Here is a 113,198-nt window from a genome sequence, read left to right on the forward strand (position 1 = left end):
CCAGCAAAAAACAGATTTTGTGGGACGACGGCGAGCGGGTACTTTCCCGTGAGCGCGGGTCGGGAGAGGGCAGCGTATTGGCGATGCGTCCGGCGCTGGGTCAGCCATTACCGGCGACCCTCGACCGACTGGCGCACGAATACAGCCTCAAGGAAGACCTCGATCCTGCCTGGGCTTTGCAGCCGAAAGCTTTCGAGCGCGCGGGCACGCGGGTCCGTCTGCTGTTCGACGATCCGGGCGGCGAGCCGATGTCGCGATTGCTGGTGGCACCGCTGGATATCGAAACCTGCCTGGTGATGGGCGCGAATATCGCCAAGGCGCTGGGCCACATGCACCAGCGCGGTCTGGTGCACAAGGACGTCAAACCGCAGCACATTTTCGTTCATTGCCAGGATGGGCTGGCGCGGTTAACGGGCTTCGGCCTGGCTTCTCGCTTGCCACGCGAACGGCAAGCGCCCACGCCGCCGGAGACCATCGCCGGCAGCCTGGCCTACATGGCCCCGGAACAAACCGGGCGGATGAATCGCTCGATCGATTCGCGTAGCGATCTGTATGCCTTTGGCGTCACGCTTTACCAGATGCTCACCGGCTCGTTGCCGTTCAGCGCCAATGACCCGATGGAGTGGGTGCATTGCCACATCGCGCGGCTGCCGATGCCAGCGTGTGAAAGAGTGGCAACGGTGCCGACGATGCTTTCGCGGGTGGTCATGAAGCTGCTGGCCAAGACCGCCGAGGAACGCTATCAGACCGCAGCCGGCGTCGAGCATGACTTGCGTCGCTGCCTCGACGACTGGCGCCGGGGTCGGCACATCGAGGCGTTTACGCTGAACCAGCAGGGCGCGTTGGAACGCTTGCTGATTCCAGAGAAACTCTACGGCCGCGAACAGGAGGTACAAACGCTGATCAATGCGTTCGCCAGCGTGGTGCAAACCGGCGCTCCGGCGTTGGTGCTGGTTTCGGGTTATTCAGGCATTGGCAAGTCGTCGGTGGTCAGTGAATTGCACAAAGTGTTGGTGCCGACCCGTGGCTTGTTCGCCGCCGGCAAGTTCGACCAGTATCAGCGCGACGTACCGTATTCGACACTGGTCCAGGCCTTTCAGGGCCTGGTGCGCACCCTTTTGGGCAAGCGCAGCGAAGTGCTTGCTGGCTGGCGTGAGGCGTTGTTGCAGGCGCTTGAACCCAATGCGCGGTTGATCACTGATCTGATCCCCGAGCTCAAGCTGATTATCGGAGAGCCCGCGCCGGTACCAGAGCTGGAACCGCAACAGGCGCAGCAGCGGTTTTTACAGGTTTTGCAGCGCTTTATTGGCGTGTTCGCCCAGGCCGAGCACCCGCTGGCACTATTCCTTGACGACCTGCAGTGGCTCGACGCGGCGACCCTCGATCTGCTCGAAGACTGTCTGACCCGTGCCGAGATTCCTCATCTGCTGCTGGTCGGCGCCTATCGCGACAACGAGGTGGATCGCGATCACCCACTCAGCCGCACCCTCAACACCTTGCGCCATGCCGGCGTGCAGATTGCCGAAATTCGTCTGGCGCCGCTGGCTGGCGCGCACATCGAACAACTGATCAGCGAGTCGCTGCGCTGCCCGCCGGCGAGCATCGTCGCGTTGGCGCGGCTGGTGCTGGACAAGACCGCCGGCAATCCGTTCTTCGTCATTCAGTTTCTGCATGCCCTGGCCGAGGAAAAGCTGTTGACCTACGAGCCTGCGCGTAATCGCTGGCGCTGGGATGTGCATTTGATCAATGCCAAAGGCTACACCGACAACGTTGTCGAACTGATGGTCGGCAAGCTGGCGCGGCTACCGCTGGAAACCCGCCAGGCCCTGCAACAACTGGCCTGCCTGGGTAATGTCGCGCGAGTCGACACACTGGCCACCGTTCTGGATTTACCGGTGCCTCGCGTTCACGCGGCGTTGTGGCCGGCCGTGCGTCTGGAGCTGGTCGAGCGTCAGGACGGCGCCTGCGCGTTTGTGCATGACCGCATCCATGAAGCGGCGTATTCGCTGATCGCTGAGACCGAACGGGCGCAAATGCACCTGCGCATCGGTCGGCTGTTGGCGCTGCAGACCCAGGGTGAGCGGCGCGAAGAGGCCATTTTCGAAATCGTCGGCCAGCTCAATCGTGGTGCGCATTTGATCAGCCTGCGCGCCGAACGTGAGCAACTCGCCGAATTCAACCTGCTCGCTGGTCAGCGCGCCAAGGCCTCGACCGCCTACACCTCGGCGCTGACCTACCTGGGCGCCGGGGCGGAGTTGTTGGGGGAGCAGGGCTACGACAGTCGGCATGAACTGGGTTTCGCCCTGGAACTGAACCGCGCCGAATGCGAATTCCTCACCGGCCAACTGGCGCTCGCCGACACGCGCCTGGCGGCATTGGCCGACCGCGCCGTGACCACCGTCGAGCGCGCGGCGGTGGCGTGCCTGCAAATGGATGTCTATCTGCTGCTCGATCGCAGTGACCGTGCGGTGGCGGTGTGTCTGGCCTATCTGCGCCAGGTCGGCATCGATTGGTCGGCGCATCCGGACGATGCCCAGGTGCGCGACGAATATGAGCACGTGTGGACGAACCTGCGCGGGCGCACTATCGAGCAGATGATCGACTTGCCGCTGATGGAGGATCCCGCCGCGCGGGTGACCCTTGACGTCCTCGGAAAACTCTTCGCACCGGCCGTGCAATCGGACTTGAACCTCGCCAGCCTGACCATCTGCAAGGCAGTCAGCCTCAGCCTGCTGTATGGCAACTGCGATGCCTCCTGTTTGCTTTACGCCAACTTCGGAAGAGTGGCCGGCCCGCGGTTTGGCGATTATGCCGCCGGCTACCGGTTTGGCCGCTTGGGCTGCGATTTGGTCGATCGACGTGGCCTGACGCGTTATGAGGCGAGCACCTACCTGTGCTTTTCGATTTTCGTGGTGCGCTGGATGCGGCCAGTGCGCGAGTGCCGTGAGCTGTTGCACCGTGCACTCAACGCGGCCCATCGCAGCGGAGATCTGCCATATGCAGCGTTTGCCGGAAACAGCCTGATTTCCGATCTGCTGTATATCGGCGAGCCGCTGCCCGAGGTGCAGGCTCAGGCTGAAGCAGGGCTGGCCTATGCACAGAAGGTCGGTTTCGGGCTGGTGGCGGATTTCATGCGCTGCCAGTTGGCGCTGATCCGCATGCTGCGCGGACAGACGCCGCAGTTTGGCTGTTTCAACGATGAAGGATTCGACGAAACAGCTGTCGAGATGCATCTGGCCAGCTCGGCGGATCTGGCGCTGGCGCGCGGCAAGTACTGGGTGCGCAAGTTGCAGGCGCGCTACCTGGCGGGGGATTACGCGGCGGCCGCTGAGTGCGCGGCACAGGCGCAGGGACTGTTGTGGGCGATTTCGGCGTTTTTCGAGGAGGCCGAATACCATTTTTATGCGGCGCTGACCTTGACGGCGCACGACGATACCCATGCCGATGCGTTGCAGCGCCTGGGCCAGCACCATGCGCAATTGCAGACTTGGGCGCGCTTGTGTGCGGAAACCTTCGCCAGTCAGGTGGCCCTGGTCGGCGCGGAAATGGCACGCGTCACCGGGCAGTTGCTCGAGGCCGAGTTGCAGTACGAGCAGGCCATTCAGTTGGCCCAAGACAATGGTTTGCTCCATATCGAAGCCCTGGCCAACGAACTCGCCGCGCGGTTCTACAGTGCTCGCGGTCTGGCCAAGATAGCCCGTGTCTACCTGCGCGATGCGCGCTACGCCTATCTTCGTTGGGGCGCCGATGGCAAGGTGCGGGAGCTGGATCGCAAACATCGTTTTCTGCGCTCCGAAGTCACCCAGCCCGAGCCGACCACCACCCTCTTCACGGCGGTTGAACACCTGGATCTGGCGACGGTGCTCAAGGTCTCGCAAGCCGTCTCCGGCGAAATCGTCCTCGACCGTTTGATCGAGACGGTGATGCGCATCGCGATCGAGCAGGCAGGCGCTGAACATGGCTTGCTGGTCCTGCTCGATGCCGACACACCGTATATCGCCGCGCAAACCCGGATCGGCGACGGAGCCACGCAGCTGTGCAACGAGCCGCTGCACGCAGTGGCGCTGGCCGAATCGGTGCTCTACCAGACGCTGCGCACCGGCGCCAACCTGTGCCTGGACAACGCTGTCGCCGACCCGGTGTTCGCCGCCGATCCATACATACATCAGCGTGGCGCGCGCTCGATTCTGTGCCTGCCATTGATGAATCAGGCGCGGGTGGCCGGGGCGTTGTATCTGGAAAACAACCTGTCTGCCGGGGTATTCAGCCCGGCGCGCCTCGCCGTACTTCGGTTGGTGGCGTCGCAGGCAGCGATCTCGCTGGACAACGCGCGCCTGTATCGCGACGTCGCCGAGCGCGAAGCGAAGATCCGTCGGCTGGTCGATGCCAACATCATTGGCATCATCGTGTGGAGCGTGGAGGGGAAGATCATCGAGGCCAACGACGCGTTCCTGCGCATGGTCGGTTACGCCCGGGATGAGCTGCTATCGGGTCTCGTTCATTGGCGCGACATGACCCCGCCGTCGATGCGCGCCAACAGCGACGCCGCACTCGCAACCGCCATCCGCACCGGTCGCGCCCAGCCATTCGAAAAGGAATACATCCGCAAGGACGGCAGTCGGCTGCCGGTGATTGTCGGTCTGGCTGCGTTCGAAGCGAGTCAGCAGCAGGGCCTGGCCTTCGTGCTGGACATCAGCGAGCGCAAGCAGGCAGAAGAACAGGTGCGCGAAGCCGAGCGCCGTTATCGCCAGGTGCAAACGGAACTGGCCCATGCCAATCGCGTGTCAACCATGGGCCAGTTGGCCGCGTCGATCGCTCACGAAGTCAACCAGCCGATTGCCGCCACGGTAACCAATGCCAATGCTGCGCTACGCTGGCTCAGTGCGTCTCCCCCGAATATCGACGAGGTCGAGCAGGGCCTGCGGCACATCATTCTCGACGGCAACCGCGCAGCCGATGTGCTCGGACGCATCCGCGCGCTGATCCACAAAGCCCCACCGCAGCGCCTGCCCGTCAGCCTCAATGTGCTGATTGAAGATATGGTTGGTTTCAGCCGTGGTGAAGCGGCCAGACACGGCGCCGAGGTAAGCATTCAGCTGGCAGCAGAGTTGCCTCTCGTGTTGGCCGACCGCGTCGAGCTGCAACAGGTGTTGCTTAACCTGATCATCAACAGCCTCGAAGCCATGGCGAACATGGAAGAAGGGCAGCGGCGCCTGCTGATTCGCAGTGAAGCGTTAGGCGACAACGTGCAAATCAGCGTGAGCGATTCAGGTCCGGGCTTCGCCTGCGAACAGGCAGAGCAGGTGTTCACGGCGTTCTACACCACCAAATCCACCGGGCTGGGCATGGGCCTGTCGATCTGCCGCACGATCATTGAAAGTCACGGCGGACGGTTGTGGGCCGAGCGCAATGAGCCGAGCGGGGCCCGGGTGGTGTTTGGGTTGCGGTGTTTTGTATCTGCGTGATCAACAACGAAGCTACCCGAGTATCGAACCGGGCTTTTTTGTCAGTGAGTCCAAGCAACGCACGCGCCGACGAGCTCTGATCCGAGACCTCTGATAGGCTCTCGCAACCTAAAGCAATGGATTGAACAAATTGAATCTGGAAGCGCAACTGCGGGATCTGATCACCCGGGATCCCGTCCGGATGCACATCCTGCGCACAGTCAGTGATCTGGACTTGCCGGACAGCTGGGTTGCCGCCGGGTTTGTGCGCAGTCTGGTTTGGGATCATTTGCATCAACGCGATCCCTCGCCATTGCCCGATGACGTTGATGTCATCTGGTTCGACGAAACCCGTTCCAAGGCGCAAACGGACTCAGCCTTGGAAGCCGAGCTTGCGACGCTGTGTAGCGGCGTGAACTGGTCGGTAAAGAACCAGGCACGCATGCACCAGCGCAACGCCGATGCGCCTTATGGGGCAGCTGCCGATGCAATGACGTTTTGGCCTGAAACTGCGACGGCAGTCGGGGTCAGGCTTGGCCAGAATGACGAAATAGAGGTTTTGGCACCGTTGGGGCTTGAGGATCTGTTCGCGCTGAAAGTGCGGCCAACCGCCCGATTTGAAAATGATAAATACGCGATGTTTGTGGAGCGCGTGCAGTCCAAGAGATGGCTCGAGATCTGGCCGAAGTTGACGCGGGGTTGATGCCGCATTTCGCGGTTGATCGTTTTACTACCGATAAGGAAATCGCTATGCATCCCGATAAGGCCTGTTCAGTCGTACTTTGTTTAGCGCAGCGTCCCAGGATTCTTTTGTTCCGTCATCCGCAGGCTGGGGTGCAACTGGTGAAAGGATCCATCGAGCGCGGAGAAACACTCGCTCAGGCCGCCTTGCGAGAGCTGGCGGAAGAGTCCGGCATAGACGACGCGACAATCGCGCAGGATTTGGGATGCTGGGAGTCTGGCCACCAAGGACAGGTCTGGTCGTTCCAACTTTGCGCGGTGCTTGAGCCACTGCCCGAACGATGGTCTCACCAGACACTGGATGATGATGGGCATGTTTTCGATTTTTTCTGGGCCCCGCTCGATGACTTGCCGTATGACGATTGCCACCCTGTGTTTCATCGAGCACTTGGGTTTTTGAGTGAGGTTTTGAAGGCCCAAGGGTGACTAGCGGCAGAGGACTTCAGTTGCCCAAACACCAATGATGTTGGACTAGCCCCAATCCCTTGTAGGAGTGAGCCTGCTCGCGATGACGCCAGCCCATTCACCGCCACATAAACAGAAAACCCACAGCCCGTTTAAACAGTAACTCCAGCCTTAAGCAAATGGCTACAACGCCTTGCGCCATTCCCTACGACTACGCCAGAATCCGCCGGCTTGTGCGTCTGCCGTTCCCTCCGTAACTTGATTCCTGTCACTGCTCATCAGTGATCGGGTCTGCAAGCCCGTCGGAAATCAGTCGCATAGCCCTGCCAAAGGACACCCGTTCGTGTGCTCAATGGCGGCTTTGTGCGGGAGACCTTCGGGTCTGCCGGGTTCCTGATTTCCCGGTCTTGCAGACCCGCACACAGCTGCCACCCATCATCTGCAAGTGATGTTGGCAGCGCCAGACGAATAATCAGGAGTTTCACCATGTTCAAAGTCACACCCAATCCGCCAACCACCGACCCCGCATCCCCCTACGAATCCAGCGCCTCGAAAAAACTCCACGAAGCCGCCGAGCGCGCCCTCGATCACTACCTCGGCCCGGCGGACATACTGGCCAGCACCAACACTCCGGAACAGATGTTCCTCGCCAACCCGAAATACGACACCGAATCCCTGCTCGCCAACGCCAGCGAATCCCTGGGCTCGGCCACCACCATGCTCTACGACTTCGCCGCGCTGCTCGACAACCCGCGCCGCAAAACCCTGCTGGGCATCGCCCAGGTCGTCATGCTCGGCGAAATCGCCGTGAACCAGGCTTTGGATAAAGTCGAAATAGCCAAATAACCCGCAACGCGACGAGTGCAAAGCCTCGTCGCTACCCATAGCCGCGCCATGGCTGGCACACCGCCACGGCTTGCACCACCCGGCCTCGACTGTCACCCTTCGGGCCGTTCTTCAAGGATCAGAACAAGGAATCAAGGATTGAGTGGCTACGTTCCAAACCCGCCGAAAAACTACCGCTACGAACAAGCCAAACCCGTCGACATACACGCCCAGCGCTGGGCCGAGTATGAGAAGCATGGGAAAGAACCTGCGCGTGAGCCCGAGAAGATTGGCATCGCGTTGAGGATTGGGGTGTTCTTTGATGGCACGGGCAACAATGCGAACAACTCTGCTGCGGGGTTGTTGTGTGGTGCTCAGCATCCGATTGCGCCGGAGGATATTCCAGCTAGCTGTATGCCTTACATGAGTGATCCGGACAGTAGTTATGGTAACGATGTAAGCAATGTAAAAAAGCTGAGCGACCTGTACGACGCCATGCCTGAGGCAATAGGAGAGGGCACTCAGAAGACCACTTCTCGCGTTGTTTATGTCGAGGGTATCGGAACGCGGTCAGGCGAAGAAGACAGCAAGTTCGGTGCAGGCACTGGTCGGGGAGAAACCGGTGTAGCCAACAGAGTCGAATCCTCATTCCCGAGCATTCAACAAGCGATCAGCCGAGCTCTGATCGATAATCCAGGCAGTGAAATCACATCTTTGAAATTTGATGTGTTTGGCTTCAGTCGTGGCGCGGCTGCTGCGCGCCATTTTGCCAATGAGGTCGTCCGCACTAGCCGCGGCCCACTTGGCACTATTCTAAGAAACCTTCCACGGGCTTTCAGTCCAAAATTCAACGACCAATACCAAGGCGACATCGACATAGGCTTCATTGGCTTGTTCGACACAGTCCCATCGATAGCTGGTTGGTCCAATCTCGGAAACATCAATAGCCCAATCGCGACCGGCATAAAACTCTATCTCGACCGTCGTTTCTTTACCGATGTCGTCCAACTATCAGCGCGCGATGAATGCAGGGCTAACTTCGCGCTGAGTCGTGTCAAAGCTGATCATTTGGAAATTACGCTACCCGGGGTACATTCGGATATCGGCGGAGGCTATCTCGAGAGCGCCCAAGAGTGTGTACTGGTAAGCCCCATGCAAACGCTCGTTGTGTCCTTAAAAACCGACGTCAAAGCGACGTCAATCTATCGCGATGCACTTGATGCACAAAGCCGATGGGTGGCCAAAGGTTGGCCTAAAGATATGCTGGAAATAGTAACGCCTGAAGCCTCATTCATCCCTGATGAACCACAAGATCGGCTCAGTCGTAATCAAAAGCGCGTTTACGCTGCTCTTCAGCTCAAGCGCCCGGTGAGCGGCATGCTGTCCAGGGTTTATCTGCGGCTGATGCATCGCTTGGCTAAAGAAAAGGGTGCTCGCTTCAACGACATTCCAGATACTCCTGATTTAACGATTCCGGCAGAGCTACAAGCCATGTGCGATAGATTTCTGGCTGGAAACTACAGCGTCACGCCGCAGGAGAACGAGTTGCTGAAATTGAAATACATTCACACATCCGCCAACTGGAACCATCCATTAGGACGAGCAGACGGAAGCGGAATAAAAGCTGTGTATATCAACGCACCAACTCAAGACTCCATCCGAGTGCAACATCCACACGTACCTGACTGGACGCTTTGGTAATGAAGATTTTCGTGACCATCTTGCTTGCACTGTTTATGTCAGGCTGCCAATCCGCTGCTCCGCTGTCCGCCGGTTCCGACCCCAAATCGGGTTCATGGGAGCTCGCATTCACCGAACCCTACTACATGAAGGTATGGGTAGAAGACAGCGCCGTTGAAGACATCAACGGCAAGCTATTCAGGCGCACCGGATCAGGAACAGCAGCGGGCGGTGAGCCGGAAACCGGTGAAGAGTCTGCGCGAGGCTGGCATGCGGTTGGCGCTGCTGCAAAACCGGTGATTGGTGCCGACTTGCCCAAGCGCATTTATGTGCGCTGGCAATCTATCGCTGAATCACAGACATATCGGGTCTGGATAGACGTACCGGAAGAAGCCAGACAGCTGATGTGGGCATCGGTGAATCAAAGATGTCCCGAAACTCCGGATGAACAAGCCAGCTATAGCGCCTCCATTTATCTGGGACTGGCTCCCGGAGGCGTGGTGCAGGTGTTTGTGCGCGATTCCTGCCACCGTCCCGTCAAAGTAGCCAGAGCCAAGGCTGAGATTGAGCCGTTGGGGCCTGGCCAAGGGAAGAACCAAGGACGCTATGCCTATCCGGTAAGTGAAAAGGCCAAGCGGTATATCGACAAGTTCGGCATCCCGTACGGTAGTTGGTAAGTGGCGTGCCTTGTGATGCAACCACCCTGATTGGAGCGAGTCTCCTGATCCGGTATCGAGCTGGCGGCGATAAGCAGGACTCACCAACCAAGAGTCCAGCCACCACAACCCCTCAAACCTCAGCTTTCGCCTCAACCTTCACCGCCGACTTCCGATACGTCAGCAAAACAATCCCGCTCACCACAATCACGCCACCTACGATCTGCCCCCTGCTGAGCATCTGATCCAGCACAATCCAGCCCATCAACAATGTCGCCAGTGGCTCGATATTCATCACCGGTGCGTTGCGCGGCATGTCCAGTCGCGGTACGGAGATAAACAGCACGATGAAACCGGTGCCATAAAGCACGACTAGCGTGGCGAGGGCCAGCCAGCCGGTTGAGGTGGCGGGGAGGTTGAGTCCGCCGGGGAGGGCGCCGGTCAGTCCGGCCAGGTTGACGCTGCTGAAGACGATGAAGATGGTCAGCAGGCTGCGCACCGAGCCGCGCACTTGCGACAGCTTGTGATCGGTGATCCACAGCGCGCAGGCGAATACGCTGGCGGCGCAGAACGCGAGTGCGACGCCCAGCAGCCATTCCGGGCCGACGCTGGCGCTGTCTGATAGACGTCCGGGAACGTCCAGTACGAACACCAGCCCAACAAGGATCAAGCCCATCAACATGGCGGTGCGCGCGCTTGGTCGCGGGCCGCCCAGCGCCCAGGTCAGCAAGGCGAGCAGGATCGGAAATACGTTGGCTACCAGCAGCGCCAAAGCGACCGGGACCCGTGCGACAGCGGAGTACAGACACAGGCTCTGCGCGGTAATCAGCAGGCCCAACGACAATTGCCAGCGCCAGGCGCCCGCTGGCAGGCGCAGACTTTGCCGTTGCCACAGTACGAGAATGGCGAGCACCAGCAGGGTCCCGCCGGAACGCATCAGGATCGCCAGCAACACCCCAGCGCCATCATCAAAAGCCACCCGTGCTGCCACATGGTTGCCGGCGAACGCACAACCCATACACAACAGAATGATCACGGCGAGATAGCGGGGGAAGGGCGGCGGTACGGTTGGCGCAAATTCAGGGCGGGACATGGCAGATCTCAAAAGTGATAGCCACACTCGGGGTGGCTCAGGTTTTTATTATGTTGTCGTACAACTGCCCGATTTGTACCGTAATCGAGCAGGGGCGGCAAGCTTGAAAGGCTTGGTAAAGCGCTCGGTTGCGGTGCTGCGTTGGTTTTAGAGGTCGTATAACTTCCCCCCTAAGCCCGAGCATCGAGCCGAGTCATCCACCCATTCTCTCGAGCCTCAGCGACCAGGAAATCCACAAATGCCCGGGTTTTCGCCGGCAGCAGTTTCTGGCTGGGGAAGTACAAATGGATCTGCCCCGCGTCGACATGCCACCCCGGCAATACCCTTTCCAGCGTACCGTCCTGCAGAAAAGCCAGCACGTCCGGAACCGCCAACAGCGCAACGCCCAATCCCAGCCGCGAGCACTGACACAGCGCTTGCGGATCGTTGACCAACAGGCGCGGCGTCAACTCCAATGGCGCTCGTTGCCCCTCGGGCCCTTGCAGCATCCAGTTGCGCACCTTGCCGGTCTGTACCGAGCGCATGGCCAGGTGATCCAGCGTCGACAACTCTTCAATGCGCCGGATGCGCTTGTGTCCCGAGAGATATTCCTTCGAAGCCACCAGAATCAGATGCGCCGGAGCGATGGCTCTGGCAACTACGCCCTGAGCCAACTCGATGCCGCCGCCGATGGCCGCATCAAATCCATCCGCGATGAGATCGACCTGACGATTGTCGAGGTGCCACTCAGGAGTTACCGAAGGGTATCGCTTGAGAAATTCGGGCATCAGCGGCAGTAGAAAATCCCGGGCGAAACCCGGTGACGCATTCAGACGCAGGATGCCGGAAGGCTCTCCCGCGTTGCCTGCCACGTCGGCGATCGCCGCTTGAACACTTTCCAGTCCCGATCCGACGTTAGCCAGAAAGCGCTCTCCTGCCTCGGTCAGCGTGAGTTTTCGCGTACTGCGCTGAAACAGGCGTACGCCGAGGTTGGCCTCCAGTTGCGCGACGTTGCGACTGACCGCCGCGGGCGTCAAGCCCAGGCGCCGCGCGGCTGCAGAGAAACTTCCCGCCTCGGCGCTGCGCACGAATGAGAGCAAATTGCCTAAGGTTTCCATCTGCGCACCTTCAATGAATGATTGAAAGTGATTCTAGGCGGCTTCCACTACTGGTAGAAGATCAAAAAGCGTCTCATGGCCTCACCAACTACTTGAGGAAAGAGACATGAACATCAGCATCATTGGTACTGGCTCGATCGGCACCGCTATCGCTCGCTTGCTCGTCAACGCCGGCCTGCCGGTCAGCCTGGCCAACAGCCGCGGACCGCAGAGCCTTGCCGATCTGGTCGGTGAATTGGGCCCACTCGCGCAAGCCGTAACTGCTCAGCAGGCGAGTCAGGCGGACATCGTCTTTCTGGCGGTGAACTGGTCGAAAATCCCGGATGCCGTGCGCGATCTCGGGCCTTGGGACGGGCGCATCGTGATCGACGCCAATAACCCGATCGAGGCGCCATTGTTCAAACCGTTCGATCTGGGGGGCCAGCCGTCTTCGCAAGTGGTGGCGCAGATGCTGCCCGGCGCGCACGTGGTCAAGGCCTTCAACCATTTGCTCGCGGCTCTGCTGACCGATCCCACCACCGAGGGGGGCAAGCGTGTGCTGTTTTATTCCGGTGAGGAAGCGGCCAGCAAAGCCAGGGTTGCAGAGCTCATAGACCGATTGGGTTTTTACGGCATCGATCTGGGCGGTGTGCAGCAGGGCGTGCTTGCGCAATTCCCGGGCGGACCGTTGCCAGCATTGAATCTCGTGAAACATGGCTAACGAATGAGTCCGGGAAGCACATGGTGAGTAGGGCGGACGGGTCGCAGATCCTGATGTCCTGCCGCCCGTCGCCGACTGCGAATGGCCTCAATACCCCGCATTGACATATCTAAGAATCTCGATATCCTCGGCGCATGGAACTGATCGAAATCTTCAAAGCCCTCTCGAACCCGACGCGCCTCAAGATCCTTGAAGGCCTGAAGGATCCCGTCAAGAACTTCCCCCCGCAGGATGAGGGTGACGTGCTTGTTGAGGGCGTCTGCGTCAGCAGCATCCAGGAAGGCATCGGCCTGTCGCAGTCGACGGTGTCGAGTTATCTGGCCACGTTGCAGCGAGTGGGGCTGGTTGAAGTGCGGCGCATCGGTCAATGGACCTACTACAAACGCAATGAGGCAGCTATCAGCGCGCTTGCAGAGATCATAGGGAAAGAGCTGTAAATTTTTTTACCGCAGGATATCGAGAATTCTCGATATCCCTCTTTATCGATACGAGGTTTTGCCATGAAAGCGATGATTCTGAAATCCTTCGGCGGTCCTGATTCGTTCGAACTCAGCGACGTTGCCAAACCGGGTCCGCAAGCGGGCCATGTGCTGGTCCGAGTGCACGCCACTTCCATCAATCCGCTGGATTACCAGGTGCGGCGCGGTGACTATCCCGATCTGGTACCCCTGCCGGCCATCACCGGGCACGATGTATCGGGCGTGGTTGAAGCTGTCGGGCCCGGCGTCAGCGCCTTCGCGCCGGGCGACGAAGTCTGGTACACCCCGCAGATATTCGACGGGCAGGGCAGTTATGCCGAGTACCACGTGGCGGCCGAGAGCATCATCGCCAGGAAGCCTCCCTCGCTGAGCCACCTCGAGGCGGCCAGTCTGAGCCTGGTCGGCGGTACGGTGTGGGAAGCGCTGACCGTGCGCGCCGTGCTTCGCGTCGGCGAAAGCATTCTGATCCACGGCGGCGCCGGCGGTGTCGGCCATGTGGCGATTCAGGTGGCGAAAGCCATGGGCGCCAGAGTCTTTACGACCGTGCGTGAGGCCAACGCCGAGTTCGTCCGCAGCCTTGGCGCCGATGTGGTCATCGATTACACCCAAGAGGATTACGTCGAAGCGATCATGCGCGAAACCGCTGGCCACGGCGTCGATGTGGTGTTCGACACCATCGGCGGCGATACCCTGGCCCGCAGCGCCGACGTGCTCGCCCAGCTTGGCCGCGTCGTCTCGATCGTCGACATCGCGCAGCCACAAAACCTCGTCCAGGCCTGGGGCAAGAACGCCAGCTATCACTTCGTTTTTACCCGGCAGAACCGTGGCAAGCTCGATGAGTTGAGTGCACTGGTCGAACGCGGTCAGCTGCGGCCCCATGTTGGCGCCGTCTACTCATTAGCGGACATCCCACTTGCCCACGCTCGGCTGGAGAGCGCCAACAACGGACTCATAGGAAAAATCGCCATCGCCGTCGAGCCTTCGCTCATCGTCTAACCCCGTTCATTTTGGAGAACCATCATGGTTTACGAGATCGCTGTGCTGCCCGTCCACCCGCAACAGACTGAAGCCTTCCGACGCGCATTTGCCGAAGTAGAACCGTTGCTCACGCGCGCCAAGGGATACGGCGGCCACTTGCTGGCGCAGGGTATCGAAACGCCCGAGCAATTCAATTTGATCGTGCGCTGGCGGTCGCTTGAGGATCACTCTCCGGGGTTTGAGGAGAGTGAAGACCACCAGCGGTTCATGCTGGGGCTGGAGGATTATTTTTCCGCAGAACCGAAGGTCTACCACATTGAGGGTGGTGCTTTTCCGGGTGGCGACTTTGGCGTTCCGGACAGCAGCTCAAGTACAGGTAGCTAAGTGCCCTGGTGGCTTTCGTCACAAGCGGCTGTTGCTGATTGAGCTTCGCTTGTGACGAATGTCCGCTTTCAATCCGTGCGGATCGCCGGAAAACACGCCGGCCGAGCCTCCCCGACGAGCTGCGTTAGCCCAGCGCTTTGGTGGTAGTCTGCATAACGTCAGCCGTACGTTCTGTACTCCTGAATTGCCCTTTCCGATATCTGCGCCGGCTGACTCGCTGGCGCCGATGGATTCCCTTTGCGGATTACAGCCATGCGCCTGCCAGATTTCATTCTCGAAAACCTAGAGCCGATCCTGCAGGCCTGGGAAGATTTCGCCCGCACCATCGAGACACCTGGCGCGGAACTCGATAACGCCGCGCTGCGCGATCACGCCGAGCAGATGTTGCGCGCCATCGTCATCGATCTGCGCACCCGGCAGACGGTCAGCGAGCAACTGGCCAAGGCTCATGGCCAGGCGCCGCGCGACGATGAGGAAACGGCTGCGGAAACCCATGCCGTGACGCGATTGATGGCCGGTTTCACCATTGACCAGATGGTTTCCGAATACCGCGCGCTGCGTACCAGTGTGCTGAGCCAATGGCTGCGTCAGGTCAAGGATGGCAAATCGGTGAATGTCGACGACATGACGCGTTTCCACGAAGCGATCGATCAGGCACTGGCTGAGTCGATTGCCAGCTATTCACGCGCCGTCGAGGCTTCGCGCAACGTGTTTCTGGGGATTCTCGGCCATGACTTGCGCACGCCGTTGGGGGCGATTCTGCTCGGCGCGGATATGTTGCGGCGTACCAAAAACGTCGACCCCCGTACCGGCAAAGTGGCCAGGCAGATTTATGCCAGCGTGCAGCGGGCCACTCAGATCGTTGGCGACCTGCTGGATCTGACGCGCTGCCAGATGGGACCGGGGATTCCGGTGAAAAAAGTCCAGATCGATCTCAATCCGTTGTGCGAGCGGGTTGTCGAGGAAATCCGCGCCTTTCATCCGCAGGCCAACGTTCTGTTCGATGCGAAGGAACCGGTGATGGGAGCGTTCGATGGCGCCAGGATGGAGCAGGTCTTTTCCAACATCATCAGCAATGCGGTGACCCACGGCGACAATCAGTTTCCGGTCACGGTCGAGTTGCAGGCGTTGGAGGAGGGTGCGGTCTTTACGGTGCACAACGGCGGTGAGCCGATCCCGGAGGATGTACTGCCGTTCATTTTCAACCCGATGGGGCGTTTCTCTCAGCGCTCCGTGGTGGATCACGGGCCCGTCGCTGGACTTGGGCTTGGCCTGTTTATCGCCTCGGAAATCGTCGCCTCACATGCGGGCTCGATTGAGGTGAGTTCTGATGGGTCAAGCGGAACCGTGTTTCGTGTCAAGCTTCCGGTGGATGCTGGCGGCCCTTTCGGCGTGTAGCCGATTTCATAAAGGGTCGAAGCGAACGCTTCGACCCTTCATCCACTTATTCCTCCATCACCTCAACCAAACCGCGATCCTCACCGAGGAACCCGCCACTCTGGTGCTGCCACAACCGCGCATAGGTGCCGTTCTTCTCGAGCAATTGCGCGTGGGTGCCTTGTTCGATGATGCGGCCTTCGTCCATGACGATCAGCCGGTCCATTGCTGCAATGGTCGACAAGCGGTGGGCGATGGCGATGACGGTTTTGCCCTGCATCATTTCATCGAGGCTTTCCTGGATCGCCACTTCGACTTCGGAGTCCAGCGCGCTGGTGGCTTCGTCGAGCAGCAGGATCGGCGCGTTCTTCAGCATCACCCGGGCGATGGCGATGCGTTGGCGCTGGCCGCCGGAGAGCTTGATGCCGCGCTCACCGACCAGCGTGTCGTAGCCGCTGTGGCCCTGCTTGTCGCTCAACTGGCTGATGAACCCATCGGCCTGGGCGTTTACCGCGGCGCGGTGAATGTCCTCGTCGGTGGCGTCCGGGCGACCGTAAGCGATGTTGTCGCGGATCGAACGGTGCAGCAGCGACGTGTCCTGAGTGACCATGCCGATCACACTGCGCAGGCTGTCCTGCGTCACCTTGGCGATGTTCTGGCCATCGATGCGAATCTCGCCGCGATCGACGTCATAGAAACGCAGCAGCAGGTTGATCAGCGTCGATTTGCCCGCACCGGAGCGGCCAACCAGACCGATTTTTTCGCCGGGGCGAATGTGCAGCGTCAGGCCGTCGAGCACCTGGCGCTCGCCGTTGTAATTGAAGCTGACATTGTCGAAAACCACTTCGCCGCCGGCAGGCTCCAGCACCTTGGCGTCCGGCGCGTCCTGGACTTTCGGGCCGCTGGTCAGGGTGGCCATGCCGTCCTGCACGGTGCCGATGTTTTCGAACAGCGAGGTCATCTGCCACATGATCCAGTGCGACATGCCATTGATGCGCAACGCCATCGCAGTGATCGCCGCGACGGCGCCGGTGCCGACTTCGCCCTGGTGCCACAACCACAACGCATAACCGCCAGCGCCGAGAATCAACGCGACTACCAGCGCCTGATTGACGATCTCGAACTGGCTGACCAGACGCATCTGGCGGAACCCGGTGAGTTTGAAATCTTCCATCGCCGCACGGGCAAAGTGCGCTTCACGCTTGGAGTGCGAGAACAGTTTGACCGTGGTGATGTTGGTGTAGGCGTCGGCGATCCGCCCGGTCATCGACGAGCGTGCATCGGCCTGTTCCTGGCCGACCTTGCCCAGACGCGGCACGAAATACACCATCGCCAGCCCGAACAGAACGATCCACGCCAGAAACGGCAGCATCAGCTTCAGCGCAAAGCCACCGGCCAGCGCGATGATCGCGATGAAGTACACGCCGATGCCGGGAAGGATTTCGATCAGGGTGAACAACACCTCGCGCACCGACAACGCGGTTTGCATGACTTTGGTGGTGACCCGGCCGGAGAATTCATCGGAGAAGAACGACAGGCTCTGCCGCAGCATCAACCGGTGGAAGTCCCAGCGCAGGCGCAACGGCAAGTTGATCGCGAGGATCTGGTGCTGGACCATCGTGCGCAGCGCCACCAGCCCAATGCTGACCACCAGCACAATGCCGATGCCCCACAGCACGCGGCTTTCTTCGCTGCTCGCGGCACCGCCGGCTTTCCAGGTCGAGAGCAGATCCAGCACTTGCCCGAGGAAGGAAAACAGCCATGCCTCGTAGATCGACACGCTGGCGCTGAGCAGGGCAAAGGCGAGAATGTAGCCGCGCGCGCCCCGGGTGCAGGCCCACAGAAAACGCATCAGGCCGACTGGCGGTGGCGGCGCCTCATCGGGTGGGAAGGGGTCGAGCCTTTGTTCGAACAGGCGAAGCATTGCGGTCTCCGAAGTGATCAGGGTGTGGGGATTCTGCCATCTATCGGCGGCGTTGCGGGTTTCACTGCCATCATCAGGACTAACCCTTGTGCCTTGTCTTGACCGCAGACGGGCGCAGAAGCTCAACCCAATCCTGCCAGGCGCAACCTTTCGTCGGTCATTCAAGCCTGACGCTGCACGCTCATCAACCTCTTTGAACTCTCGCGCCAGCTGCTCCGTCCTCTTCTATGTGGGGGCTCGAGGCATTCTTGCCGTGTAGTCCCGTTTTTCCGTTTTCAGTGAGAAGGCGAGGGGCGACATGAATACTTCAGACAGCAGGGCAGGGTTTGAGTCAGGCGATCCAAACGGCAAGCCTGAGCAGGGTTTTGACCATTTGAAAGACAACGTCAGCGAAGCACTTGGCGGCGCGCGGCAACAGGCCGATGCGCAATTCGGTCAGTATCGCGACACAGCGGCCGAGCAGATCGAAGCCTTGGCGCAAGGTGCGAAAAGCTTCGTCTCGGAACTGCAGGACAAGGACACCCTGGGCATGTCCGACTACCTGACCGACATGGCCGATTCCATGACCGGCCTGGCGGGCAATCTGCGCGGCAAGAGTGCCGAGCAGTTATTGCACGATGCGGCGGATCTGGCGCGCAACAATCCGGGCTTGTTCATTGCTGGCAGCATTGCCATCGGTTTCGGCCTGTCGCGGTTTCTCAAGGCGGGAACGGCTGCGGCGGCAACGGTCAGCGCCGAACATGATCCGGCAGCAGGCTCGACATCGACGCCACCGCCAGCCGATTACGGCGCTCAGCGACCTTATGAATCGTCAATGCCATCATCAACACAGCCTAATCCGGGACTTGCCACAGGCATCACCCCGACGTCACCCAGTGAGCATGATCACCCCTCTGATTTCGCGGCGGCTTCCGTACCGCATGCACCCGACGCCAAAGGAGAACTGTGATGAACAGAGATGAATCTGATCTGAGCGGGGCAAGACCCCTCGGCCAAACGGATGACGCTTCGGTGGTCGGTTTGTTGCGGCAACTGTCGCGCGAAGTGCCGGCGCTGTTCACCAAGGAACTGGCTCTGGCCAAAGCCGAACTGCAGAACAGTCTCACGACGTTGAAAGCCGGAATCGCTGCCGTTGCCGGCGGTGCGATCGTATTCCTCGCGGGCTTCATCATTCTGCTGATGTCGGCGGTCTATGGCCTGAGCATGTTCATGGCGCCATGGCTGGCCGCGCTGATCGTCGGCGTGGTGGTGATGATCATCGGCTTCGCCATGCTGCAATCCGGGAAAAAGCAATTCGAGCCATCTCACTTCAAACCTGATCGCACCCTCGACGCCTTGAACAAGGATCAGGAAGCGCTGCGGAGGAAAGTCTCATGAAAAGCGAACTGGATATCGAAGCCGAAAAAAGCCCGGAGCAGATCGAGCGTGAGATCGATGCGCAACGCGCGAGCATTGGCAACATCGTTGATCAACTGGAAAGCAAGTTCACTCCCGGGCAGATGATCGATCAGGCCTGGGGCATGATGCAGAGCAACGGCTCGACGTTCTTCACCAACCTCGGCACCAGCGTGCGCAACAACCCGGTGCCGGCAGTGCTGACATCGGTGGGCCTGCTCTGGCTGATGATCAGCCAGAATCGCCCGCCGGTGCCGCAACCGACCTATCGCAGTGGGCCGGATCAGGACAAGGCCGGCGCTTGGGCCGATGGTTTGACGGACGGCATCGACAGTGCGCGCGAGCACCTGCACTCGACCACCGACTCTCTGAAGGGGGGCTACCAGTCGCTGAAAGGTAAGGCCAGCCACCTCGGTGAAAACGTCGGTGCGGCGAAGGAAAACCTCAGCCATGCGATGCATGACGCCGGTGACCGCTTGTCGCGCAATTCGCAAGTCCTCGGCCAGCAGTTCAGTCACCTGCTTAAAGAGCAACCGCTGATGGTGGCTGCCGCTGGAGTTGCGCTCGGTGCGTTGCTCGGCGCGGCGTTGCCGACCACTTCTACCGAGCAGCGCTACATGGGCCGGACCAGTGCTGGCATGGTCGACAAAGCCAAGCAAAAAGCTCAGGAAGGGTACGAAGCCGTGCGCGACACGGTGACCCGGACCACTGAGCAGACCGAGGGTGAGACCAGACCGGATCCGGCGCGGCCGTCTTCTTCGGATCTGTCGCAGGGGCTGGGTACGTCTTGACGCTGAGAGATAAGGGAGGCCTGTAATGGGCCTCTCTTTTTTTGCGCTCGAATCAAGTCGATACCTCGTTCTGCACACCCTGCAGATATTCCACCAACGTCTGCGCGCACGCTTCGATCGCGCCGTCGACCACTAGTTCGAACCCATGGGTGTTCTCGGTCGGGATTGCGATGCATCCGGCCTGGGCGCTGATTCCCGAGCTCATAACCGCGCTGGCATCCGAGGCGAAATCCACCAGCAGGGCGAACTGCGGGTTGAAACCGCAACGCTTGGCCGCATCGGCCAAAGCCATGACCACGCCGCGCGAGTAATAGCCTTTCTGGTCGCCGGTATCGATGATCGGGTCGACGCTCAATCGCGTTGCGTACTCGCTCATCACCGGGCCTACTTCCACGGCAATTGTGGTATCACCGGGCAGGTGCGCGGCCGCGTACATCGCGCCTGCGTTGCTTTCTTCTTCGAGGGTGGTGAAGACGAAATAGGTGTCATGCCGCAATTCGGTGGTGCTGTGCTTCAGTTGCTCAGCGGCCAAGAGCATGGCGACGACAGGCGCGCGGTCATCGAGAAAATGCGCAGCGGTGGCATCGCCCACCCGGAACGGCGTGCGCCAATGCTGGCTGAGCACAACCCGAGTGCCGGGGCGCACGCCCATGTCTTGCAGAGCTTGCGGATCATGACGGGTGATGATATGCACGTCCTTCCATTCCACCGCGCCACTCATTACATCCTGGCCCTGCGGCGAGCCTGCCGTAGCGTGCATCGAACCGAACGACAGCACGCCCGGCAAAGTTTGCGCATCGCCGAGAATATCCACCGGGCACACACCGAAATTCACCGGGTTCGCCCCACCCAACGCCACCACCCGCAAGGTGCCGTCCGGCTCGACGCGTTTGACCACCATGGCGATCTCATCCATGTGGCCCATGATGCGCACGGCGTGCTGGCCATCGGGATCGGGTTCGCCGCCCCTGAGCAGGCCGATGACATTGCCGGCCCGGTCGGTCCGGACCTCATCGCAATGGCGCTGCAGTTCTTCCAGGCAGATCGCCCGGACTTCGTCCTCCTGACCACCGGGCCCGCGCGCCATGAGCAAGCGGCTCAATAGCGCTTGGGTTGATTCGTGGGAGTTGCGCGGCGATGGCGCCTGATTTTCCGACATGCGTACTGACCCTCCTTGCATCGGCGGACGTGTATCGACCGCTCAGGGTTTTAGGGGGCAGATTGGCGGAAAAATTCAGATCGCGTGGTGCCAGGGTATCGCGATGCCGCTGGACCTGTGGGAGCGAGCTTGCTCGCGAAAGCGGTGTGTCATTCAACGCGGATGTATCTGATCTGGCGCCTTCGCGAGCAGGCTCGCTCCCACAGATGTTTTGTTTGGGATGGAGATCGTGGGTTTGCCCCGAACCACCGTGGGAGCGAGCTTGCTCGCGAAAGCGGTGTGTCATTCAACGCGGATGTAACTGATCTGGCGCCTTCGCGAGCAGGCTCGCTCCCACAGGGAATCGGTGTTTGGCTTAGGTGATTTGTTATGTCAGTGATTGTATTTCAACGCTTCGACAAACGCCGCGAACGCTGCCGATCCCTGGCGTCGGTTGGGGTAATACAGGTGATACCCCTGAAACGCCGGGCACCAGTCGCTCAACACTTCCACCAGTCGTCCATTCGCTAGATACGGCGCGACCAACTGCTCGGGCACGTACGCTACGCCGATACCATCCACGGCGGCATTGAGCACATGCATGATGCTGTTGAACACCAGTTGCCCGTCGACCTTCACGCTGAAGTCCTGACCCTGATGCGCAAACTCCCAGGCGTAAATCGCGCCAGCCGGTTGATGGCGGATATTGATGCAGGTGTGCTCCATCAACTGATGAGGCGTGGCGGGGGGCGGGTGGCGGGCGAAGTAATCGGGCGAGGCGACCACGGCCAGGCGCCAGTCCGGGCCGATACGCACGGCGATCATGTCTTTGCTGATCGACTCGCCCAGACGAATGCCGGCGTCGAAGCGCTCCTTGACCACATTGGTGAAGCCATAATCGACGTAGAACTCCAACGTGATGTCCGGGTAGTCCTTCAGAAATCCGGCAAGCATCGGCCGGATGCACAACTCGATCTGATCGTCCGTGCAGGAAATCCGGATAGTACCGCTGGGCTTGTCGCGCAGTTCACCTAGGGCTTCGAGTTCGGCGCTGATCTGCTCGAACAGTGGCGCAATCGAACGCATCAGGCGCTCGCCGGCCTCGGTCGGTGAGACGTTGCGCGTAGTGCGGGCGAGCAAGCGAATGCCCAGGCGCTGCTCCAGCGCGCGAACTGTGTGGCTCAGCGCTGACGGCGTAACGCCGAAGCGCGCGGCGGCTTTGGTGAAACTCTGCTCTTGCGCCACCGCCAGAAAGGCCTGGAGGTCGTTGACTTTGGCGTTGCTCATTGCTGAATTTTTCTCAAAAGCACATGAAGATTACGGTTACTAATCAAGTTAAGCCCAATCCGTCAAGCTTTGCAGCCTGAGTAGCGCGGCAGACATGCCGCGCCCGATTCTCCTCCAAAGCAGGTTCTTCATGACGGCCCAAGTAATTGATAACCCGACAGCCCAGTCCATGGGCACGTCCACGGCTGGCGAGCAACCGGCGTACTGGAGCGGCGTGTTCGCGATGACCTTATGTGTCTTCGCGCTGATCGCTTCCGAATTCATGCCGGTCAGTCTGCTCACGCCGATGGCAACGGATTTGCACATCAGCGAAGGCCTGGCCGGCTACGGCATCGCCATTTCCGGCGCCTTCGCAGTGCTGACCAGTCTGACGATCACCAGGCTCGCCGGCTCCATGGATCGCAAGAGCCTATTGTTGCTGTTGACGGCGCTGATGTGCGCCTCGGGGCTGGTGGTCGCTCTGGCGCCCAACTACACGGTGTACATGATCGGCCGCGCACTGATCGGCGTGGTGATCGGCGGCTTCTGGTCGATGTCGGCGGCGCTGGCCATGCGTCTGGTGCCGTCCGCCAGCGTGCCCAAGGCTCTGGCGATTTTTAACGGCGGTAATGCTTTGGCCACGGTGGTGGCGGCGCCGTTGGGCAGTTATCTCGGCAGTGTGATTGGCTGGCGCGGGGCGTTTTTCTGCCTGATACCGGTGGCGCTGATTGCGCTGCTCTGGCAGTGGATCAGCCTGCCCGCGCTCCCCGCTGCGCCGCGCAAGGCGGATACTGGCAATGTTTTCGCCTTGTTCAAAAGTCGCCGGGTGGCGTTGGGCATGTTCGGCGCCGGGCTGTTCTTCATGGGCCAGTTCGTGCTGTTCACCTATCTGCGACCGTTTCTCGAAACTGTTACCCGGGTCGACGTTTCGGTGCTGTCGATGATTCTGCTGGTCATTGGTGTGGCCGGGTTCATCGGCACCGTGGTCATCGGGTCGGTGCTCAAGCAAGGCCTGTATCGCGTGCTGATCGTCATCCCGCTGTTGATGGCGATGGTTGCCGTGGCGCTGATCGGGCTGGGCAGCTCGGTGATCGCAGCGTTCGTGTTGCTGGGCTTGTGGGGATTGATCGCGACCGCCGCGCCGGTCGGCTGGTGGTCGTGGCTGGCGCGCACGCTGCCCGACGATGCCGAAGCGGGCGGTGGGTTGATGGTGGCGGTGGTGCAGTTGTCGATCGCTTCGGGGTCTACCGTCGGCGGTCTGCTGTTCGACGGCAGCGGTTATCGGCTGACCTTTTTCGCCAGCGCGGCATTGTTGGTGCTGGCGGCGCTGATGACCTGGCTGACGTCCCGGCAGACAGCCTGACTCAGCTTTCGATGTTCTCGACCGGCGCCTGCGCAGCTTCGGCTTCCAGCTTCAGGCGATCGGCCTTGCAGATGTATTTGGGCTTTTTCGGCGCCAGTTTGGCGTTGGCCTTTTTGGCCTTTTCCTTGAACAACTGCTGCAGCTTCTTTTGACGATTCATGATTTTTCGATCGCGGGTGGAGAGGGTGGGAATCCTGACGCAAGGCCGAGTGGTCAGCAAGGAGAAATCCACTAAGCTGAGCACAATGCTTCAGAACCAGAAGCACCGCGAACCGAAGGAACCGTCATGAGAAAAGCTCGCAGATTGATTGCCGCGTTATCCTGCCTCGCGCTGATAGTGGGCAGCACGACGGCGCTGGCCGACCCCGGCAATGGCAAGGGCCAAGGCGGCCAAGGCAACGGCAAAGGTAAACCGCAGAACGTGCAGGATCACGGCAAACAGGGCGGGGGCGGCCAAGGCAATGGCAACAAGGGCCAGCAATCCTCGGGCAATCGCGGCGGCGATCCGAGCGTTGACCGGGGCAACATTCTCGGCATCATCGGCGGCTATCGCGGCGAATACTGGAATCCGGGGCCGCCGCTGCCGCCGGGCATTCAAAAAAATCTGGCGCGGGGCAAGCCGCTGCCACCGGGCATCGCCAAAAAGCTGGACGGGCGGCTGCTCGGCCATTTGCCTCACTATGACGGCTACGAATGGCAGCAGGTGGGCACCGACCTGATTCTCGTTGCGCTGGCCACCGGGCTGATCTATGAGGTGCTCAACGGCGCGTTCGATTAGCGTTTCATTGGGGAGTGGCTTTAGCGCCGCTCCTCTTTTTGCTCGGATAGCTGCATCAGGTGCAGCAATGAACTGCATTCAATCCGGCTTGTTCGTCGAAACCTGCGCTTTCACACTGAGTTCAATGGTTAACGACTGAACGGAGATTTACATGGTCAACGCAATTCGCTTCACCGAAACGGGCGCTCCGGATGTGTTGCAACTGCAAACGGTCAGCGAGCAAGCCCCCGGACCCGGCGAAGTCTGGCTGGAGCAAGAGGCGGTGGGCGTCAATTACCTCGACGTCAGCCAACGCAAAGGGGCGGTGCAGGTGGCGTTGCCGTCGGGGCTGGGTCTGGAGGGCGCGGGCCGGGTCGCGGTTGTCGGTGCAGGTGTGGGCAATGTCCGCGTGGGGGATCGGGTCGCTTACGCTACCGGTCCTTTGGGCGGTTACGCCTCGGCGCGGCTGTTTCCGGCAGAGCGTCTGGTGAAAATCCCCGATGAGCTATCGTTCGAAGACGCGGCGGCGGTGCTGTTCAAAGGCATCACCGCGCAGTACCTGCTGAAAGCGACTTACCCGGTCAGGCCGGGCACGACGATGCTGCTATATGGCGTCGCGGGAGGGCTGGGGGAAATCATGGTGCCGTGGGCCAAGCACCTTGGCGCAACGGTGATCGGCGTGGTGTCGAAGCCGGCCAGTGTCGACAACGCTCGCGCGTCGGGCTGTGACGAAGTGCTGGTGTTCAATGCCGAGACCCTCGCCGCCGATGTGTTGCGTATCACCGAGGGGCGCAAGGTCGACGTGGTGTATGACCCGATTGGCCGGGTGTCTTTTCAGGCGTCGCTGGACAGCTTGCGTCCACGTGGGCTGATGGTCTCGTTCGGCGCACAGACCGGCGCGCCGGCAGCGGTGGAGATGGCCACGCTCAACGCCAAGGGCTCGCTGTTCCTGACCCGTCCATCGCTGGCCGCACACACAGCCACAACTGCGGAATATCAGGAACGTGCGCAAGATGTGTTGGCCGCTGTTGCCGCCAGTATCATCACGCCGCAGATCCGTGCGCGTTATCCATCGGCCGATGCGGCGCGAGCGCACGCCGATTTCGAGTCGGGGCGATCATCAGGGGCGATCATTCTAAAACCATGAATCTGGATGTTCTGAGCAATCCGCATAGCGATGAGATTGCTGCTTTTCTGGCCGTCGCCGGGCAAGGCTCGTTTGTCGCGGCGGGCCGTTTGTTGCAACGCCATCCGACCATCGTGTCCAAGCGACTTGCCGCGATGGAAAAGCGTTTGGGCGTGCGGCTGGTCGAGCGCTCGACCCGACATGTGCGCATCACCGAGGCCGGCCTGCAACTCGAACAGCGCCTGCGCGCAGCCGTCGAGCTGATGAACGAGGCGCAGCAACAAGCGGTGCAGGGCGCCAGCGAAGTGCGCGGCACGTTGCGCCTGGCCTTGCCGGCGGCGATGGGGCGCTTGTGGCTGGGGCCGCTGCTGCCGGAATTTCTCAAGGCCCATCCGCACGTTTCGGTAATCGCCGATTACAGCGAAGGCCTCGTCGACATCATCGAGCAGAGCTTTGATGCGGCCATCCGCATCGGCGAACTGGACGACAATCGGCTGATCGCGAAAAAGCTCAGCGACCATCGGCGGATTCTTTGCGCATCGCCGGCCTACATCGACGCGCACGGCATGCCGCAAACCCCGCAGGATCTGCTGCAGCATAACTGCCTGCGCTTCAGCGGGCTGGCGTCGTTCCCGTTGTGGCGCCTGCATCGCGGCAATGAACTGCAGACCATCACACCTCGCGGCAATCTGACCGCCAGCGACAGCGAATCCCTGCTCGCCGCCGCCCGCGCCGACGCCGGCATACTCGGCGCTGGCGACTGGCTGATGAGCCGCGACCTGGCGGCTGGGCGGTTGATCCAGGTGCTGCCCGACTGGCAGCTGGATGCGGCGGGCGGCGTTTATCTGGTCAGACCGTCATCACGGTTTCCGGCGGCGGCGGTGGTGGCGTTCAAGGAATGGATCGAAGCGAAATTCGATCCGGCGCCACCTTGGGCCGTTTGAACACCACAACTCTCAGTGCCACCACCGCCCCTGTAGGAGTGAGCCTGCTCGCGAAAGCGGAGTTTCAGTCACCGCTTGGTTGCCTGACCTGACGCCTTCGTGAGCAAGCTCACTCCCACAGGGTTCATGGTTTGCTCAGAAAATCCTGAACACCGTAACTCCAATGTGGGAGCGAGCTTGCTCGCGAAAGCAGAGTGTCAGTCATAGATGCTCTGGCTGACCTGACGCGATCGCGAGCAAGCTCACTCCTACAGGGTTTGTGTTTTGCTCAGAAAATTCCGAGCACCACAAATCCAATTGTGGGAGCGAGCTTGCTCGCGAAAGCAGAGTGTCAGTCGTATATGCTCTGGTTGACCTGACGCTATCGCGAGCAGGCTCACTCCTACAGGGTTTGTGGTTTGCTCGGGATTGCGCCCACACAGGAAATCCAGTGTCGGCGGCACAAAAAAAGCCCGGCATCGATGCCGGGCTTCGGTGTCTTCCGCGCTTTAAGCGGCGATGTTATTGGCTGCCATTTCCTTTTTGTGGCTTGCCTTCAAGGCTTCCATTTGCGCGCCCAGTTCCTCGAGCTTGGCTTTGCCCAGCAGCTTTTGCGCTTTCGGGAACATTTCCTCTTCTTCCTCTTCGATGTGGTGTTCCAGCAGCTCCTTGACCACTTTGACCCGGCCGGCAAATTCCGGGGTGCCTGGATCGGTTTCTTTCAGATCAGGCAGTACCAGCGAATCCACGGTGCGGTGCTCTTCCTTGGCTTCGTAGTACATGATGTCTTCTTCCTTGCTGCCGGCTTCCTTGAACGCGGGATACAGGATCTCTTCTTCCAGGCGGGTATGGATGGTGATTTCCATTTCCAGTTTGCCCAGCAACTCGACGCGTTTTTTCAGCGCGCGGTCGGTGGATTCACTCAGTTGGCTGAGGATGGCTTTTACTTTTTCATGGTCGGCTTTGAGAAGGTCGATGGCATTCATTTTTTGTCGCCTCTGCTTTTCACGGATTGAACACAGCGTTCTTTTTTTCGCGCTGCTGTGTATTCAGGGAGAGGCTATCGCATGACTCATGCCAACTCGCCGATTGAGCGCAACCCGCATAAACAAAGGGCTGGCTTAAAAGAAGGCACAACGCCTTCGTGCAACCTGCAAGAAAACTTCCCGGCGGACATTGCATATAACAAGCCCAGCAAATGCCGGGCTCTGGACGATGCTTGCGACAGGCCTGCGCGGGTGCTTCAGCGGTTGGCCTGTGAAGGCGAAATCCGCCCGACATGCTTGGGTCCCGCCAGTGCCCAGGCGATCAGGCCGAACAGCGGCACGAACACGATCAGCACGATCCACACGCCTTTGCTGCTGGATTTCCCCTGGCTTTTGCGCACCCGGTTGATGGCCCAAAGCTCGATCAGCACGAGAATGATCGCTAATACGATCCACACGGTTTCGATTTGCATAGGCTTAACTCCTGATGGTCTGTGCGTTAGGCGACGAGAGGGGCGTTGGGTTCATTCTTTTTGCCCGGAGGCGCTCACTTGAAAATACCGACTAGAGTTGTTAGCGCAGACAGCGCACGTTCCTGTGGGAGCGAGCCTGCTCGCGAAAACGCAGTGTCAGGCACCATCATTTGAAACTGACACCCCGCTTTCGCGAGCAGGCTCGCTCCTACAGTTTGCGCAGGCATTCAGCGTGAGACAGGGAGGTTTTCAATGGACGGTTTTCATGGGCATGGCGCCCCGCACTTCATGCGCAGCGCCTTGCTGGTCGCCATGACCAATGCCCTGCTGTTGAGTGACGCACAGGCCGCTTGCGGGCCGCTGGCGGCCGGGGCTTATAGCGTTTCGCAAACCTGCCTTCCCGCTGCCGGCGTCGACGCGTCCATCGCCACCCAACCCGGCACGACCATAACTACGACCGCTGGTTCTTCGCTGTTGAGCAGAGGCAACAACGCCAACTCGACGCTGAGCCTCAGCGGTACCACGATCAACAGCACACCGCCGACGGCGGCGAATGCCGTGTTCGCCAACGTGATCGGCAGCAGCGGCAATGCCAGCCTGACGCTCGATGGCGGCAGCAACACGGTCAACGTCGGTGGCAACGGGCTGGACGCTTTGGCTATCACCAACGCCGGCACAGGTTCGTCGACGTTCTCGGTCACCCCCGGCACCACGCTGAATATCCTCAACACCGTGGTCGGCAACGAGCACGACGGCATCGACATCAATGGCAGCGGCGGCGGGGCGATCAACGTTAACCATCAGGGCAGCGGTCAGATCACCTTGCTCGGTGGCAACGGCATCTGGACCAAGGCCACTGGCACTGGCGAGACCAACGTCAATGTCGGCGCCGGGGTGAGCATTCTGGTCAACAACGACGATGCGCTATCCGCTGGCCCGCCGATCGGTGATGAAACCTTGCCGACCGCTGGCATCGGCAACCACGCCGGCGTGCACACCCGCGCGGTCAGTGGCAACACTACCGTGGTCAGCGCCGCCAATGTGCAGAGTGTCGGCATGAACGCTTTCGGGATCTTCACCGAGGGCGGCAGCGGCAACACCAGCCTGACGAATAACGGGACGATCAGCACCAATGGCTTGAACGGATTCGGCATTCGTTCGTTCTCGACGGTGGGCAGCATCGCCATCGTCAATAACGGCGCGATCACCACCACTGGCGGCGCTGCTCACGGCATCTATGCCAATGACAACGTCGGCGCGACCGGTTCGATCAGTGTCGAAAACAACGCCGAACTCAACGTTGGCAGCACGACCAATACTGCCGGCTCGCGGGCGATCTACATCATCAAGCGTGGGACAGGCGATGCCAGCGTCACCGGTAGCGGCAATATCAACGTTTTCGGCAGCCCCAACACCACCCGCGCCTACGCCATCATCGTCAGCGCCGAGCGCAATAACGTTCTGATCGACTATTCCGGCGATCTGTTCGCCAGCGGCTTCGGCGCAGGCGGCATCCGTGTGGACTCGACCGGCGGCAACGTGCAGGTCAACTATCGCGGCGATCGCATCGAAACCTTGCACAGCAATGGCAACGGCATCTACGCCTCGACGCAGTCGCCCACCGGCACAGTGAATGTCGACGCTGGCGGCACGATCATCACCCATTCGGACGCTGGAACGGGCGATGGTAGTGGCATCGGCGCCTTCGGAATCCAGGCGCTGACCCTCGGTGGCGATGTCGGCATCCGCTTCACCGGCCCGCTGATCGACGTCAACGGCGCGGGCGCGGCGCTGCTCGCCGGTAACGCCTTCAACGGCGGCAGCGGCCTCGGCACGATCAATCTCCGCAACAGCGGTGAACTGGTCGCGCGTGGCGATCAGCAGCGTGGCATTCGCACGCTGTCGGTCAGTGGCGCACAGAACATCGTCAACACCGGGACGATCCAGACGCTCGGGGCTAGCAACAGTCAGGGCATTGTCGCCCAGGCCAGCGGCGCGGCGGATGTGACGGTGAGCAACAGCGGCGCGATCAGCGCACGCGGGACCGGCTCCTCGGCCATTGATGCGCTGACCGAGGGCGGCAACGTCAGCGTCAGCAACAGTGCGAGCCTGCAAGGTGGCTGGGCCGACAGTAGCGGGGTCGCCCTGGGCGGCGCCACGCAAACCCTGAACAACGCCGGAGCCATCGGCGCACTCAGCGATTCGGCGGTGCGCGCCGATGCGACCACGCCTGGCAGCACCTTCGCGCTGAACAACACGGGTCAGATCACCGGCTCGGTGAGTGCCGTCAGCGCCAGCAGCACCATCACCAACAGCGGCACGTGGATTCTGCGCGACTTCTTCGACAGCACCGGCAGTGGCACTCGCGACAGCTGGAACGTCGCCGTGAGCAACCTCGGCACGGCCGGCTCCAGCAGCATCGACAACAGCGGCCTGATTCAACTGGCGGCGCAACCGGCGAGCGGCATCGTCAACTTCAGCAGCAGCGGGGCTTATCTGCCGTTGGGGCAAACCGCCAACACGCCGACACCGGGCGGCGCGGTGCAGGGACAGATACTCGGCGTCAGTCGTTTCAGCAACAGCGGCACGCTGGATCTGGCGGCGGGCGGCAACACGGTTGGCAATGTCTTGCTGATCAGCGGCGCCGACAGCGCTGGCACCGATGGCGGCGGGGTATTTGTCTCGAACGGCGGGCGCGTGCTGCTCAACACCACGCTCAATGGCGGCGGGACCAATAGCCTGTCCGACATGCTGGTGGTGGACTCGACGGCAACCGCCAGCGGCGGCGGCACCGGTGTCGTCGTGCGCAATGTCGGCGGGCAGGGCGATCTGACTCAGGGCAATGGCATTGCCGTGGTCGAGTTGCTGAATAAAACCGCAGCCGCGAGCGACGCCAACGCCTTCCGCCTCGCCCGGCGCGTGGTCGCCGGACCCTATGAATATCGCCTGCAACAAGGCGCCGAGGATGGTAGCGCCCGCGACACCTGGTTCTTGCGATCGGATGCGCTGACGCCGCCGAGCCCACCGGTTCCGCCTGGTCCACCCGGTCCGGGCCCTGATCCAGCGCCCGATCCTGGCCCGGCGCCGGTGCCCAACTACCGTCCCGAAGTCTCGCTCTACGGCGCCGTGCCCGCGCTGGCGCTGGTTTACGGCCGGACCATGGTCGACACACTTCACGAACGGGTTGGCGAAGAACGCCTGAACCGTGGCGAGCCGTTGCCCAAACAAGATGAGTCGACACTGGCGCCATCGATGGGCTGGGGCCGGGTGATCTATCGCAGCGGCAAACAGGACGGCGATCGCAAAAATGCCTTGGGCAACACCCCGGAGTACAACTACGACCTGACCGCGTTTCAGATCGGCACCGACCTCTATCGCAAAGTCCGCCCTGACGGCAGTCACGAACAGGCGGGCCTGTCGCTGTCGGCGGGCACCATCAATGCCGGCGTCAGCCATTACACACGCCGCGCCGCCGGCGAAGACACACTGCGCGCGTATGGTGTCGGCGCCTACTGGACGCACTTCGGCCCGTCCGGCTGGTATCTGGACGGCGTGGTGCAGGTCAACCGCTTCGACATTGAAGCCAAACCCAACGACCTGGCGAAACTGAAAACCCGTGGCTGGGGCTATACCGCCTCGCTGGAAAACGGCTATCCCTATGAGTTCGACAAAGACTGGTACGTCGAGCCGCAATTGCAGGCGATCTACAGCTACGTCGATCTGGACAGCAGCGACGACGCCGGCGCCAAGGTGCGTTTCAAGGACGTCGATTCGCTGGTCGGCCGCGCCGGCGTGCGCATTGCCAGGGATTGGGAAACCGAGGGCGTCGACAAGAGCGCGCGGCGTACCAACGCGTGGATTCGGCCCAGCGTCTGGCATGAATTCAAGGGCCAGCCAAAGACCGAGTTTTCCTCCGAATCAGGTTACATCCCGTTCGAGTCGGACATTCAGGGCACGTGGGGCGAGGTCAATGTCGGGGTCGATTATCAGGCCAACCAACGCACGACATTTACCGCGTCGGCCGGTTATCGGCAGGGCTTTGATGGCGACAGCCATGGTTATGACGCAATGCTGGGTTTCAAAATAAATTTCTGAGTGCCGCTGCGGCCTATATCCTCTGCGCCACATGTTTAGGCTGGAACAGGGACAGGGCAATGGCATTCAGGGTGATGGTCGTCGGTGGTTACGGCAATTTTGGCAGCATCGTTTGTCGGCATCTGGCGCAGATGCCAGAGATTGAGTTGGTGTTGTCCGGCCGCGATGCGCGCAAGTTGCAGCGCAAGGTCGCTGAGCTGCAGGCGCAATCGGGCCGTCCGTGCCAAGGCTGGTGCGGCGATGCGCTGGGCGCGGAGTTTCAAGCGGCGTTACGCGAGCTGAATATTCAGTTGGTGGTGCACACCGGTGGACCGTTTCAGGGGCAGTCCTACGCCGTTGCTGAAAGCTGCATCGACGCCGGGGTCAATTACTGTGATCTGGCTGACTGCCGCACCTTCGTCAACGGCATTGATGTACTCGACGCCCGCGCCAAGGAGGCTGGTGTGGCGCTGCTCAGCGGTTGCAGTTCGGTGCCGACCCTGTCTTCGGCAATCATCGATCAGCAACGTCAGCGCTTTGCCCGAATCGATTCGATCGAGCACGGCATTTCTTCCTCGGCGAAGATGCCGGGGCTGTCCACGGTCGAGGGCGTGCTCGCCTACGCTGGCAAACCGATCAGGCAATTGAAGAATGGCCAGGTTCACGAAGTATTGGGCTGGCTCGATCTGACCTTGCGCACGATGCCGCAACTGGGCACGCGGGTGCTGGCCAACGTCGATGTGCCGGACATGGATATTTTCGCCCGCCGCTATGGAGCGCAGACGCTGCGCTTCAAGGCCGGCGCCGGCCTGAAACTCGGCGGCGTTGCCAACGCCTTGCTGGCGCAGGCTTTGCGCTTCGGTGTGGTGCGCGATCATCAGCGCTGGGCGGCGCGCCTGCATCGATTGGGCACGTGGTTTGAACGCTTCGGCGATGGCAAGAGCGCGATGTACATCGATGTCCGCGGCATCGCTGTCGATGGCCAGCCGCTGAGCATGACCGCGCAACTCACCGCGTTGAATGACAAAGGCCCGGAAATCCCCAGCTGCGCCGCCGTCGCCCTCGCGAGCAAAATGGCCCGGGGTTACGTGCCGCAATCTGGCGCACGACCCTGTGTTGGCGAGATCAGCGTCGAGGAATATCTGGCGGCGATCAACGATCCGGCCAATCTGAGCCTGTCGGTGCAGTTCGCCGAAGGGCAGCGTTGAGATGCTCTATCTCTGCCTGAAGTACCTGCATGTAATCGCGGCGATTTTCCTCTTTGGTTTCGGCATGGGCTCCTACCTCTACCTGATCGCCGCCAGCCGCACCGGCAACCCGCAAGTGATCGCCCATGTCGCACGGATGGTGGTGCGCTTTGACACGTGGATCACCACGCCTGCCGGGTTTGTCCAGGTCATCACCGGCTATCTGCTGATGCGGCTTTCCGGGCTGTCGATGAGCATGGAGTGGCTGCTGACTTCGCTGATCATTTTCTTCTGTGTGGGCGCGTTGTGGCTGCCGGTGCTGGTGTTGCAAAAGCGTTTGCAGAGTATGGCAATGAGCGCGGGCGAGGGTGGCCTGGCTCTGGATGATCGCTACGCGAGCACGTACCGCTGGTGGTTCTGGATGGGCATTGCCGGGTTCGCCGGGATGTTTGTCATCGTGCTGATGATGGTGACGAAGATGACCCCGCTGCAACTGATCGGATCAGCCGTGGGCCTTTAGAAAACGACTTTCGTGATCCGCTGTTGGTAGCAGGCAAGTGTCGTATTTACCGAACAGCCGATAGCGATTCAGGGCAATGCGATCATAAGCCCAGTCGCGCAGCCGGCCCGGGAATATCCGCAGCAGTTTCAGCGGCTGCCAGCGCCCTGGCAATTGCCCGACCACTTCCAGAAACGCATCGGAACGCTCCCAGTAATGCCGGTCGCGAATCACCGCCATGGTGTCGAACTCATCCAGCGGCAAACCGGCCCACGCCAGCAACGCTTGGCCCTCGGGCGATTGCACCGCCGCCAGCCGTACACGTCGCTGGCGATCATGGCGTATCAGAAAGCGCGCCCAGCCGTTGCAGAGCTTGCACACACCGTCGAACAGCACCACGGTTTCGCCGGGCTTGAGCAATGGCGCGGGGGAAGGGCGGGTCTTCATGGCAGGCATATCCTTGGCGGCGGTTGTCGCGATCATAACCTCGATCAACCGGCGCTTGTTCTATAGCGACGGATCGCGGCGGTATTGCCCCGGCGATCTTCCATGAACGCGGCGAAAGGCAGCGCCAAAAGCCGCGTCGGACAGATAGCCCAGCGAAGCGGCGACCGTCGCCACATTGTCCCGACCATTGCGCAAGCGAAACGCGGCCACGCGCATCCGCCAGCGTGTGGCGTATTCGACCGGTGCCAGGCCCATGCGTGTCTTGAACAGCGCAGCGAAACCCGATCGCGACATGCAGGCCATCTCGGCCATTTGCGTCAGGCGCCAGAGTTGTTCCGGAGCAGCGTGAATGGCGCGCAATACGCCGGCAATCGCCGGCTCTCGCATTCCACCGAGCCAGGCCAGTTGTTCGGCATCGGCGCTGTTGATGTGATGGCGCAGCGCATGGATAAAGATCAGCCGCAGCAGGTCGTTGCACATTGCCTGCGAGCCGGCCTGCTGCGAAGGCCATTCGCGGCCCAGTTCATCGAGCAGCCAGCCGAACGACGAAGCACCTGCGGTCTCGGCGCGAATGATCAGCGAGGTTGGCAGCACATCGAGCAGCTCGGTTGCGCCGGGCCCCGATAGCGACACGCTACCGCCCAGCAGCTCGACGTCGTCGCCGACGCCAAATGTCGCCGAGGCACCGTCATGGGCGAAAACCTCCGCTGCATTCACCGCTTCGACATCGACGCCGCTGGCGAGAATGAACGGCGCGCGCGATACCACAAAACAGTCGCCGGCCTGCAGCAACTGCGCCGGCATGCCCTGCATGCGCAGCCAGCATTCGCCTCGTCGCACGACGTTGAATTTCAGTTCGATGGGTTGGAAACGCAGCGCCCAGATGCCACCCGCCTGCAAACGAACCGAACAGGCTGCGCGCAGTTCAGAGAGCGCCAATACAGCAGAGAGTGGATCGCCAGCAGGATTTTGGATGATCACGACAGAAACCTGGATTTATCAGACTGGTTCGTCCGCAGAGCTTAGCCAAGAATGAAGGCCTTCGATAGCTCACTCAGGATTACGCCCCATGGCCACCCTTCAACTACCTGTGCAATCACCGTTCAACGCCGCCAGCACAGCGGCCGAAGTCATGGCCGGCATCGACCTGCGCGGGCAACTCGTCGTGGTCACGGGCGGTTATTCCGGCTTGGGTCTGCTGACGGTGAAAAGCCTCGCTGCGGCCGGGGCGCAGGTCATTGTGCCGGCCAGAGATACCGCGCGGGCCGAGGCGGCGTTGACCGGGATTGACGGCGTCAGGGTAATGCCCATGGATCTGATGCAGGCCGAGTCGGTGGCGAGGTTCAGCCGAAGTCTGGTCAGCGCGGGCCAGCCAGTGTCGTTGCTGATCAACTGCGCCGGGGTCATGGCCGCACCGTTGCTGCGCGATGCCAATGGCCACGAGAGCCAGTTTGCGACCAATCATTTGGGCCACTATCGCCTGACCTGCGGCCTCTGGCCGGTGCTGGTCAAGGCTGGGCAGGCGCGGGTGCTGTCGGTGTCTTCACGCGGGCATCAGATTGCCGGGGTGGAGTTTGACGACATCGATTTCTTGCAGCGCCCGTATGACAAATGGCTCGCTTATGGCCAGTCGAAAACCGCCAATGCCTTGTTTGCCATCGCACTCGATCAGCGTGGACGTAGCGATGGCGTTCGCGCGTTCTCATTGCATCCGGGGCAGATTCTGACGGATCTGGCACGGCACTTGAGCACGGCTGAACTCGCCGCATTCGATGCGCTGGATGAACAGGGTCGGCCACGGCTGGATGCGCACAACGGTTTGAAAACTGTCGAGCAGGGCGCCGCTACCGGGTTGTGGTGTGCGACCAGTGCAGTGCTTGCGGATTTGGGTGGTGTGTATTGCGAAGACTGCAATGTTGCGCCGATCAATGACCCTGAAACAGGCCGCAAGGGTGTGGCGCAATGGGCGGCCGACGCCGAGTCGGCAGAGCGACTTTGGGTGGTTTCGGAGCAATCGACTGGGCTCACGGTGGCATGAATCGAGTCAAAGGCCAAAAGCCCCTCACCCTAACCCTCTCCCGGAGGGAGAGGGGACTGACCGAGGTGTTAGTAAAGATACGCGAACCTGAAATACCGAGCCGAACTCAGGTTTTGAACAGCACCCAAATCGGCTCCCTCTCCCTCGGGAGAGGGCTGGGGTGAGGGGCTGCCGCGCCGCCGTAACCCAGTCGTACCCAGACACAACATTTCGCCTGCGCACCGCCATCGCGCTTCAGCCCGGTCAGATCACTCCCCCAGCTTCGCCCAGAATTCCTCCGCCGAATGACTGATCGGAGCCGTCGGGCGAGTCAGATGAATTTCCAATGGAATATCCCAGCTTTCATCCAGTGCCCTGACCAGACGCCCATCGGCCATTTCCTGTTCGGTCAGACTTTTCGGCAGCCAGGCGACGCCTTTGCTTTCCAGCGCCATCGACATCAGTACTGCGGCCAGATGGCTGCTGAACAGCGGTTTCAAGTGCAGATAATCGGCCTTGCCGTGCAGCCTGTGGGCGACGATTCGACCCAGACCGGATTCGTGGGTGTAGGCCAGATAGGGCAGGGTTTCGGGCGAAGTGCCAAATTGCGCCGAAGCGCTCGCCAGCGGCATGAGTACATCCTCGCCGACCTTCTTGCCAATGAATTGATCAGGCGCCAGCAACGGCGGTACGTCGGGGTGGCGATGGCACAGCAGGAACTGCACCTGGCCATGGATCAGCATCTGTTCGCACACGGCCATGCTGTCGGAATGCAGGCGAACCGCATCGATCGGCGCACCCCTTTCGGCACTGCGCAACCAGCGCGGGAAGAAGGTGAATGACAGCGAATGAGTGGCCGCAAACTGCAAGGTTTTCGCGGCCATGCCCGCCACTTCCTGTGCTTCGGAACGCATGCGGTACAGACGCCTGGCCGCTTCCTGGGCACTGGGCAAAATCTGCCTGCCCGCTTCGGTCAATGTCGCGCCTTGCGGGGTGCGCACGAACAATTCCACGCCCATCCAGTTCTCCAGCGAACGTACTCGGCGACTGAACGCCGGCTGCGTCACGTGGCGCGCTTCAGCGGCCCGGACAAAGCTGCCGTACTCGGCCAGCGCGGAAAAATCCTCAAGCCAAACCAGTTCCAAGGGCAATGCCTCCTGTGCATAGGGCGCGGCATTAATAGCATTGGGCGGGTGTCGTCGCAAAGCATAACGTTGGGCCACCACAACAAGAGGAACCCGTCATGCGTATCGTCGATATCCGTGAAAAAACCGTCTCCATCGCTTCCCCGATCGCCAATGCCTACATCGACTTTTCGAAGATGACCTGCTCGGTCGTCGCGGTCGTTACGGACGTGATTCGCGACGGCAAACCGGTCATCGGTTACGGCTTTAACTCCAACGGTCGCTACGGTCAGGGCGCGTTGATGCGCGATCGCTTTCTGGCGCGGATCACCGAAGCCGACCCGGAAACCCTGATCGATCATGAGAACAATAACCTCGATCCGTTCGCCATCTGGAAAACCCTGATGACCAACGAAAAACCCGGCGGGCATGGCGAGCGTTCGGTAGCGGTCGGCACCATCGACATGGCGGTGTGGGACGCGGTGGCGAAGATCGAAGGCAAACCGCTGTATCGCCTGCTTGCCGATCGTTATCGCGATGGCGTGGCCGATGACAAGGTCTGGGTGTATGCGGCGGGTGGCTATTACTACCCGGGCAAGGACCAGAGCAAACTCAAGGCCGAAATGCAGGGCTATCTGGATCGTGGCTACGACGTGGTCAAGATGAAGATCGGCGCAGTGCCGCTGGACGAAGATATTCGCCGCATCGAAGCGGTGCTGGAGGTGGTGGGCGACGGCCAGCGTCTGGCGGTCGACGCCAACGGCCGCTTCGATCTGCAGACCGGTATCGCGTATGCCGAAGCGATCAAGAAGTACAACCTGTTCTGGTACGAAGAGGTCGGCGACCCGCTGGATTACGCGCTTCAGGCCGAGCTGGCCAATCACTACGAACTGCCGATGGCCACCGGCGAAAACCTGTTCTCTCACCAGGATGCCCGCAACCTGTTGCGCCACGGCGGCATGCGCCCTGACCGCGACTACCTGCAATTCGACTGCGCGCTGTCCTACGGGCTCGTCGAGTACATGCGCACCCTGAAAGTGATGGAAGAGCTGGGTTGGTCTTCGCGTCGCGTCGTGCCGCATGGCGGTCACCAGATGTCGCTGAACATCGCTGCCGGCCTGCACCTGGGCGGCAACGAATCGTACCCGGACGTGTTCCAGCCATTCGGCGGGTTTGCCGACGGTATCCGCGTGGAGAACGGCTACGTCGGTCTGCCGGATATCCCGGGTGTCGGCTTCGAAGCCAAGTCTGCGCTGTATGCCGTCATGCGTGAATTGGGCGAGGGCTGATTCAGTTTCATCTGCGGCCTCGTTTGCCGAGGCCGCACTTTCAGGCGTCATCCTCGACGCCAAAGCCACATGCCCACCACAACAATAAAATGAGGTGCTTCCGTGGAAACTTCAAAATCGCGCTGGTACAGCCAGCTCTATGTGCAAGTGCTGATCGGCATCGTCATCGGCGCTGCCATCGGATACTTTGTGCCGGACATCGGCGCCAAGCTGCAGCCGTTTGCCGACGGTTTCATCAAGCTGATCAAGATGCTCCTGGCGCCGATCATTTTCGGCACGGTGGTGGTCGGTATCGCCAAGATGGGCAGCATCAAGGAGGTCGGGCGCATCGGTGTGAAAGCGCTGCTCTACTTCGAAATCCTCTCGACCATTGCCCTGGTGGTCGGCCTGATCGTAGTCAACGTGGTCAAGCCCGGCGCCGGCATGAACATCAACGCCGGCACCCTCGATGGCAGTGCTGTCAACAAATACAGCCAGGCGGCGAGCGAGCAGGGCGGTCTCGTCGAATTTTTCCTCAATATCATTCCGCATACCTTCCTCGGCGCCTTCTCCAACGGCGTCATGCTGCAGGTGATTCTGTTGTCGGTGCTAATGGGCGTCGCCTTGGTGCAAATGGGCGAAACCAGCAAGCCGCTGATCAACACCATCGATCTGTTCCTGCAAGGCCTGTTCAAGATCGTGGCGATGGTCATGCGCCTGGCGCCGCTCGGTGCCGGTGCCGGCATGGCGTTCACCATCGGCAAATATGGGATCGGCACTTTGCTGTCGCTGGGGCAGTTGCTGGTCGCGCTGTACATCACCACGTTGATTTTCATTGTTGTGGTGCTGGGTGCGGTGGCGCGATGGTCGGGCATGCCGCTGATGCAGTTTCTGCGCTACTTCAAGGATGAAATCCTGATCACCCTGGGCACCTGCTCGACCGAAGCGGTGCTGCCGCGAATGATGGTCAAACTGGAAAAGCTCGGCTGCAAGAAATCCGTGGTCGGCATGGTCCTGCCGACGGGCTACACCTTCAACGCAGACGGCACCTGCATCTACCTGACCATGGCGGCGATTTTCATTGCCCAGGCGACCAACACGCCGCTGACCTTCATGGATCAGATGATTCTGCTCGGCGTATTTCTACTCACGTCCAAGGGCTCGGCCGGTGTGGCGGGCGCAGGGTTTGTAACGCTGGCGGCCACACTCACCACCATTCACTCGATTCCTCTGGTTGGCCTGGTGTTGCTGTTGGGCATCGATCGCTTCCTCAACGAGGCGCGAGCCGTGACCAACCTGATCGGTAACGGCATCGGCACCATCGCCATCGCCAAATGGGACAAGTCGTTCGACGTCGAAGCGTGCGAGCGGGAAATCGCCGCCATGAAGCAGGACAAGGCAGCGCGCAAGTCGCTGCTGGTGCATAAGTGATTCGGGCAACGTGAGCGCTTGATAGGCCTGCCTACGCGTACAGGTTTAAAGTCAGTTCAAAGGTTATGGACTGGGGGCGGGACGATGAGAATTGGCGAACTGGCGAAAACCAGCGGGTGCTGGCACGCCACCAATCCCCAGCCATGCCGAAAACCCTGTGGGAGCGAGCTTGCTCGCGAAGGGGCCAGAACAGCCAACATGGATGGCGACTGGCAGGACGCTTTCGCGAGCAAGCCCGCTCCGACAGTAGGTTACGAGCACTGCTCACAACAGTTGGCGATGTTCTTTCGCACCCGACAGTACAAGCAGTGGATTGCAAAACGTTCGCTATGAGCCGTCAGGCCGGACCAAAACCCTCTACGTACTTCTGGATGACCTCATCCCAGGGCGGCGTTGCGGGGAACAACTCAAGTAGAAATGCCGTGAACGCTTTGACATTCGGGCTACCGCGACGGCTCTCCGGCCACAACGCGGTGATGGCGAAGCGTTCCATGGTGAACTGCGGGAGGATGGGGACCAGTTCGCCCCGACGAACATACGCCGCCGCTACGTAATGCGGCGAAATACCGATGCCGCCGCCGGCAGCCAGCACCGCCGCGACCGCATCGCTGGCATCAACGGTGAGGGCCGCGTCGGGTGCCAGTTCCAACTGTCTGTCACCGGCCAGATACGGCCAGCGCAAACTCTGCCCGGTGCTTTGATAGCGGAAATTCACGCACTCGTGCTCGGCGAGATCCTCGGCCGTAAGCGGAGTACCCTTGCGCTGCAAATAGTCCGGCGAGGCAAACGCACCGATTCGATGTGGCCCAAGCGGCCGAGAGATGAGACGCGAGTCGGCAAGATTGCCAACCCGAACCGCGACGTCGATGCCTTGTTCGATGAGGTCGGCATACTGATCGCCGAGCCGCAGATCGATCGTCACATTTGGATATTGCTGGCGAAACCTCGGCAGTGCTGGCGCGAGGATATTCAATCCGATGGGCAACGGCGCGGTGACTTTCAGCACCCCCGAAGGCTCGGCGCGGGAAGCGACGGCAGCCTGATCGATGTCTTCGACTTCGCGCAGAATCCGCAGCGCCCGTTCATAGAGATCACGGCCCTCCGGGGTAAGCACCAGCGAGCGCGTGGTGCGGGTAAACAGCATCAAGCCGAAATGTTCTTCGAGTCGTTGCACGCTTTTGCTGATGGCCGACGGCGACACCGACAATGCCCGAGCGGCAGCCGTGTAGCTCCCCAGCGAAGCCGCTCGTGCAAAGGCGATAAGCCCGGTTAAACGATCCAATCCAATTTGTGCCTTCATGGCACTAGTAAAGCGAATTCTGCCCCAATTATCAATGTGGCCTCCAAACCGTAGTCTTTGTCCATCGAACGCCACTCAGGTGTTCCAGACGGAGACTCAGCATGAACATCAGCCAAAACCTGCCATCCACCCTCAACGACAAAACCGTGGTCATTTTCGGCGGCACTTCCGGCATTGGCCTTGCCGCCGCGGTGCAAGCGAAAGCCGTCGGCGCCAAGGTCATCGTCATCGGTTCGAACGCCGCACGTGCCGAGCAAGCCGCCAGCGAGCATGGGCTTGATGGCTGGCGCGCGGCCGACGTGACCGATAGCCGGGCTCTCGAAACTGCGCTGGCCGATATCCCTCAGGTCGATCACCTCGTTCTGCTCGCCGGCACTTTTGTGGCTGGCACCGTGCGTGCGGCAGATCTCGCTTACCTGCATCGCGCGTTCGATGAACGCATCTGGGCTTCGATCAATGCGATTAGGATTCTCGGCGACAGGCTGGCAAAAGACGGCTCGATCACTTTCATCTCCGGCTCTCTGGCTGATCGCCCGAATGCCTACGGCACCGCCGTGCTCGCAGCCGCCTCGGCGGCGATGGAAGCACTGGCTCGCGGCCTGGCTCTGGAGCTGGCACCGGTGCGGGTCAATACGCTGTCGCCCGGCCCGATCAACACCCCGATTCTGGGCAAGGCACTGGGCGAGGGGCGGGATGCATTCGTCGCTTCTCTTGAGCAGGTTCTGCCCCTGCATCGCCTCGGCACAGCAGCAGAAGCGGGCGCGGCAGCAGTGTTCCTGATGAGCAACACCTTCATGAACGGCGCCGTGCTCAACATCGACGGCGGCGCACGCCTGGTTTGATCCTGCCCACCTTTTTGGAAACCTGAACATGACCTCGCTATTCGATTCCCTGCGCCTCGGCGCGCTCGATCTGCCCAACCGTATCCTGATGGCGCCGATGACCCGGGCGCGCGGCACCCGTGAGCACGTCCCGACCGAGATGATGGTCGAGTATTACCGCCAGCGCGCCAGTGCCGGCCTGATCATTTCCGAAGCGATCGGCATCAGCCAGCAAGGTCTTGGCTGGCCGTACGCGACGGGCATCTGGTCGGCCGAGCAGGTCGCCGGCTGGCGCAGGGTCACCGATGCCGTGCATGCCGCTGGTGGCCGGATTATCGCGCAGCTGTGGCACATGGGCCGGGTCGTGCACCCGAGTTTTCTCGGCGGCGGCCAGCCGGTTTCCGCATCGGTCACCACCGCGCCCGGGCTGGCGCACACCTATGCCGGCAAGCAGCCGTATACCCCGGCGCGCGCGTTGCCGCTGGAAGAAATTCCTGCCTTGCTGGAAGACTTCCGTCAAGCCACTCGCAATGCAATCGAGGCGGGTTTTGACGGTGTACAAATCCACGCCGCCAACGGCTATCTGCTCGACCAGTTCCTGCGTGACAGCGACAACTTCCGTACCGATGCGTATGGCGGTTCGATCGACAACCGCATCCGCCTGCTCAAGGAAGTGACGGAGGCGGTGGCCGAAGTCATCGGCGCCGGCCGCACTGGCGTGCGCTTGACTCCAAGCAGCTACGAGCAGGGCATCCGCGACAGTGATCCCGAAGCGCTGTTCATTCGCGCCGCCGAAGTGCTGTCATCGATCGGCATTGCTCATCTGGAAGTCCGCGAACCGCCGCTCGACGGCACCTTCGGCAAGTCCGAACGCCCGCCACTGGCCGGGATCATTCGCGAAGTGTTCAAAGGCGTGCTGATCCTCAATTCGGACTACGGTTACGCCAGGGCGCAAGCGCAATTGGACGCAGGGGTTGCCGATGCGATTGCATTTGGACGGCCGTTTATAGCCAATCCGGATCTGCCGCTGCGATTCGCTCGACAGTTGCCATTGGTGGAAAGCGAAATGAGTACGTGGTTTAGCCAGGGCAGGGAGGGCTATGTGGATTATCCAGCGGTGGATGACATTTGAATGTAGCGTCGGTGCCAGTCGCCAAGGCAGTACATGCCTTGAAGGGCTGGCCAGAACCCGGAAAAGCGCGCCTAAGCCAGTCGCAAGCGACGGTTTTTTGTGGTTGCTGTGAAAAAGTGAGGCCTGTGATCAGGCCTCATTTGCGTTTTACGAACTCACCTGCAACGTTTCAACGCCGCGCCGTGCGCGTACTCACATCCACCCAGACCGCCAGCACCAGAATGCTGCCCTTGACGATCATCTGCCAGTAACTGTCGACGTCGAGCATCGACATGCCATTATCCAGGCTGGTGATCACCAGCGCGCCGAGGAGGGCGCCGTAGACGGTGCCGGAGCCGCCGCGCATGGAGGTGCCGCCGATGAAGCAGGCAGCGATGGCGTCGAGTTCGCCCATGCTCCCGGCCGACGGTGAGCCGGCGGCGAGGCGTGCGGTGTTGACCACGCCGGCGAGGGCGCACATTACGCCCATGATGCCGAAGATCCACAACTTGACCGCCTGCACATTGATCCCCGACAGGCGCGTTGCTTCCATGTTGCTGCCCACCGAATAAACGCGGCGACCGAACACGGTCTGGCTGGTGACATAGCTGAACACGCCGAGCAGAATCAGCAACAGCAGGACTGGCACAGGAATGCCGTCATAGCTGTTGAGGGTCTGGACGAAACCGGCCAGCACCGCGCCGATCACCAGCACGCGCACAACATCACGCACCAGTGAATGCGCCGCCAGGCCATGCAGGGCGCGATTGCGTCGTTGTTTCCAGGTCAGAAAAATCGTCAGCACGAACAGTAGAATGCCCAGGCCGGTGCCGATCGCGTGGGGCAGATAACCCTGGCCAACGTAGACCAGCTCCGGCGATACCGGGGCGATGGTAGTGCCGCCGGTGATCCCCAGCAGAATGCCGCGAAACGCCAACATGCCACCGAGGCCGACGATAAATGACGGTATGCGCAGATACGCAGCCATGTAGCCGTTGGCGAGGCCGATGATCAAACCGCACAGGGCAACCAGACTCAGATTCGCCAGCAGCGGAATGTGATAAACCACGTCGAGAATCGCCGCGAGGCCACCGAGCAGGCCGAGCAATGAGCCCACCGACAAATCGATCTCGCCGCTGATGATAACCAGCACCATGCCGCAGGCGAGAATCCCGGTAATCGACATCTGCCGCAGCAGGTTGGAGAGGTTGCGCGGGGTGAGGAAACCGCCTTCGGTCTGCCAGCTGAAGAACAGCCAGATCAGCACCACGGCAAATACCAGCGCGAGCATTTTGTAGCGAGTGAACAGTTGTTTGACCTGATTCATTTACGCGGTTTTCCAATCATTATTGTTATGGCTGCCCGGCTGACTGAGGGCGGCGGCGAGTACCTGTTCCTGGGTCAGCTCATGGTTGACGAAGTCGCCGCGCAACTGGCCTTCGCCGATCACCAGCACGCGGTCGGACACGCCGAGCACTTCGGCCAGTTCCGACGAAACCATGATGATCGACACTCCCTCGGCGGCGAGCGCGCCCATCAGCTTGTAGATCTCGTACTTGGCGCCGACATCCACGCCTCGGGTCGGCTCGTCGAGAATCAGTACACGCGGTTTGGCCAGGAGCATCTTCGCCAGCACGGCTTTCTGCTGGTTACCGCCCGACAAACTGGTGATCGGCAGGGACGGACTTGCGGTCTTCAGATGCAGACGGGAGATTTCCCGGTCGATGCAGCCCAGTTCGGCTTCGGCATCGATGCGGGTCATTTTCGAATAGCTTTCGAGCACGGCGAGGGTGATGTTCTGGCCGACACCGAGGTCGGGAATGATGCCTTGACGCTTGCGGTCTTCGGGCACCAGGCACAGGCCGGCGCGGATCGCTTTCAGTGGCGTGCGTGTGTCGATCGGTTGGCCGTCGAGCCAGACTTCGCCTTCGTGGCGGCCGGGGTAGGCGCCGAACAGCGCGGTGACCAGTTCGGTCCGGCCGGCGCCGACCAGTCCGGCGATGCCGAGAATCTCGCCGCGTTTGAGGCTGAAGGAAATGTCGTCGACCCGTTTGCGCTTGGGGTTGTCGACGTCGTAGCAGGTGATGTGGCGCGCCTCGAAAATCACCTCGCCGATCTCGTGCGGCTCGCTGGGGTAGAGGTTGCTCATTTCGCGGCCGACCATCTGCGTGATGATCTGTGGAATGTCCATGTCGGCCATGGCGGTGGTGGCGATGTGTTTGCCGTCGCGGATCACCGAAATGGTGTCGCACACGGCGGCGACTTCATCGAGCTTATGCGAGATGTAGACGCAGGCGACGCCCTTGGCCTTGAGGTCGCGGATGATGTCCAGCAGCACCTCGATTTCCGAGCGGCTCAGGGCGGAGGAGGGCTCATCGAGGATCAGCAGACGCGCCTGTTTGTTCAGGGCCTTGGCGATTTCCACCAGTTGCTGATAACCGCCGCCGTATTGCGAAACCGGTAGCGAGACGTTCATGTCCGGCACTTTCAGCTCACGCATCAAGGCTTCGGCACGGTGGATCATCGCCGGGTAGTTCATGCGCCCGCCGGGCAGCGTCAGCTCATGGCCCATGAAGATGTTCTCGGCCACCGACAGGTCCGGAACCAGGGTCAGTTCCTGATGAATGATGACGATGCCGGCGGCTTCGGTTTCGCTGATCGATTGCGCCCTGAGCGGTTGCCCGTCCCAGAGGATTTCACCGTCCCAGGTGCCATGGGGATAGACCGCCGAGAGGATCTTCATCAGCGTCGACTTGCCGGCGCCATTCTCGCCACACAGGCCCACGCATTCACCGGGCCTGACCTTGATGTCGATGCCGTTGAGCGCTTTGACACCGCCGAAGGTTTTGACGATGCCGTTCATTTGCAGCAGATAGTCGGACATAACGAGGGCTCGAATTCCAAAGGCTCAGACACTTGACCGGTGGGAGCGAGCCTGCTCGCGAAGAGGCCTTTTCAGACAGAGCTTTACTGACTGACACTCCGCATTCGCGAGCAGGCTCGCTCCCACAGGTCTGATCAAGATTTACGACCGGATCACTGCCCGGCAATCTGCGCCTTGGTGTAGAAGCCGTCCTGTTCGAGCAAGTCGATGTTGTCCTTGGTCAACGGCGTTGGCGTGAGCAGGATGGTGTCGACTTTTTTGCTGCCGTTGTCGTACTGCGAGGTGTAGGCCGGTTTCTCGTTGCGCGCCAGTTGCACGGAGAGCTTGGCCGCCTCGGAGGCGATGAGTTTCAGTGGCTTGTACACGGTCATGGTTTGCGTGCCGGCGATCACCCGTTTGACGGCTGCGAGGTCGGCGTCCTGACCGGAAATCGGCACTTTGCCGGCCAGTTGCTGCGCGGCCAGTGCCTGAATCGCGCCGCCGGCGGTGGCGTCGTTGGAGGCGACGATGCCGTCGATTTTGTTGTTGTTCCGGGTCAGGGCGTTTTCAACGATGCTCAGCGCTTCGGTCGGGTTCCATTCCTTGACCCACTGCTGGCCGACGATCTTGATATCGCCCTTGTCGATGGCCGGTTGCAGCACTTTCATCTGGCCTTCGCGGAGGATCTTCGCGTTGTTGTCGGTGGGCGCACCACCTAGCAGAAAGAAGTTGCCCTTGGGCGCCGCTTTCAATACGCCGCTGGCCTGCATTTCGCCGACCTTTTCGTTATCGAAGGAAATGTAGGCGTCGACATCGGCGTTGAGGATCAGCCGGTCATAGGACACGACTTTGATTCCGGCCTTCTTCGCCTCGGCCACGGCGTTGGTCAACACGGTGGCGTTGAACGGCACGATGACGATCACGTCGACGCCGCGAGAGATAAGGTTTTCGATCTGCGAAATCTGCTTCTGCTCGTTGGCATCGGCTGATTGCACAAAGACTTTGGCGTCCATTTTTTCCGCCGCCGCGACGAAGTAATCGCGGTCGCGCGACCAGCGCTCCAAACGCAGGTCATCAATGGAGAAACCGATTTTCGGATGGGTAGCGTCAGCCATTACCGGCAGGGCCAACAACGCCAGGGCACTGGCCAACAGCGTACGTTTCAAGTTCTTCATGGTGGTGCGTCCTTTTATTTTTGTTGGAAAGACACGGCCTGACGATGAATCGGGCTGGTAGAACTGTAGAGAATCTGCCGACGCAACAGGCACAGAATTGTCGTGCAATTGTCACAGCGTCGTTGCGTCGGCGGCCTCCCTTGGCGATCAGCGATAGAGGTAGCGATTGACGATGTTTTCCAGCATTTCCTGACGACCACTGACGGCTTGCGGGTTCAGTTCGTTGGTGAACGCGTGCTCGGCCAGCGACTCAAGATTGAAGTCGCCCGCCATTACCGCTTGCCCGAACGGCTGACGCCATCCGGCGTAGCGTTGGTCCTTGAGCACTTGCAACTGGTCGTTCTCAACCATTGCGGCGGCGCGTTCCAGCGACAGGGCAAGAACGTCCATGGCGCCAACGTGGCCGTGGAACAGGTCGATCTCGTCGAGGCTCTGACGGCGCACCTTGGAGTCGAAATTGAAGCCGCCATTCTTGAAGCCACCGGCCTTGAGGATTTCATAGGTGGCGAGGGTCATTTCCTCGACGCTGTTGGGGAACTGGTCGGTGTCCCAGCCATTCTGCGGATCGCCCCGGTTGGCATCGATGCTGCCGAAAATCCCCAGCGAGGCGGCGGTGGCAATTTCGTGATGGAAGCTGTGACCGGCAAGGGTCGCGTGGTTGGCCTCGATGTTGACCTTGATTTCCTTTTCCAGACCGTACTGCTGGAGAAAACCGAACACCGTGGCGCTGTCGTAATCGTACTGGTGCTTGGTCGGCTCCTGCGGTTTGGGCTCGATCAGCAGATCGCCAGTGAAACCGATCTTGTGCTTGTGCTCGACGACCATGCGCATGAAGCGCCCGAGTTGTTCGCGCTCGCGTTTCAGGTCGGTGTTGAGCAGGGTTTCGTAGCCTTCGCGGCCGCCCCATAGCACGTAGTTGGAACCCTTGAGGCGATGGGTTGCGTTCATCGCGCTGAACACTTGCGCCGCAGCGCAGGCGAACACTTCCGGATCGGGATTGCTCGCGGCACCGGCGGCGAAACGTGGATTGCTGAAGCAGTTGGCGGTGCCCCAGAGCAGCTTGATGCCGCTCTGTTCCTGATGTTGCTCAAGGCGATCGACCATTTGCGCGAAGTGTTCGCGGTACTCCTTCAGCGAGTTGCCCTCGGGGGCGACGTCCGTGTCATGAAAGCAGTAGTAATCGATGCCCAGTTTGCTGAAGAACTCGAACGCGGCTTCAGCCTTGCCGATGGCCAGTTGCATCGGCTCGCCGCTGCGTTGCCACGGGCGTTTGAAGGTGCCGGCACCGAACACATCGGAGCCCGGCCAGACGAAGGTGTGCCAGTAGCACGCGGCCATGCGCAGGTGGTCGCGCATGGGTTTGCCGAGGATCAGTTTGTCGGCGTCGTAGTGGCGGAAAGCGAGGGGCGAATCACTGTTCGGGCCTTCGTAGCGAACCGGCTCGATATTGGGGAAATACTGCATGGACCTTGTCCTTGTTGTTCTTGGCGGTGTCTCGATACTAGCAACGGCCCCGTGCCTGCTGATTATGAAAAGCCTCAACAGCGAGTGCGATTTTGCGTATTGAGCTTCGGCGGCTTCGCGCCTAGTCTGTGTCCATCGTCGCCGGGTCAAGGCGGCCCGGAACAGTACAAAAAAATTTGAGACCGCTTTCGCGAGCAGGCTCGCTCCCACACTGAATTGTGTCGTTCATAAAACCGTGGGAGCGAGCCTGCTCGCGAATGGCCTGACGCAAACTCCGGAACCTGAATGAAAAGCCTACCGCCCGTGCACCGCATCGCCCTGTTGTTCAACGGCAGCAAGATCTATGACCGTGGGATCATCAGCGGCATTGGCAACTACCTGAGCAGCACCCGTGCTTCCTGGGACTTGTTTCTGGAAGAGGATTTTCTCTGTCGCTTGAAAGGCATCGAGCGCTGGCAGGGTGACGGCATCATTGCCGACTTCGACGATCCACTGATCGGCGAGGCACTGGCCGACATTCATTTGCCGGTGGTGGCGGTGGGCGGCTCCTACGAGGATGCCCGCGCTTATCCGAAAGCGATTCCCTATGTCGCCACCGATAACAACGCATTGATCACTCTGGCTTATTCGCATCTGGTCGAGGCGGGGCTGCAGCGCTTTGCCTGTTTCAGTCTGCCGGAGGCGCAGGCCAATCGCTGGGCGCAGGAGCGGGAAAAAGCCTTTCGCAAACTGATGCAGCGCGACGGCCTGCACGCCGAGATCTATCGCGGCATGGGCACCAGCGCGCCGCTGTGGGACAGCGCCGTTGAACAACTGATCGCCTGGCTGCACAGCCTGCCCAAACCGATCGGCATCATCGCCGTCAGCGACGCCCGCGCCCGGCAGTTGCTGCAAGCCTGCCTGACCGCGGGCATCGCCGTGCCAGAGCAGGTCGCGCTGATCGGCATCGACAACGACCCGCTGACTCGCAGCCTGACTCGCGTGCCGCTGAGTTCAGTGATTCAGGGCACCGAAACCATGGGCCGCACCGCCGCGCAGTTGCTGCACCAGATGCTCCACGGCATGCCGTCCACCGGCACGCAAATCCTGATTCCGCCGGACGCGGTCAATGTTCAGGTGTCCAGCCTGCATCAACCGCTGGGCAATCCCTACGTCATGCAAGCGCTGCTCTTCATCCGCCAATATGCCTGTCAGGGCATCAAGACCGCGCAAGTGGCGGCGTATGTCGGCGTGTCGCGCTCATCGCTGGAAGCGCATTTTCGTGCCGAGCGTGGTTGCAGCGTGCATGACGAGATACTGCGTTTCAAACTGGCGGCGGCTACCAGCAGTTTGAAGAACACCGATGCGGCGATTGCCGACATTGCTCAGGCATGCGGCTTCAAATCGGCGCAATATCTGCACACGGTGTTCCGTCGCGAGTTCGGCTGTACGCCCCGCGAGTATCAGCAGGGCGGGGCATAGCGCTGCGAATGGCTCACGCCAGCGCAGCGGCACTGGCTCGGGAACGCCAGGCAAACCCCAGCACCATCAGCAATCCCAGTGCCGCCATCGCCGCGCCGGCCAGAGAAATTGCCGGATAGCCCAACCCGGCGTTGATCACCGCGCCACCCACTGCTGCGCCGATCGCGTTGCCGAAGTTGAACGCACCGATGTTCACCGCCGAAGCCAGATTGGGCGCATCCTTGGCCGCTTCCATCACGCGCATTTGCAGCGGTGGCACCAGGGCGAAACTGGCGATACCCCAGATCAGAATGGCCACAGCGGCCGGCAGTGGCCAGCGCATCAGGACGGTGAACGCCAGCAAAACCACGATCAATGCGCTCAGCGACACAATCAGGGTGCGATCGATCGAACGGTCGGCAGCCTTGCCACCCCACATGTTGCCCAGTGTCAAACCGACGCCGAACAGCACCAGCATGGCGGTGATGAACGCGGCGGAGGCATGGGTCTCGCTGCTGAGGATCGGTGCGATGTAGGTGAACACGGTGAACATCGCACTTGAGCCGACCACGGTCAGGGCCAGTGCGGCGAGCACCGGACCTCGGCCCAGTACACGAATTTCCGCCAGTGCACCTGCGCCTTGCGGTGCTTTCAGGTTGGGCAGGGCGAGCCACAAGGCGATCATGGTCAGCACGCCGAGGCCGGTAATGCCCCAGAACGCCGTGCGCCAGCCGAACAATTCGCCAAACCAGGCCGCCAGCGGCACACCGCCAATGGTCGCCAGGGTCAGCCCCATGAACATCGCCGCGACCGCACCGGCGCGTTTTTCCGGCGCGACCACGCTGGCTGCGACCACCGAGCCCACCCCGAAAAATGCACCGTGATTGAGCGAGGTGATCACGCGGGCGACCATCAGGCTGTAGTAATCGGTGGCCAGCGCCGACATCAGATTACCCAGGGTGAAAATCGCCATCAGGCCGATCAGCAGATAGCGCCGGGGAATTTTGCCGGTGGTCAGGGTCATCAGCGGCGCGCCAAGCAGTACGCCCAACGCGTAGGCACTGACCAACAACCCTGCAGCAGGAATGGAAACGCCTAGATCGGCAGCGATACCGGGCAACATGCCCATCGGCGCGAACTCGGTGACGCCGATGCCAAAGGCGCCGACGGCGAGTGCAACAAGGGGTGGATTGATACGCATGGAAAGTCTCCTCATCTATGCCGCCAATGCTACGATCCATCGTTTTCAGGCGGTAGATGGCGATTTTGGCAATCACCTTTGCGTAAGAGGCACGAATGGACTTCAACGGCAGGTCAGGGGAAATGAGCGTGTTCGTCACCGTGGCGCAGGAGGGCAGCCTCTCAGCGGCCGCGCGTGCGTTGGGGCTGACGCCTTCGGCGGTCAGTCGGATCATCGCCCGCGCCGAACAGCGACTCGGCACTCGTCTGTTGCTGCGCACCACCCGCGCGCTCACTTTTACCGCCGAGGGCGAAGCGTTCCTGCGCGGTGCCCGACGGATTCTGGCCGACATGGACGAGGTCGAGGAAGCCATTGCCGACCAAGGCGTGCCGAAGGGCCGATTGCGCGTCAGCGCCGCCCTTGGCCATGGACGGATGACCATTGTCCCGTTGGTTACAGCCTTCAGTGCCCGTTACCCGAACATCGTCGTCGACCTCAGCCTCGGCGACGAGGTGGTCGACATCCTCGCCGGCCAGGCGGACGTCGCCATACGCTTTGGCCATCTGCCCGACAGCCCACTCACCGCCCGCCGGCTCGGCCACACCGGGCAAGTCGTGGTGGCATCGCCCGACTATCTGCGACGCCACGGAATGCCTCTGGAACCGGAAGACCTGCTCAAGCACAACTGCCTGCGCTTCAACTTCCGCCGCGCCGAAGCCAACTGGCCGTTTATCCGCGATGGCAAGGAGTTTTCCCTGAAGGTCAGCGGCAACATCGAATGCAGCAGCGGTGAAGCACTGGCCCAATTCGCCAGACTCGGCGCCGGCATCGCGCGCATTGGCGAGTTCACCGTCAGGGAAGACTTGCAGCGCGGCGACCTTATCCCGCTGCTGCAAGCCTGGAACCCCGGCGATGAGGAACCGATTCATGCGGTGTTCGTCGGTGGCGCGGCCATGCCGGCGCGGGTGCGGTTGTTTGTGGATTTCTTGTTGGAGCAGCATCGGATGTAGGCGGCGTCTGCGGTCGTTGTCGTGCTGACCAAGGTTTGAGTCGACTGTGCTATCAATAGGTTTCGAGTCGATGAGGAGAAGCTGATGATGAGCAACTGCCGAACCGCACTGATAACAGGTGCAACCAAAGGCATTGGTTTCGCGCTCAGTGCCCAGTTGCACCAAGCGGGGTGGAACGTGGTCGGTATTGCCCGACATCCGATTGATGATTTTCCCGGGAAGCTGTTGCTCGCGGATTTAAGCGACGTCCAACAGACAGGCGAGATGCTCGGGACTCTGCTGGAGCAGGCACCGATTGATGCCGTGGTCAATAACGCAGGCGTTGCGACTGCGCAAAGCCTCGAAACGCTCGATCTGGAAACGCTGCAAAAAGTCTTTGATTTGAATGTCAGAGCCTCCGTGCAAGTTACCCAGGCTTGCTTGCCGTCGCTCAAACGGTCTGCTGCTGGACGCATCGTCAATGTGTGCAGCCGTGCCATTTATGGCGCCCGCGACAGAACGGCTTACGCTGCTGCAAAAAGCGCTTTGGTCGGTATCACTCGTACATGGGCGCTTGAATTGGCGCCGACGGGCATCACCGTCAATGCCGTCGCGCCAGGCCCTATCGACACCGAGCTTTTTCGCAAAACGCGCCCGGTGGGAAGTGCCGGCGAGCGGCAAATAATCTCTACCATTCCGATGCAAAGATTGGGAACGCCCGCCGAAGTTGCCTCGCTCATTACTTTCCTGCTGAGTGCACAAGCTTCGTTCGTGACTGGGCAGGTGATCAGTGTCGATGGTGGAGGAAGCCTCGGAGGTAAATAGCGGACAGGCATATTTTGCGAATTTGCTGCGATAAGTGCGCGGTACATGGAACTGACAAGCAAGGAGCCTTTTGATGAGTATTCAAATACAAATCGCAAAAGATGCGGATGCGCCGGCTATCAGTGAAACGATCATCAAGACGCTCCGTGAGAGCAATGCCCGCGACTATCCACCCGATATCATTGATCGAGTGATTGACAGTTTTTCGCCCTCGAAGATCCTTCGCTTGTTGGCTGAGCGTCAGGTGCTGGTCGCTGCGCTCGACAATCAAATCGTCGCAACGGCAAGTCTCGATCGAGACGTTGTTCGAAGCGTATTTGTCGACCCGGACTTTCAAGGAATGGGTGTCGGAAGACAGCTGATGAAGAGCATTCAATCACTCGCCATGGACGCAGGTTTCCATCTGCTGCGCGTTCCTTCCTCAGTCACCGCAGAAGGCTTCTATGCTTCGCTCGGCTTCAAGAAAGTCAGAGATGAATTTCATCAGGAGGAGCGCACGATCATCATGGCGAAGACGCTGGCACGTTAAAAGATCAATGCGACGACACAAACGGCGAAGCAGTCGTCGGTGCCGGCAGCGCATAGGCCTGTTTCATCCACGCCACTTCCGCTAGCGGTGTGCGGCCGAAGAGGCGTTTGAAGTCGCGGCTGAACTGCGAGGCGCTTTCGTAACCGACCAGAAATGCAGTTTTCGCCGCAGTCAGGTCGTTGCGCAGCATCAGCAATCGGGCCTGGTGTAATCGCGTCGACTTCAGGTACTGCATCGGCGAGGAATCGGTGACCTTGCGAAAGTGCAGATGAAAATTCGGCACGCTCATCTGCGCCTCTTCGGCCAGGGTCTCTACGTCGAGGTGCTGGTGATAGCAACTGTGGATCTTGTGGATGGCGCGGGTCACTTTGCCGAACTGGCCTTGCTGGGCGATGGCGGCGCGCAGGGTGCCGCCCTGTTCGCCGGTGAGGATGCGGTAGTAGAGCTCACGCAGCATCGCCGGGCCGAGGATTCGCGCGTCGGCATCGTTGCTCATCACTTGAAGAAAGCGCAGGGTCGATTGGCGTAGCGGTTCGTCGAGCGGCGAGGCGTACATGCCCATCGGCTGGGACGTGGGGAAATCCCACCGCTCATCCACTTGCTGAATCAGCTCGCCAGCCAGGGCGAAATCCAGACGCACGTACACCGCGAGCATCGGCTCCGTTTCGCTGGCGTCGGTTTCCATGGTGAAGGGTACCGGGACCGACACCACCAGATAGTGCTGCGCGTCGTAGACGTAGATTTCGTCGCCGAGATAGCCGCGTTTGCGCCCCTGACAGAGGATGACGATGCCCGGCTCGTACAGCACCGGCGTGCGTGTCAGCGGTCGGTTGGAGCGCAGGAAACGCACATCATCCAGCGGGGTGAGGTTGTAGCCTTCCAGCGGGGCGAGCTGGCTCATCAGCTGGACCATGCGTGTTGTGAGCGGGTCTTTCGGTTTCGGCATGGACTTGTGGGTTCTCCCTGTGATTGGCGCGTTTGAACGTGTCTGGCTGATTGGAGGGGTGTCAGACAGAGCCCTCACCCTGGCCCTCTCCCAGAGGGAGAGGGGACTGACCGTGGTGTTTGGTCGGGATCTGCCGACCTGAAATATCGCGCCGAATGCTCACCGCGCTGTTCTGGCGTAATAAGCCTTGCGGAAATCTTCGAGGCAGGCTCAGGAGTTGAATCCACCCGGATCGGCTCCCTCTCCCTCCGGGAGAGGGCTGGGGTGAGGGTGCTTTTGACTTTCAACCATCCGTCGAACGACTGAGCGCTTGCCATTGCTCAATACTCTCCGCCGTCTGCTGCAACTTGTCACGCACCAGCGCCAGTGCATCACTGCCCAATAGCAGGTGAGCCGGCGGGTTTGGACTGTCGATGATTGTCAGCATCGCGCGTGCAGCTTTCTGCGGATCGCCCAGTTGGCGGCCGTTTTTCTCCTCCCGGGCCTTGCGCACCGGATCGAAGCTTGCGTCGTAATCACTGATACTGCGCGGCGTGCGCTGCATCGAGCGGCCTGCCCAGTCGGTGCGAAAGGATCCCGGTGCAACGGCGGTGACAAAAATGTTGAAGGGCGCAAGCTCCTTGCTCAAGGTGTCGGAGATCCCCTCAAGCGCAAACTTGCTGCCGCAGTACCAGGCGATCCCCGGCATGGTGATATGGCCGCCCATGGAGGTGATATTGAGGATGCGCCCCGCGCGGCGCTGGCGAAAATACGGGACGAACGCCTTGGTCACCGCCACGGCGCCAAACACGTTGACGTCGAACTGCCGGCGCATTTCCTCCAGTGAGGACTCTTCGAAAATCCCCTCATGGCCGTAACCTGCGTTGTTGACCAGCACGTCCACCGGGCCGTGACGATCCTCCACCGCAGCAACTACCGCATCGATCAGATCAAAATCGGTGACGTCCAGCAGCACGCCATGAGCGCGCTCGGGTGACAGTGCCTCGAAGGCTGCCAGCGCGGATTCACTGCGTACTGTGCCGATCACGCGATGGCCTTGGGCGAGTGCTTCCGCGGCCAGCGCCTGGCCGAAGCCGCTGCTGACACCGGTGATGAAAAGGGTCTTCATGGATAAGTACTCCTGCAGGCAATTGGAGAGGCCATGTTAGGACGGAAAACGCTGGCGGACGATGCCGAATCGGATTCGAGTATTGCCTGTTCCTATCAGTTAGATTCTGGATCAAGTCGTTCAGCGCTGGTCCCCAAAAAGCGGAAAAGTCCAGCAGGTTTTAAACCCGCAGGACTTTTCTGGTCTCAGCATGACGCGCTTATGCTGCGCGACGACCCGGGGTGCGGTCAGATCCGTCAGCGGCGAGGGCCTCACCCAGTGGGGTCCGGTCTGAACCGTCGGCGGCAAGGGTCTGCTGTGGCTCGCTGACCTGGGTGAAGAAACGATCTTCCTGATTGCTCGGTAGGGCGAATGCGTTGGCGCTCAGAGCGAAAGTGGCGACGGCGAGCAGTTGGCTTACAGTTTTCATGGCGGTGACTCCGGTCAAATTGGGATTGAGGTCCGGGTCGTTCAGATCAGCATCTGGTTAACCCGTTGCAGGGGTGTGTTCTGCATGGGTTCAGATTAGGGGGCAGGGTGGTGTTGGCGTTAGGCAGATCCTGTTGGTGATTTGCCTGATTCTGTTGCGCTGAAGTGGGGCTCGTCAGCGTTCACTGAACGAGCCCGTCGCGCTTTCTATCGACGCAACAAATCATCGACCGCCCGTAGCGCCAGCGCATAACCGTCGGCGCCCATGCCGCAGATCACGGCATTGACCACCCCGGACATGATCGAGTGGCGATGCAATTCATCCCGCGCGTGGATGTTCGACAGATGCAGTTCGATCAGCGGTGTGCTGAGTAACTTCAGCGCATCGAGCACCGGGATGGAATGAAACGACAGACCGGCCGGGTTTATGATCACGGCTGCGCCTTGTTCGAAGGCTTCCTGAATCCAGTCGACCATCACGCCTTCATGGTTGGTCTGGCGAAACACGCAGAGCAGATCGAGCTCCTCGGCCAGTCGCTCACTGCTCAGGCGTATCTGCTCGAGGGTGGTGTGCCCGTAAATGTGTGGCTCACGGCGGCCCAGCAGATTCAGGTTCGGGCCGTTGAGAATAAAGACAGTGCGGTTCATGGTCGTCCTGCAGCGTTATTTGGAGAGAGGGCGGGTGTGGCCTTCGTGTCGGCGTTGTCTGGCGTCACGGCGTTCAGGTCGATGCCGCGGGTTTCCGGGCCGATCAGGATCATCGCCAGCGAAATCAGATTGATCACCGCGCACAGCGTCACCAAGGGCCATGGCGAATTGCCGGACTGGCTCATCAGCCACACGGCAATCATCGGCATCGGGCCGCCGATCACCAGGTTGGCGCCGGTATAGGCGAGGGCCGAGCCTGAATAGCGCACCTGGGTGGGAAAGGCTTCGGCAAACGCCACTGGCTGGATGCCGCTTTGAAACTGGGTGAAACCGAGGAACAGACCCATGATTGCCATGATGGCGGCCACGTTCAGCGTGTTAAGAATCGGGAAGTAGATGAACAGGATCAGCAGGGTCATGCACGAGCCAAACGCCAGCGCTTTCTTGCGCCCCCAGCGATCAGACAGATAGCCGCCGGCCAACGCCCCGACAATCGCGAACAGGTTGGCGACCATCAGCGACATGAAGCCTGTCGACTGGCTGAAGCCCAGATGCTTGGTCAGGTAGCTGAGGGAAAAGATCACGATCAGGTAGAACAGCGCCGCGGGCGAGCAGAAAAACAGCATCAGACGCAGGATGGTCTTGTAGTGGCTGCCCATGGCCGATTTCAGCGGGCTTTTTTCCTGCTTGACCGGGTTCTTCTGCAAAGCGACGAAAGCGGGGGTTTCATCGACCTTCAGGCGGATATAGATCGCGACGATCACCAGCACGAAGCTGAGCAGGAAGGGAATCCGCCAGCCGAAACTTTCAAACTGTTCGCTGGAGAGGGTGGCAGCCAGGCCCATCAAAACGCCGTTGGCCAATATCTGACTCAGCGGTGAACACACACCGAGCAGCCCGGAATAGCGCCCGCGACGATCGGGCGTGGCATGTTCCAGCGCCATCAGTTGCGCCCCGGTGGATTCACCGCCGAGCGCGAAGCCCTGGATGATGCGCAGCAGCACCAACAGAATCGGCGCGAGAATCCCCACTTGCGCATAGGTAGGCAACAAGCCGATCAACACCGATGCCAGGCCCATCAGGGTGACGGTGGCGAGCATCAGGTTGCGCCGGCCGAGTTTGTCGCCGAGGTAGCCACAGGTAATCGCGCCCAGCGGTCGGGCGGCGAGTCCGACGCCGAACGTGGCCAACGACGCCAGCAGCCCGGCGGTCGGCTCCATGGCCGGGAAAAACAGCTTGGGCAGGATGGTTGCCGACACCGCGCCGTACAGGGTGAAGTCAAACCATTCCAGCGCAGTGCCGATGGTCGCAGCGGTCACCGCTTTGCGAGGCATGCGCAAATCATGAGTCTCGTGACTGGTTGTGCTCATTGTGGGGCTCGTCATTATTTTTATGGTTACGGGGTCCCCGTACGATTTCGCTCAGCGCTGGCCTGGGCAGATCGTCGAAGTCAGTAGACAGTAGCCCATCCGCTCTAGAGAATAATTATCGAAATCCCGATAAATAGATAAGCCAGCCTTATGGATCATTGAAATGGAATTGCGTCATCTCAAGGCCTTCGTGGTCGCCGCCGAGCTTCAGCATTTCAGCCGGGCAGCCGAACAGCTGGACATCGCGCAACCGGCGCTGAGCCAATTGATGCGTACGCTGGAGTCCGAGCTGGGGTTGGCATTGTTCCGCCGGGAAAACCGTAGCGTGGTGTTGACGGCCGCTGGCGAGGCATTCCTGCCACACGCGCGGCAGTCCATAGAGGCCAGTGAGCGGGCGACGGCGGCCGCGCGACGTGCACGGCGCGGTGAAGTCGGCGAAATCAACATCGGTTATCACTCGGCGTTGTTCGAAGCCAACCTGCCGCAATTGCTGCGGCATTACTTCAGCACATTCCCTGAAGTCAAAGTGTCGCTGGTGGATGCCGGGATCCGCGCGCAGTTCGACATGTTGCTCGATCACAAGCTCGATCTGGCCTTTGCCCGCGTGTTCAAGGATCACTTGCCGGATCGTCTGCGTACCCATCATTTCAGCCAGTCACGCCTGGTCTTGCTGATTCCCGACAACCATGAACTGGCGGACAGCTTCAGCGGTGAGCTGGCGACACTGCGCCACGAGAAATTCGTGCTGTTGCAGGACAGCGCCGGCATCGGCCTGACCTCACATACGCTGCAGGCATGCCGGCAGAACCAGCTGCATCCCGAGAACATCATGTATGTGCCGTCACTGATGAGCATCCCGGGCCTGGTGGCGGCGGGCATCGGTTTGAGTATCGTGCCTGAGGCAGTCACTCGTTTGAGCATGCCGGGCATTCGGATCATCCCGCTGACTCAGGCGGAAATGGTCAGTGAGCTGTCGCTGATTTCGCGCATCGACGAGCGCTCCAGTGCAGTGCTGCACTTTATCGAAGAGGCGCATGGCTGGGAGTGAGGAGGCCCGTACTCACTCCTGCACCCACGCCCCGTGCAACTGCACAAATCGCACCTGCAACCATTCGATGAACACCTGCACCTGCGCCGGCAGATGCGTCCGGCTCGGGTACAGCAGCGACACCGGCCTAGGCGTCGGGCGCAGCGGTTGCAGAATTTCCACCAGAGCACCACTGGCCAAATGCTCGGCCACCGCGATGCCCGGCGCCTGGATAATCCCGAAGCCTGACACGCCACACTGCACGTAAGCGTTCGATTCAGTCACGGTAATGCCTTTGCAGCTGACGTAGGTTTTCTGCTTGCCCTCAACTGAAAATTGCCAAGGCAAGGTGCGTTTGTTCTGGCCCGACAAAAAATTCACGCCTTGATGGTTCGCCAGGTCTGCAAGCGTCTGCGGTGTACCGTGCTCGCGCAAATACTCAGGCGCGGCGCAGGTGACCATGGTTGCCAGGGCGATGGGGCGGGCGATCAGGGTTGAGTCGGGCAGCTCGCCGATGCGCAGCGCGCAGTCGATGCCTTCGCCGACCAGATCAACCGCACGATCGGTGACGCCCAGCACCATATCGATGCCGGGGTAGGTGTCGGTGAATTCGCGCAGGCTTTTGATGAATTCCAGCTGCGCGAACGCCGTGGGAATGTCGATGCGCAGGCGGCCGGACAGCGTGGCTCCAGTGCGATCGAACATCGTGGTTGCGGCGGTGATCTCGGCCAGGATTTCCTGCACCCGCTGATAGAAAAGCTCACCCTCGGCGGTGAGTGCCACTTTCCTCGTAGTGCGCTGGAACAGACGCACGCCCAGCGATGTTTCCAGCTCCTGAATATAGCGAGTGACCTGCGGCCGGCCGATGTCCAGCGACTCGGCGGCTTTGGTGAAACTGCCCAGCTCCGCGAGTCGGGCGAACAGGCGCATCGATTGCAGTAATTCCATGACTTTCCCGGTGAGCTTCAGTGTCTGGCTTTGTTGTCTGAGAATAGAACAATCATGTCTGTTTCCAAGCATTTATTGCGCTGCTGTGAAAGCCAATCATAAGCCCAAGGCAAACCTGCTGAGGGTTTGCAGCCAATAACGTGTATTTGGAGACTCACCATGAAAGCGTGGTTACTGAAAGATTTCGGGCTCGACAATCTGCAACTGGGCGAGATTGAAACTCCGCAGCCCAAGGCTGGCGAGCTGCTGGTCAAGGTCGGCGCGGTGTCGCTGAATTTCCGCGACAAGGCCATCGTTGACGGTATCTACGAGCCGCACATGGTGCCGAAACCGCTGATCCCGGTCAGCGATGCCGCCGGTACCGTGGTCGCCATCGGTGACGGTGTTACTCGTTTCAAGGTCGGCGACCGGGTTAATTCGCATCTGTACTCGCGCTGGCTCGACGGCGAGCCGGGGCCGAACGAACCGGATTATTGCTTCGGTTCGCCGTTGCCGGGCGGTTTGGCCGAGTACATGATCATCCACGAGGACAGTGCCGTCGGCGCGCCGGCCAACATGAGCGATGAAGAGGCGGCGACCCTGCCAATCGCCGCGCTCACCGCGTGGTACTCGCTGGTGGACTTCGGCGCGATTCAACCGGGCCAGACCGTGTTGGTGCAGGGCACCGGCGGCGTGTCGATCTTCGCCGTGCAGATCGCCACCGCGCTGGGCGCCAAAGTCATCGCAACCTCAAGCAGCGATGACAATCTGCACGCGGTAAAACGGCTGGGCGCGGTCGCCGGCATCAACTACCGCAGCACGCCGAACTGGGCGGACGAGGTGCTGAAACTTACCGAGGGCAAGGGTGTGGATCTGCTGCTCGATGTGGCGGGAGGCAACGGCATCAATCAGTCGGTAGCGGCGACCAAGGCCTCGGGGCGGATTGCGCAGATTGGCTTTCTGACAGGGCAGACCGCCGAGTTGAACCTGATGCCGCTGATCTTCCGCCAGACCACCATTCGCGGCATTGCGGTGGCACCGCGTTCATCGTTCGACCGGATGAACGTGTTCCTCGCCGAGCAAGACATTCGGCCGGTGATCGACCATGTGTATCCATTCGAACAGGCGCGCGATGCCTATGAGCATCTGGCGAAGGGGGCGTTTGGCAAGGTTGTGATCAAGGTGAGCTGATCAGCGAAAACGTCAGACAAACCAAGGCCAGTCAGCTCAACTGACTGGCCTTTTTTTATGTCTGTCTTAACGCAAATCCTCGGCCTGCATCGTCAGAATAATCTTCCCGACATTCTGCGAAGACTCCATCCGCCGATGGGCATCGGCTGCGCGGGACAGCGGGAAGGTGCTGTCCACCACCGGTTCCAGGCTCGCAGCACCGGCGAAGCGTTTCAGCCAGTGGTCGCGAAAGCGCTGGATCATCGCGTGCTTCTCCGGCTGGGTGCGCGACTTCATCACCGTGCCGATGATTTGCAGATGTCGGTAGAGGATGTGCTCCAGCTCCACGTCGACCTTGCCGCCGCCGCCAAGAATGCCGACCTGCACCAGGCGACCACCGTGGGCCAGCGAGGCTATATTGCGCGCGAAGTAGGGCGCGCCGATGAAATCAATGATCACATCGACGCCGCGCCCTTGGGTTTTGTCGGCGATGACTGCGGCGAAATCCTCGGTTTTGTAGTCGATGGCCACGTCGGCGCCCAGGTGTTCGACGCGCGAAAGCTTGCTGCCTTCGGTGGTCGCGTACACCGTGGCGCCGGTGGCGTAGGCCAGTTGCACGGCAGCGGAGCCGACGCCACCGGCGGCGGCATGGATCAGCACTGAGTCGCCTGACTTGAGTCGGGCCAGGTGCAGCATCGCTTCGTGGGCGGTGACGAACACTTCGGGAATCGCCGCGGCGTGCACATAGTCGAGCTGCTCCGGAATCGGCATGGACATGCGGTAGTCGATGCGCGCCAGTTCGGCGTAGGCGCCGCCGCCGACCACGCCCATCACCCGGTCGCCGACGGCGAATCCGCTGACCTCGCTGCCGGTCTCGAGCACTTCCCCGGCAATCTCCAGACCGATGATCAACGAGTCGCCGAAGTTCGCATGGCCGTAGCCGCCGGTTCGGTGAGTCAGGTCGGCACGGTTCACGCCGGCCGCATAGACACGCACCAGCAGGTCGGTCGGGCGTACTTCAGGGTTGGGCGCTTCGCCGAGTTGCAGCACTTCTGCCGAACCGAATTCTTTCAGCTTGATGGCTTTCATCTCAGCGTTGCTCCGTGTCGGCAAGCGTGGCATTGGCGATGGCCGAGGCGGTGATGGCGCCCGGGAAACCGACGTAAAAGGCCAGGTGCGTGATCGCCGCCGACAACTCTTCATGGCTCACGCCATTGCCGACGGCACGGCGCAGGTGCGCGGGTAATTCTTCGCAGTGGCCGCCGGCAATCAGCGCGGCGACAGTGATCAGGCTGCGCTCGCGGGGTGACAAGGCGGGGTCGCTCCAGATCTGCGGGTACAGCGTTGAGTCCACGAATTGCGCCAGTTTCGGGGTGAAGGCGCGGGCGGCTTCGCGTGGGCTGCTGAAATCGATAGTCGACATGGAAATCCCCTTAAACCTGGCTGATGAATTTGTTGGTGAGGTAGTGCTCGATGCCTTCGATGCCGCCTTCAGAACCGTGGCCGCTTTCCTTCATGCCGCCGAACGGCAACTCAGTGGCGACGATGCGGTACTGGTTGATGCCGATCATTCCGGCTTCCAGGCCATCGGCCACGTCGATCGCGGTGCGCGCATTGGAGGTGAACGCGTAGGCCGAGAGGCCATAGGGCAGGCGGTTGGCTTCTTGCAGCCCGTCGCTCAGTTCATCGAAAGGCATCAGTATCGCGATGGGGCCAAAGGGTTCTTCGTGCATGATTCGCGCACTCATCGGCACATCGGCCAGAACAGTGGGCTGGAAGAAGAAGCCTGCGCCCGGCAACGCTTCGCCACCGGCGAGCACCCGCGCGCCTTTCTCGACGGCGTCGGCGATCAGTTGCTCCATCTTCGCCAGTTGCCGTGGGTTGGCCAGCGGCCCGACCTGGGTTTGCGGATCCGTGCCATCGCCGATTTTCAACGCCTGGGTGGCCGCGACGAAGTGCTCGACAAACTCGGCATAGGCCTCGCGCTGGATCAGGAAGCGAGTCGAGGAAATGCACACCTGACCGGTGCCGCGAAAGCGATTGGCGACGCCTTCCACAGCAGCTTTTTCGATGTCGGCGTCGGCAAACACCAGAACCGGGCCGTGGCCACCCAGTTCCAGGGTGATCGGCTTGACGCCTTCGGCAGCGCGGGCCGACAACAGCCGACCGATTGGCACCGAACCGGTGAACGTCACTTTGCGAATGATCGGTGAGGCAATCAGATGGCTTGAAACTTGATCCGGCACGCCGAACACCACTTGCAGCACGCCTTTGGGCAGGCCGGCATCGTCCAGCGCCCGGGCCAGGGCCAGCGCGGTGGAAGGGCTTTCCTCGCCGGGCTTGAGCACCACACTGCAACCGGCGGCCAGCGCTGCCGAGAGCTTGCGCGCCGGGGTGATGGCCGGGAAATTCCACGGTGTGAACGCTGCGACGGGGCCGATCGCTTGGCGTTTGACCAGTTGCAGTACACCCGGACGATTGGCCGGTACGACACGGCCGTCGATGCGTCGTGCGCTTTCGGCGAACCACTCGAAATACTCCGCCGCACGGGTCACTTCATCGAGGCTTTCGCGCAGTGGCTTGCCTTCTTCCAGCGTCATTTGCGCAGCGATTTGCGGGGCGCGTTCGAGGATCAGGTCGGCGGCGCGCTTGAGGATTTTTGCGCGCTGGTCCGGCACGGTCTGGCGCCATTGGTCGAAGCTCAGTCGGGCCACTTCGAGGGCGTGATCCAGGTCTTCGGCGGTGGCCAGTGGCACCTGGCCGATTTCCTCGCCGGTCGCCGGGTTGACCACCGCAGCGGTCGCGCGGTCTTGGGCGGTGAGCCATTGACCATCGATGAAGAGATAGAGCGGATCGTAAGGAGTGTTCATGGATGTCGCCTTCATGGTTGAGGATTCATTCGGCGCCTTGTACGCAGTGGTTCAGGCGTCCCGTGGAATCCAGTCTATGGAAGGCGCGCCGTTTGATTTAGCCGGCCGCGAGGGAATCACTGTTGTCCCAGAGGGTAATATCGAGCGCAGGAGCGAGCGTGTAGCATCCGACGTATCCGCAGTGAGTGGCAGGTCTACAGGACGATCAGGATGGACAAACTTTCAAACATGTCGGTGTACATCAAGGTAGTCGAGATGGGTAGTTTCACTGCCGTGGCCAACCATCTCGACTCCACCGTCGGTAACGTATCGCGTGCGGTCTCGGCGTTGGAAAACGTGCTCGACACCCGCCTGTTGCAACGCTCGACCCGGCGTCTCTCGGTGACCGACGCGGGCCGGCGGTTTTATGAACGCTGCGTGAAGATTCTCGCTGACCTGGAAAGCGCCGAAGCCGAGGCGAGCAATGCCGCCTTGCAACCACGAGGGACGTTACGGGTGCACTGCGTGCCCGGACTGGCCAGGCAACTGGTGACCGGCGCGGTGCTGGAATATCGCCAGGCGTTTCCCGAAGTGACCGTCGATTTGATGCTCTCCCAACGCATGCCCAATCTGCTTGAGGATCAGTTGGACGTGTCCATTCTGATCGCGCGAACGCTGCCGGATTCGGCGTATGTCAGCCAGAAGATCGGCGTCAGTCACTGCGTACTGGTGGCCTCCCCGGAATACCTGGCGCGGCATGGCGCACCCGAAACGCCGGAGCAGCTTTGCGATCATCAATGCCTGCTGCTCGGTACCGTGGATTACGTGCGCGATGAATGGCAGCTCAAAAGCAAGGCGGGCGACGCGACGTTCATCCCGACCGGGCCGAGTTTCAGCGTGAATGATATGGATGCAATGGCCGTGGCCATTCGCGAAGGGGCGGGGATTGGTCTGTTGGCAGGCTTCACGGCGATCGACGATCTGCGTGCCGGCAGGCTGGTGAGAGTACTGCCTGATTACCACACCTATGAGCGCAATGTTTATGCCGTCTACACGTCTCGCCAGTTTGTCGATGCGAAGATCACGCGATTCATCGATACGTTGAAAACCCGGGTTGGCGCGCAGCTGGCGAGCACTGCTGAGGAACTTGTCGATTGAAGCGGTAAAAGCATTTGCGTCTCAGCGAAGCCACTCTGAGACGCAATGGGGTGCGAGGTATTGGCTTGATCAGCCGTTGCTGCAGCCGCTGCCCATGACCTCGTATTGCAGGATGTGCTGCTTGCCTTGGGAATCCTGATAGGTCATGTGCACCGGCACTACGGCGCAGACATCCGGCACGGGATCTTCCGAGAGAATTTTGGCGACGTCGAGGTGAGTGGCGTAGGTGTATTGCTCGACGGGAGGCGTGGTAGTCGATTCCTGAGCCATGACCACCGAGCTGAAGCCAAAAAGTGCGAGAACGAGCATTGAGATTTTCATGGGGATATTCCTTTGCTGAAGTTGAGTGTGCTGCTGGAACGAACTCTATGCGGCGGCTGGCGGGGGAAACAGGCGCGGATCGGGTAAAGACTGTTTACGGTTTGAGCCACAATCGGCATGGGGTGAACGATCGCGCAGGGTTCAGCGCAAACAAAAAAAGGCGCCGGTGAGGGCGCCTTTTGCTTGTCTCGGTTTTTTACGGCTCGCCATGCAATCGGCAGCTACGAAAGCGCCGGGCTCATTTCGGCGGATTTCGCTGAGTAGCTTCCCACCCGCGCCGAAATCCACTTGCGGCTGTAAGCCAGCACATGGTCAGCAGTGGCCGTGGGGAAGTGGATGAAACCATGCGGACACTCCGGCAGCACGTACATCTCCACCGGCGCCGCGTGTTGCCAGCACTCGGCGATCAGCCGCGTGTCATCCAGCAGCGGATCGAGGTCGCCGGCAAACAGCAGTGCTGGTGGCAGCCCGCTGAAATCGCCATGCAGCGGCGACAGCGGTGGCTGGCGGCGTTGTTCGTCGCTGATATCCGGCGTCAGCAGGCGCAACGCTTCGACCATGCCGGGGCCGTCGAGCACCAGCGTATCGGCTGGCGCGGTGCGCACGCTGGGTGTGCCGGTCAGGTCGTAGACGCCGTAATACAGCAGGGCGCCGCAGATCCGTTGCAACACTTCGGGCGAAGATTTGAGCGCGAGCAGGGTAGCCGCCGCCAGATGCCCGCCAGCCGATTCACCGACGACGACTACGGGCAGCCCGGCAAATTCAGCATCGTTCAAGATGCCGCGAGTGGCCCGTAGACAGTCTTCCAGCAAGCCCTCGATTGGCGTCGACACGGCCAGCCGATAATCCACCGACACCACCGCCACGTCGCAAGTGTTGACGATGGCGATGTTGAAGTTGTCGTTCATCTGCGCATTGCCGATTACCCAGCCGCCGCCGTGGAAATCCAATACCACGCCTCTGGCTTTGCCCTTGGGGCGAATGATGCGCACGGGCACCGTATCGATGATCTTCCGCTCGGCGGTCAGCCCATGTTGGCGCAGCTTGCCAGCGCCGCCGATCTGACCCGCCCGCAGCAACGCCTGAATCAGCCGTGGGGTGACTCGATTGCGCACCTTGAAGCGCGGCAGCCAGACGAGCTTTTTGTTGAACGCGCGAATCTGCGCCAGTTCGCGCTCGCCTTGCGGCCATGGAAAATCGCTCACAGGCGATTCTTCATCAGGATCGAGCAGTTCAGCGCCAGCGCAACGCACAGCCACGCCAGATACGGGAACAGAATCAGCCCGGTGACCACGTCCAGTTGCAGCGCGAGCACGACCATCACCGCGACCACCACCCACAGCACCGCCAGAATCACCAGCGCCGCCAGCACCTGATGCGCACCGAAGAACACCGGCGTCCACAGCGTGTTCAGGGCGATTTGCGCGGCCCACAAGGCCAGCACCGTTTGGCTGCCGGGGATCAGGCTCAGGCGATAACCGGCCCAGGCCAGCAGCAGGTAAATGATTGTCCAGGCCACGGGAAAGGCCCAGTTGGGCGGGGTGAAAGAGGGTTTGGTCAGCGATTCATACCACGGGCCGGGTTTGAACATCACGCCCGTGGTTGCCGCCGCCGCGCAGGCCAAGAGGAAGATGAAAAAGGTCATTGCCAGTCCTTAGCTGTGATCAGCTGTTATGGAGAGTTAAGAAGAGGACGCTTCGCTGCGCAAAAAGTTTGTTTGCAAACGCAAAATGGCAGTCAGGTTGAACTAAAAGCTGACCGTCGCGTCAGGATAAACAGTGCCTTTTCCCACCGACGCGGACGACAACATGTACACCTATCACATCGAATACCGTTTCAACGGCGAGCCTCGTACTTATCTGCTCGAACTGAAGGGCGCGCAACTGACCGAGCACGACGCGGCGATGCATCTGCTGCAACTACATCTGGGCGATGCCGAAAACAGCCTGGTCATGCCCACCGCGGATTCGACGCCAGGGCAGATTCTTGAGCAAGCCGAGCGGGTAGGGATTACGGATATCCGGGTGGTCAGCCGGACTAATTGACCTTCAACTGCGGCGCAGGCGGCGGCAGGACCTGACCTGGATTCACGCCATGCGCCGCAGTGCAAGCGCCATCCCCGCGCCCACGAGACCCATGCAAGCGATCAGCACCGGGAAAGACATCCACCATGGAACGCCGGACGTCATCATGCTGAACTCCGACATGCCGCCGATGCCGGCAATCAGGTTCAACGGAAGGAACACCACGTTGATCAGCGTCAGCTTGCGCAGCGCCCGGTTCATGCTGTTGTTGGCGAGATTGCCATGGGATTCGATGAGGTTAGCGAACACCTTGGCGTGAATTCTGGCCTGCTGGAAGCTTTGTTCGTTTTCCACGATCAGGTCGTTCAGCGATTCCAGTTGACCGTCACTGAAGCCTTGGCGCTGGCCGTGGTTTCGCAGCAAAGTCAGCACCGCGCCGTTACTTTGAATCGCGTTCACGTAGTACACGAGGCTTTCGCTCAGGTTGTACATCTGCGCCAGTTGCTGATTGTCCATCGCACGGGTGAATTGATGCTGAATCTCCCGGGCGATCTGTTTGACCACGCGCAGATGCCCGAGGTAGTGATGAACGCTTTCAGCGAGCAACGCCATCAGCACATCCAGTGGCCCGGTCATTTGCGCATCTTGCTCAAGGCTGGAGAGCAGCGAGTTGCTCGCACAAATAACCACCAGGCGCTTATCGCTCAGCACTACTCCGAATGACGAGACGTTGAAGGCTCGTCCGTCGAAGCTTTCCGGACGCTTCCAGATCAGGAACAGGTGATCCGGTTTGATTTCGATTCGAGCCACCTCGTCCGGATCCAGTGACGACTCCAGCACTTGAGCGCCAATGCCCAGACGTGTTTGCAACGTCGATTGCTCGGCGGCATTCGGGGCGACGGCCAGCCAGACAGTCGCCTCGTTTTCGGTGGCTTGGCGCAGTGCGCCGCAATCAATGCAGTAGCGTTCAATCATCGCTCACCACGCCTGGCCACGGTGTTTGAGCTCGAGCCTTTGCGTGAACGCTTGCAACACGCGCCGATACAGCTCGTCGCCCAGCACCGCGTCTTCGATGCCGGCGTCGAGATTGGGGTTGTCGTTCACCTCGATGACCAGCACCCGATCGCCCGCCTGCTTGAGGTCGACGCCGTAGAGGCCATCGCCGATCAGCCCTGCCGTCTGTACCGCGAGTTGCACGACGTCGGGCGGTGCTTGCTCGACGGGCACCGCCTCGCACATGCCGTTGATCTCGCCGGGCAGGGCCTTGTGGTTGTAAATCTGCCAATGCCCCTTGGACATGAAGTACCTGCAGGCATACAGCGCCTCGCCATTGAGCACCCCGACGCGCCAATCGTATTCGGTGTAGCAGTACTCCTGCGCCAGCAGCAGCACCGAGTGCTCGAATAATTCCTGTGCAGCCGTGGCCAGCGCTTGCGCATCGGTGACCTTGATAACCCCCCGTGAAAAACAGCCATCGGGGATTTTCAGTACCAAGGGAAAACCCAGGCGACGCCCGACATTTTCAAGTTCCTGCGGACGATCCTTGTAGAGAATTTCCGTTACGGGCATGCCCAGACCTCGGCGCTTCAACAGGTCGGCCAGATAAACCTTGTTGGTGCAGCGCAGGATGGACGACGGATCGTCAATCACCACGAGGCCTTCGCTTTCCGCCTTCTTGGCAAACCGATAGGTGTGATCATCCACTCGCGTGGTTTCGCGGATGAACAGCGCATCGAATTCGGCGAGCCGCGCATAGTCCTTTTTCTCGATCAGCTCGACATCGATGCCCAGCTGTTCGCCCGCCGCGATGAAACGCTGCAATGCCTCGGGGTTCGAAGGCGGTAGCGCTTCGTCAGGATCATGCAGGATGGCCAGGTCGTATCGGGCCACACGTTTGGAGGCTGGCTGACGCCACGTCCTGCGATTGAAAGCATCCAGTGCATCAGCGAAAACGTGCTGCTGTTCGTCGCGAAGCCTGTGTAGCGCCCCGGCTTTGATGCCCGCAATCTGCCAGGTTTCACCACGGCGGAACTCCACCAGCAGGATGGGGCAGGGGAACGCCTCGAACAGCTGACGGCCGATCTCTTGCAGCGGCTCGATCGAGGCCTTGCCGAAGTACAGCGACAGCGTGAAGGCCTCGGTTTCGCCGTATGGATGGTTGGCCAGCGCCCGCTCCAGGGTACGCTCCAGATCATTCAGCCCGACCCCGTAAAGCGCTTTGCGCGCCAGCTCGCTGACGGTGCGAACCGAGGGGAATACCTTGTGCCCGCGGGCCTCGGCCAGCAATGAACAGTAGTAGCCCTGACCGAGGTATTTGTAGTTGCGGCAGAGGTTAATGACCTGGGTGCGATGAGGAAAATCGTCGCTGTGTTCAAGGTAATCCTGAGCGAGCATCAGGCTCTCGCTGGGCAAGTAATCAGCCCAGTCATCCTTGCGTTCGACCAGTATGAGCAATCGACTTCCCGAGGGCTTGATACTGGGAGGTTCCTCGCTGAGGGTGATTGTCGAATGCTCGGTTTTGTCTAATACTTCGTTCACGTTGGCTTGCACCGCTGACATGAGTAATGAATCCCTGTTGAAGAAGACGCCGCTTCAATAAATCACGGGCCACTGGGCCTGTCCCGGTTCGTTACTCAAACTTTACGGTGCGGTCATGTCTTTTGATTTTCGCTTTGCGTCGATGGACGATATCGACGATCTGGTCGAACTGGAGCGGGCGTGTTTTGCCCTCGACAGATTGAATCAGCGCAACTTCAGCTGGATGCTCAGTCGCGCCAACGCGGCGCTGATTGTCGCCACATCGGACGCCAGACTTGCCGGTTACGCCTTGGTGCTTTTTCACCGCGGCACTTCCCTGGGGCGCTTGTATTCCATTGCCGTCAGCCCTGTGTGGCGCGGACATGAGCTTGGCCAGCGTTTGCTGGAAGAAGCCCAGGCCTGCGCATTGGCGCGCAATTGCGCATGGCTGCGGCTGGAGGTGCGCGCGGACAACAGCGCTGCCATCCGCCTCTACGAGGCCAACGGCTATCAGCGCTTTGCCAGCGTCGAGGACTATTACGAAGACCACTGCGAGGCGTTGCGCTACGAGAAGCGCATCCTGTGCGAAGCGCCCGCACCCGCCCGCCAAGTGCCGTACTACCAGCAGACCACCGAATTCACCTGCGGCGCGGCGTGCCTGCTGATGGCGATGTCCGCCATCGATCCGAGCCGTGGCATGACCCGGACGGAGGAAATCCAGCTATGGCGCGAGGCAACCACCATTTTCATGACCGCGGGCCACGGTGGCTGCAGCCCCCAGGGCCTCGCGTTGGCGGCCTGGCGGCGCGGTTTCGAGGTGCGCCTGGAGGTCAGTCACCAGGGCTCGCTTTTTCTTAACGGCGTACGCAGCACAGAGAAAAAGTCGATCATGAAGCTGGTCGAGGATGGTTTTGCCCAAGATCTGGCGGCCACGCAAGTTGAGCAGGTTCTGGGTGATTATCTGGAGATCGGCGCTGCGTTGCAGGCCGGGTACAAACCGGTGGTGCTGATCAGCAGCTACCGATTTACCCGCTTGAAAGCGCCGCATTGGGTGATCATCACCGCGTGTGACCAGGATTTCGTCTATCTGCATGATCCGGATGTCGATCACAGCAAGCTGAAACGCGGCCTGGACTGCCAGCACTTGCCAGTCAGCCACGAAGAATTTCTTCGCATGACGGTTTTCGGCGTACAGCGAGTTCGCGCTGCCGTGATGTTGCGTGCGCGCTACAAATCGCCCCCACTGCAATAGCGATCCCGCCCTTGCTGCTTCGCCGCATAAAGCATTTTGTCGGCCGAATCGATCAGCACGGCGGGGGACACGTCCTGTTCAGCCGGTTTGCCAACGGCAATGCCCGCGCTGGCAGTGACGTGGCCCAGAGGATGAGCTCGATGTTCGATGCGCAATGAACGAATGGCCTCAAGTATTTCCTGGGCCACAAGCGCAGCCCCGCGAATATCCGTGTTGGGAAGCAACACGGAGAACTCCTCGCCGCCATAACGCACGGCCAGATCACCGGGTCGTTTTACCGCTTGCGCAATCGCTTGGCCGACAGCGCTGAGGCAATCGTCACCGGCCGCATGGCCGTAGGTGTCGTTGTAGAGTTTGAAGTGATCGACATCGAGCATGATCAATGAAATCGACGAGCCCTGGCGTCTGGCCAAGCGAATCTCGTCGGCCAGCGCGGTGTCCAGGCGGCGCCGGTTGGCCAGCCCGGTCAGGCTGTCGGTCAACGCCATGTCCTTCATGGCCTGGTGTGCCTTGCGCAGATCCTTTTCCATCACCATGCGTTGGCGCAATTGCCTCAAGACAATCAGTCCGAAGACCGTGAATGCGGTGATCACCGATGACAACACGAAACCGGTTTTGATCAGGTCCCAGCGCCACGGCGCAATGATCGATTCGCGGGAAAGTCCGGTTTCAACCACCAACGGGTACGTGGTCAAGGCGCGGTAACCGTACAAACGCTGGGTGCCGTCGACGATGGCTCGGACCTCGGCGATACCTTGATTGGAATAGGGCAGGTAGTTCTTGAAAACCTCACTGTCGGCCAGGCTCTGACCGATCACCGAGGCGATAAAGGGGCGGCGTACGAGGATGGTGCCGTTGCGTAGCGCCAGGACCAGTGCACCTTTGTCGTCGATCTTGAAATCGCCGTAATAGTCGACGAAGTAACTGACCTTGATCGTCCCCAGCAGCACGCCGGCGAAGGAGCCGTCCGGGTTATTCAGGCGGCGCGAAATCGGGATGATCAGGTCGTCGGTGGATTTGCTTTTTACGACATCGCCGATGCGCACGTTTCGATCGGTGTGGGTGCGGTGGTACTGGAAGTAATCACGGTCGGCATTGTTCGCCGGGTCCGGGATGTTTTCCTTGTCGGTGACGATCCAGTGCCCGTCCGGGCCGTAAATGAACAGGCCGTGCAACTGCGGCATCAGCTTGGCTTGCTGGACCAGCAACTTGTGGATGCGTGGGACGTCAATGTTCTGCAAGCCATCGCCTTCGACGCGCTCGCCCAGCGCGGCAGTCAACACGTCTACCTGGCGAATGGCGTCCTCGGCGTGCTGCGCCGTTGCCCGAGCGAGGTTGGTGACCGAATCCCGCGCGGACGAAAACGCGGCGTGGTAGTCACGCCACGTGCGCCATCCTTCCACTCCCAGAAACGCCAGAATCACCGTCAGCATGAAGATCACGGTCAGGCGGAAAGCGGCTATCTCGCTGGCAGCTTTGATGGGAGCGGTTTCTGCGGCGTCATGCCCTTTGCTGTCGGGCAGTTTACGACCGAGCATCTGAAGGTCCTTATGCTTGTCATCTCTCATCTCCTGAAAGATGACCATCCGTTTCCACTGGGGATTCAATTTATTGCCTTGGGCAAGCGGCGGCCATTGGATCGTTCAAAGCGGTGCCGGGTCAACATCTGTAACTGAAGCGCGCTTTAAGGTGAGACTTGTGAGTGAAATCATCACGGCCGGTGACTTGAACATCGATCTGCACAACGCCAACGAAAGCGGCCTGTTCAAATGGCTGCTTGCCAGCTTCCTGATGGGCAAAAGGATTCAGGGCGCCATCGCCGCCAAGGCGTATCAAGTCATAGTAGAGCAGCATCAGAAAGACACGCCGCAAAAACTCGCGCGGTGTACGCATCGGCAACTGGTGTCGATGCTGGGGCAGGCGCGTTACGTGCGCTACGACGAGAGCACGGCGGCGCGATTACTCGTGTTGGCGAACAAGCTCAACAGCGAGTATGCCGGCAAGGTCAGTAACATCGTGGCAGCGAGCGCGGATCGTAAGGCGCTGGAGAAGCGCCTGTCCGAGTTCGAGGGGATAGGGCCGAAGACGGTCGAGATCTTCATGAGGGAAGCGGTCGCGGTGCTGTTTTGAGCTTGCGGTCTGCCGCTGCACAAGGCACCTACACACCGCTCACATCGCAACAAACCTTGCCGCCAGTTCGCTCATCATGATCAGCGTTCCGCCGGCGAATATTGCACAGCCCAGCAGAAACTGGATTCCAGGGGCGATGTTCAGGCTTGAGGGGAAGCTCGGATTTCTATGCGTTCTCATATCGCGCTCCTGTTAGCGATGAAACCGTTCAGCCATGTCCATTGAGCGGCTTCGCTCGGCCGATGCGCGTCTGGCAACCATGGGCATCATGGGTAGGGCTTCGTCGAGTAGTGGATGCTCGTCCGATGGCTGGACGGTGGTCTCGTCGGCGAAATTATTCGGGAGCAGGGTGCCCAGACCGAAAACATTCACCGCCATGCTGACTTTCAGCCCTCGACAGGCCTGTCTGCAGTCCAGTTCGAAACCAGCGGAGGCCTGCTCCATCAAGCGTTGAAAATGTTCAGAGGTGAGGGCCAGGACTTTGCTGCTTTTCATGTTGTTCTCCTTGAGCAAGGGGCGACCCCGGTCCGGGGCCGCCGGACTGGGGTCAGACATCTCTGCCTTGGATATAACCGGAACCCAGGTCAGCACCGGTCACCGGTTCGCTGAGTGGATCAGAGGCTGTGCGGGCCTTCATCGCTTCCAACACCTGTTCGTCTTCGGCAGGAAGGTTGACGGTCGCCAGACCATCGCCGCCGTCGACCGCCGGCTCTGGGTTTTCCACGTACTCCCACGCACCGCCCTCGTTCCACGGACCACGAACGTTGGGTTCGCCAGACATGTTGAAGTACTTGTTGGTGAACTCCGGCATGCCCGGCAGTTTGCCCTGCGGGAAGTTTGGCTGGATCGAGTGCAGGGCTTTTTCGAACGACTGTTGATGGGCGATTTCCCGCGTCATCAAAAAGCCAAGCGCCTCTTTCACGCCCGGATCATCGGTGATGTTGATCAGGCGTTCGTAGAGGATTTTCGCCCGCGCTTCGGCAGCGATATTCGAACGGAAGTCGGCGGTCGGCTCAGTGATCGAATCTACATACGCTGCCGTCCACGGCACGCCGGCCGAATTGACCAGAGGGGCGCCTGCGCCGTAGAGCAGGCTGGTGATGTGTGAGTCGTTGCCGGCGCCATTCAGCGCGCGATACAGCTCGCCTTCTTCCTGAACACCCTCGGCAAGTTGGCCCTTGGCACCTTTGTTGAGCATCACGATGATCGAGCCGACCACCTCCAGGTGGCTCAATTCCTCGGTGGCAATGTCCAGCAGGAGATCTTTGCGCCCCGGATCTTCCTCGGCCAAGGCTTGAGTGAAGTAGCGCGCTGCCGCGGCCAGCTCGCCATTGGCGCCCCCGAATTGCTCCAAAAGCAGATTGGCCAGACCCGGGTTGGGCTCGGCCACTCGAACGGTGTACTGAAGTCGCTTGTTATGTATGAACATTCAAATTTTCCTCAGACCAGGCTATCGCGCAGTCACCCTTGTGGGTGTGAGCGCATGCATAGTTGTGAGGAGTGGGTGGAGCGGAAATTTCGTTTATTGCGGGGTGGCTGGACGGACGGCAGAAGGCGGAAAGTTCCGCAAACAGGACGGTTGGCGCGATCCTGTTCTACGACCATTGTGGGAGCGAGCCTGCTCGCGAATGCGGTACGTCGGTCACCGGAGCTGGTGGCTGATCCAGCGCTTTCGCGAGCAGGCTCGCTCCCACATTGGTTGGATTGCAATCATGCGATTTTGAGCGCCCTCAGCACCACCAGCGTCTGCTCGGCAAACACCTGCGCCTGTGCGGTCAGTGCGGCGATGTTGGCCTCGGCGGTGAGCAATGGCTGGCCATTGTCGACCAGCACTTCACCTTGTTCGCTGATCACCCCCCACGCCAGTTGTGCCCATTCGGCCGGTTGCTGTTTGCCTTGCTTGATCGAGATCAGGAACAACTGCTGGAAGCGGCTGACCGTGACGCCACCACCCGTGACCGGGCTGGCCAGGGTCTGGATGTTGGCGCCGTACAGCGAGCGTTTGCACAATTGCAGATTGAGGGCGGCGCAGCGTCCGCTGACCTGCGATTCGGCGGCCTCGCTCTGGCACGGTGCCACGGCGCCCATGCCGATCAGCACCGCGAGTGCTTGCTCAAGGTCGTCGTAACTCAGCGGGGCAGCTTCAGACAGCAACTGGCGCATGGATTTCGCGGCATAGTCCTGCGCCGCCAGTGCATCGAGTACCGGGCCGTAGATTTCCGGTTGCAGGGTCGCTTCGCCGGCAGGACCGGTGACCGAGCCTGCCACGGTTTCCCAGGGTTGCAGCAGAACGAAACGGCTGTGGAGCATTCGCGCGCGGCGTTCGGCAGCAGACAGGCGGGTCGCGCCGCGCAAGTACAGGTCGCGGCGGAAGTGCTGGTTGACGAAGTAATCCCGCGCCTGTTCGCGCATGATCGGGTGTTCGATGGTTTCCAGGAAGTCCATGCCTTCGGCGCTCAGGTTGAGCGGGTCGACCGAGTCCAGCGGCACTGCCGTGGTGGCGTAGTCGAGCTTGGCCGGGGCCAGCGCATCGACCACGTCGGCGAAGTACATGCAGTTCCAGTCGCGATTGAAATATTCGTGGGCGACATAATGACGATCCTGGCCCTTGATGCTCTGCAGCCGCGCGCCGAGACTCGGCGCCGCAGCGGCGTATTTCGGGTTGGCGGCGAGCAGTGCTTCGGAGAATTGCAGCGCGGCGTCGATGCGTTCATCGGAGCGCGACGAGGCATTGGCAAAACGATCGTGCAGGCTGAACAGATTGCGCAGCGGCGCCGACGGCGACCAGCCGGGGAAGCAGTTGTAGCTGACGTAGAGCATGCCGCCGGGCTTGAGGTGGCGGCGGGCGAATTCGACGATCAGTTTCTGGTTGTCGCGGCTGACCCAGGTCCAGATGCCGTGCAGGCTGATGCTGTCGAACTGCGGCAGATCATGGCGCGCCAGCAGCTGTTCGAAACTGTCGTCATACAGGCGGGCGCCGTTGTTAGCGGCAGCCGCGAGGTCGATGGCGTGAGCGGCCATGCCCGGGTGGAAATCCGTGCCGACAAATGAGCCCGGGTTGGCTGTGGCGTGGATGTTGATCGACACGCCTTGGCCAAAGCCCAGTTCGCAGTGAACGCCGTCGGTACTGTCCAGCGTGGCGAAACCGCGCAGCAACAGGCAGTAACGCAGGAATACCGGATTGATCTCCCGGCTGTAGCTGTAGGTGTAGCCTTCGTCGGTGAAATAACCTTCGTTCCAGGCGTTGCTCATGGGGGCGGTCTCTTGTTCTCGGAAGTGATGGCAGACTTATAAGGGGTTGTCGCTGCGCGCGACAAGTACAAAAACCGCAGAGCCTCCCGAATACCCCGTGAAAATCCTGTGGGAGCGAGCTTGCTCGCGAAGGCAGTTTTTCAATTTCAATCGAGTCGCCTGACACACCTCTTTCGCGAGCAAGCTCGCTCCCACAGGGATCTTTTACAGATTCAAGTTTTATGGACAGTTTACGCACCCCACGGCCCATTCGCGCAGGCATTTCGTGGCCGCCCGAAACTGTCATATTCCCTCCCGCTCGCCTGCCCATAGTGACCAGCCCAACGCTGATTTCATGAGGCTGCACTGTGTTCCAACGTCTTCTGTGTTCGCTGTCCGTTCTGAGCCTGTCCATCGCCGCTGCCAATGCGGCCGAGCCAGTCGCGCTGGACACGCCGCGTTTGAGCGGCATCGACAATTTTCGCGACATTGCCGGCATCACTACCGCCTATTCCACGACCCACGACGGGACCATGCGCAGCGGTGTGTTCTACCGCTCCAACGCATTGACGCCGTCGGCGGCGGATCTGGCGACGCTCAATGGTCTGGGCATCAAAGCCATCTACGACTTGCGCACCCCCAGCGAAATCGCCGCTACGCCGGACACGATGATCACGGGGGCGGCTTACCGCAATATCGACATCATCGGCAGCACCGCCTCCGGTGCGGACATTACCCACATCTCGTTCCACAGCGCCGCGGAAGCCGTGGCGATGATGGAACAGACCAACCGTGCGTTCGTCAGCGATGCCGGCATGCGCGGTCAGTTCGGCCAGTTGTTCAATGAGCTGGCGAGCGTCGACGCCGCGCAGTTGTTCCACTGCACCGCTGGCAAGGATCGCACCGGCTGGACTGCGGCTGTATTGCAGAGCGTCGCTGGCCTCGATGAGGCGACGATCATGGCTAACTATCTGGCGACCAACGACTACACCGCCGCCCGTGTCGCCGCGACTCTGAAAGCCTTGCCGCCGAGCATGGCCGCCGTCTACGAGCCGCTGCTCGGCGTGCAGGCCAGTTACTTGCAGGCCGGGCTCGATCAGGTCGCCGCCGAGTACGGCAGCATGGATAACTACCTCAAGCAGGGCCTCGGTCTGTCGCAGGACACCATCTATGTGCTGCGCGGCAAACTGGTCGAGTACAACAGCTTGCCCGGTCAGGCCGGGATGATCGGCAATGCCGCTGCTGGCGCCGAGCTGCTGCGGCAGTTGCAGAACTCTGAGCTGTCCGGCACCTACAGCGCCTACAACTATTACCTGCAATCGGCGATCGACGCCGGCACCTTGGGCGGTGTCGAAACGCAAGTCGGCGGTCAGGTGCATGCGGATGCGGCCAGCTATCTCTTGCGGCAGAACGCGATGATCGAACAAGCCGCCGCAGCGTTCGCCAGCGGCAGCGGTTTGAAGGTGGGCCAATACCGCCTCTGGAGCACCGCGCTCGCCAGCTACCTCGGCACTGACGGCTCGGCCCATGCCGACAGCAGCAACGAGCATAGCCAGGGCCTGATGCTCGGCATCACTCAGCGCTTCAGCGAACAACTCAGCGCGCGGGCCGGTTTCGGTTACAGCAAGGGCAGCGTCGGCGGGGCGGGTGGCGAGGCCGATACTGATTTCACCTTCCTTAACCTCGGTACGCGTTACGGCTTGACCAGCCTTGAGCGTGGCGTGTTTGTCGACGCCAGCGCCAGCGCCGGTTACCTCGACTACGACAGCAAACGCGAGCTAGGTGGTGGCCTCGGCACAGCCAAAGGCGACACCCACGGCAATCTCACTGGCGCGACCCTGGCGTTGGGTTACCGCGCACCGCTCAGCGGGGTGATTGTCGAACCGAGCCTGGGCGTTCGCGTCAGCCATCTCGACTTGCAGGGTTTCCAGGAGAAGGGCAGTGAACTGGCGCTCGACGTCGACGGCATCCAGCAGACCCGGCGCAGCGCCGTGGCCAATCTCGACCTCTCATTCGCTCCAGTGGCTGTGGGGGCGTGGCAGCTGGAGCCAGGGGTACGCGTGGGGTACGAGCGTGCGCTGGGTGATCAACAGGTCGACAGCGATGGCCGTCTGCTGGGGCTGGATATCGAGCAGCGCGCGGCGTTCGATAACCGCGATCAGTTCAGCGGCGGCGTTAACCTGATGGCCAACCTCGGCGCCCTGAGTCTGGGCGCGGAAGTCGGAGCCAACGGTGGTGGTGACAGCCATGGTTTCAATGGCGGGCTCAAGGCCAGTTACGCGTTTTGAATGAAGAGAGCCCGGCAGATTGCCGGGCTCTTCAGTTCAAGCATGCTGCGCACGCGACGATTGTTGTGTGCGTGCCGGCAGCGCGGCGGGCTCGGGCAGCGAGGCGACATGCACGGTGCGCGCCGGGAAGGCGAACGTCGCATCCAGCTCGGCCACCGCTTCCATGATTGCCAGATTGATCCGTTGCTGCACGTCCATGTAGACGTTGTAGCTGGCGTCCAGCACGATGTACACCGTCTCGAATTCCAGCGCGCTTTCACCAAAACTGCGGAAATGGCAGCGGTCGAAGCGCGCCTGTTTTTCGTTCTTGATGATGCTTTCAACGCGCTGGGTGATCTGGCGGATCTGTTCGGTCGTGCACTCGTAAGTCAGGCGAAACTCGAACACCACCCGACGCTCCTGCAAGCGCTTGTAGTTCTGGATGGTGCTGCCGATCATGTCGGCGTTGGCCATGACAATCTGCTCGCCGCCGAGACTGCGGATGCGCGTGGTCTTCAGGCCGACATGCTCGACCGTACCGGCCAGCGTGCCGACGACGATGAAATCGCCCACCTCAAACGGCTTGTCTACGGCAATCGACAGCGAGGCGAACACGTCGCCAAGAATGTTCTGCACCGCCAGCGCCACGGCGATACCGCCGACACCAAGGCTGGCGACAAACGCAGTGATGTTGACGCCAAGGTTCGACAGCATCGCCAGCAGAATCACCGCCCACAGCAACACCTTGACGCCCCACAGGCTCAGGGTCGCCAAGGCACTCGCTTGAAAGGTGCCAGTCGCGTTATGCCGCGAGAAATAGCGATGCAGCCCCAGCGCCAAAGCACGGTTGGTCCATAGGCCAACCTGCAACGCTGCGACTACGAACCACAAACTGCTCACTCGCCCGAGCCAGCGCTCGGGCAAATCCAGCAACCCGATGCCAACCAGAATCGAGGCCAACAGCAGCAATGTGGTGCTGGTCGCCGCCAGCACTTCGCTGGCCATGTACGTCAGATGCCCATTGCCGGCGCTGGCCCGCGCCTGCACCTTGCGGAAAACGAAACGGATCGCCGTGGTGGTCAGCAGATAACTGAGCGTCGCGGCGAGGAACGCCAGGACCCAGTTTGCCAATGAAATTCCCAGAATCGTGTGCGTCGTGAAAAAGCCGATGAAATCCTCGGTCATTGAAACCCCCTTTTCGCCAAGTGGCCTGTCTGGGGTTAGTCGCCCTGAGGTCGCTGCTGTTCAATCAAATGCAGATGTCACCGGAGCGAATGGTCAACGCCTGCCTTTCAACTCCGCCGGGCTGACGCCATAAGCACTCTGGAAATACTGACAAAAGCGCCCGACATTGCTGAAGCCAAAACGTAGCGCTACTTCTGTCACCGACCCCGCATGCCCCCGCGCCAAGGCCTCATAAGCACGCTGCAAACGCACCTGACGCTGATACGCCACGATCGACATCCCGACAAAACGCCGAAACCCTTCCTGCAACGCGCGCTGGCTGACATGGCTCAACCGCGCCAGATCCACACCACTCAGCAGTTGCTGCGGATGCGCCTGAATAAACTCCATCGCCAACTTCACATGCCGCGGCGCCACACACGGCGCCGGCCGGCGCAGTGCCTCGGTGAAATTGTGCGGCCACGCCTCCAGCACCGCATCGATCAACATCTCGCGCAAACGCGACGGCATCAGCGTGCCGCTGTTGATCAGCGCATCGAACTCAGTGCCCGTCGCCAGATCGATCAATGCCTTCAGGCCCTTGAATGCTGGCGTACTCAGATCCACGCTCGGCTCAAACACGATCTTGTGCACGATCGGTTTCTCCAGCAACGCCGACAAACGCTCGGTGAGCTGATGGCGATTGATCGAAATGCCGTGATGCGCATGATCATCGACAAAGCGCATCGAAAGGATATCCGCCTTGTCGATCGCCAGACCAACGTGCGACCTGCCGATGGATTCGGTGGCGTGGTTGAAAACGATCTTGCCGGCGGTGGGGATGACGAAGGTGATTTCGTTCTGCGGATCGGGGAGGGTGACGCTGAAGTCGCCGTGGTAATGCATGCGCCGGAAACTCACCCCGTCATGCCGCCCGTAGACCCCGCCGATGATGATGTTGGACGGCGGTGGTGGGGTGTCGGCGTAGCGATTGCCGAAAAGCCTGGAGAAGAGGGCGCCGAAGTCGGAGGAGGTGAGATTGTCGGAGCGCAGGATGATTGTTTGCCGGGTTGGGGGTGCGGTGGCGATTGGCGGCATGTTGGAATGCGGGCTCTTGAGTCAACGGTAGAGATCGGTAGAGCCTAGGGGGCATGCGTGACGGTTGAGTGACAAGACCGAGAGCATGATTTGCGTTCGACGAAGCCACGTATTTACCTGAGACCTGTCGCATGAGTAGAATGCGATTCATTATCAATCATGTATGTCCCGGGATGCCGATGCGTAGCGACGAAACACTAGGTACCGCAGATCCAGGGCTGCTCTATCGCACCCACTACTCGTGGTTACAGGGCTGGCTGATCCGGCGCATTGGATGTCGCGATAACGCCGCAGATCTGGCGCAGGACACCTTCGTACGGGTGCTCAAGGCCCGTCAGTCCAGTCCCTTGCGCGAACCACGCGCCTATTTGAGCAGCATTGCCCGTGGACTGATGATTGATCAGTATCGTCGTCGCGAACTCGAACGTGCCTATCTGGAAAGCGTCACGTTGCTGCCTCAACACGAGGTTCCCTCGGAAGAAAGCCGGCTGATGATTCTGGATGCGCTCGAGCGCATAGACCGCATGCTCGACGTGCTCAAACCAAGAGTTCGTCAGGCGTTTTTATTGGCCCGACTCGACGGCCTGACCTGCGCACAAATAGCCGAAAGACTCGGTGTTTCCCGCGCGACTGTGGAACGCGACCTGGCCGCGGCCCTGCAACACTGCTATCGCTTGCGTTATGTCGAGTCGTGAGCCGCAGGCGCTGGATCCGGCCATTGTCGAGCAGGCGATCCAATGGCTGGTGCGCCTGCGCTTCAATGAAGCCGATGAACAGACGCAGCGCACTTTTGAGCACTGGCTCCAGCAGCGCCCAGAGCATGGGGTGGCGTGGCAGCGTGTGGAATCGCTAGGGGATGAATTCGCAGGCGTACCCACTCAACTGGCCCGACAAACCCTTGAAGGCAGCAGCCATGGAATGCGCCGGCGGGAAAGCCTGAAGCTTCTGGGCATATTGGCGACGGTTGGCGCGGCAGCCTGGCTCGGCCGGGACTACACGCCCGTACCCGCGATGCTTGCGCAACAGCGTAGCGGCACCGGCGAACGACGACGCTTCCAGCTCAATGATGGCAGCCTTGTCCAGCTCAATAGCGATAGCGCCGTCGACAGCGATTTCGACGCCCAGCGACGCCTGATCATCCTGCGCCGTGGTGAAATCATCGTGAACGTCGGCGCGGATCAATACTCGCCGCAAGCGCGACCGCTCTGGGTGCAATCCCGTGACGGCATCATGCGAGCCCATGGTTCGCGTTTTCTGGTACGCGAGCGTGACGATGGCACGCTGGTCGCGGCTCAGCAGGGATCAGTCACGGTTTTCCCCGGCTCCGGTCAAACCTCTGCGAGCGGCAGCGCCCAGGCGGGCAGTCCTCTGTTGTTCACCTCGAATGGCCCCCGAACGTTCAGGGACAACGGCCTTGATCTATGGGCTTGGGGTGACGGGGTGATCAGTGCGAACCATATGCGCCTTGGTGACTTCATCGCGGAGTTGTCGCGCTATCGTCCCGGGGTATTGCGCTGCGCCGAAGAGGTCGCTGATCGTCGCGTTTCCGGCACCTTCCAGCTCGCTGACAACGATCAGGTCCTGGCATTGATCGCACAATCACTGCGCTTGCACGTTGATTACCGAACCCGTTATTGGGTGACCGTGACCGCCGCGACCTGAGTCCATCAGGATGTTGCGTGGCGTGAAAAATAATGAGGTGGTTTCTCATTCTCGTTCGGCCTCTAAGGAAGGCCGGAATACAGGCCAGTCTGCCGATGTCCTTTCTTGGAGCGAGAAAATGAGTTCGTCCCCGGTTTCACAGCGCCATCCATTGAATCGTGCCATGCACGCTGCGATTTTGGGTTTGATCGTGAGCAGCTACGCATTGCCATCGCTGGCGCAAACCTCGAGCGCTGACCACAGCAATCAGGTCAGGCAGTGGAACATCGCAGCCGGCCCGCTGGCGCCGGCGCTCGACCGCTTTGCGCGGGAGGCCGGGATCAGTCTTTCCTTCGACGCGTCGAGTGTTGCGAACCGCAACACTGCTGGCGTGAGTGGCACGCTCGAAACGTCGGCAGCGCTGTCATCGTTGCTGCAGGGGAGCGAATTGCAGATCGAACAGCAAGGCCCGAATGCTTACCTGCTGGTCCCTCAAGCAAAGACCGCCGGCCCGCTGGAGCTCGACGCAACGGCCGTCGAGGACTACCGCCTCGCACCCCTCATCATCAATGCCAAGGTCAGGGTCAGTGCCGACGACGACACCAACTCGGTGGTCGCCAAGGAGCTCTGGGTGGGCGGCAAAGTGGCGACCAGCATTCTCAACACACCGGCATCGGTATCAGTCGTTACCAACAAGGAAATGCAACAGCGCAGCGTCAGCACCACGGAAGAGGCGCTGCAATACACGCCCGGCGTGGTCAGTGACTTCTACGGGACGGATGACCGCAACGACTATTTCCAGATCCGCGGCTTCCAGGCCACCACCTACCGTGACGGCTTGACCCTGAGTTCGATGCGCGGCGTACGCGAAGATCCATTCGCCTATGAGCGCATCGAGATTCTGCGTGGCGCCAACTCCACGCTGTTCGGCCCCGCGGACCCGGGCGGTTCGGTGAATTTCGTGACCAAACAACCGCGCTTCGAGAAGTTTGGCCAAGGCTATGTCACTTACGGTTCGTTCGACCATGTCGAGACAGGCATCGATGTCGGTGACGCGCTGAACGACGATAAAACCCTGGCTGGCCGCTTCACGGCCAAAGGGCAAAACAGTGATCGCGAGTACGACCACTCACAGGACGACAACCAGTTGTTTATGGGTGGTCTCACCTGGGCACCGACCGATTACACGTCGGCCACGGTGATCCTCGACTACCTGAAAACCGAAAGTTCGCCCAACAGCGGCGGTTATCCGCTGGACAAGGAATACGACCGCAGCAAGTTTTACGGTGAGCCCAGCTACAATTTCCACGATGTCGAGCGCACCAGCCTCAGCGGTAACGTCACCCATGACTTCGACAACGGCTTCGTACTGCGCAGCAATCTGCGTTACAGCAAGCTGACCGATGATTTTGGCTACGTGTACCTCAGCGACAGCGCCGCACGTGTCGGTACTACCGTCGATCGATACCTGTTTGGCACGGACACCGATGCCGACCAGTTCAACGGCAATCTGATGCTGCAATACGATGCTCGCTTCGAGAACATCGACAGCAGCAGCCTGGTGGGCGTGGAGTACCTCGATTCGACCACCAAGGAAAGCTCGGTCTACGCCCTGACGACGCCGATCGACATCGCCAATCCCGTGTTTACCGGCGTTTCACGCTCGATCACGCCGTACGCCGTCAACAAGCGAGACGCGACCACCAAGGCCGTATTCCTGCAGCAGAACCTGTCGTTCTACGAGCGGTTCATCGTCACCGGGGGTGTGCGCAACGACTCGATGGACCTGACCAGCAAAGGCTTGCAATCCACCGAGAAAGACACCTTTTCCGAAACCTCCTACCGAGGTGCGTTGACCTATATCGTCAACGATGAAGTGTCCACCTACGTGAGCATGGTGGAATCGGTATCGCCGCCGCAGGTTGGCGTGACACCGCAGACAGGCAGGCAGTACGAGGTGGGCGTGAAGTATGCGCCGATGGGCATGGACGCACTGTTCTCCGCAGCCGTTTATGACCTGACCCAGGAAAACGTCACCATCGCCGTGGTGCTGCCGAGCGGCATCATCGAGCAGCAGACGGTGGGCGAGTCGCGGGCGCGTGGCCTCGACCTGGAGGCCAAGGCGCAGGTGACGCAAAACCTCAGCCTGATCGGTGGCTATTCCTATATGGAGTCAGAGGTACTGCGCGGTTCGTTGTACGACGGTAGCTCCCTCAAGGGTAACGAGTTCTCCACGGCGCCCAAACATTCCGCTTCGCTCTGGAGTTACTACGATGTGCCCGCCACTGATGTCAGCGTGGGCCTGGGTGCACGCTACGTCGGCTCGTATTACTTCGATGCAGCGAACTCCGGCAAAAGCGATGGCACCACGCTGTTCGACGCCGCTTTCAACTACAAGATCGCCAAGGGCACCGACCTCGCGGTGAACGTCAGCAACCTGCTGGATGAGCAGCACGTGGTCGGCTCCGGCACAGCGAACTTCTACAACCCGGGTCGCGAGATTACCGCCAAAGTGAGTTACAACTGGTAAGCAGGTACAGGATGCGGTGCCCGCTTCACTGCGGGCACCTGGCATCTGCTTTCGGCCCGAAGCGCACTTCCTGCCAGCGTCATGGGTGAGTCGCTGAGCGTCGCCACTGACCGGGTGAAACATTTTCTCGCTGCCGAAACGCCCGATAGTAAGAATTGACGTCGTTGTAACCCAAGAGATACGCCACCTCTTTGAGCTCAAGGCTCGTATCAGCCAGTAGCTGAAATCCCACTTGACGCCTTGCCTCGTTGAGCAGTGCGCTGAAGGAAGTACCCTCGGACGCCAAGCGGCGTTGCAACGTTCGCTTGCTCTGCAGTAGTTCTCGGGCGAGATGTTGCAGACTGGGCCGTCCGTTCGCCAATGCGCGTTTCAGTATTTCAATAACCTGCTCACAGAAGCCCACCGGCGCTTCGATCGCGCGAAGTGCGGCATCGAGCCCGGGGCTCATCATGTGCAGCACCTGCGCATTGTGTTGCAGAAACGGCCGATCAAGATCACAGGCGCTCACGATCAACTCGTCGTGGCTGGCGCCATAATGAATGGGACATGCGAAATAATCCGAGTGAGTTTCCAGCGGTGGTTTTGGCCGCCTCAAGCGCAATGACAGAGGCGCAATGTGTTCACCGGTGCCTCGTCGACCGAGCTCCAGTACCAAGGCAAAACACGCTTCCACTGAAAGACAGGGCGCCGGCCCCGTGCCGGAAGGCCACTGAATCGTGAATGACACAGTCTCCTCGCGCTCGACCATGGATAATTTGTCGGGACTGCACAGGCGCTGCAAGCGCGCCAACCGCGCAAGTCCGTCGCGATAATCAGCCGCATATAACGCCGTGATGAACGCCATTTTGTGCTTCGCACTGGGCGTGTCGCGAACCATTTTTATCGCAAAAGCGGGGTCTGCCGAAAGCGCCTCAATGGCGTTCCACACGGCAAATAACTGCTGCGTGCTGACAAAGGTCGATTCGTTCAGGTGAAGGTCTTGGGGCAGTTGAGCGTGTTGCTCAATTGACGAGGGATCCAGGCCCAGCTGCGCTATCGATTCCCAGAAGACCCTGGGCAATTTACACCGCTCGGCGCTGGTGTGAAGGTACGGCATTTCCAGGCTCCGAACCGCAGGATAGCGGTGATGCGTGATGCAACGCGCCGCCAATGGCGCGTTCTGCAAGTATTCTGGCGCAAGGCGCCCACAGGCTGATACCGCTTCGCTCTTACCATTGTCGTCAACACCCCGAGCCAAAAGGAGCTCACGATGACGATGACGTTCTATACCAACCCCAATTCTCGCGGGCGCATGGTGCGCTGGATGCTCGAAGAAATCGGCTGCACGTATGAGACGGTGGTCATGGATTACCAGTCGACCAGTCAGGCTGACCGATGGGGTGGTGCCGCGCTGGCAGTGCCAACGATGGCCGACGCTGATGATCGGCGCGTCAGTTTTTTTCGCGACGTGAACCCGATGGGAAAGATCCCGGTCCTGGTGCATAACGGCCAAACCATAACAGAAACTGCCGCCATCTGTGCGTACCTCGCGGAAGCATTTCCCGAAGCCGGGCTGGCCCCGGTGGCAGCGGAGCGCGCCGCTTATTTCCGGTGGATGTTTTTCGCTGCCGGGCCGCTGGAGCAGGCGGTCACCAACCACCGCGCCGGCTTCAACCCGACGCCGGATCAGGAGTTCTTCTTTGGCTACGGAAGCTATGAGCGCACGGTCGATCAACTTGAGCGCGCGGTATTGGCGCATCCGTTTATTGCCGGCGAACGCTTCACCGCTGCAGACGTTTATGTTGGCTCCCACATCGGCTGGGGGTTAGGCTTGCAAACCTTGCCGCCCAGGGCTGCATTTCTCGCCTATGCCGAGAAGTTGATCAGCCGCGACGCCTATCAACGTGCGGTGGCGAAGGATGAAGCGCTGTTGGGTGGCAGATGACTGACGTGCCTGCCATGATTTTTCGCAAAACTCAGGTAATTTGATAATGCCGCTCAACCGACTCGATTTCACCACACGCTTGCTGATCGACGCGGGCATCGTCAAAGGAATGCGGATCCTCGACGTAGGCTGCGGTTCGGGTGATGTTTCTTTGCTGCTGTGTGATCTAGTGGAAGACGGTGAGGTCATCGGCGTTGATCATGACGCCGCTGCGATTGCCATTGCTCGCCAGCGCAGCGCAGGACATGCGCTGAGTTTTCTCGAGGCAGACCTCCAGGAATTGCCCGACTCTGTCGGCACTTTCGACGCGATTGTCGGCAGGCGCGTCCTGATGTATCAACAGGACGCGGTGGCGACGATCCGAGCACTGTCGAAGTGTCTTCGCCCCGGCGGAATCATGGTCTTCCAGGAACACGATACGACGCTGGCGCCTGCCAGCGTCGAACCTTTCCCTTTGCATGAAAGAGCGCAACGCTGGTTACAGCAAATGCTTGCTCGCGAAGGAGCGGATTTGCACATCGGGTTCAACCTGCATGGCATTTTCACCCAGGCAGGCTTGACCGTTGAAAGCGTACGCGCCGAGTGCCTGGTACAAACGCCTGATGCGCCCTACAGCCTTGGCGCCATCGTTCGAGCATGCTTGCCGCGAATCATTGCGTTAGGGGTGGCCAGTGCAGAAGAGGTCGAAATTGAAACGTTGCAGGCGCGTCTGGATCAGGAGCGTTCAGCTTCTTCGGGTATCTACGTTGGTGATGTGATGTTTGGGAGTTGGGCTCGGAAGATTTGACGTTTTGAGAGGCGGATACAAAGGGGAAGCATCATTTATGGACAATAAACTGATATCTAAAGTCGCGGTCATTACGGGCGCGGCTCAAGGGATCGGCGCCGCGATTGCACGCCAGTTCGTAGAACAAGGCTGCTTTGTTTACCTCACTGATTTGAACGACGAACTTGGAAGAACAACTGGAACAGCATTAGGAGAGCGTGCCTGTTATCTGCATCTTGATGTGCGGTGCGAAGAAGATTGGCAGCGAGTGATAACCCATGTCATGGCGGCGCACGGCGGCCTCGATGTGTTGGTCAATAACGCGGGCGTTACCGGGTTTGAGCAGGGGGTTGTCCAGCATGACCCAGAGCATGCGCGCCTGGAGGACTGGCGCTCCGTGCACGAGACCAATCTTGACGGTGTGTTTCTTGGGTGCAAATACGCAATCCGCGCCATGCGCCGTACCGGGACTGGTTCCATTATCAACATCTCCTCTCGCTCCGGGCTGGTCGGAATTCCTGGCGCGGCTGCATACGCATCGTCCAAGGCGGCCGTTCGCAATCACACCAAAACGGTGGCGCTTTACTGCGCCGAGCAAGGATTGAAAATTCGATGCAACTCGATCCACCCGGCCGCCATCCTTACTCCAATGTGGGAGCCAATGTTGGGTAATGATGCAGGTCGTGAAGAGCGAATGGCTGCAATCGTTCGAGACACTCCACTTAGAAGATTTGGGATGCCCGAAGAAGTAGCGGCCATTGCCCTGTTATTGGCTTCCGATGAGGCTACGTACATCACCGGCAGTGAGTTCAACATTGATGGCGGTCTGTTGGCGGGGTCAGCGGCTTCGCCAATCGTGTCGGATGACAGCGAAAGCTGAAACCGCCTTCACGAGTAGCAACCTCTGGCGGATAGCTGCGGCTCACCAGAGACGACTTTCGGCCAGAAGCTGACGGTAGCTACAGGCAGAAATCGACTAACAGCTGCCTTCTAAATCAGTTGGGATCTTTGTTAGAGCGGGCTTACCCGCAAGGAGGCTGCTTAAGCAACGCACATACTCTTCGAGCGATGTCATCTGCGCTATCGGGAATGACCACTGAAATGCCTAAATAGTGTTCAAGGTGTAGGGTAAGCGTGTGTTCACCCACCAACAGATCCCAATAGCGCTGGTCCAGGCCATCGAGCCTCTCTTTCCAGCAACCTCCCAGCCCTTGCTCAATAACCCGGGCCACGTCCTCGAAAAGCTTCCAGTCGGCTTCTTCTGATACGTCAATCCTCACTATGCGTCACCTCACCACCAACAGTCCTCCGATTCTGGTGGCTCCTGTGAATGGCCGCAATGGGTCGACACCTAACGGTGGAGGATGACCGCTTTTGGCCGAAAGCAGCCATCCGTTCAGCGCAGGTTTCGGCCGAGAGCACCCGCTCGCAAACCCAATTTACCCCCGTCGTGCCCTCATAAAATGGAGTTGACTCTTTTTCCTTCTTCGGAGCAGCATCGCGGCAATCTTTGATCCGCTAACGCCACCGTGGTATGCCTTTTATGTCGATCGACCTTGATGAACTATTGGAACGTGTGAACGACGAGCAATCGTTCATCGCATTTATCCACGCTTTGAGTTCGGATTTTGCCAGTCAACCCTTGCTCGATAATGTGACGCCATTAAAGCGCGATGAGGCTGGCGTTTCGCAGTGGGAAAACGGTTCTGTTGATACATTTCTTGAAGCAGCAGCTGCTTGGGCAACCGCTAGTACTCGGATTTCTCCGAGCACTTCAGAAACAAATATATGGCAGCGGTGTGCATCCATTCTGTTAGCTGGCAAATTCTATGAGTGAACCCTGGCAGCCATTTCTGCGAACCTGCGGGAGCCCACCGTATGTACGAGCTCTTTTTGTAGATTTGCCCTTCAGCGAGCATGAGACCTGGCGATAACCTGTCGGGCGACTCGGCCCCGGGCGTTGTCTCCCATTCATGAGCGGATTCAAAATTGCGCAAGTTCTCGATTGCTCTATGCCTCAGCCTCTTGGCCTTTCTTGTTGTTACCTTCGTGATCGCACTATCGCGAAGCCCTTATAGCCTTCCTGTCTTGATCGCCTCAGCCTATGAGGAGGGGCTGATAGTCAGCCGCAACCCTGGCAAAGCCGCAGACTGGTACTTGAGCGCTGCCGAAAAAGGCGACCCTGTGGCGCAATACAAGATTGGCATCATTGAATATTACGGTCGCGGCGTCGAAGTTGATCGCCCAAAAGGTCTGCAATGGATAACTGAGTCGGCCGATCACGGAAACGCTGACGCACAATATTACATGGGGGTTGCAAGCATCGCGGGCCGGGATTTGCCCACTGACTTTGCCCAGGCTGCGCAATGGTTCAGCAAAGCAGCAGAACAAGGTCATGCCAAGGCTCAACAGCAACTCGCTAACCTCTATGACAAAGGTAAAGGTGTAGAGGCGAACGACCAACTAGCTTTCACCTGGGCTAGCAAAGCAGGCGCTCAGGGGGATGCCGAGGCCCTTACGCTGTTAGGCCGTTTCTATTTACTTGGTAAGGGCGTTCCAGCCGACCCTCAACACGCCGTGAGATTGCTCACCCAAGCGGCCAATGCTGGCGATAGCCTTGCATTCGAGATGTTGGGAGCGGCCACTTTACATGGCACTGGTACTCCTAAAGACGTACCTGCCGCGTTGCATTGGTATACCCGTGCCGCCGATCAAGGCCGGGTCAACGCCCAGTACGTCCTCGGTTACCTTTACAGCAGTGGCGGTGATGTACCGGTGAACTATCCACTTGCCAATCACTGGCTGTTGCAGGCGGCAGTTCAAGGTCATGCTGTGGCGCAGATTACCCTCGCCGTTCATTTCGATAATGGGCAGGGCGTCAGCCGTAACAAGCTCAAGGCTTGCGGATTGTTGCGTGTGGCGCTTAAACAGACGCTGCCGAGCGATATTGCAGACCCCATGCGCGAGCAGCTTGAGAAAGAAGAGAAAACACTTTCGCCGCAGCAACTGGCTGAGATATCGGCTCTGGAGAACCTCTATTCAAGCCCGCCGGGTCTCAGGGGACTCAAAGGTGATCTGACAAGCGAACAGTAAGCTGCGGGGGTGGCCAGCCTGGTATCGCGTTTTTCATTTATCATGCACGCCGCCTGTTCCGGCGGTTTCAGCCAGACGGCTGCATTGCGAATTTCAAATGGAAGGATTCCCGCGTCATGTCCAATACGTTGTTCCGCACACTGGCTTTGTCCAGCCTGTTCGTGCTCGCCAGCTGCACCACTGCAACGCCAACCGCACCGACACCTGTCACCTCCAAAGCCATTGAAGCTTTTATCGACATTTGTCTGAAAACCGCCCCGTCGTTCGCCGGCTCGGCTGAAGCGGCCAAGAGGAACGGCATCACCGAGCTTGTGGACATGGGCTTCACGCGCATCGGCTTCACCGCAGACAAAAATCTTTCCGTGCAACTCTCCGAAAAGGAATGCGTCGTCGCCACTGCCAGTCAGTCGGATGACAGCCTGACCCGACAATTGCTGAGTGCCGCGCAGATTTACTCGCAAACGCCGGTCGCTGATCGTGTGCCGTCGAAGGTGCGTATTCACGACAACAACTTTATTCTCCAGCACGACCGCAAGGGCGGTGAGACTTATGTGTTGTTGAGGAACAAGTAAGCGGCATGCTTGGTCGATGCCTGAAAAAGCCCGCTTTGCGGGCTTTTTCGTATGGGAGATTTGCTGAGTGGTACGGCCAGGCGCATAGCGACTCAATTGCGGAGCGCGCGTCTGGCCTTAATCGTAGGCAAGCGATCAAGCATTCCCAAGCGCGCCAGGTACATCAAACCTTCCAAGCTATTGTCTAGCCAAGCGACTTCAAGCGATTCTTGAGTCGTCTGGTCATATCGATCAGCGTGCCCACCGAAACGTCATCGACTGACCACGATGCTTTGAATTGCGGAATATGACGACGGATCATCTCCACCGCAGCCGTGGTGTATTCCAGATTTTGATAGATCAACACACCGTCACCGCTTTCCTGAGCGATATTCCATTGCTCCAGGGCTGGACAATCCAGGCCTTGGACGTCAAGTTCGAGCGCCGTTGACTCGATGACCGCAGGGAATCCACCGACCTTGCCCTGTGGTCCTGAAACGATGCCCTTCCAATAAGCATCCAAACCGCAGAGCGCCCTTGTCATGGATGTTGCGGTGGCTGCTGTCAGTGTGCTGAGATCGGCGGGCTGAGGAACGGCGCGTAAAACCTTCAGCAGCTCTGGAGGCGGTACTTCGCCGTGTGCCGTAAAGCACCGGGGCATGTGCTTAAGTTCGAGGGTCTTGTTTAGAAATCTTGATAGGTGATGGTGGCATCCGAAGAAGCGGGCATCTTCGACAGTAGGCCATTGCGCCTGAACAATAGCGGCCACTGTCGCCAGATTGCCGAACCCTCCCACAACAGGCCAGCCCAGCCGTGCAGCAACGGGATTTACCAAGTCAGGGAAGCACGCGTTGAGCACAGGTATGCGCTGACCCAGAGACGCCATTGCAAGGCAGACGGTGCGTAGCGGCGGCAAATGCAAGGGAAGTGTTATACCAACGCCGGCATCTTTCACCAGGTGAGACCAAGCGTCATCGCTACCTAATTCCGAGGGCGGTTGTTCGCTGGCCATCTGCACGACCAGATCTGGCTCCCATCGCTCAAGAGCGGGCCGGACGCTTTGCGGATCATGCCAGTCCACGGCATAAGCTTCGCCGGTGATTTTCCTGCCGAAGCAGCTCGCGATAGCTTGGGCTTGCCCTAAAGTCTGTTCGGCATGTTCGAGTTTGCGGCCCAGCACTACCAGCGAGATCGAATCGCTCGGGCTCGCCGTCAGGGCCAATGTCTGAGCCAGCGCATTGGCTATTTTTCCGGTGCCGGCCAGCATGATGACTGCCATGGTTTATCTCCTTTCAGACACTATTAACGTCTTCATAGGGGCATCTTCTCCTCGCGATTTTCGGGGGTCGGGGAACTTCTATCGTCCGCAGTCTGTTCGATCGCTTTGCTGAGGTTCACCACGAGCAGGCCGACAATCGTCAGGCTTGCGCCGAGCAGAAATCCGAAACTCGTCTGCTCTCCGAGCCACAGGTACCCCATCAATACGCCAAACAGCGGACTCATGAAGGCGAGCACTCCCAGGCGAGCTGCGAGATAGCGACGAAGCATCCAGAACCAGATCAAGTAGCTTGCCACTGACACGACGAATGTCTGGAATGCCAGGCTGGCCACTGCGCCGGATGAAAAAGACATCGAGTTCTGGCCTGCGAGCAGGCTCAAAGGCAGCAGCAATACAAAGGCGCCTGCCAGTTGGTAAAACAGGGTCTGGGTTGCCGGCGCTTCACTGAGGCGACTGATACGCACCGCGACCGTCGTAAATCCCCAGGCAGCGCCCGCGCACAGGCCCAGCAGGTCACCCAGAAGACTGTTTGCGTTGTTGCTCTGAACCGCTGTCCCGTCGCGTGGCATGAGGAAGGTGATGGCAATCCCTGCGAATGCGAGCAACATACCCAACCATTGAATTGCGCCGAGGCGCTCCTCCGGCAAGCGCAGATGCAGACCGATGGCGGCGAATAGGGGAGCGGTATAAAGGAAAACCGCCATATGTGAGGCACTTGTCCAGCGTAACCCCTGCGCGACAAACAGAAATTCACCAGCGAACAGGACGGCCACGACCAACCCCGAGCGACACCAGACCCCTGGTAACCAGATCTCCCGCATCACCCATTTTCCGATGAGCCAGACCAAGACCGCCGCGACTCCGGAGCGAACGGCGACCTGCATGACAGGTGCTATGTCACCCGCAACCGCCTTCATTGCCACTTGCTGGGCACCCCAAATAAGGCATAGCAGCACCATCAGCGCCGTGGCAGCCCCGTCCACTGACTTCCTCACTTTTCGGCCCCTTTTATCGCTGATGGTTTGTCGTCATATCGCGTTACCCAGACAATCGGCATTGGCTTTTTCCTTTGGAAATCGGGATTCGTTCTGCACTGAGGCGAAATTCGATTGTGGGAAAGTAAGCAAGCCGCTACAAATCATGTGTTTTCGATCTATAGAAGAGAAAAACTACGCTATGAGAGCTGACACGCCCCTCAGGGCTATAGCTTGCTTCGACGCGGTTATGCGCACTGGCAGCGTCAGCGTTGCTGCAAACCAGTTGTTCGTAACGCCGGGGGCGGTAGGGCAGCAGATCCGTAAGCTGGAAGATTGGCTAGGCACGCCACTGTTTGTCCGGAGTGTGCGCAGGCTGCAACCAACGTCGGAAGCCCTGAGCTATTGGGAGCAGGTGAAACCGGCTCTTCGCCAGTTGGAAACAGCCAGTCTGGCTGTTCGGAGTCTAAAAGACCGCCAAGTGCGGTTGAGCCTGCCGCCAGCGTTCGCCAAGTCTTGGTTTGCAAAGCGGATGCCGTCATTCACCGAGCGCTATCCAGCAGTGCAATTGCACCTGAGTGCATCGACCGATCCGGTGGATTTCAATGACGCCGACTGCGACCTGGCGGTGCGCCATTTTGATGGATATGCCAGTGACGTGCGCGCGCAATTGCTCTTGCCAGACGAGGTGAGGGTCTATTGCAGCCCTGCCTATCGCGAACGGCTTCAGTTGCATAGTCTTGCTTGTCTGCCGGGAGCAATCTTGCTCTATACGACTTCCCATGCCTACTGGTCTCAATGGCTGGCATCGGTGGGCATGTCTGCCGACAGCTTTTCCAGTAGCCTCAAATTCGATCAGTCCGAGCTGGCAATCGACGCTGCGCGGCGCGATCAAGGGTTGGTGCTCACCAGCCCTTGGCTGGTTGAGGAAGATGTACAACGAGGCTTTCTTGTACCTGTGGTTGACGCAGCACTGAAAACTGGCAAGGGCTATTATTTAGTGCAGGCCAAAGATGTGGTTTTGGGTGAGGCAGCCCAATTGCTGCGCCGCTGGCTATGTGAAGTGGCGCTTGAAAAAATCACAATGAACGCTGATCCCGCGGCGAATTGCTCTTAATCGCAAGCAAACTGATCAATCAACCCCAGACGAGGCACACGTGTGTGGGGCCGCAACAAAGCACCAGGAGCGATCACGGCATTTGCGCCAATCTTGCAGCCGTCACCCACCAGCGCCCCGAATTTGCTGACGCCTGTGTCGATCACCTGATCTTCATGGCGGATCTTGATATCGGCCCCGTCCAGTTCGTTGCGGTAGTTGGCGATGATCGCGCCGGCTTCAATATTCACCGCTTCGCCAATCACTGAATCGCCGACGAAGTTGAAGTGCGCAAGTTTGCTGCCATCGAGCATGAACGTGGTTTTCAGCTCGCAGCTGGGGCCAACGATGCAGTTTTTGCCGAGGTATACACCTCCCCGTAGATAAGCCCCAGCCGCTACGAAACAGCCTTCGCCGATGACGATTGCGCCTTTGAGAACGGCGCCTTGCTCAACGATGGCGGTTTCATGAATCGCACAATTGTTGTGGCGCCGGTATCCCGGGCCGAGCGTTTCAAGCAATTCCAGAATCCGGCTCTCGCAATCCTGAACCACCGCCCAAGGGGCAGCGGAGTCCACGCCCGGTAATGGCCATTGAGCGATGTAATCTTCGATTTTTGGCGATTTCATAGGAATCTTCCGAATAAGTGAGACTGGGGCGTGGGTGGACTGTCGACGACTTGAACGACTCGCTATGCCTGCAAGTCGTACCTGTACACAAGCATTTTCAAGGTACGGCGCAATGGACAAGACAATTACCGTGGATCAACTGGCTACCACTGATCTGGGATCAATCAACGAGATATGGCTCGGCGGAACTCATACCCAGTTATGCCTATGGCGTGCTGAACAGGTCTTCACCCACGAAATGCTCAGCGAGGGTACCCATGATCAGAATGTCCAACGCCTGTGCTTGCAGTTGGTTGACCCTGACGATCAGGCCGCAGTGGCTCGCGTTGAAGTGATCGCGCGCGAACGACTTGAAGAACTGGGCAAGCAGGGTGAGTTTTATCCGGCCGAGGAGGCGGACACTCATCAATAGTCGCTCTGCACCTGATAAAAAGCGCTGCTGCTAAAGCAGCGCCTCAAGCGAGCTCTTCAAGCCTGCGCACATCACCCAACGAATCACGCTGCATCGACTGCAAGTTCTTTTCAATGGTTTCGCACAGCGCTTCCATCTGAATCTGGTGTTCGCTGTGGCGGAACGGGCTTTGCAGATCGGTGCCGATGCGTTCGATGGCCAGCAGCATGAACCCGACTACGGTCGACGCCAGCGGCGTGAACCAGCCCAAAGATTCAACCAGTCCCACCGGTACGATCAGGCAGAACAGCGAAATGAACAGCCGCGGAAAATACACGTAAGGGTAGGGCAGCGGCGTATTGGCGATCCGCTCCATGCCACCCTGGCTGTTGGACAGGTCGACCAGCGTCGACTCAAGTCGCGCCAGGCGAATACTGTCCAGATGCCCGGCCTTGTATTCCTTGGCGAGCAGGGTCGCCGAGCCGGTGAGGATATCGTTGGCGAAGTTGTTGGTCGTGCCACTGCGGGCGAACTCTTCGGCGGGAATAAACGCCCGCACCTCGTCGGGACAAGGCTGACCTTGCAGATGCGCGGCGAGGCAATTGACGTAAGCGACGTGGCGGCGCAACAGCGTCGACTTTACCGGATTCACCTCGCCACCCGCGTCGTCCAGCAGCGTCAGCACTTGCCGGGCGAAGCTGCGGGAATTGTTGATCATCGAGCCCCACAGCGTTCGGGCTTCCCACCAACGGTTGTAAGCGCTGCTGTTGCGAAAACTGATCAACACGATCAACGCCGAACCGAGCAAGGTCAGCGGCATCAGTGGCAGATTCAGCTTGGCGTTGAGAAACAGCATGAAGTCCACGGTGACGGCGATGTCCCAGAGCAACAGCCAGAACAAAGACCAGCCCACGTAGCCGAGGGTCTTGATGATCAGACGGTATTTTTTGACGATGGCAGCTTTCAAACGGAAACCTCGTGGCGAGCAGTTTGCTTAAACGCTCAAGCTCGGACGATGCTCGGGGAGAAAGGTTCGGTATGCGCAGACAGGATGACATCGTTGGCGGTCGACAGGATCAAGAGCAGAGGCCGCCTGTTCAACCGCCCAAAGCTGATGTTGATGCCGCGCATCCTTGGATGCGCGGCAGGATATCGCTCCGATTGCTCACGGAACCAAAGCGAGACGAACGCCGGTTTTATAACGCAAATGTTGTCCCACGCGTATTCACAAACAGTGAGTAGATCGAGTGACTGCTGGCCATGAACAGTCGATTCCCTTCGCGCCCCCCGAAGCACAGGTTCGGGCAGCGTTCTGGCAGTGAAATGTGCCCGATGGCCTTGCCCTGCGGATTGAAAACGCGCACGCCGTCGAGTTTTTCCAGGTCGGCCCGGGGATCACCGTTGCCGCCCCAGCCGCACCACAGGTTGCCCGCTTCGTCGCATTTGATGCCGTCGATTGCGGCATAGTCCAGGCCCTCGATGTGCTTGCGGCGTTCGCCCAGTGTGCCGTCATCCTGCACGGCAATCGCCCAGATCAGGCGATTGGGTTTGGCGCGACCTTCGACGACGTACAGGGTTTTTTCATCGGGAGAAAAACACAGGCCGTTGGGCCCGTTGAGGTCGTCGATTACCCGCGTGACTTTCTTGCTCTCGCCGTCGATGCGGTACACGGCGTGGGGTTGCGTCGGGGTGACTTTGTGCCCTTCGTAGTTATTGCTGGTCTGGAATGGCGGGTCGGTGAACCAGATCGATCCGTCACTTTTGCAGACAATGTCGTTGGGCGAGTTGAAGGGCTTGCCGTCGAAGCTGTCGGCCAGCACGGTGATCGTGCCGTTGTATTCGGTGCGCGTGATGCGCCGGCCTTCGCTGGTGGTGGTCGAGCCTTCGCAGACGATCAGCCGCCCTTGGCGATCCCGGCACAGGCCGTTGGAGAAGTTCGAGTGCTCGCGGTACACCGTGAAGGTGTCGGTGATTTCATCCCAGCGCATGATGCGGTTATTGGGAATGTCGCTGACCAGCAAACAGCGGCCATCGCCGACCCACACCGGGCCTTCGGCCCAGCGCATACCGGTGGCGAGCTTTTCGACACTGGCGTTGAAAACCCGTAGTTCGAGGAAGCTGTCGTCGAGGATGTGAACCAGTGGGTCAGGGTAGCGCTGACTCAAGGGTTCGGCGGCCTCGGCGAGCCGGGTCAGTGGGGCGCTGCCGACAGTGGCGAGTGTCGCGGAAACAGCGAGGGACTTTTTCAGGAAGCTGCGGCGGGTGTTGCCCTTGGGCAGGTCAACGCTTTCAGGCAAGTCGGACGGGGATGAGTCCATGTAGCGATCTCCGTGGTTTTATTTTTGTTGGGGAGACGTAGTAATACATCGTGGTAGGACATCGTACAAGTGATAATGGAGCAGTCAACTGTCGGTCAATCTTGCGAAGCGTGGCCAGTCGAATTTCCAATGCTCGCGAGGAAAATCCTGGTATCCCGATTCGACCGCAGATGAACCACGCGGCAAACGGATGGCGCCGTTGATACGAGTTGCCGCATTTTTGCTCGTGCTGTTTTTCTCGTCTGCCACATGAACCGGAGAAACCCCGGCAGGTTCCCCAGCAATTCGGGGCAGTTCTCCGGCAAGTCAGGCCGAGACTGACCGCGGTGGAGCAGCGTTCTGCGCAGGACGCGCAGGAGTCGAAGCGTCGCCGAGCGATCGATCCAGATCAGAAGATCAGCACGGGCCACGCGGTTTCCCCAAGTGGTCGAATGGCCACCTTCGAATATCCAGCGATCGCGCGCCTCGACCTCCAGGCAAAGACGCGTCTTCTCATCCGGGCTGCGCTCGTTCCAGCCTGGCTGCCAATGGATCGTGTCGATATGCACCACCGGCAACCCGGTACGCTCGCCCAGCTTGCGCGCCAAGGTACTTTTGCCAGACCCTGGTTGACCAACAATCATCACCCGTTGCATCGAAGCTCCTTCTCGCTCTGCAAGCTGATTTTTTGGGCGGGCGATTCTACGGCAATGCCGGTCTCCGTCAATGACTCTTCAACGCTAGGCGGGGGTTTGCCGCGCCGCCGACGCACTGGATTGTCGGTCCGCCCGGTCGCCGAGCCGCCAACCCAGCAGACCCCATAGCAGTGCACACAGCGCGCCGACCAGCGCTGCCATGCCTGCACCTTGGCTGAGGGCGTCCAGCGCGCTTTTCGCCCAGGCACTGATGGCGTCGCCGGCGCGGTAGACCACGGTGTCGATGACGTTCTTCGCCTTGTACTTGCTTTCGGCATCGAGCGGGGCAAACAGCATCTCCCGGCCTGGGCGCACGAAGGCGTACTCACCGATGCGGCGCACGATCATCAGCGCGGCGATCAGGCCGAAGCTGGGCGCGAAAATCAGGCCGATGAACCCTGCGCACATGACCAGCGGCACCATGGCCAATAGCACGCCGACGCCGAGCTTTTGCGCGAGGCGTCCAGTGATGAACAGCTGGCAGAGCAGGGCGCCCGCTTGCACGACAAAGTCGATGATGCCGAACACCCGCACCTGCGCCTCGCGGTCCGGGAAGTGTTCGGCGACGACACGTGCCTGCTCGAAGTAAAGGAAGGTGGAGACTGTCGCCAACAGCACCACAAAGCCGCAAATGCCGAGCAGATAGGGTGATTTCAAAACGGCCGTCATACCGCTGAACGGATTGCCCGGCAACGGCCTGCGGGGGCTTTCGCTCGGCGGGGCATCGGGGCGTCCTGCGCCACCCCGTTCACGCCAGTGCATCAGCCTGCGCTTGAACAACATCGCAGCGCCGAGCAAAACAGCGGCCAGCAGCATCAGGCCGGACTCACCCAGCGGACCGATCAGCAAGGCGCTCAGCGCAGGGCCACTCAGGCCGCCGACGCTGGCGCCCGCTGCGATGAAAGCGAACAGGCGTTTAGCCTGGGCACTGTCGAACACGTCGGCCATCAGGCTCCAGGCGACCGATACGACAAACAGGTTGTAGACCGATATCCAGACGTAAAACACGCGCGCCAGCCACGGGCTGTCCTCACCCACAAACAAGACGGCGAACAACAGCAGGTTGGCGCAGAAAAATCCGTACACCCAGTCCACGAAATGCAGGCGCGGCACGCGTGCGCTGAGCCAGGCAAACAGCGGAACCGCCGCCAGCATGACCAGGAAGGTCGCGGTGAACAGCCACTGCAAGTTCTCGACGCCGGCAGTGATGCCCATCGATTCGCGGATCGGGCGCAGCATGAAATAGCCGGCGAACAGGCAAACGAACAGCAGAAAGCCATGGAGCGCAGGGCGTAGCTCGTCAGCCTCGGCATTGATGATGGCGCCCGCGCGGTGGGCGAGAAGAGACGTATCCATGTTGCGCTCCTGTAGGAGTGGCGGGGCAATGGCACGGGGCCTGCCCGTGCCGGGCGGTCAGCGGTAGGTGACGCCGGTCAGTCGCTCGGAAAGTTGCCACAGTGTGGCCGAATTCGAGCGATCGGCAGCGGCCGGCGGCATCTTGGCGAAGCCCAGCGGCCCGCGCTTCTCGTTATCACCGGTAGGCCCGTAGTAGGCACCGCCGACAGCCTCCAGCGCCGTCGCCGCATATAAGGTGGGCAGCGCGCCCTGCGCTGCGGAATGATACAGGTCCCGCTCTACCGCCCATTGTTTGCCGAATTTGCTGTCCAGGCCAGGCCCACGGGCGATCAGTTCGGTCACGGCAACGCCGGGGTGAGCGGCAATGCTGCGTATTCCCCAACCGGCGGCGTCGCTGCGCTGCTGCAGCTCAATACTCCACTTTAGAACCGCCAGTTTCGATTGGCTGTAGCTGGCGAAAGGGTCGTAATTGCGCTCAGCCTGCAGGTCATCGAAGTTCAGGATTGCGCGCCCTGCGGCGATGCTCGACAGGCTGACCACCCGAGCATCGTCGCTTTTGCGTAGCAGGGGCATCAGCAGGCCGGTCAGGGCGAAATGCCCCAGGTAATTGGTCGCCAGCTGCATCTCGTAGCCGTCGGCGGAAACGCCTCGAACCGGCGGCGACATGATCGCGGCGTTGTTGATCAGCACGTCGAGCCTTGGCAGGCGCCCTTGCAGACGGTTGGCGAGGTCGCGCACCGATTGCAGATTGGCAAGATCCAGGGTTTCGAATTGCACGCGCGCCTCGGGTACGGCTTGCTTGATGTTTGCGATCGCCTCGCGCCCGCGCTCGGCATTGCGTGCGGCGATGATCACCTCGGCACCGGCTCGCGTCAGGGCCAGCGCGTCTTCATAGCCCATGCCGCTGGTTCCCCCAGTGACCAGCACGATGCGGCCTTTCTGGCTGGGCATGTCGTGGGTTGACCAGTCCGGCTTCGGCTCCATTCGGGGAGTGGCCTCCGCAGCCAGTGTGCCGGTCAGCGCGGAAATGGCGAACAGCGTTCGGGCGGCCTTGAGGATACGTTGGGTCGCGGTATTGCTCGGCGTAGCGGGTGAATGAATCATCAGGGAGTTCTCATTCGCGTCATAGGTTCCCGTTTGGCGGGGCGAGTGAGCAGTATCGGTGTACGGATACGCGAGGATAAGCCGGGTATTGGTGGATGGCTCGTACGGTATGGCGTACAGTCAGGCGCCTGCGGAGGGAGCATCCATGCGTAAACCAAACCTTACCGATGTGTCGATATTTGCTGCGGTGGTCGAGGCGGGGGGATTTCGTGCTGCCGCGCAAAAGCGCGGGCTGTCCGCCTCGTCGTTGAGCGACTGCATGCGCCGGCTGGAAAGCGACCTGGGCGTGCGCCTGCTCAATCGAACCACGCGCAGCGTCACGCCGACGGCCGCCGGCGAGCGATTGCTCGAGCGCCTGCGCCCGGCCTTGCAAGAAATCGACGCCGCTTTCAACGATCTCGACGACGACGCTCAGCGCCCGGTCGGCACGCTGAAGCTCAATGTGCCAGTGCCGGTGGCACGCTTTCTGTTGCCCGACCTGCTGGCGCGTTTTCTGCGTCTTTATCCCGGGGTCAGCGTCGAAGTCGTCATGGACAACACCTTCGTCGACGTCAACGCTGGCGGGTATGACGCCGGCGTGCGCTATGAAGAGAGCCTGGCCAAAGACATGATCGCCGTACCCATCGGCCCGCGTCGCCAGCGCTTCGTCGCGGCGGCCGCCCCGCGCTATCTGGCTGAACGTGGGACACCCACTCACCCCGAAGAACTGCCGGGTCACGACCTGCTTGGTCATCGATTCGAGAGTGGAAAAGTGGGCGTATTCGAGTTCCATCGACACGGCCGTATCGTGCGTATCCCGCCTCAGGGGCAACTGCTGACGTCGTCGCACGATTTGACAATTCGCTCGGCCATCAACGGGCTGGGCATCGTCTATACCTTCGAGGACTTTCTACGCGAGCCGCTCTCCGATGGTCGACTGGTGCCGATCCTCGAGGACTGGTGGCAGACCTTCGACGGTCCGTTTCTTTACTACCACGGACGCCGTCACATGCCTTCGCCGCTGAGGGCGTTTGTAGATTTTTTGCGGGGTGAAGGGCAGATTGTGGAGAGTTCAGGTGTTTGAAGCGCTGTTTCGTGAGGCGAATACATGGCCTGGCAGCAGAGCGCCCGTGGCGACTGGCAGCAATCGGCCCTTAGTTGCCATTCCTGATCGTCAGCAATTGACCAAAGCTGACGCTACGGATTACAGGCGGGGGGACAGTTTTCTCGCACCTTCGTGTGTCTTGTATAGTCGCAACATCTTTTCGGTCAAAGGAATGGCTATGAACCCCTTAAGCTTCCTCGTCGGCGTGATGGGCACCACTTTGTCCCTGGTGTCGACGTCGCCAGCCCTGTCTGAGTCCCTGTCGCCAGTGACTGTCAAACAGGGGCGTATCTCTGTGCTGGTCGAAGGCTCGGGAACAGACATTATATTGATTCCAGGATTGGCATCGTCCTACGAAGTATGGGCTGATTTGGCCTCCAGATTGCGACAGACCCACCGTCTCCATCTTGTACAGCTAGCTGGCTTTGCCGGCTCGCCTGCCGCATCCGATCCAGAAGGGAAAGTAGCAGCGCCTACAGCCGAGGCGATTGCTGAATATATTCGCAGCCAGCGCATCGAGGCGCCGGTCATCATCGGTCATTCGTTGGGTGGTGAGGTGGCACTGATGCTTGGTGCTCGTCATCCCGATCAGGTTGGCCCCCTGATGATTGTCGATGCTCTGCCTTTTTATACGTTGCTGATCTCCCCCTCGGCTACCAGCGAAACGGCCACCCCGCATGCTGCTGCGATGCGCGATGCGATGTTAGCGGCAACACCTGAGCAGGCCGAAGCGATGCAGCATGCATCCATCGCCCGTCTCGTCAAAACTGAAGCGTTCAGGCCAGGTTTAGCCGCAGCGGGGATAAGCTCGGACCGAAAGACTGTGGCCGATGCCATGTATGAGCTGATGGTTACTGACCTGCGGCCTGAGCTTAAACGCATTAAGGCGCCGGTCGAGGTTGTCTATGCCTACGACCCGCTTTATGGCATAGATGCCTCCAACGTTGATGCAATGTACCGGAACGCCTATGTCTCGACCCCAAACATCAGCTTGCGACGCATTGACGGCAGTTTTCACTTCGTCATGCTTGATCAATCAGAACTATTCGCCGCTGCTGTCATCGAGTTCCTGGGCCAGTGAGTGCCGGCACGGTTGCCAGAGTGACGAATCGGCGTAAATGGAGAAGTGGATTCGTTGCCGTGTTTGCGGGTCGCTGACCGTCCGCCTTTGGCCGAAAGCCGACATTCGGTGACATGTCCACCTACGTAATATCTCGCAGCTTCCTGCAGGCAGATCCTCCAGCCGATCCTGGCGGGCTTATCTATTCAACATCGCCTGCTTCAAGCGGAATTCGCCTGATAACGTCGTCATAAGGCACCAGGTCGAGAAAGGCTACGACCTCGACTGCCTGCAAGTTTCGCATGCGCATGATCCATACGTAGCTGTTGCTATAAGGCGCGCCGTCGGCTGCGGTGCCGGTGCCGTCCCAGTGAACGACTACGTCGTCGCCTTCAGCCCAGATATCCACCACGGTAGGGCGAACGGGCGAGGCAAGCCGTTTTGCAAAAGGTTGGACTGCGCGTTTCAGGAAGTCATCTCGGCCCCGATAAGTGCCCGCCGAAGGGCTCGTCCCCTTGATTGTCCAGATCACATCGGGAGCCAGGACATCTGTGAAGAACGTCCGGCCGCCTTGAGCCCACTGGTTGAACGCTTGCGCAATGAATTGGCGATTGCGTTCCGTAGTCGGTTCGCTCGCCACGGCGGGCGCCAGCCCTGCAATGAAAGTGGAGAGGACTAGTGCTAGCGCTGTAGAGAGGCGTTGAACAACCGTCATTTGCTGTGCTCCTTAATCTGTCCGATGAGCTCCGCCGAGTTCGATGGGCCGTTGTTGTTATCTGTAAGCCGCTAGTTGCGTTCCCCGACGCCGTTGTTCTATATGGGGCTTTGGCAAAGAGTCGTCGGCGCTGGACCCTAACCTCCGGGCCTCATCTGAAGTGTGGCGTACGAGCGGAGGAGGGCTGTTGCAGGATCGTCCTGATTTCTTGCTTGATTATCCGATACCAGTTGTTTAACCGCCGCATGCCCTCGTTTTGGAGTTGCGTTTGAATTCCCTTTCCAAGCTTGTCGATATCGTTGGTCGTCACGCCCGGAATGACGGCATTCACAGCACCGCGATTCCGGGTGTCAGCCTGATTCGTTCGGCTTCGCCCACGATGCCTATGCCGGTGGTGTACGAGCCGACGCTTTGCCTTGTGGCTCAGGGACGAAAACAGGCGATGCTGGGTACTACCGCTTATGTTTACGATCCGGCCAAGTACCTGATTGCATCGGTAGACCTTCCGGTCATGGGCTCGGTCATCGAGGCGAGTGAGGCTGTTCCTTATCTGTGCCTGGCGCTGGATCTCGATACCACTGTGTTGAGTGAACTTGCGCTGCGCCATCCTCTGCCTGAAGAGAGCGGCAAGGTGCCTTGCGCAGGCATCGTGCTCCACGATACGACTCCAGAACTGCTGGATGCCGCGGTTCGGCTGGCCGGGCTGCTCGACAGGCCTCGGGATATCGAAGCGCTCGCTCCGCTGGTGATTCGCGAAATGCTTTATCGCCTTCTCACCGAGAACGGCAACAGCATCATCAGGCAGATGGCGCAGGCAGGCAGCCGCTTGAACCAGATCGCCAAGGCCATTGCCTGGCTGCGCAGCCATTACAACGAAGCTTGCCGGATAGATGACCTCGTCGGTATCGCCGGGATGAGCCGTTCCTCGTTTCATGCGCATTTCAAGGCGATCACCTCAATGAGCCCGCTGGAATTTCGTAACCAGTTGCGGCTACAGGAAGCACGCCGACTGATGGTCACCGAAGCAGTAGATGCCGCAGAGGCGGGATATACAGTCGGTTATGAAAGTCCCTCGCAGTTCAGTCGAGACTACGCCCGCCTGTTCGGTATGCCGCCGGCGAAGGACGCCTGGCGGCTGCGCAGGGCGGTCGAGGTGTCGAGCGGATGGCCGGGCGACGGTTGCCCTGCTGGCTAAAGCGGTTGGCGTCCGGGGACGTGGTCCATAGCCATCACAGGGCGTTTTCGATTAATCCACCGGCACGACGTTATCCAACGCCTGATTAACCGCCAGCTCGCCGAGCATGACGACCTGCGCGATACCTTGCAGTGTCTTGCGCGCAGATCCTTCAACCATCCCGATCACATCACTCAACATCACCGAGGCCGAGCCCAGCGATTCGCTGGCATTGACCAGCAGTTCTTCGGTCGCGGTTTTCGGGTTGGCGAGGAACATGCTGCTGGTTTGGTAGGGCGTGGTTTTGATGGTGTCGGTGGGTTTGAGGTAATGGTCGAGGGCGCGGTCGGCGGCTTCGTGGAGTTTTTTTGAGTCGAGGGATTCGTAGGGTGATGTTGCGTCCGACGCTGGCGGGTTAGGCGTTACTTTGAACATGGTGAAGCTCCATATGTGACCAAGGGAGCCATCACTCTCGCTACCAAACGAAGGGTGGTGGCCATACGAAGGTTGGTAGACCGGCCCACATGGAAAAACCGGCGCGCTCGAAAACGCCCTGCGCATGGCCACCATAAAACCGATGCGAAAGCATCTGCAGACGGTGACGTAATGCGCCATGTGGAAAGCGGGCTACCAAACCCGATCACTGTTTTCAGTGACCGGCCAACGATAGAGCCCCGGCCCGAGGCGCACAAGCCGGCGGATTCTGGCGTAGTCGTAGGCAATGGCGCAAGGCGTTGTAGCTTGCTGGAATAGTCTGGATGTCGGTTTTAAACGGGGTGTTTAGGGAATTGGTTTTGGCTGATGTTTTGTGTTGACCGGGCTGGGGTCTTCGCGAGCAGGCTCGCTCCCACAAGTGTGGAGTTGGCAATGTTTATAGCGCCGTGCCGAGCGGCCCCATCACAGATTTTGAACTTTGCTTTCGGCGCCATTTCCATTGTTTGAGGTGACAACCCTCCAGCTCCTCCACACCTGAACCAAGGAATGACCGTGACGGCTCCCACTGATAAACCTGCTCTGCGCCGGGCAATCACTTTCCCGATGCTGTTTCTGTTTATTCTCGGCGATGTTCTAGGCGCAGGGGTTTATGCCCTCGCCGGAACGATCGCAGGGGAGGTGGGCGGCGCGATTTGGGTGCCGCTGCTGATTGCGCTGTTCTTCGCCATGTTGACGGCGGGTTCCTACGCGGAGCTGGTGACAAAATATCCCCACGCCGGCGCGGCTTCGGTGTTCGCGGAAAAGGCGTTCAAGTCACCGCTCATTTCCTTCCTGGTCGGTTTTTGCATGCTGGCGGCTGCGGTCACCAGCGCTGCGGGTTTGTCGCTGGCGTTTGCCGGTGATTACTTGAACGCCTTCGTCGACGTATCGCCGCAGATTGCCGCTCTGGTGTTTCTTCTGGCTATCGGCCTGCTCAATGCGCGGGGGATCAAGGAGTCGCTTGGCGCGAATCTGGTGATGACTGTGATTGAGCTGTCCGGGCTGATTTTGGTGATCGTCGCTGCTGTCTGGTATTTCCGCACGGGCGAGGCGGATCTGGGGCGAACGCTCACGTTCAAGCCTGGCGTCAGTCCCATGCTGGCGGTTCTGGGTGCGGCATTGCTCGCGTTCTACTCCTTCGTGGGTTTCGAAACTTCGGCCAATCTGGCCGAGGAAATCAAGGACGTGCGCAAGGTCTACCCGCGCGCCTTGTTCGCCGCTTTGCTTACCGCTGGCGTGGTTTACATGGCGGTGGGGGTGGCGGCTTCTTCGGTGTTGCCTACCGAGAAGTTGGTGGCGACGTCAGCGCCTTTGCTTGAAGTTGTCCGCGCATCGACCCTCGCAATCCCGCCGGCACTGTTCTCTTTCATTGCGCTGATCGCTGTGGCCAACGGTGCGCTGTTAACCATGATCATGGCCAGTCGATTGACTTATGGCATGGCCAACCTGGGGCTGTTGCCGGGGGTTTTGGGTGCGGTGCTGCCTGAACGAAAAACTCCATGGGCCGCAATTGTTGCAACTACGGTGGTGGCCATTGCGCTGACGCTCACGGGTACTTTGGCAACGCTGGCAGAGACGGTGGTTTTGTTGTTGCTGTTCGTTTTTCTGAGTACCAATGTGGCGGTGCTCGTGCTTCGTCGTGACAGGGTAGAGGAGGATCACTTTCGCGTGCCGACCTTCGTTCCCGTGCTTGCGATCGTCTCGTGTCTGGTGCTGCTCAGTCAGCAGGGCTGGGAGACGTGGTTGCGGGCGGGGGCGTTGATCATTGTCGGGATGTTGCTGCATGGCTTTTCTCGTATCAATTTTTCCGCGATCAGTAAGGCCGGGTAGTGCAGCAGCTTGGAGAGTTGTGTTGTTTGGGCGGGCGTATTCGCGAGCAGGCTCGCTCCCACAGTGGATGGGTGGTGATATTCAGAATATGCAACACGTTGTCAGTCGGCGGGCGGGTGAGTAAGCTGCCGACATGAATCAGACCTCAGTTTCCCCATCCTTCCCCGGCCCGCGTGGGCCAGTCGATCACGACATTCGTGATCAGATTGTCGCGGCTGCCAACGAGCATTTCAGCCAGTACGGCTACGCCAAGACCACCGTGTCCGATCTGGCCAAGGCCATCGGTTTCTCCAAGGCGTACATCTATAAGTTTTTCGATTCCAAGCAGGCGATCGGCGAAGCCATCTGCGCGAACTGCCTGGGGCAGATCGTTGCGGCGGTCGAACTGGCGATCAACGAAGCAGACCTGACACCTACCGAGCGCTTCCGCCGCTTGGTCAAAACCGTGATCGCCACGGGTGTGAACCTGTTCTTCAACGACCGCAAGCTTTACGACATCGCAGCCTTTGCCGCTGGCGAAAATTGGCCCAGTGCGCAGCGTTACGATGCGCAGATCAAGCGTTTCATCACCGACATTGTCCGTGAAGGGCGCGAGGCCGGTGAGTTCGAGCGCAGGACGCCGCTGGACGAGACCGTCGAATCGATCCACCTGGCGCTGCGGCCCTTCGTCAATCCACTCATGCTGCAACACAATCTGGATTTCATCGAAGTGGCGCCCACGCTGACTTCGAACCTCATCTTGCGCAGCTTGATGCCTTGATCCTTTGCGGATCCGAATACTCGGATCAGTCGCTCCCTAATCTCGCCTCGCCTGTACAGGGCAATCAATGAAACGCCAAATATGTGACTGTTGACTGTTATGGTCACTCGGATAACATGGCCGCCGCCATTCAGGTATTCCAATTCCGAGACACCCATAGAGTCCACACAATGAAAAAAACAATGCTCAAGCGCCCGGTGGGGCTGGCTGTCGTTCTTGCCTCGTCGAATGTTCTGGCGGGCGGTTTTGCGCTCAATGAGCAAAGCGTCAGCGGCATGGGGTCGGGTTTTGCCGGTCGCTCTTCCTCGGCGGAAGACGCCAGCACCGTTTTCGGCAACCCGGCGGGCATGGCGCGGCTCAAGCGCGAGCAGGCCAGCGTCGGGCAGGCAACGTTGTTTGCCAAGTCCGATATCAGCCAGACCCGCAGTACGTTTGGCGGCAAGGAAGACGGTGACATGGTGCCGACCACCACGGTGCCGATGGGCTATTACGTAAAGCCGATCGATGAGCATTGGGCGTTCGGTGTCGGGTTCTACGTGCCGTTTGGCCTGATCACCGACTACGGCAGTGGTTTCGCCGGCCGCTACTACGCCAACAAAAGCGAAGTCACCACGCTCACTTTCCAACCGACCATCAGCTATGCCTTCAACGACAAGGTGTCGATCGGCTTCGGCCCGACCATCAACCGCATCAGCGGCGAGCTGTCGGGGATGGTCGCCAATCCGCTGAGTCCCGGGCGCAATGACGGCAAAGTCAAAAGCACGGGCGACGATACCGCGCTGGGCTTCAACGCTGGGGTCATGGTGCAGGCGACCGAGCAGACCCGCTTGGGCCTGACCTATCACTCAAAAGTCAGTTACCACCTCGACGCGAAAAGCAAACTCAGCGATGGCATCTTCAATGTGCTCGGGGTCAGCGGTCGCAGCTATGACGCGTCGCTCGACGTCGACACCCCGGAGTCGGTGGACTTCTCGGTCACCCATCAACTGGACAACGACTGGACGCTGTATGCCGGCAGCACCTGGACGCGCTGGAGTCGCTTCAAAGAGCTGACCATCGAAAACAGTGGATTGCCGCCACTGCTCGCCGGTCAGTTGGGCACGATCAGCGAAGAACAGCACTGGCATGACACTTGGGCTCACGCCATCGGCGCGGCGTATCAGTTGAACAATCAATGGGTGCTGCGCGCCGGGTTCTCGGTTGATCAGTCTCCTGCAAACAACACCAATCGCGGCCCGCGTATTCCCACGGGCGATCGCCAGGTGTTCAGCCTCGGCGCCGGTTGGACCCCAGCAGAGAACGTCACTATCGACGTCGCCTATTCCTATCTGTGGGAAGAGAGCGTCGAGATCAACGACACCTCGGCAGGCAAGGGTTCGTACAGCGCCAAATACAAGAACAGTGCCAGCGGCCTCGGCACTTCCGTCAGCTATCGCTTTTGATTCAGCGCTGAAATCGGGCCGGAAACGTTGTGACTGTTGACGATAATGGTCACAAGACTGAGAATATGATGATCATCCTATTTCAGTGAAGGAATTCCATGCGCCGGCTCCGACCTTTCCCCCTCGCGGTATGTTTGTTGCCCCTGGCCCTGACGGCGTGCGGGGATTCCTCCAGTGCGAAGGACCCGCGCACCCTGGCGCCCTTGGTGAGGTCGGCTGCGGTGCAACTTGCAGAGGACGGCTCCCGATCATTCACCGGTGTCGTGGCGGCGCGAGTGCAGGGCGATCTGGGCTTTCGCGTCTCGGGCAAGGTGCTTGAGCGTCTGGTTGATACCGGCCAGACGGTCAAGCGCGGCCAGCCACTGATGCGTCTTGACCCGATCGACCTCGGCCTGCAGGCGCGAGCGCAGCAAGAAGCGGTGAGCGCCGCTCGCGCCCGAGCCACACAGACAGCCGGTGACGAAGCGCGCAATCGCCGACTCGTCGCCGCCGGCGCCATTTCGGCATCGGCCTACGATCAGTTCAAAGCCGCGGCCGACACCGCCAGGGCGCAACTCAATGCCGCTGTCGCGCAGGCGGACGTTGCGCGCAACGCTTCCGGTTACGCGGTGCTGGTGGCGGACGCTGATGGCGTGGTGGTGGAAACCCTTGTCGAACCGGGGCAAGTCGTCAGCCCCGGCGAACCGGTGGTGCGACTGGCGCGCGCGGGTCAGCGTGAAGCCATCGTTCATCTGCCCGAAACCTTGCGCCCCGCAGCAGGCTCAACCGCCCAGGCAAAACTGTATGGCGATACGTCGGCTGCCGTCAGCGCAAAACTGCGTCTGCTTTCCGACTCGGCCGACCGCACCACTCGCACCTTTGAAGCGCGCTATGTGCTTGAAGGCAAACTGGCCGATGCGCCGATCGGCTCGACGGTCACCATTGAAATCCCGCAAAGTTCTGCGCCAAAACAGGCGCTGAAGGTGCCCATGGCCGCGATCTACAACCCGGGCAAAGGCCCCGGCGTTTGGGTGATCGCAGGCACACCGGCGAAAGTCTCCTGGCGCCCGGTCGAGGTGCTCGGATTGAGTGACGATTCGGCGCGCATCCTTGGCGAACTCAACGTCGGTGAGCCGATTGTCGCGCTGGGTGCGCATCTGCTGCGCGATGGCGAAGAAGTGCGATTGCTTGCCCGCGACGATGGCCAGGTTGCCGGGAGCCGTCCATGAGCGAGGGCCGGTTCAACCTTTCCGCCATCGCCGTTCGCCAACGGGCGATCACGGTGTTTCTGATCTTTCTGATTGCCGTTGCCGGCGTCCTGTCGTTCTTCAAGTTGGGCCGGGCGGAAGATCCGCCGTTCACGGTCAAGCAGCTAACGGTGATTACCGCGTGGCCGGGGGCGACCGCGCAGGAGATGCAGGACCAGGTCGCCGAACCCCTGGAAAAGCGTTTGCAGGAATTGAAGTGGTACGACCGCGCGGAAACCTACACGCGTCCGGGGCTTGCATTTACCGTGGTGTCGTTGCTCGACAGCGCACCGCCGGGGCAGGTGCAGGAAGAGTTTTATCAGGCACGGAAAAAGCTCAACGATGAAGCGATCAAGCTGCCGGCGGGTGTCATCGGGCCGATGGTCAACGACGAGTTTTCCGACGTGACCTTCGCGCTGTTCGCCTTGAAAGCCAAGGGCGAGCCGCAGCGCTTGCTGGTGCGCGACGCGGAGACGTTACGCCAGCGCCTGTTGCACGTGCCGGGGGTGAAAAAGGTCAACATCATCGGTGAGCAGGCCGAGCGGATATTCGTTTCGTTTTCCCATGACCGGTTGGCGACGCTGGGCTTGTCGCCGCAGGACATCTTCGCCGCGCTGAACAATCAGAACGTCCTGACGCCCGCCGGGTCGGTCGAAACCAAAGGGCCGGAGGTTTTTCTGCGCGTCGATGGCGCGTTCGACACGTTACAGAAAATCCAGGACACGCCGGTGGTGGCGCAGGGGCGGACACTCAAACTGTCTGACGTGGCCACGGTCGAGCGCGGCTACGAAGACCCGGCAACCTTTCTGGTACGCAACAACGGAGAGGAAGCGTTATTGCTCGGCGTGATCATGCGCGAGGGCTGGAACGGTCTCGATCTGGGCAAGGCGCTGGATGCCGAAACCGTCAGGATCAACGAAGAAATGCCGTTGGGCATGTCCCTCTCCAAAGTCACCGATCAGGCAGTGAATATCGACTCGGCTGTCGGCGAGTTCATGGTCAAGTTCTTTGTCGCGCTGCTGGTGGTCATGCTCGTGTGTTTTCTCAGCATGGGCTGGCGCGTCGGCGTGGTAGTCGCAGCGGCGGTGCCGTTGACCCTGGCGATCGTGTTTGTGGTGATGGCCGCCACCGGCAAGAACTTCGACCGGATCACCTTGGGCTCATTGATCCTGGCGTTGGGGTTGCTGGTCGATGACGCCATCATCGCCATCGAAATGATGGTGGTGAAAATGGAGGAGGGCTACGACCGCATCGAGGCCTCGGCCTATGCCTGGAGCCACACGGCAGCGCCAATGCTGGCCGGTACGCTGGTGACGGCGATTGGCTTTTTGCCCAACGGGTTCGCGCAATCAACGGCAGGCGAATACACCAGCAACATGTTCTGGATTGTCGGCATCGCGCTCATTGCTTCGTGGGTCGTCGCCGTGGTGTTCACGCCGTACTTGGGCGTAAAGCTATTGCCGGACATCAAGACAGTTGAAGGCGGGCACGCGGCAATCTACGACACGCCGCGCTACAACCGCTTCCGGCGGATTCTGACGTGGGTGATTACGCGTAAATGGCTGGTGGCGGGCATGGTCGTTGCGCTGTTTGTCGTTGCGATTCCCGGCATGGGGCTGGTGAAGAAACAGTTCTTTCCGACTTCTGATCGTCCCGAAGTGATGATCGAAGTGCAGATGCCCTACGGCACGTCCATCGAGCAGACCAGCGCCGCAGCGGGCAAGGTCGAGGCCTGGCTGAAAAAGCA

General features: G+C 60.1%; 106 protein-coding genes (2 of these 106 only partly in view). 56 read left to right on the top strand and 50 right to left on the bottom strand.

Translation table 11 applies throughout. The annotated features are described in order from the left end of the window. From AC0Z4S_RS00655 to AC0Z4S_RS00680, 6 genes are all read left to right on the top strand, one after another. Positions 1-5,465, top strand: the 3' portion of a protein-coding gene (locus AC0Z4S_RS00655) for a trifunctional serine/threonine-protein kinase/ATP-binding protein/sensor histidine kinase (protein ID WP_485621642.1). It extends 4 nt beyond the left edge of the window; 5,465 of the gene's 5,469 nt are visible here — the last part of the coding sequence; its start codon lies beyond the left edge, outside the window; its stop codon occupies positions 5,463-5,465. A 130-nt stretch (positions 5,466-5,595) separates the two neighbouring features. Then, positions 5,596-6,147: a nucleotidyltransferase family protein gene (locus AC0Z4S_RS00660; protein ID WP_485621643.1), complete on the top strand. Its 552-nt coding sequence runs from the start codon at positions 5,596-5,598 to the stop codon at positions 6,145-6,147. A gap of 47 nt (positions 6,148-6,194) precedes the next feature. After that, positions 6,195-6,611, top strand: coding sequence for an NUDIX hydrolase (locus AC0Z4S_RS00665; protein WP_485622084.1), 417 nt, complete (start codon positions 6,195-6,197; stop codon positions 6,609-6,611). Between the two features lie 465 nt (positions 6,612-7,076). After that, the gene (locus tag AC0Z4S_RS00670; protein ID WP_024012551.1) at positions 7,077-7,436 is read left to right on the top strand and encodes a DUF6124 family protein; all 360 of its coding nucleotides are present in this window, start codon (positions 7,077-7,079) and stop codon (positions 7,434-7,436) included. Positions 7,437-7,574: 138 nt separating this feature from the next. Continuing rightward, entirely contained in the window at positions 7,575-9,116 is a 1,542-nt protein-coding gene (locus AC0Z4S_RS00675) for a phospholipase effector Tle1 domain-containing protein (protein WP_485621644.1), read from the top strand. Beyond that, a complete protein-coding gene (locus tag AC0Z4S_RS00680) occupies positions 9,116-9,772 on the top strand; it encodes a DUF2931 family protein (RefSeq protein ID WP_485621645.1) in 657 nt (218 codons plus the stop codon). The genes AC0Z4S_RS00675 and AC0Z4S_RS00680 overlap by 1 nt, the downstream gene beginning before the upstream one ends. Positions 9,773-9,884: 112 nt before the next feature. On the opposite strand, the gene AC0Z4S_RS00685 is transcribed toward AC0Z4S_RS00680, so the two are convergent. Together AC0Z4S_RS00685 and AC0Z4S_RS00690 are read right to left on the bottom strand one after the other, a co-directional pair. Continuing rightward, positions 9,885-10,844: an EamA family transporter gene (locus AC0Z4S_RS00685; RefSeq protein ID WP_485621646.1), complete on the bottom strand. Its 960-nt coding sequence runs from the start codon at positions 10,842-10,844 to the stop codon at positions 9,885-9,887. A 170-nt stretch (positions 10,845-11,014) separates the two neighbouring features. After that, the gene (locus tag AC0Z4S_RS00690) at positions 11,015-11,941 is read right to left on the bottom strand and encodes a LysR family transcriptional regulator (protein ID WP_485621647.1); all 927 of its coding nucleotides are present in this window, start codon (positions 11,939-11,941) and stop codon (positions 11,015-11,017) included. Positions 11,942-12,047: 106 nt separating this feature from the next. Here AC0Z4S_RS00690 and AC0Z4S_RS00695 point away from each other — a divergent pair, with 106 nt between their 5' ends. From AC0Z4S_RS00695 to AC0Z4S_RS00715, 5 genes are all read left to right on the top strand, one after another. Further along, positions 12,048-12,641 (top strand): NADPH-dependent F420 reductase, encoded by a 594-nt coding sequence (locus AC0Z4S_RS00695; RefSeq protein WP_485621648.1) that lies wholly within the window; start codon positions 12,048-12,050, stop codon positions 12,639-12,641. Between the two features lie 134 nt (positions 12,642-12,775). Next, complete coding sequence (locus AC0Z4S_RS00700) at positions 12,776-13,078, top strand: ArsR/SmtB family transcription factor (RefSeq protein ID WP_024012559.1); 303 nt, start codon at positions 12,776-12,778, stop codon at positions 13,076-13,078. 63 nt (positions 13,079-13,141) lie between these two features. After that, complete coding sequence (locus tag AC0Z4S_RS00705; RefSeq protein WP_485621649.1) at positions 13,142-14,116, top strand: zinc-dependent alcohol dehydrogenase family protein; 975 nt, start codon at positions 13,142-13,144, stop codon at positions 14,114-14,116. A 24-nt stretch (positions 14,117-14,140) separates the two neighbouring features. Then, positions 14,141-14,482 carry an antibiotic biosynthesis monooxygenase family protein gene (locus tag AC0Z4S_RS00710; RefSeq protein ID WP_485621650.1) on the top strand — a complete coding sequence of 114 codons (342 nt, stop codon included), beginning with the start codon at positions 14,141-14,143 and terminating at the stop codon, positions 14,480-14,482. A gap of 252 nt (positions 14,483-14,734) precedes the next feature. Continuing rightward, entirely contained in the window at positions 14,735-15,880 is a 1,146-nt protein-coding gene (locus tag AC0Z4S_RS00715; RefSeq protein ID WP_485621651.1) for an ATP-binding protein, read from the top strand. A gap of 46 nt (positions 15,881-15,926) precedes the next feature. Here the strand turns inward: AC0Z4S_RS00715 and AC0Z4S_RS00720 are convergent, their stop codons facing one another. Further along, the gene (locus tag AC0Z4S_RS00720) at positions 15,927-17,783 is read right to left on the bottom strand and encodes an ABC transporter ATP-binding protein (protein ID WP_485621652.1); all 1,857 of its coding nucleotides are present in this window, start codon (positions 17,781-17,783) and stop codon (positions 15,927-15,929) included. Positions 17,784-18,081: 298 nt separating this feature from the next. On the opposite strand from AC0Z4S_RS00720, the gene AC0Z4S_RS00725 reads away from it, so the two are divergent. From AC0Z4S_RS00725 to AC0Z4S_RS00735, 3 genes are read left to right on the top strand one after another with little or no spacing between them, the layout of a single operon-like run. After that, positions 18,082-18,732: a hypothetical protein gene (locus AC0Z4S_RS00725; protein WP_253500916.1), complete on the top strand. Its 651-nt coding sequence runs from the start codon at positions 18,082-18,084 to the stop codon at positions 18,730-18,732. Then, positions 18,732-19,160, top strand: a complete 429-nt coding sequence (locus AC0Z4S_RS00730) for a phage holin family protein (RefSeq protein WP_253500917.1) — start codon at positions 18,732-18,734, stop codon at positions 19,158-19,160. Before AC0Z4S_RS00725 ends, AC0Z4S_RS00730 begins: the two co-directional genes overlap by 1 nt. Beyond that, positions 19,157-19,969, top strand: coding sequence for a DUF3618 domain-containing protein (locus AC0Z4S_RS00735; protein WP_485621653.1), 813 nt, complete (start codon positions 19,157-19,159; stop codon positions 19,967-19,969). The genes AC0Z4S_RS00730 and AC0Z4S_RS00735 overlap by 4 nt, the downstream gene beginning before the upstream one ends. Positions 19,970-20,021: 52 nt before the next feature. On the opposite strand, the gene AC0Z4S_RS00740 is transcribed toward AC0Z4S_RS00735, so the two are convergent. Both AC0Z4S_RS00740 and AC0Z4S_RS00745 read right to left on the bottom strand, forming a co-directional pair. Next, positions 20,022-21,128 carry a M28 family peptidase gene (locus AC0Z4S_RS00740; protein WP_485621654.1) on the bottom strand — a complete coding sequence of 369 codons (1,107 nt, stop codon included), beginning with the start codon at positions 21,126-21,128 and terminating at the stop codon, positions 20,022-20,024. A 372-nt stretch (positions 21,129-21,500) separates the two neighbouring features. Further along, on the bottom strand, positions 21,501-22,394 hold the full coding sequence (locus AC0Z4S_RS00745; RefSeq protein ID WP_485621655.1) for a LysR family transcriptional regulator: 894 nt from the start codon (positions 22,392-22,394) through the stop codon (positions 21,501-21,503). Positions 22,395-22,524: 130 nt separating this feature from the next. Between AC0Z4S_RS00745 and AC0Z4S_RS00750 the strand changes: the two genes are divergently transcribed. Then, positions 22,525-23,736: an MFS transporter gene (locus AC0Z4S_RS00750; protein WP_485621656.1), complete on the top strand. Its 1,212-nt coding sequence runs from the start codon at positions 22,525-22,527 to the stop codon at positions 23,734-23,736. A gap of 1 nt (position 23,737) precedes the next feature. Here the strand turns inward: AC0Z4S_RS00750 and AC0Z4S_RS00755 are convergent, their stop codons facing one another. Beyond that, positions 23,738-23,896 (bottom strand): DUF2986 domain-containing protein, encoded by a 159-nt coding sequence (locus AC0Z4S_RS00755; RefSeq protein ID WP_253500921.1) that lies wholly within the window; start codon positions 23,894-23,896, stop codon positions 23,738-23,740. Positions 23,897-24,022: 126 nt separating this feature from the next. Between AC0Z4S_RS00755 and AC0Z4S_RS00760 the strand changes: the two genes are divergently transcribed. From AC0Z4S_RS00760 to AC0Z4S_RS00770, 3 genes are all read left to right on the top strand, one after another. Beyond that, complete coding sequence (locus tag AC0Z4S_RS00760) at positions 24,023-24,514, top strand: anti-virulence regulator CigR family protein (RefSeq protein ID WP_485621657.1); 492 nt, start codon at positions 24,023-24,025, stop codon at positions 24,512-24,514. 151 nt (positions 24,515-24,665) lie between these two features. Beyond that, complete coding sequence (locus tag AC0Z4S_RS00765; RefSeq protein ID WP_485621658.1) at positions 24,666-25,640, top strand: quinone oxidoreductase family protein; 975 nt, start codon at positions 24,666-24,668, stop codon at positions 25,638-25,640. Next, positions 25,637-26,563: a LysR family transcriptional regulator gene (locus tag AC0Z4S_RS00770; RefSeq protein ID WP_485621659.1), complete on the top strand. Its 927-nt coding sequence runs from the start codon at positions 25,637-25,639 to the stop codon at positions 26,561-26,563. The genes AC0Z4S_RS00765 and AC0Z4S_RS00770 overlap by 4 nt, the downstream gene beginning before the upstream one ends. Positions 26,564-27,051: 488 nt before the next feature. On the opposite strand, the gene AC0Z4S_RS00775 is transcribed toward AC0Z4S_RS00770, so the two are convergent. Both AC0Z4S_RS00775 and AC0Z4S_RS00780 read right to left on the bottom strand, forming a co-directional pair. Continuing rightward, positions 27,052-27,528 carry a PA2171 family ribosome-binding persister protein gene (locus AC0Z4S_RS00775; protein WP_227974277.1) on the bottom strand — a complete coding sequence of 159 codons (477 nt, stop codon included), beginning with the start codon at positions 27,526-27,528 and terminating at the stop codon, positions 27,052-27,054. Between the two features lie 257 nt (positions 27,529-27,785). After that, positions 27,786-28,001 carry a PLDc N-terminal domain-containing protein gene (locus tag AC0Z4S_RS00780; RefSeq protein WP_485621660.1) on the bottom strand — a complete coding sequence of 72 codons (216 nt, stop codon included), beginning with the start codon at positions 27,999-28,001 and terminating at the stop codon, positions 27,786-27,788. Positions 28,002-28,253: 252 nt separating this feature from the next. Here AC0Z4S_RS00780 and AC0Z4S_RS00785 point away from each other — a divergent pair, with 252 nt between their 5' ends. The 3 genes from AC0Z4S_RS00785 to AC0Z4S_RS00795 are packed head-to-tail and all read left to right on the top strand — an operon-like array spanning position 28,254 to position 33,782. Further along, the gene (locus AC0Z4S_RS00785; RefSeq protein ID WP_485621661.1) at positions 28,254-32,096 is read left to right on the top strand and encodes an autotransporter outer membrane beta-barrel domain-containing protein; all 3,843 of its coding nucleotides are present in this window, start codon (positions 28,254-28,256) and stop codon (positions 32,094-32,096) included. Positions 32,097-32,155: 59 nt separating this feature from the next. Further along, entirely contained in the window at positions 32,156-33,283 is a 1,128-nt protein-coding gene (locus AC0Z4S_RS00790; protein WP_485621662.1) for a saccharopine dehydrogenase family protein, read from the top strand. Position 33,284: 1 nt separating this feature from the next. Beyond that, entirely contained in the window at positions 33,285-33,782 is a 498-nt protein-coding gene (locus tag AC0Z4S_RS00795; RefSeq protein ID WP_485621663.1) for a DUF2269 family protein, read from the top strand. Here AC0Z4S_RS00795 and AC0Z4S_RS00800 read toward each other — a convergent pair. After that, positions 33,765-34,217 (bottom strand): thiol-disulfide oxidoreductase DCC family protein, encoded by a 453-nt coding sequence (locus tag AC0Z4S_RS00800; RefSeq protein ID WP_485622085.1) that lies wholly within the window; start codon positions 34,215-34,217, stop codon positions 33,765-33,767. The genes AC0Z4S_RS00795 and AC0Z4S_RS00800 overlap by 18 nt on opposite strands. 51 nt (positions 34,218-34,268) lie before the next feature. After that, positions 34,269-35,189, bottom strand: coding sequence for an AraC family transcriptional regulator (locus AC0Z4S_RS00805; protein WP_485621664.1), 921 nt, complete (start codon positions 35,187-35,189; stop codon positions 34,269-34,271). Between the two features lie 88 nt (positions 35,190-35,277). On the opposite strand from AC0Z4S_RS00805, the gene AC0Z4S_RS00810 reads away from it, so the two are divergent. After that, entirely contained in the window at positions 35,278-36,246 is a 969-nt protein-coding gene (locus AC0Z4S_RS00810) for an oxidoreductase (protein ID WP_485621665.1), read from the top strand. A gap of 248 nt (positions 36,247-36,494) precedes the next feature. Here the strand turns inward: AC0Z4S_RS00810 and AC0Z4S_RS00815 are convergent, their stop codons facing one another. Continuing rightward, a complete protein-coding gene (locus AC0Z4S_RS00815) occupies positions 36,495-37,370 on the bottom strand; it encodes a LysR family transcriptional regulator (protein WP_083353024.1) in 876 nt (291 codons plus the stop codon). Between the two features lie 98 nt (positions 37,371-37,468). On the opposite strand from AC0Z4S_RS00815, the gene AC0Z4S_RS00820 reads away from it, so the two are divergent. Both AC0Z4S_RS00820 and dctA read left to right on the top strand, forming a co-directional pair. Further along, on the top strand, positions 37,469-38,638 hold the full coding sequence (locus AC0Z4S_RS00820; RefSeq protein ID WP_471879330.1) for a mandelate racemase/muconate lactonizing enzyme family protein: 1,170 nt from the start codon (positions 37,469-37,471) through the stop codon (positions 38,636-38,638). A gap of 102 nt (positions 38,639-38,740) precedes the next feature. Continuing rightward, positions 38,741-40,048, top strand: a complete 1,308-nt coding sequence (gene dctA / locus AC0Z4S_RS00825; RefSeq protein WP_485621666.1) for a C4-dicarboxylate transporter DctA — start codon at positions 38,741-38,743, stop codon at positions 40,046-40,048. A 337-nt stretch (positions 40,049-40,385) separates the two neighbouring features. On the opposite strand, the gene AC0Z4S_RS00830 is transcribed toward dctA, so the two are convergent. Next, positions 40,386-41,348, bottom strand: coding sequence for a LysR family transcriptional regulator (locus AC0Z4S_RS00830; protein ID WP_485621667.1), 963 nt, complete (start codon positions 41,346-41,348; stop codon positions 40,386-40,388). A 101-nt stretch (positions 41,349-41,449) separates the two neighbouring features. Between AC0Z4S_RS00830 and AC0Z4S_RS00835 the strand changes: the two genes are divergently transcribed. Together AC0Z4S_RS00835 and AC0Z4S_RS00840 are read left to right on the top strand one after the other, a co-directional pair. Continuing rightward, positions 41,450-42,190, top strand: a complete 741-nt coding sequence (locus AC0Z4S_RS00835; RefSeq protein ID WP_485621668.1) for an SDR family oxidoreductase — start codon at positions 41,450-41,452, stop codon at positions 42,188-42,190. 28 nt (positions 42,191-42,218) lie between these two features. Continuing rightward, complete coding sequence (locus tag AC0Z4S_RS00840; protein ID WP_485621669.1) at positions 42,219-43,301, top strand: alkene reductase; 1,083 nt, start codon at positions 42,219-42,221, stop codon at positions 43,299-43,301. A gap of 169 nt (positions 43,302-43,470) precedes the next feature. On the opposite strand, the gene AC0Z4S_RS00845 is transcribed toward AC0Z4S_RS00840, so the two are convergent. The 4 genes from AC0Z4S_RS00845 to xylA all read right to left on the bottom strand — a co-directional run bounded on the left by AC0Z4S_RS00845 (position 43,471) and on the right by xylA (position 48,782). Continuing rightward, positions 43,471-44,607 (bottom strand): sugar ABC transporter permease, encoded by a 1,137-nt coding sequence (locus AC0Z4S_RS00845; protein WP_485621670.1) that lies wholly within the window; start codon positions 44,605-44,607, stop codon positions 43,471-43,473. Next, positions 44,608-46,164 carry a D-xylose ABC transporter ATP-binding protein gene (gene xylG, locus AC0Z4S_RS00850; protein ID WP_485621671.1) on the bottom strand — a complete coding sequence of 519 codons (1,557 nt, stop codon included), beginning with the start codon at positions 46,162-46,164 and terminating at the stop codon, positions 44,608-44,610. It lies immediately after the preceding gene. 152 nt (positions 46,165-46,316) lie between these two features. Further along, a complete protein-coding gene (xylF, locus tag AC0Z4S_RS00855) occupies positions 46,317-47,318 on the bottom strand; it encodes a D-xylose ABC transporter substrate-binding protein (protein ID WP_329517001.1) in 1,002 nt (333 codons plus the stop codon). A 147-nt stretch (positions 47,319-47,465) separates the two neighbouring features. After that, positions 47,466-48,782, bottom strand: a complete 1,317-nt coding sequence (gene xylA, locus AC0Z4S_RS00860) for a xylose isomerase (RefSeq protein ID WP_485621672.1) — start codon at positions 48,780-48,782, stop codon at positions 47,466-47,468. Between the two features lie 285 nt (positions 48,783-49,067). Between xylA and AC0Z4S_RS00865 the strand changes: the two genes are divergently transcribed. Further along, positions 49,068-50,243 (top strand): XylR family transcriptional regulator, encoded by a 1,176-nt coding sequence (locus AC0Z4S_RS00865; RefSeq protein WP_253500940.1) that lies wholly within the window; start codon positions 49,068-49,070, stop codon positions 50,241-50,243. Between the two features lie 13 nt (positions 50,244-50,256). On the opposite strand, the gene AC0Z4S_RS00870 is transcribed toward AC0Z4S_RS00865, so the two are convergent. Continuing rightward, positions 50,257-51,423, bottom strand: coding sequence for an MFS transporter (locus tag AC0Z4S_RS00870; protein ID WP_485621673.1), 1,167 nt, complete (start codon positions 51,421-51,423; stop codon positions 50,257-50,259). Between the two features lie 95 nt (positions 51,424-51,518). Here AC0Z4S_RS00870 and AC0Z4S_RS00875 point away from each other — a divergent pair, with 95 nt between their 5' ends. From AC0Z4S_RS00875 to AC0Z4S_RS00885, 3 genes are all read left to right on the top strand, one after another. Beyond that, positions 51,519-52,412 (top strand): LysR family transcriptional regulator, encoded by an 894-nt coding sequence (locus tag AC0Z4S_RS00875; RefSeq protein ID WP_485621675.1) that lies wholly within the window; start codon positions 51,519-51,521, stop codon positions 52,410-52,412. Between the two features lie 87 nt (positions 52,413-52,499). Continuing rightward, positions 52,500-53,216 (top strand): SDR family oxidoreductase, encoded by a 717-nt coding sequence (locus tag AC0Z4S_RS00880; protein ID WP_485622087.1) that lies wholly within the window; start codon positions 52,500-52,502, stop codon positions 53,214-53,216. A 73-nt stretch (positions 53,217-53,289) separates the two neighbouring features. Next, a complete protein-coding gene (locus tag AC0Z4S_RS00885) occupies positions 53,290-53,745 on the top strand; it encodes a GNAT family N-acetyltransferase (RefSeq protein ID WP_325718116.1) in 456 nt (151 codons plus the stop codon). Positions 53,746-53,749: 4 nt separating this feature from the next. Here the strand turns inward: AC0Z4S_RS00885 and AC0Z4S_RS00890 are convergent, their stop codons facing one another. From AC0Z4S_RS00890 to AC0Z4S_RS00910, 5 genes are all read right to left on the bottom strand, one after another. Continuing rightward, positions 53,750-54,691: an AraC family transcriptional regulator gene (locus AC0Z4S_RS00890; RefSeq protein ID WP_485621676.1), complete on the bottom strand. Its 942-nt coding sequence runs from the start codon at positions 54,689-54,691 to the stop codon at positions 53,750-53,752. Between the two features lie 283 nt (positions 54,692-54,974). Further along, entirely contained in the window at positions 54,975-55,799 is an 825-nt protein-coding gene (locus tag AC0Z4S_RS00895; protein WP_485621677.1) for an oxidoreductase, read from the bottom strand. A 199-nt stretch (positions 55,800-55,998) separates the two neighbouring features. Then, positions 55,999-56,208, bottom strand: a complete 210-nt coding sequence (locus AC0Z4S_RS00900; protein ID WP_253500946.1) for a hypothetical protein — start codon at positions 56,206-56,208, stop codon at positions 55,999-56,001. Positions 56,209-56,414: 206 nt separating this feature from the next. After that, entirely contained in the window at positions 56,415-56,855 is a 441-nt protein-coding gene (locus AC0Z4S_RS00905) for a type II 3-dehydroquinate dehydratase (protein ID WP_485621678.1), read from the bottom strand. After that, positions 56,852-58,225 (bottom strand): MFS transporter, encoded by a 1,374-nt coding sequence (locus AC0Z4S_RS00910; protein ID WP_485621679.1) that lies wholly within the window; start codon positions 58,223-58,225, stop codon positions 56,852-56,854. Before AC0Z4S_RS00910 ends, AC0Z4S_RS00905 begins: the two co-directional genes overlap by 4 nt. Before the next feature lie 163 nt (positions 58,226-58,388). On the opposite strand from AC0Z4S_RS00910, the gene AC0Z4S_RS00915 reads away from it, so the two are divergent. Next, positions 58,389-59,273, top strand: coding sequence for a LysR family transcriptional regulator (locus AC0Z4S_RS00915; protein ID WP_485621680.1), 885 nt, complete (start codon positions 58,389-58,391; stop codon positions 59,271-59,273). 12 nt (positions 59,274-59,285) lie between these two features. Here the strand turns inward: AC0Z4S_RS00915 and AC0Z4S_RS00920 are convergent, their stop codons facing one another. Then, complete coding sequence (locus AC0Z4S_RS00920; RefSeq protein WP_485621681.1) at positions 59,286-60,200, bottom strand: LysR family transcriptional regulator; 915 nt, start codon at positions 60,198-60,200, stop codon at positions 59,286-59,288. A 159-nt stretch (positions 60,201-60,359) separates the two neighbouring features. Between AC0Z4S_RS00920 and AC0Z4S_RS00925 the strand changes: the two genes are divergently transcribed. Continuing rightward, entirely contained in the window at positions 60,360-61,370 is a 1,011-nt protein-coding gene (locus AC0Z4S_RS00925) for a zinc-dependent alcohol dehydrogenase family protein (RefSeq protein WP_485621682.1), read from the top strand. A 66-nt stretch (positions 61,371-61,436) separates the two neighbouring features. Here AC0Z4S_RS00925 and AC0Z4S_RS00930 read toward each other — a convergent pair whose 3' ends face one another. The 3 genes from AC0Z4S_RS00930 to AC0Z4S_RS00940 are packed head-to-tail and all read right to left on the bottom strand — an operon-like array spanning position 61,437 to position 64,219. Next, complete coding sequence (locus tag AC0Z4S_RS00930; protein WP_485621683.1) at positions 61,437-62,438, bottom strand: NAD(P)H-quinone oxidoreductase; 1,002 nt, start codon at positions 62,436-62,438, stop codon at positions 61,437-61,439. 1 nt (position 62,439) lies between these two features. Beyond that, complete coding sequence (locus AC0Z4S_RS00935; RefSeq protein WP_217850152.1) at positions 62,440-62,772, bottom strand: carboxymuconolactone decarboxylase family protein; 333 nt, start codon at positions 62,770-62,772, stop codon at positions 62,440-62,442. Positions 62,773-62,782: 10 nt separating this feature from the next. Then, complete coding sequence (locus AC0Z4S_RS00940; RefSeq protein WP_485621684.1) at positions 62,783-64,219, bottom strand: NAD-dependent succinate-semialdehyde dehydrogenase; 1,437 nt, start codon at positions 64,217-64,219, stop codon at positions 62,783-62,785. Between the two features lie 210 nt (positions 64,220-64,429). Between AC0Z4S_RS00940 and AC0Z4S_RS00945 the strand changes: the two genes are divergently transcribed. Continuing rightward, complete coding sequence (locus tag AC0Z4S_RS00945) at positions 64,430-65,356, top strand: LysR family transcriptional regulator (RefSeq protein WP_064361881.1); 927 nt, start codon at positions 64,430-64,432, stop codon at positions 65,354-65,356. 69 nt (positions 65,357-65,425) lie between these two features. On the opposite strand, the gene AC0Z4S_RS00950 is transcribed toward AC0Z4S_RS00945, so the two are convergent. From AC0Z4S_RS00950 to tspO, 3 genes are all read right to left on the bottom strand, one after another. Next, positions 65,426-65,677, bottom strand: a complete 252-nt coding sequence (locus tag AC0Z4S_RS00950; protein WP_485621685.1) for a DUF2790 domain-containing protein — start codon at positions 65,675-65,677, stop codon at positions 65,426-65,428. Positions 65,678-65,898: 221 nt separating this feature from the next. Further along, entirely contained in the window at positions 65,899-66,882 is a 984-nt protein-coding gene (locus tag AC0Z4S_RS00955) for an alpha/beta hydrolase fold domain-containing protein (RefSeq protein WP_485621686.1), read from the bottom strand. Further along, entirely contained in the window at positions 66,879-67,322 is a 444-nt protein-coding gene (gene tspO / locus AC0Z4S_RS00960) for a tryptophan-rich sensory protein TspO (RefSeq protein ID WP_039758892.1), read from the bottom strand. Before tspO ends, AC0Z4S_RS00955 begins: the two co-directional genes overlap by 4 nt. A gap of 133 nt (positions 67,323-67,455) precedes the next feature. On the opposite strand from tspO, the gene AC0Z4S_RS00965 reads away from it, so the two are divergent. Continuing rightward, complete coding sequence (locus tag AC0Z4S_RS00965) at positions 67,456-67,722, top strand: hypothetical protein (RefSeq protein WP_485621688.1); 267 nt, start codon at positions 67,456-67,458, stop codon at positions 67,720-67,722. Positions 67,723-67,764: 42 nt separating this feature from the next. On the opposite strand, the gene AC0Z4S_RS00970 is transcribed toward AC0Z4S_RS00965, so the two are convergent. Then, a complete protein-coding gene (locus AC0Z4S_RS00970; protein WP_485621689.1) occupies positions 67,765-68,676 on the bottom strand; it encodes a magnesium transporter CorA family protein in 912 nt (303 codons plus the stop codon). 3 nt (positions 68,677-68,679) lie between these two features. Then, positions 68,680-70,260 (bottom strand): RimK family protein, encoded by a 1,581-nt coding sequence (locus AC0Z4S_RS00975; protein WP_485621690.1) that lies wholly within the window; start codon positions 70,258-70,260, stop codon positions 68,680-68,682. Between the two features lie 94 nt (positions 70,261-70,354). Between AC0Z4S_RS00975 and AC0Z4S_RS00980 the strand changes: the two genes are divergently transcribed. Beyond that, entirely contained in the window at positions 70,355-71,470 is a 1,116-nt protein-coding gene (locus AC0Z4S_RS00980; protein ID WP_485621691.1) for a GNAT family N-acetyltransferase/peptidase C39 family protein, read from the top strand. Here the strand turns inward: AC0Z4S_RS00980 and AC0Z4S_RS00985 are convergent. Continuing rightward, positions 71,446-73,008: a sensor domain-containing diguanylate cyclase gene (locus tag AC0Z4S_RS00985; RefSeq protein WP_485621693.1), complete on the bottom strand. Its 1,563-nt coding sequence runs from the start codon at positions 73,006-73,008 to the stop codon at positions 71,446-71,448. The genes AC0Z4S_RS00980 and AC0Z4S_RS00985 overlap by 25 nt on opposite strands. A gap of 160 nt (positions 73,009-73,168) precedes the next feature. Between AC0Z4S_RS00985 and AC0Z4S_RS00990 the strand changes: the two genes are divergently transcribed. Continuing rightward, complete coding sequence (locus tag AC0Z4S_RS00990; RefSeq protein ID WP_485622088.1) at positions 73,169-73,600, top strand: DNA glycosylase family protein; 432 nt, start codon at positions 73,169-73,171, stop codon at positions 73,598-73,600. Between the two features lie 39 nt (positions 73,601-73,639). Here AC0Z4S_RS00990 and AC0Z4S_RS00995 read toward each other — a convergent pair whose 3' ends face one another. The 4 genes from AC0Z4S_RS00995 to AC0Z4S_RS01010 all read right to left on the bottom strand — a co-directional run bounded on the left by AC0Z4S_RS00995 (position 73,640) and on the right by AC0Z4S_RS01010 (position 76,852). Beyond that, positions 73,640-73,780 carry a hypothetical protein gene (locus AC0Z4S_RS00995; RefSeq protein WP_485621694.1) on the bottom strand — a complete coding sequence of 47 codons (141 nt, stop codon included), beginning with the start codon at positions 73,778-73,780 and terminating at the stop codon, positions 73,640-73,642. 12 nt (positions 73,781-73,792) lie between these two features. Continuing rightward, positions 73,793-74,095, bottom strand: a complete 303-nt coding sequence (locus tag AC0Z4S_RS01000) for a hypothetical protein (protein WP_485621695.1) — start codon at positions 74,093-74,095, stop codon at positions 73,793-73,795. Between the two features lie 52 nt (positions 74,096-74,147). Beyond that, positions 74,148-75,029, bottom strand: a complete 882-nt coding sequence (locus AC0Z4S_RS01005) for a manganese catalase family protein (protein WP_485621696.1) — start codon at positions 75,027-75,029, stop codon at positions 74,148-74,150. Positions 75,030-75,310: 281 nt separating this feature from the next. Continuing rightward, positions 75,311-76,852, bottom strand: a complete 1,542-nt coding sequence (locus tag AC0Z4S_RS01010) for a methyltransferase regulatory domain-containing protein (protein ID WP_485621697.1) — start codon at positions 76,850-76,852, stop codon at positions 75,311-75,313. 347 nt (positions 76,853-77,199) lie between these two features. On the opposite strand from AC0Z4S_RS01010, the gene AC0Z4S_RS01015 reads away from it, so the two are divergent. Further along, the gene (locus AC0Z4S_RS01015) at positions 77,200-79,119 is read left to right on the top strand and encodes a tyrosine-protein phosphatase (RefSeq protein WP_485621698.1); all 1,920 of its coding nucleotides are present in this window, start codon (positions 77,200-77,202) and stop codon (positions 79,117-79,119) included. A gap of 36 nt (positions 79,120-79,155) precedes the next feature. On the opposite strand, the gene AC0Z4S_RS01020 is transcribed toward AC0Z4S_RS01015, so the two are convergent. Beyond that, positions 79,156-80,283: a mechanosensitive ion channel family protein gene (locus tag AC0Z4S_RS01020; protein ID WP_485621699.1), complete on the bottom strand. Its 1,128-nt coding sequence runs from the start codon at positions 80,281-80,283 to the stop codon at positions 79,156-79,158. A gap of 93 nt (positions 80,284-80,376) precedes the next feature. Further along, on the bottom strand, positions 80,377-81,360 hold the full coding sequence (locus AC0Z4S_RS01025; RefSeq protein ID WP_485621700.1) for a helix-turn-helix transcriptional regulator: 984 nt from the start codon (positions 81,358-81,360) through the stop codon (positions 80,377-80,379). A 179-nt stretch (positions 81,361-81,539) separates the two neighbouring features. Here AC0Z4S_RS01025 and AC0Z4S_RS01030 point away from each other — a divergent pair, with 179 nt between their 5' ends. The 3 genes from AC0Z4S_RS01030 (at position 81,540) to AC0Z4S_RS01040 (ending at position 85,531) form a co-directional block, all read left to right on the top strand. After that, positions 81,540-82,055 (top strand): sigma-70 family RNA polymerase sigma factor, encoded by a 516-nt coding sequence (locus AC0Z4S_RS01030; protein WP_485621701.1) that lies wholly within the window; start codon positions 81,540-81,542, stop codon positions 82,053-82,055. Further along, complete coding sequence (locus AC0Z4S_RS01035) at positions 82,042-83,022, top strand: FecR domain-containing protein (RefSeq protein ID WP_485621702.1); 981 nt, start codon at positions 82,042-82,044, stop codon at positions 83,020-83,022. Before AC0Z4S_RS01030 ends, AC0Z4S_RS01035 begins: the two co-directional genes overlap by 14 nt. Before the next feature lie 118 nt (positions 83,023-83,140). Next, complete coding sequence (locus AC0Z4S_RS01040) at positions 83,141-85,531, top strand: TonB-dependent siderophore receptor (RefSeq protein ID WP_485621703.1); 2,391 nt, start codon at positions 83,141-83,143, stop codon at positions 85,529-85,531. A gap of 79 nt (positions 85,532-85,610) precedes the next feature. Here AC0Z4S_RS01040 and AC0Z4S_RS01045 read toward each other — a convergent pair whose 3' ends face one another. Continuing rightward, entirely contained in the window at positions 85,611-86,627 is a 1,017-nt protein-coding gene (locus tag AC0Z4S_RS01045; RefSeq protein ID WP_485621704.1) for an AraC family transcriptional regulator, read from the bottom strand. Positions 86,628-86,780: 153 nt separating this feature from the next. On the opposite strand from AC0Z4S_RS01045, the gene AC0Z4S_RS01050 reads away from it, so the two are divergent. From AC0Z4S_RS01050 to AC0Z4S_RS01060, 3 genes are read left to right on the top strand one after another with little or no spacing between them, the layout of a single operon-like run. Next, the gene (locus AC0Z4S_RS01050; protein WP_485621705.1) at positions 86,781-87,455 is read left to right on the top strand and encodes a glutathione S-transferase family protein; all 675 of its coding nucleotides are present in this window, start codon (positions 86,781-86,783) and stop codon (positions 87,453-87,455) included. A gap of 46 nt (positions 87,456-87,501) precedes the next feature. Beyond that, positions 87,502-88,242, top strand: a complete 741-nt coding sequence (locus AC0Z4S_RS01055; RefSeq protein WP_485621706.1) for a class I SAM-dependent methyltransferase — start codon at positions 87,502-87,504, stop codon at positions 88,240-88,242. 37 nt (positions 88,243-88,279) lie between these two features. Next, positions 88,280-89,101 (top strand): glucose 1-dehydrogenase, encoded by an 822-nt coding sequence (locus AC0Z4S_RS01060; RefSeq protein ID WP_485621707.1) that lies wholly within the window; start codon positions 88,280-88,282, stop codon positions 89,099-89,101. Between the two features lie 142 nt (positions 89,102-89,243). Here the strand turns inward: AC0Z4S_RS01060 and AC0Z4S_RS01065 are convergent, their stop codons facing one another. Continuing rightward, complete coding sequence (locus tag AC0Z4S_RS01065; protein ID WP_485621708.1) at positions 89,244-89,501, bottom strand: DUF3630 family protein; 258 nt, start codon at positions 89,499-89,501, stop codon at positions 89,244-89,246. Between the two features lie 263 nt (positions 89,502-89,764). Between AC0Z4S_RS01065 and AC0Z4S_RS01070 the strand changes: the two genes are divergently transcribed. From AC0Z4S_RS01070 to AC0Z4S_RS01080, 3 genes are all read left to right on the top strand, one after another. Continuing rightward, the gene (locus AC0Z4S_RS01070) at positions 89,765-90,058 is read left to right on the top strand and encodes a DUF7660 family protein (protein WP_485621709.1); all 294 of its coding nucleotides are present in this window, start codon (positions 89,765-89,767) and stop codon (positions 90,056-90,058) included. A 152-nt stretch (positions 90,059-90,210) separates the two neighbouring features. After that, a complete protein-coding gene (locus tag AC0Z4S_RS01075) occupies positions 90,211-91,314 on the top strand; it encodes a tetratricopeptide repeat protein (RefSeq protein ID WP_485621710.1) in 1,104 nt (367 codons plus the stop codon). Between the two features lie 116 nt (positions 91,315-91,430). After that, positions 91,431-91,886, top strand: coding sequence for a hypothetical protein (locus tag AC0Z4S_RS01080; protein WP_333712435.1), 456 nt, complete (start codon positions 91,431-91,433; stop codon positions 91,884-91,886). Positions 91,887-92,070: 184 nt separating this feature from the next. Here the strand turns inward: AC0Z4S_RS01080 and AC0Z4S_RS01085 are convergent, their stop codons facing one another. Next, the gene (locus AC0Z4S_RS01085; RefSeq protein WP_485621711.1) at positions 92,071-93,144 is read right to left on the bottom strand and encodes a hypothetical protein; all 1,074 of its coding nucleotides are present in this window, start codon (positions 93,142-93,144) and stop codon (positions 92,071-92,073) included. 32 nt (positions 93,145-93,176) lie between these two features. Next, a complete protein-coding gene (locus AC0Z4S_RS01090; protein ID WP_485622089.1) occupies positions 93,177-94,103 on the bottom strand; it encodes a DMT family transporter in 927 nt (308 codons plus the stop codon). A 217-nt stretch (positions 94,104-94,320) separates the two neighbouring features. Here AC0Z4S_RS01090 and AC0Z4S_RS01095 point away from each other — a divergent pair, with 217 nt between their 5' ends. Then, positions 94,321-95,235 (top strand): LysR substrate-binding domain-containing protein, encoded by a 915-nt coding sequence (locus tag AC0Z4S_RS01095; RefSeq protein WP_485622090.1) that lies wholly within the window; start codon positions 94,321-94,323, stop codon positions 95,233-95,235. On the opposite strand, the gene AC0Z4S_RS01100 is transcribed toward AC0Z4S_RS01095, so the two are convergent. Beyond that, positions 95,232-95,843 carry an LbetaH domain-containing protein gene (locus tag AC0Z4S_RS01100; RefSeq protein WP_485622091.1) on the bottom strand — a complete coding sequence of 204 codons (612 nt, stop codon included), beginning with the start codon at positions 95,841-95,843 and terminating at the stop codon, positions 95,232-95,234. The genes AC0Z4S_RS01095 and AC0Z4S_RS01100 overlap by 4 nt on opposite strands. Before the next feature lie 112 nt (positions 95,844-95,955). Between AC0Z4S_RS01100 and AC0Z4S_RS01105 the strand changes: the two genes are divergently transcribed. Continuing rightward, positions 95,956-96,255 (top strand): hypothetical protein, encoded by a 300-nt coding sequence (locus AC0Z4S_RS01105; RefSeq protein WP_485621712.1) that lies wholly within the window; start codon positions 95,956-95,958, stop codon positions 96,253-96,255. Positions 96,256-96,298: 43 nt separating this feature from the next. On the opposite strand, the gene AC0Z4S_RS01110 is transcribed toward AC0Z4S_RS01105, so the two are convergent. The 5 genes from AC0Z4S_RS01110 to AC0Z4S_RS01130 all read right to left on the bottom strand — a co-directional run bounded on the left by AC0Z4S_RS01110 (position 96,299) and on the right by AC0Z4S_RS01130 (position 101,686). Beyond that, positions 96,299-97,201 (bottom strand): bestrophin family protein, encoded by a 903-nt coding sequence (locus AC0Z4S_RS01110; protein WP_485621713.1) that lies wholly within the window; start codon positions 97,199-97,201, stop codon positions 96,299-96,301. 229 nt (positions 97,202-97,430) lie between these two features. Continuing rightward, the gene (locus AC0Z4S_RS01115; protein WP_485621714.1) at positions 97,431-98,552 is read right to left on the bottom strand and encodes an SMP-30/gluconolactonase/LRE family protein; all 1,122 of its coding nucleotides are present in this window, start codon (positions 98,550-98,552) and stop codon (positions 97,431-97,433) included. A gap of 95 nt (positions 98,553-98,647) precedes the next feature. After that, positions 98,648-99,187 carry a P-loop NTPase family protein gene (locus AC0Z4S_RS01120; protein WP_485621715.1) on the bottom strand — a complete coding sequence of 180 codons (540 nt, stop codon included), beginning with the start codon at positions 99,185-99,187 and terminating at the stop codon, positions 98,648-98,650. Positions 99,188-99,271: 84 nt separating this feature from the next. Further along, entirely contained in the window at positions 99,272-100,582 is a 1,311-nt protein-coding gene (locus AC0Z4S_RS01125; protein WP_485621716.1) for an NTP/NDP exchange transporter, read from the bottom strand. 57 nt (positions 100,583-100,639) lie between these two features. Beyond that, positions 100,640-101,686 carry an SDR family oxidoreductase gene (locus AC0Z4S_RS01130; protein ID WP_485621717.1) on the bottom strand — a complete coding sequence of 349 codons (1,047 nt, stop codon included), beginning with the start codon at positions 101,684-101,686 and terminating at the stop codon, positions 100,640-100,642. Between the two features lie 145 nt (positions 101,687-101,831). Between AC0Z4S_RS01130 and AC0Z4S_RS01135 the strand changes: the two genes are divergently transcribed. Together AC0Z4S_RS01135 and AC0Z4S_RS01140 are read left to right on the top strand one after the other, a co-directional pair. Beyond that, the gene (locus AC0Z4S_RS01135; protein ID WP_485621718.1) at positions 101,832-102,749 is read left to right on the top strand and encodes a LysR family transcriptional regulator; all 918 of its coding nucleotides are present in this window, start codon (positions 101,832-101,834) and stop codon (positions 102,747-102,749) included. Positions 102,750-102,948: 199 nt separating this feature from the next. Further along, a complete protein-coding gene (locus AC0Z4S_RS01140; protein WP_485621719.1) occupies positions 102,949-103,851 on the top strand; it encodes an alpha/beta fold hydrolase in 903 nt (300 codons plus the stop codon). Between the two features lie 181 nt (positions 103,852-104,032). On the opposite strand, the gene AC0Z4S_RS01145 is transcribed toward AC0Z4S_RS01140, so the two are convergent. After that, complete coding sequence (locus tag AC0Z4S_RS01145) at positions 104,033-104,545, bottom strand: nuclear transport factor 2 family protein (protein ID WP_485621720.1); 513 nt, start codon at positions 104,543-104,545, stop codon at positions 104,033-104,035. Between the two features lie 268 nt (positions 104,546-104,813). On the opposite strand from AC0Z4S_RS01145, the gene AC0Z4S_RS01150 reads away from it, so the two are divergent. Beyond that, positions 104,814-105,740 carry an AraC family transcriptional regulator gene (locus AC0Z4S_RS01150; protein ID WP_485621721.1) on the top strand — a complete coding sequence of 309 codons (927 nt, stop codon included), beginning with the start codon at positions 104,814-104,816 and terminating at the stop codon, positions 105,738-105,740. Positions 105,741-105,791: 51 nt separating this feature from the next. Here the strand turns inward: AC0Z4S_RS01150 and AC0Z4S_RS01155 are convergent, their stop codons facing one another. After that, entirely contained in the window at positions 105,792-106,154 is a 363-nt protein-coding gene (locus tag AC0Z4S_RS01155; RefSeq protein WP_429508207.1) for a DUF6124 family protein, read from the bottom strand. A gap of 546 nt (positions 106,155-106,700) precedes the next feature. On the opposite strand from AC0Z4S_RS01155, the gene AC0Z4S_RS01160 reads away from it, so the two are divergent. The 5 genes from AC0Z4S_RS01160 to AC0Z4S_RS01180 form a co-directional block, all read left to right on the top strand. Continuing rightward, the gene (locus AC0Z4S_RS01160; RefSeq protein WP_485621722.1) at positions 106,701-108,023 is read left to right on the top strand and encodes an APC family permease; all 1,323 of its coding nucleotides are present in this window, start codon (positions 106,701-106,703) and stop codon (positions 108,021-108,023) included. Between the two features lie 133 nt (positions 108,024-108,156). Beyond that, the gene (locus AC0Z4S_RS01165; protein WP_252874409.1) at positions 108,157-108,783 is read left to right on the top strand and encodes a TetR/AcrR family transcriptional regulator; all 627 of its coding nucleotides are present in this window, start codon (positions 108,157-108,159) and stop codon (positions 108,781-108,783) included. 170 nt (positions 108,784-108,953) lie between these two features. Next, a complete protein-coding gene (locus AC0Z4S_RS01170) occupies positions 108,954-110,225 on the top strand; it encodes an OmpP1/FadL family transporter (RefSeq protein ID WP_485621723.1) in 1,272 nt (423 codons plus the stop codon). 98 nt (positions 110,226-110,323) lie between these two features. After that, positions 110,324-111,433, top strand: coding sequence for an efflux RND transporter periplasmic adaptor subunit (locus AC0Z4S_RS01175; RefSeq protein WP_485621724.1), 1,110 nt, complete (start codon positions 110,324-110,326; stop codon positions 111,431-111,433). Next, positions 111,430-113,198 carry the 5' portion of an efflux RND transporter permease subunit gene (locus tag AC0Z4S_RS01180; protein WP_485621725.1) on the top strand. The gene runs 1,291 nt beyond the window's last position, so the window shows 1,769 of its 3,060 coding nt (coding positions 1-1,769); the start codon lies at positions 111,430-111,432; its stop codon lies off the right edge, out of view. Before AC0Z4S_RS01175 ends, AC0Z4S_RS01180 begins: the two co-directional genes overlap by 4 nt.

Source organism: Pseudomonas sp. 1L-B-1-E-C1, from assembly GCF_057291835.1.

Coding starts and splice junctions, on each gene's coding strand:
- tspO (WP_039758892.1), bottom strand. CDS start 67,322: ATGACCTTTTTCATCTTCCTCTTGGCCTGCGCGGCGGCGGCAACCACG.
- AC0Z4S_RS00735 (WP_485621653.1), top strand. CDS start 19,157: ATGAAAAGCGAACTGGATATCGAAGCCGAAAAAAGCCCGGAGCAGATC.
- AC0Z4S_RS00935 (WP_217850152.1), bottom strand. CDS start 62,772: ATGTCGACTATCGATTTCAGCAGCCCACGCGAAGCCGCCCGCGCCTTC.
- xylG (WP_485621671.1), bottom strand. CDS start 46,164: ATGTCCGACTATCTGCTGCAAATGAACGGCATCGTCAAAACCTTCGGC.
- AC0Z4S_RS00985 (WP_485621693.1), bottom strand. CDS start 73,008: ATGCTCGGTCGTAAACTGCCCGACAGCAAAGGGCATGACGCCGCAGAA.
- AC0Z4S_RS00830 (WP_485621667.1), bottom strand. CDS start 41,348: ATGAAGGCACAAATTGGATTGGATCGTTTAACCGGGCTTATCGCCTTT.
- AC0Z4S_RS01055 (WP_485621706.1), top strand. CDS start 87,502: ATGCCGCTCAACCGACTCGATTTCACCACACGCTTGCTGATCGACGCG.
- AC0Z4S_RS00895 (WP_485621677.1), bottom strand. CDS start 55,799: ATGAAGACCCTTTTCATCACCGGTGTCAGCAGCGGCTTCGGCCAGGCG.
- AC0Z4S_RS00900 (WP_253500946.1), bottom strand. CDS start 56,208: ATGAAAACTGTAAGCCAACTGCTCGCCGTCGCCACTTTCGCTCTGAGC.
- AC0Z4S_RS00750 (WP_485621656.1), top strand. CDS start 22,525: ATGACGGCCCAAGTAATTGATAACCCGACAGCCCAGTCCATGGGCACG.
- AC0Z4S_RS00800 (WP_485622085.1), bottom strand. CDS start 34,217: ATGCCTGCCATGAAGACCCGCCCTTCCCCCGCGCCATTGCTCAAGCCC.
- AC0Z4S_RS00950 (WP_485621685.1), bottom strand. CDS start 65,677: ATGAAAATCTCAATGCTCGTTCTCGCACTTTTTGGCTTCAGCTCGGTG.
- AC0Z4S_RS01145 (WP_485621720.1), bottom strand. CDS start 104,545: ATGACGGTTGTTCAACGCCTCTCTACAGCGCTAGCACTAGTCCTCTCC.
- AC0Z4S_RS00755 (WP_253500921.1), bottom strand. CDS start 23,896: ATGAATCGTCAAAAGAAGCTGCAGCAGTTGTTCAAGGAAAAGGCCAAA.
- AC0Z4S_RS00715 (WP_485621651.1), top strand. CDS start 14,735: ATGCGCCTGCCAGATTTCATTCTCGAAAACCTAGAGCCGATCCTGCAG.
- AC0Z4S_RS00890 (WP_485621676.1), bottom strand. CDS start 54,691: ATGCCGAAACCGAAAGACCCGCTCACAACACGCATGGTCCAGCTGATG.
- AC0Z4S_RS00680 (WP_485621645.1), top strand. CDS start 9,116: ATGAAGATTTTCGTGACCATCTTGCTTGCACTGTTTATGTCAGGCTGC.
- AC0Z4S_RS01115 (WP_485621714.1), bottom strand. CDS start 98,552: ATGGACTCATCCCCGTCCGACTTGCCTGAAAGCGTTGACCTGCCCAAG.
- AC0Z4S_RS00700 (WP_024012559.1), top strand. CDS start 12,776: ATGGAACTGATCGAAATCTTCAAAGCCCTCTCGAACCCGACGCGCCTC.
- AC0Z4S_RS01100 (WP_485622091.1), bottom strand. CDS start 95,843: ATGAAATCGCCAAAAATCGAAGATTACATCGCTCAATGGCCATTACCG.
- AC0Z4S_RS01170 (WP_485621723.1), top strand. CDS start 108,954: ATGAAAAAAACAATGCTCAAGCGCCCGGTGGGGCTGGCTGTCGTTCTT.
- AC0Z4S_RS00945 (WP_064361881.1), top strand. CDS start 64,430: ATGGACAAACTTTCAAACATGTCGGTGTACATCAAGGTAGTCGAGATG.
- AC0Z4S_RS00905 (WP_485621678.1), bottom strand. CDS start 56,855: ATGAACCGCACTGTCTTTATTCTCAACGGCCCGAACCTGAATCTGCTG.
- AC0Z4S_RS01175 (WP_485621724.1), top strand. CDS start 110,324: ATGCGCCGGCTCCGACCTTTCCCCCTCGCGGTATGTTTGTTGCCCCTG.
- AC0Z4S_RS01155 (WP_429508207.1), bottom strand. CDS start 106,154: ATGTTCAAAGTAACGCCTAACCCGCCAGCGTCGGACGCAACATCACCC.
- AC0Z4S_RS00975 (WP_485621690.1), bottom strand. CDS start 70,260: ATGTCAGCGGTGCAAGCCAACGTGAACGAAGTATTAGACAAAACCGAG.
- AC0Z4S_RS00885 (WP_325718116.1), top strand. CDS start 53,290: ATGAGTATTCAAATACAAATCGCAAAAGATGCGGATGCGCCGGCTATC.
- AC0Z4S_RS01040 (WP_485621703.1), top strand. CDS start 83,141: ATGAGTTCGTCCCCGGTTTCACAGCGCCATCCATTGAATCGTGCCATG.
- AC0Z4S_RS01130 (WP_485621717.1), bottom strand. CDS start 101,686: ATGATTCATTCACCCGCTACGCCGAGCAATACCGCGACCCAACGTATC.
- AC0Z4S_RS00790 (WP_485621662.1), top strand. CDS start 32,156: ATGGCATTCAGGGTGATGGTCGTCGGTGGTTACGGCAATTTTGGCAGC.
- AC0Z4S_RS00870 (WP_485621673.1), bottom strand. CDS start 51,423: ATGCGTATCAATCCACCCCTTGTTGCACTCGCCGTCGGCGCCTTTGGC.
- xylA (WP_485621672.1), bottom strand. CDS start 48,782: ATGCAGTATTTCCCCAATATCGAGCCGGTTCGCTACGAAGGCCCGAAC.
- AC0Z4S_RS01025 (WP_485621700.1), bottom strand. CDS start 81,360: ATGCCGCCAATCGCCACCGCACCCCCAACCCGGCAAACAATCATCCTG.
- AC0Z4S_RS01165 (WP_252874409.1), top strand. CDS start 108,157: ATGAATCAGACCTCAGTTTCCCCATCCTTCCCCGGCCCGCGTGGGCCA.
- AC0Z4S_RS00670 (WP_024012551.1), top strand. CDS start 7,077: ATGTTCAAAGTCACACCCAATCCGCCAACCACCGACCCCGCATCCCCC.
- AC0Z4S_RS00865 (WP_253500940.1), top strand. CDS start 49,068: ATGAAAAGCCTACCGCCCGTGCACCGCATCGCCCTGTTGTTCAACGGC.
- AC0Z4S_RS01050 (WP_485621705.1), top strand. CDS start 86,781: ATGACGATGACGTTCTATACCAACCCCAATTCTCGCGGGCGCATGGTG.
- AC0Z4S_RS00880 (WP_485622087.1), top strand. CDS start 52,500: ATGAGCAACTGCCGAACCGCACTGATAACAGGTGCAACCAAAGGCATT.
- AC0Z4S_RS00795 (WP_485621663.1), top strand. CDS start 33,285: ATGCTCTATCTCTGCCTGAAGTACCTGCATGTAATCGCGGCGATTTTC.
- AC0Z4S_RS00705 (WP_485621649.1), top strand. CDS start 13,142: ATGAAAGCGATGATTCTGAAATCCTTCGGCGGTCCTGATTCGTTCGAA.
- AC0Z4S_RS00925 (WP_485621682.1), top strand. CDS start 60,360: ATGAAAGCGTGGTTACTGAAAGATTTCGGGCTCGACAATCTGCAACTG.
- AC0Z4S_RS01005 (WP_485621696.1), bottom strand. CDS start 75,029: ATGTTCATACATAACAAGCGACTTCAGTACACCGTTCGAGTGGCCGAG.
- AC0Z4S_RS01090 (WP_485622089.1), bottom strand. CDS start 94,103: ATGGTGCTGCTATGCCTTATTTGGGGTGCCCAGCAAGTGGCAATGAAG.
- AC0Z4S_RS00740 (WP_485621654.1), bottom strand. CDS start 21,128: ATGTCGGAAAATCAGGCGCCATCGCCGCGCAACTCCCACGAATCAACC.
- AC0Z4S_RS01000 (WP_485621695.1), bottom strand. CDS start 74,095: ATGAAAAGCAGCAAAGTCCTGGCCCTCACCTCTGAACATTTTCAACGC.
- AC0Z4S_RS01060 (WP_485621707.1), top strand. CDS start 88,280: ATGGACAATAAACTGATATCTAAAGTCGCGGTCATTACGGGCGCGGCT.
- AC0Z4S_RS00725 (WP_253500916.1), top strand. CDS start 18,082: ATGAATACTTCAGACAGCAGGGCAGGGTTTGAGTCAGGCGATCCAAAC.
- xylF (WP_329517001.1), bottom strand. CDS start 47,318: ATGAAGAACTTGAAACGTACGCTGTTGGCCAGTGCCCTGGCGTTGTTG.
- AC0Z4S_RS01070 (WP_485621709.1), top strand. CDS start 89,765: ATGTCGATCGACCTTGATGAACTATTGGAACGTGTGAACGACGAGCAA.
- AC0Z4S_RS00970 (WP_485621689.1), bottom strand. CDS start 68,676: ATGATTGAACGCTACTGCATTGATTGCGGCGCACTGCGCCAAGCCACC.
- AC0Z4S_RS00875 (WP_485621675.1), top strand. CDS start 51,519: ATGGACTTCAACGGCAGGTCAGGGGAAATGAGCGTGTTCGTCACCGTG.
- AC0Z4S_RS01035 (WP_485621702.1), top strand. CDS start 82,042: ATGTCGAGTCGTGAGCCGCAGGCGCTGGATCCGGCCATTGTCGAGCAG.
- AC0Z4S_RS01045 (WP_485621704.1), bottom strand. CDS start 86,627: ATGCCGTACCTTCACACCAGCGCCGAGCGGTGTAAATTGCCCAGGGTC.
- AC0Z4S_RS00730 (WP_253500917.1), top strand. CDS start 18,732: ATGAACAGAGATGAATCTGATCTGAGCGGGGCAAGACCCCTCGGCCAA.
- AC0Z4S_RS00745 (WP_485621655.1), bottom strand. CDS start 22,394: ATGAGCAACGCCAAAGTCAACGACCTCCAGGCCTTTCTGGCGGTGGCG.
- AC0Z4S_RS00845 (WP_485621670.1), bottom strand. CDS start 44,607: ATGAATCAGGTCAAACAACTGTTCACTCGCTACAAAATGCTCGCGCTG.
- AC0Z4S_RS00840 (WP_485621669.1), top strand. CDS start 42,219: ATGACCTCGCTATTCGATTCCCTGCGCCTCGGCGCGCTCGATCTGCCC.
- AC0Z4S_RS00835 (WP_485621668.1), top strand. CDS start 41,450: ATGAACATCAGCCAAAACCTGCCATCCACCCTCAACGACAAAACCGTG.
- AC0Z4S_RS00810 (WP_485621665.1), top strand. CDS start 35,278: ATGGCCACCCTTCAACTACCTGTGCAATCACCGTTCAACGCCGCCAGC.
- AC0Z4S_RS00980 (WP_485621691.1), top strand. CDS start 70,355: ATGTCTTTTGATTTTCGCTTTGCGTCGATGGACGATATCGACGATCTG.
- AC0Z4S_RS01125 (WP_485621716.1), bottom strand. CDS start 100,582: ATGGATACGTCTCTTCTCGCCCACCGCGCGGGCGCCATCATCAATGCC.
- AC0Z4S_RS01095 (WP_485622090.1), top strand. CDS start 94,321: ATGAGAGCTGACACGCCCCTCAGGGCTATAGCTTGCTTCGACGCGGTT.
- AC0Z4S_RS00690 (WP_485621647.1), bottom strand. CDS start 11,941: ATGGAAACCTTAGGCAATTTGCTCTCATTCGTGCGCAGCGCCGAGGCG.
- AC0Z4S_RS00695 (WP_485621648.1), top strand. CDS start 12,048: ATGAACATCAGCATCATTGGTACTGGCTCGATCGGCACCGCTATCGCT.
- AC0Z4S_RS00930 (WP_485621683.1), bottom strand. CDS start 62,438: ATGAAAGCCATCAAGCTGAAAGAATTCGGTTCGGCAGAAGTGCTGCAA.
- AC0Z4S_RS00760 (WP_485621657.1), top strand. CDS start 24,023: ATGAGAAAAGCTCGCAGATTGATTGCCGCGTTATCCTGCCTCGCGCTG.
- AC0Z4S_RS00995 (WP_485621694.1), bottom strand. CDS start 73,780: ATGAGAACGCATAGAAATCCGAGCTTCCCCTCAAGCCTGAACATCGCC.
- AC0Z4S_RS00685 (WP_485621646.1), bottom strand. CDS start 10,844: ATGTCCCGCCCTGAATTTGCGCCAACCGTACCGCCGCCCTTCCCCCGC.
- AC0Z4S_RS00780 (WP_485621660.1), bottom strand. CDS start 28,001: ATGCAAATCGAAACCGTGTGGATCGTATTAGCGATCATTCTCGTGCTG.
- AC0Z4S_RS00785 (WP_485621661.1), top strand. CDS start 28,254: ATGGACGGTTTTCATGGGCATGGCGCCCCGCACTTCATGCGCAGCGCC.
- AC0Z4S_RS00940 (WP_485621684.1), bottom strand. CDS start 64,219: ATGAACACTCCTTACGATCCGCTCTATCTCTTCATCGATGGTCAATGG.
- AC0Z4S_RS01030 (WP_485621701.1), top strand. CDS start 81,540: ATGCGTAGCGACGAAACACTAGGTACCGCAGATCCAGGGCTGCTCTAT.
- AC0Z4S_RS01160 (WP_485621722.1), top strand. CDS start 106,701: ATGACCGTGACGGCTCCCACTGATAAACCTGCTCTGCGCCGGGCAATC.
- AC0Z4S_RS00720 (WP_485621652.1), bottom strand. CDS start 17,783: ATGCTTCGCCTGTTCGAACAAAGGCTCGACCCCTTCCCACCCGATGAG.
- AC0Z4S_RS01140 (WP_485621719.1), top strand. CDS start 102,949: ATGAACCCCTTAAGCTTCCTCGTCGGCGTGATGGGCACCACTTTGTCC.
- AC0Z4S_RS01085 (WP_485621711.1), bottom strand. CDS start 93,144: ATGGCAGTCATCATGCTGGCCGGCACCGGAAAAATAGCCAATGCGCTG.
- AC0Z4S_RS00920 (WP_485621681.1), bottom strand. CDS start 60,200: ATGGAATTACTGCAATCGATGCGCCTGTTCGCCCGACTCGCGGAGCTG.
- AC0Z4S_RS01010 (WP_485621697.1), bottom strand. CDS start 76,852: ATGAGCAACGCCTGGAACGAAGGTTATTTCACCGACGAAGGCTACACC.
- AC0Z4S_RS00820 (WP_471879330.1), top strand. CDS start 37,469: ATGCGTATCGTCGATATCCGTGAAAAAACCGTCTCCATCGCTTCCCCG.
- AC0Z4S_RS00915 (WP_485621680.1), top strand. CDS start 58,389: ATGGAATTGCGTCATCTCAAGGCCTTCGTGGTCGCCGCCGAGCTTCAG.
- AC0Z4S_RS01105 (WP_485621712.1), top strand. CDS start 95,956: ATGGACAAGACAATTACCGTGGATCAACTGGCTACCACTGATCTGGGA.
- AC0Z4S_RS00775 (WP_227974277.1), bottom strand. CDS start 27,528: ATGAATGCCATCGACCTTCTCAAAGCCGACCATGAAAAAGTAAAAGCC.
- AC0Z4S_RS01020 (WP_485621699.1), bottom strand. CDS start 80,283: ATGACCGAGGATTTCATCGGCTTTTTCACGACGCACACGATTCTGGGA.
- AC0Z4S_RS00665 (WP_485622084.1), top strand. CDS start 6,195: ATGCATCCCGATAAGGCCTGTTCAGTCGTACTTTGTTTAGCGCAGCGT.
- AC0Z4S_RS00765 (WP_485621658.1), top strand. CDS start 24,666: ATGGTCAACGCAATTCGCTTCACCGAAACGGGCGCTCCGGATGTGTTG.
- AC0Z4S_RS01135 (WP_485621718.1), top strand. CDS start 101,832: ATGCGTAAACCAAACCTTACCGATGTGTCGATATTTGCTGCGGTGGTC.
- AC0Z4S_RS00710 (WP_485621650.1), top strand. CDS start 14,141: ATGGTTTACGAGATCGCTGTGCTGCCCGTCCACCCGCAACAGACTGAA.
- AC0Z4S_RS01080 (WP_333712435.1), top strand. CDS start 91,431: ATGTCCAATACGTTGTTCCGCACACTGGCTTTGTCCAGCCTGTTCGTG.
- AC0Z4S_RS00910 (WP_485621679.1), bottom strand. CDS start 58,225: ATGAGCACAACCAGTCACGAGACTCATGATTTGCGCATGCCTCGCAAA.
- AC0Z4S_RS00770 (WP_485621659.1), top strand. CDS start 25,637: ATGAATCTGGATGTTCTGAGCAATCCGCATAGCGATGAGATTGCTGCT.
- AC0Z4S_RS01120 (WP_485621715.1), bottom strand. CDS start 99,187: ATGCAACGGGTGATGATTGTTGGTCAACCAGGGTCTGGCAAAAGTACC.